The following is a 115343-nucleotide window of genomic DNA, read 5'->3' as shown; positions in this document are numbered from 1 at the left end:
TAGTCAGCGGCTGCCCGGAACAGCTCAAAGGCCTCTTCGTCGTAATAAATGTCGCCAAACTTGCCCACGTATATCCCCACAATCGTTTCAGGGGCAGCGTACTTAAGCTGCTGACGAATGCGTTGTCCGGCCACGGGGTCATACGCAAAAGCTTCCGCATTAACCGAGCAAGGCACCGTGACCACGCGGCCCGCCGGCACACCCTCTCGCAGAAGTTGTCGGCGGTAATTTTCGGCCACGGGCATCAGGCCGTGGGCCACTTGCTTCTGGCGCTTCTCCCAATACCGTTGAAATAGGTAACGCGGGTCGTATGTGTGCCACACCCCGGATTCGCGCATGTAATCAGCATGCGGCTCAAACGATTCGACGTAGAAAGGCAGCTTGGTTTTCTGCCAAACCAAGTAAGCAAGGGCCCCAGCTGGGGCGCCCCGAGCAATGATAAAATCAGGCTTAAAATCCGAAATGTGACGAATTATTTCTTTGGGAAAGCGAGAAAAATCCTCGATTTTGTTGATTATAATATTACGCCCCAAGCGAGAACGAAGCGGAGCATGCGAAATCTTTTCCGCTGGAAAATCTAAGCTAAATGGTAAATCAGCTTGCGCTTCGGCGCCACGCTCAACCGTGAGCAACCGAACAGCACCTACATCCGGCCGTTCTTGCAACAAGCGTAAATGCGGAAATACAGTGCTTGTGGTGAGCGAATCCTGCAGACCCCAATAACATAAAAACAATACCCTAAGGGGGCTACTTTCGGACAATTGCCGCATGAATTGAATGATTATACTAATAAACTGTAAAGCGTTGGCTACTTAGCAATAGAAATATACGAAGCCCTAAAACAGAAGCTTGTAGGCTGCTCGAGCCCCTTCTATTGAACGGTACCGAACGGCTAGCTCTCGCACGTTTTGTCGGTGGTCGGGATTGCCTAAAATTGTTTGAAGGTTCCTTAGAGCGGCGTTTACGCTACCAGGTTGAGATAAGTTGAACAGTGCCCCGCCACTTTCCTGCTGAATGATGTCGGAGTCATCGCCAACCCCTTCGGTGAGCAGAACGGGAAGGCCACTGGCCCAATATTCTCCTACTTTGATGGGCGACACATACGGAAGAGGACGGTGCAAACCGAACGCGAAATCGGCCGCGGATAAATAGTTAGGTACTTCGTCGAAAGGAACAAATACAACGGAAACCCGCTCGTTGTCCATGTTCGCTTCGTTCAGCTTAGTCCACAACTCGGTGGCTGGTTGCGGGCTCAGAATCAGCAAATAGAAGGTAGTGCCGAAATAATCAGCGGTTTCGCGAAAAAGCTGAAACGCTTCGGCGTCGTAATACATCCCGCCAAACTTGCCCACATACACCCCCACCATTGCTTCGGGCTGAATGCCCAATTGCTGGCGAAGCTGCTCGCGAGCTGCTGGCCGAAAAGCAAAATCTGTTAAATTGACGGAGCAAGGCACCGTGACCACTCGTTCGGGGGGCACGCCTTCCGCCAGTAAGCGACGGCGGTAGTTCTCGGCCACGGGCATCAGGCCCTGGGCGCTGCGCTTCTGCTGGTTTTCCCAATACTGCTGAAAGATATAGCGCGGGTCAAACCAACGCCACACCCCGGATTCGCGCATGTACTCCGCATGGGGCTCAAACGATTCGACGTAGTATGGCAGTTTAAGCTGCTTCCACACGAGGTACGCCAACGAGCCGGCAGGAGCGCCGCGGGCTAATATAAAGTTGGCGCGAAAAGCCTTAACGTGTTCTACCAACTTCCGGGGAAAACGGAGAAAATCGTCCGTTTTGTTAACCAACACCGACCTGCCACCTTGCGAAATCAGGGGCTCAAAAGTGATTTTGTGGGCTGGGAAAGGCAGCTTCAGCGTTGGTCTTGTTCCAGACGTGGCGTTGCGCTCAATGGTCACCAGCAGCACGGCTTCAATGTCGGCTCGCTCCTGCAATAGGCGCAGATGCGGCAGGACGGTGGCAGAAGTCAGGGGGTCCTGCAGGGGCCAGTAGCTGAGGAAGAGAATGCGCATCACGTAATCACAAGTCAGGCTTTGAGATAAAAGCAGCATTCAAAGAACGACATCAGCGCCCAAGGAGTTGTTTTACCCGTTGCACCGTGCGGTTGCTCACCAGGGTACGTAACAGCAATGCTACTGCTTGGTTCGCCGGCAGCCCCGGCACGGCGCGGCCCGCGTAACGCAAGGCCATTGCCCGGTGGCCGTCAATGTGGGCGTGGACAGCGCAAAGATAATACAAACGTGCCAATAGCTTTTTGCGCTGCTCAGCCGTCATGGCTAAATGCTGTTGCATCCAACCCGCAGCCAAATCGAGACGCCTCACCAGTCCTTCGTTGTCGGCGCGCATGGAGCGTTGGTCGTGGTCGTTCATGGTGAGTGTTACGGCGTCTACCAGTTGCACGACGTCGCCGTGCTGGGTATTTTCGAGTAAAAACATCCAGTCTTCCACGGCCGCGTACCTGCGGTCTTCCTCAAAAAGGCGCAAAGCGGGGTTGTCGCGTCGCACGCACACGTTGCAGGCGAGTGCATTGCCATTCAAGAAGGTGTCGAACCCCAGTTGGCCAGCGGGCAAGGAAGCCAAGTCGCTGGGTCGACGCTGCCCTGCGCGGTCGAAGTCGAATTTAGTGGCAATGAAATTGGGGCGCGCAAGTTGAGCAGTGATGGCGCTGTGCAGGGTAGCCAGATGGTTGGCGTGCAAGAGGTCGTCTGAGTCCAGAAACAGAACGTATTCGCCCAAAGCTCGGGCCAACCCGTAGTTTCGGGCCGCGCCCCTTTCCTCGTTTTGCTTGGGCAGGTAGCGCAACCGGGCATCGGAGATGGCAAGAACCACGTCAGCCGTGTTGTCCTTGCTCCCATCATCGACCACCAAGACTTCAAAATCCGGAAAGTCTTGTTGCAGCACGGAGCGAAGCGTAAGGCCAATCAGGTCGGCACGATTATACGTCGGGATGACAACGCTAAAGAATGGCACGGGCATGGGGACGGGCATAAACTACTCTACTTCACAGCCGAAGCTCAAGTATTTAGCTTTGAATAAATGAATCCACTTCTGCCATTCGACCACGCGAACGCGAGGGTCCCTGGTAGCCGTGAGGATGTCACCGAGATAAGACTCACTAAAATCCTTGGGGAAATTTTCCATCGCATCCAAACGGCCATGCAGCCACGCTTGGTTCAGATGGTGATTGAAAGCAAAAATATCGAACTCAACGCCTTTGTACATATTGCTGACCGACGTTATGAAAGAGGTTTTGGTCAACTCGACACGGCTTTTGGCGTAGCGGCCCCGCTGCTGCTTATACCACTGCCCTGCCTTTTGCAATTGTTGAACTTCGTCCACAAAAGCTTGTTCCCCGGCCCACAGGTGCATCCAATAAGCTTTGGTGAAAAAAGCTGAGGCGACGCCATACAACGTGTACAGCGGCAGTTGCCGCTGAAAATCGCCTCGCATAAACCGCAGCACCCCCAGCGACTGCAGCAACGAACGAACCTTAAAGCGGTCTAGGACCAACAGTTCGGACGCGAGGGGAATGGCGGGCTCGATTTCTTCCAGTTGGCTTCCCACCGGCTTCTTTTCGCCCATAATCACGCTGGGGTTGCCCAACCAACTGATTTTTACCAAATCCAGGCCATGCGTGTTCATGTCCTGCTCAATTTCGGCCAACGGCAAAGGGCCAGTTAGCCAAATATCGTCTTCTAACAACAGAAACACCGGCGAGCAACTGGTCACGTGCTGCAACCAGAAGCTTGTGGGAATGATGCGTTGGTCAAAGGTACGCTCGCCAGCAACGTGGCTGGCCAAGGCGGCAACTTTGGCCTCGTATAAGGGCGAGGTGTGGATGCGCACCTCGGGAAATAGCGTGCGGAGATGAAGCAAATACTCCGGCGGCGTGCCGTCGTCGAGCACTCTGATGGTAAACTCCCCTTCAACAAACCGATAAATGCTGCGCAGGCAGCGCTCCAAGTAGTAAGGGCGGTTAAATGATTTGATGACAATGTCCATCGGAGAGCAGAGACGAAATAAAAGAGTGTATGAGAAAGCACTTCATGGAGCAAAGATGAAGGCGGCAATGCAAGATGTGCCTTTACTGGTCAGTGCCAACCAAACAGTTGAATCAATGCCAACCGTATGCTATACAGCATGGCCAGGGTAAGCACCATAAACCCCATACTGCGCAAGACTGCCGCCACCACTGGCAGCTTCAATCAGTGTAGGACATTCATATCCACCGCAAACGTAGCAAACAAGCTACCCACCCCAAATAACATCATTCCGAGGCTGATGCTGTGGGCATACACGCCAAACCCGAGGCCTGCCGCCCGCACTGCCGCAGGTAAAACCACGCCCCACAAGGCTAGCCGTTGCCGTCATAACACCGCATATACCGGCCCGGGTGCGTATGAAGCCAAACGAAAGACGTAGTAACAACCCAAGTGGGCCGTGAACACGCGGCCACCTCCCCACCGCGCCCCGAGTACCACCCGGAAAATCCACTCGCCGTACACCGTCGTGACCCCGAAAGGCACATGGCCCAGGTACAGCAGTTTGTAGTGCAAATTGAGGCAAAGTCCGAGGAGCCGCACTGGCTCCTGCTCGTAAGTCTCGGTAGCTTTTTGCAGAAAGACCAGCGATATCGCCGTGCCGACCAACGCGATGGGAAGTTTCAACAGACTGGTCGAAAAAGCATACAGTCCTGTTGATGCAGGCCCAAAAACACTGGTCAGCACCAGTGTGCGTCTTGAAGTAGCCACCCGGAGCCACGCACAGCGGGGTTTCGCGATACTCGTATGCAACAGCCCGCACCCGCGCCCAAGAAAAAGAGCGACTCAGTGCCCCCATTTGCCGGTGGATACCGCTGAAAAACACGGTCCCCATGCCCATGAGTTTGGTGAATACCACCCCCGCCAGCAGCCCAGCGGCACTGCTGTGTAGCAATACCCCAGCCCCTTGGGTAAGTGCACGCCCAGACAAAGAAGTGACGACATTCATGCCTGCCTACTTACGAAAATCCTTCGTGCGCAAGTACCACGCATTCATGATGAGCATCAAATTGTAAACCAAGCAGTAGCTGGCACAACATACACCCAGTTGCCTAGCGCTTCTACCTGAAGCCAGTGCAGCAGAGAACCCTGCGCCAGCACCAAGACAACCATCACGGTTACGAAACTGCCAACAGTACACTTAAATGCACCAGCGCATAAAAGCGTTTGGTGAGCCTAGGCAGCAGGAAAGCCGATGGATAAGCCTCCGTTAAAACCATGCTTACGTCGTTACCAACGCGTTGAATACCGCAAACACCTCATACGCCGCCGGCGCGCACAACCGCAACATGACGGGTGACACCAAAACTCCCACACCGGCGATAGCGGCGGCTGAAAACATGACGGCGAAGCTTTGCGCAAACGAACCCCGCTGCCGCAGCGTCACGGGCTGCGGCAGCGGGGCCTTCAGAATCCGTTTTATCACCTATTCGTGGTAGTTGTACACCTTATGGCCCCCTTTGAGCAAGTAGGCGTCGCGGCGGAACAACTCCACGTCAGCTTTCATCATGTCCTTCACCAAGGAGGCGAGGTCGTGCTTGGGAACCCAGCCGAGCTTGGTTTTGGCCTTGGTCGGGTCGCCGATGAGCAGTTCTACCTCGGTGGGGCGGAAATAGCGGGGGTCAATTTCCATCACTACATCCCCAATCTGTACTTTACAGTCGGGATTGGTGCAGCCCACGATGTGGGCCTTTTCCTCCACGCCTTCGCCCGTAAATTCAACTTGAATGCCAACTTCCGCAAAAGACATCTTCACAAAGTCGCGCACGGTCGTGGTCACGCCCGTGGCAATCACGAAATCTTCGGGTTGGTCCTGCTGCAAGATGCGCCACATGGCTTCTACGTAGTCTTGGGCATGTCCCCAGTCACGCTTAGCGTCCACGTTGCCGAGAAAAATCTTATTTTGCAAGCCCAACGAAATGCGTGCTACCCCACGGGTAATCTTGCGCGTCACAAAGGTTTCGCCACGCAAGGGGCTTTCGTGATTAAACAAAATACCGTTGCAAGCAAACATGCCGTAGGCTTCGCGGTAGTTTACCGTAATCCAGTAAGCATACATTTTGGCCACAGCGTAAGGCGAGCGCGGGTAAAAAGGCGTAGTCTCGCTCTGGGGCACTTGCTGCACCAAGCCATACAATTCGGAAGTGCTGGCCTGATAGATGCGGGTTTTCTTTTCGAGGCCCAGAATGCGAATGGCTTCCAGCAGACGCAAGGTGCCGATGCCGTCGGCGTTGGCCGTGTACTCGGGTGTGTCGAAGCTCACCTTCACGTGCGACATGGCCCCCAGGTTATAAATCTCATCGGGTTGAATCTCCTGAACGATGCGAATCAGGTTGGTCGAATCGTTCAAGTCGCCGTAGTGCAGCTTCATGTGCACGTTGGTTTCGTGCGGGTCTTGGTAGAGATGGTCAATCCGGTCGGTGTTGAACAACGACGACCGGCGCTTGAGGCCGTGTACTTCATACCCCTTTTCTAGTAGCAATTCGGCCAGATACGCGCCATCTTGGCCCGTGATTCCCGTGATGAGGGCAACTTTCATACAATGTGCTTAAAAGTAAACGACGAGAGCCCGCTGCTTCGTCAATGGCATATGGAGCAAAACTAAGTTCGCAAAAATACAAACAAATGCAGGTATCTACGCTGCGACGGGGGGAAGAGATAGGATTTTCACCGGCCCTTGCGCCGCAACCCGGTTATTGTTGCTGGAGCAACGCACGCAGTTGCTGAGCCCGACGCGAAGTATAGTGCTTCTCCAGAACCTGACGGTGAGCGGCAAACGACGTGTCCGTATCGCTCAGGTACCCAAGCAGGGTAGCTTCGAACTCTTCGTACGAGCTCACATTGGGACACACCATTGGCAACTCGTAAAACTCGGTTTCCTCGTTTTTTGGGTAGCGCCCTAACAGCCGGCATTGGGCACTGAGCAGTTCCAAGAATCGGGGTGTCACGGGGTTGAACCCGCCGGTACGTTTCTCGCCGCCGTCCAAGCCCGGCGTACTGTAGAAAGAGACCTTGCTCGAGCGCAGCAAACCAACATAGTCTTCCCGGCTTTGAAACTTGCCGATGGTGCGGCCTTTGTTGGTGGCGTAATAGTACTCGCCGTTGATTTCCTGCTGGTAGAGGTATTCCACGTCGGGATATTTCAGCACAAAAGCCTCGAGATAATCGCGCAATACCTGGTTGGTGCGCACGTTGAGGCGGCCAGCTAGCAGAATGTCGTACTTCTTGGGGTACACCACCCCGGGCGCCATACGGTAGCGGTCAGACAAGCTCAGCGGGAAGTGCGCGATGTTGAGCGGACAGCCTCGCGCTTTCAAGAACTCGAAAGCTTCAAGGCTCGAGATGAGCACCAATTTGCATGCCCCGTATAGGCGGTAGAAACGGTCCAAATCAGTGTGCTTCCAAAAATCTACCATCACGGGGATGGCCCGGGACGAGGTAGTGAAGTTGGGCTCTTCAGCCACATACAGTTCAAATACCAAATTGTTGCCTCCGTGGCCCAGGGCGCCAAACGCCTCCACAGCATCATTTAATTTGACGAACGCAGCCTCTCCAAAATACTTAATTAGAGTCTTACTGTACCGGTTTATCAAAACCTTGCGGTAAAAGGGCTTGGCATCTACAACAGACACCGACAAATGGGCACCTAGGTCATCCTCCCACTCATATATGAGGTGATAATTGGGATTATTTTCAAATGAACGCGATGTAAGAATGCGTTGTATATTCATGTATCGCAGATAGTCTTAAAACCGTGTCTCGCTCGTTAACACAGTTAAAAAAGGTTTACTCGTTGAGATTCCTATTTCAGCCATATATTCATCATCTACAAATAGGGTTTATGATCAATAGCGGCCAATAGTACAATCAATTATATAAAAACAAATTAGCATAATTTTGAGCAAGCATTTAAGTTAAACCTTAAAAATCATTATTGATGTTAATTAATGAATTCTACAAATTCGTAAGTTAACGCATAGCCCCTGAAACATGCTAGCTACTTATCCTTAACAAAGTCATCGATAACAACTTTACTCACTCGCCAAGCATTTTCTTCTACCCCAAACTTGTAACTGTCAATGCAGCTCAAGAATTTCTTTGCCGCAGCAATGTATTGCGAATAAACAGAATAAGGCATTTGCATCAAAAATATTGATAATTCTTTCTCTGTCTTAAAGCTTCTCCTGTCAATATAACATTCTGCTGGCACGAATTTTTCAATGTCAGGCTCACCTAGATATATTGGCACGCAACCAGCAAATAAGCAATCAAAAATTTTCTCCGAGATGTAACCTGGAACACTGGTATTTTCATAACAAACTACAAACTTATATGAACTAATAACAGACAACTTTTCTAACGGTGGAACTGGACCACGGCTTAGGGCCTCCACCACACGTCGCCGTCGTGCAGCCACCGTCTTGACAAGATAGTTTGTGATACCTGGTGGTAGTATGCGCTGCAAGATTCCCAAGCCTTTGAAGCTACCAAAATTAGCCATGATAGTACGGCTATAGAAATCAAATTGCTGGGGCATGTGTTTACCAAACCACAGGAGAGTTTGGTAACGTTTATATAGCAGAGAACCCGACCCTTGTTTTGGCTTCGTTAGTTGAAACATGCCGGCCATCAAAACCAACAACTTACGCTCATTGAATTGGGATTCGCTCACCTCACTATGCGCGGGATAATCGTTTAAATCAATAGCAAAGTAGTGGTGAATGTATTTTATGCCATCCACTAAAGTATAATCGTACGTAAATACTCGGTCAAAGACAACATGATTTTCTTTTTTCCACACATTGGGAAAATAGGTAGCTGGCTCATTAAGTATCAAGTAAAGTACCTGGCCTTCATTACGCTTGTAATTCTGAAAAAAAGCAACTTGGTCTACCGCAATAATGATTTTCGAATCTTCAGGTGGATGTATATCCTGCGTGGCCAAATCAATATCATGTATGGCCAACTGCCTACGAATAGCCGCAAACATGTAACCATAGTTTTTGATACCGCTGACAGGTAAATCGGAGAATATCCGATTTCCTATAAAATCTAAAAAATCTGGTTCGTGAAGAACGTACAAAGTTGCTTTAATCATTTCAAATATAATGCGTTAATAGAGGATGCTATCTATTTTTTTACGATACTATTTTTTACGATATTACCCGATAGCAACCGTACTCTCAGCCAATAAGGGATACTAGTTAAATAATACCTGTAGCTACCGGTTGTACGAGCCAGGTAGCAATACCTCTTTATTCCATTCCAAACACTCCCTTTGACCAACTCATGTGTCGCTAGATTTGCGGTACTTTTAATTATGCTAGTTTGGTTGATTTCAATTGCCTGCATCGCGCCTATCTTGTCCAACCATGTTCCGATTTGTTTACGAACCAACACTTCGTGGTCATGCATGCGCTGCATGTTGTGACTGGTGCTCGTGGGATGCACGCGGACAAGTGCCCAAGCATTAGAATCAGGAACATAGCGAAAGCAGGCGCCGGCAATAGCACATCGCACCCAATACTGCCAGTCCTCTACCCATCGCAATGACTCATCGAACGGTCCTACTGATTGCATTAAAGCAGCCCGCATGAGCGGGGCGTTAGACACCATAATATTGCCCTCTATCAGCGCATTCAAAATGGTTTCGCCGCTTCCTTGCACTCCTCGGACCCAGGTTGTATCCTTCATATCGGCCGACCGACTTAATAGGGAGGGTTCACCATGTTGAAAATAACGCATATCGCCATACGCCAAGTCTGCTGAAGGATGGTTTTCTAACGTGGCGACATGCACTTCCAGTTTTTGAGGTGTTAACAAATCGTCGGCGTCCAAAAGCTGCACGTAGACCCCAGTGGCCTCTCGCAAGCCCCTATTGCGTGCCGCTGACATACCCATGTTTTCTTGTTGCATATAACGGAAACGCCCATCTCGTTTGACGTAATCCTCTGCTATCGCCTTCGTATTATCAGTTGACCCGTCGTTAATTATCAAGCACTCCCAATGCTCATGAGTTTGCGCTAGCACAGAGTCTAAAGTTTCGGGAAGTAGCCAACCGTAATTATAGCAAGGAATAATAATACTGACTTTTTTCATAATCCATCAAGTGATGCCATCAATTTAGTAAATACACCTAAAGAATTATTCTTATTAGAAAAGAAAATGGTCACGCAACGGACTTATACAGCCCGCTGAATCAACGATGCATACTTATGCTCTGCAATCAAACGGCCATTTTTCAATTCGTAAATTCTATCACACTCTCGAAGCGTTGTAACGCGGTGAGCAATGATGAATATGGTCATGTCAGTCGAAGAAAGCCGGTTTATCGCCTCATTCACTTCTCGCTCGGTTTGATTATCTAAAGCGCTAGTCGCTTCGTCCAACACCAGCACTTGCGTGCGTTTATACAGAGCACGGGCTATTCCAATACGTTGGCGCTGCCCGCCGGATAGTTTGGAGCCTCGTTCGCCCACAAGGGTATCAGTGCCTTGGGGAAGCCCCTCTACAAACGAACGAAGTGAAGCTTGCTCTAAGGCATACGCAAACCGCTCTTCATCGACATTAGCATCATTCAACGTAATATTGTCTCTGATGGAGGCCTCCATTACGAAGGTATCTTGCTTGACATACCCAACAATTTCGTGCCAAGCCCGCAAGTATTGCGGCATGAGAACTTGCCCATCAACGCTAATGTGCCCTTCTTGTTCGGTATAGAAACGAAGCAATAGATTCATTAAAGTTGTTTTACCAGAACCTGAGCTACCAATAAGGCCTATTTTTTCTCCTTTGCGAACACAGAAACTAATTCCTTCCAAAGCGCGCTCCGATGCACCCGGAAACGCAAACCCAACATTATCAAACACAATTTCACGTTGGAACGTTAGCGGCAGTTGTTGCGGGTGTGGTGCTTCGTCGTACTGAGGCTCTAGATGGTCATTCAGATTCTCAATCGCATACTGGGTTTGTTTCATCTGGACCATCGCCGTCAGCATTCGATTGACAGACGGCATTAGTCGATATGCAGCAGCTGCAAATAATCCCACCAAGGTGATTATTTGGGCAGACCCACCTTGAGAATGCAAAGCATAAAGGAAAATCGTAACAACTCCCAAAATTGCCACTAATTCTATTACCTTAAGTGGCAACAGGCTGTATAAGTAAGCCTCGGCTGACAATTGTTGAATTTCGGCTTGACTGTCCGATATCTCGTCTCGAAACTGCTGTGTTTTGTTGGCAAGTTTCAATTCAGGATATCCAATAAATATGTCGAGCATCTTGCTTGAAGCGAATGGATGCAATGCGTTTAATCTGCTTCCAATCACTACTGAGCGGCTCCTTAAGCCCCTATATATTGCCCAGGTAGCAGGCACAAGAATAACAGTAAGTAGTACTATTAGTATGGGTTTATATAAAATTATACCACAAACTATGACTGCAATGATAGCCGTCTCAGACAGAATCACAAGAAGGGGTCTCAATATTCCATTGACATAGCTAAGAGGAATAGTCATGGCACCATACGCCAACTCAGCATGACCCAAGTCGTTGAAATGCCAAAATGGAAAATTTAAGTACTTGCTCATCTGACGGTTAGTGAGCGTAAGTCCTACATCAGCCGTGAAGCGAGTCTGCAGGTATGTAGACCACGTTGAAAAAAGGTTCTTAAATAGAAAGTAAAAGAATACTCCTATTATCAATGCAATTAAAAAATTGCGCTCGGAGTCAAACCCAAAAATATCATACAGGTACTTAAAATATTTATTTTCAGACACCCCCCCAGGCTCTGCAGCTACCATAATCACGGGCACCAAAGCTGCAAGGCCGAAGACGTCCAACAGCGAGTTCACCAGCAGAAGGCCCAAGTTCACAACGCCAAAACGCTTCTGCTTCGGTGTAAGGAATAACCGTAAGCTGGAGATGGATGATACAAATATTCCTGATTTCAAAATAAGACGCTGGTATTGAAGCAAAATGCATATTGGTTATGCTTCGCTTAATCATGTATGTCAAAAATTACTGACCGAGTGTAGTGAAAGGGTAATACCTTGTTCTTCAAAAGCAGGTATTTACCAAGTCTGCACGGGATAAATTTAAACGAAAAATCCACTCTAAATCTTGGGCGCAACGACTTCTATCAAATGAATGTTGTATGGCTGATTCTAGTGCTTCGATTGCAATCAAACTGTTAAGCCCGGATAGGTTGAAAGCCTTGTCATCCCAAAACCACAGCTCGTACGACTGTTGGTCCATGGTTGGACGGCCTTACTGCTTCGTATCGGATGCCGTCGGAAATGCTTCAGCATACACACTTGCTATCCCCTGTTCGAGTTTAATAGTCGCTTTCCATCCAAAGCCAGCCAACTTGCTCACATCCATCAGCTTTCGAGGCGTCCCATCGGGGTATTCGGTATTAAAGCGAATACCACCAGAGTAGCCCACGGTGCGGCTCACTAGCTCGGCCAACTCGCGAATGCTCAGGTCGGTGCCCGTGCCCACGTTCACTAGGCCTGGCTCATTGTAGTTTTCCAGCAGCCAGTAGCAGGCATCGGCCAAGTCGTCGACGTGCAAAAACTCGCGGCGCGGCGTGCCCGTGCCCCACACCTCCACTTCCGGGGCGCCCTGGACTTTGGCCTCGTGAAACTTGCGAATCAACGCTGGCAGCACGTGCGAGTTTTTCAGGTCGTAGTTGTCGTGCGGACCATACAGGTTAGTAGGCATCGCCGAGATGTAATTGCAACCGTATTGGCTGCGGTAGGCATCGCAAAGCTTGATGCCGGCGATTTTGGCAATGGCGTAGGGCTCGTTGGTTTCTTCGAGCAAGCCGCTCAACAGAGACTCTTCTTTGAGCGGCTGCGGCGCCAATTTTGGGTAAATGCACGAGGAGCCCAGGAACAATAGCTTCCGCACCCCATTCAAATAAGCGTGGTGAATGACGTTGTTCTGAATCATGAGGTTATCGTAGAGAAATTCTCCACGATACACGTTATTGGCGTTGATGCCTCCCACTTTGGCGGCGGCCAGTACTACGTAGTCCGGCTTTTCTTGCGCAAAGAAATCAGCCACTGCCTGCTGATTGCGCAGGTCGAGTTCGCTGGAAACACGGGTAACAAAGTTGGAAAAGCCGGCTTGCTGCAACCGGCGCATCATGGCCGAGCCTACCATTCCGCGGTGCCCGGCAATATAGATTTTAGCGTCTTTTTCCATTGGTTAAGCCCTTCGGGCAACGATGACAATGTGCTTGATGGGGTTAGTGTTGCCACCAATTTAAATCGGGCCCGGCAGCTATCCCGGCTGGGCGTACCGGCCGAAAAAGATTAATTGGCAACAGTTTCTTGAGCAAGGGGTTGATGCTAGCGCCCAGTATCATGCGCCGGGTGCGCGGGCTGTAACCAAGAAGGCCGGGCAACTTGGAGAAGGCGATGGGACGAGCGGCGGCCATGTCGCGCTTGCCCGTCCAGTTGATTTCCCAATACGTGTAAAGGTTGCGGCGCTCCTCCGCGGTTAAGCGAAACTTTTCTCCATATCGGGGCTCTTGCTCGCAGAGCTCCACCATTTTTACCAAGTTCGGGAACCATTTGTCTGACGTGACGGTGCGCTGGTCGGGGTGCAGTTGGTACACGGCCAACATTTCGGGGATGTAATGCCCGGGTGCCAAATGCGCCACGCGGTACCATTGGTCGATGTCCGCGCACATGTCCACTTCGCGGCGCATGCCCCCGGTTTCCTCAAAAAACCGCCGCTTGACGAAGGTGGCGTGTTGGGGCGGAATGGTTTGGAACAAAATGGTGCGGGGCGTGATTTCACCAGCCGGGCTGCTGCTACTCAACACGTTTCCCTGCAGGTCGATGGCGTACTCGCCACCCGATACAAAGCTGGCCTGTGGGTAGCGCTGAAAAGCAGCAGCCATGGCGCGGAAGGCGCCAGGCAAGTAATAATCGTCGGAGCTTTGAATGGCCAGAATTTCGCCGGTGGCGCGGGCCACGCCCTTGGTGACGGCGTCGACGAAACCCTTGTCGCGGGCAGACCACCAGATGAGGCGCTCACCGTACTTCTTCAGCACGTCGACGGTTTCGTCGGTCGAGCCCCCATCGGACACAATGATTTCAATGGTGCCGGGATAATCCTGCTTGAGGATGCTCAACAAGGTCCGGTCGATGAAACGGCCCTGGTTCCAGGACGGGATGACCACCGAAACCGAAGGAAAGTCTTGCGTGGCCATCCCTTATTTGGTAAGCACGGCCACATCGGCCAGCCACAGGTCGAGCAGTTCGATTTCCTCGGCCGAAACAATGTTTTCCTTGGCGAGCTCGGCGTACGCTAAGCGCAGGTTCTCGCTCACGGTGTTGGCCTTGTCAATGGCACGGGTCACGGCCGCAATCACGCGGTTGGGGTGCAGGTAGCAAGGTATCTCCGATTCAAAGTCTTTGACGTAATCGTGCGGATTGCGCTCCTGGAGCACCGTGGCTTCGGTGAAGCCCAACGTATACCCGTGCGCCCACATGATGGGCTGGGCCACAAGGCCACGCAGGATGTCGGTGAATCGGAAAGTGACGTAGGCGGGCAGGTACAGCAACGGAAACAGCTCGCGGCGTATGGCGGTGTTTTGGGAATTGAATGGGCACAAGGTGCCTTCGGCCAACACAATAGGCGCGCGTTTCTCAAAAAAGATTTCGGTATTATCGACCAAGCGGTAGATGGCGTCTACGTCGGGGTCGCTGTCGGCCAAGCCCTGCCAAATGCCTACTTTGGCCGTTTGCTGGGTCAGCTCTTCTTCTTTAAGGTTGTGCTCGGTATTCAGAATGAGGTCAAGCGGGTAGCCACGGGGCCAGATATGATGGCTGGTAAAGTTCTTGTAAATATTCACAAAGCCTTTGCCGGCTGGGGATGTGGCGTAGGTGCCCTCCGTGGCCGGAAACGTCCAGCCGTCGTAGGGAATGTTGTCGTCGTCGGTGTCCACAATTACTTCGGCGCCTTCCCGAATGGCGTGGAGGTAGCCAATCATTTTGCGGCCGTAGTGGTTAAATGGCAGCTTTTCGCTCATCCGAAAGCCTGCAGCTTCTTGGTCGGCCACCGAGAGATAGGTAACGTTGGGCTCTGTCCAATCGGCTGGCGATTTTTTATCACCAGCTACAACCAATTGGTAATCAGAAAGGGAAGCTATTTTTTTTACTGCCTTGGTAGGCGCAAAAATCGAGGTAATGACGACTGTGGACTTGGACATGCAAAAACAACTTAGAAAAAAATGGCTTTGCTACCTCGTTGCAATCCGGGCAGAAAGTGTGCAAAGGTAACGTACATTCGGTGTTTGTGTTCCTGTGCCTTGCCTGAAACCGTATGCGTGACTGTCTACTCGCTCCGGTTAAGAGCAGAGATTCCTGAAAAGGAATTGGGCCAAAGTATTTAGCTCAAGGCAGCAACAATGGCCTCTTCTAGCTCAGCAATGTCGCACACCATGGCGGATTGATTGCCCAATGCGGGCTCTGATGCCGTGCAGGCAACAAAAAAATACGTTAAGCCCAAGCACGAGGCCAGCCGGGCATAGCAGAGCTCGCCACAATCTCGGTTAAGCAGTTCCATCACTGGGGCTTGCTGAGGGAGAAAGAGCATATTGGTCATGGCAGCGCCGTGCACGCCCATAAATACAGCCGTTTCGCCCATTAACTGAATCTGTTCCAGAAAAGAAAGCTTATCGAAATAGACTTTCTCGAAACCGTAGGCTTGCAAGAGCAAGTCAATTTCGTGCTCGTTTTCCATGTGCCGGACGCCGCTGGAGTCGCGCGCGGCGTATACGCGACGGGTAGCCACCACCGGCTTGGGATGCAGGGCAGCCAGCAACTCAGCCCGGACCTGCCTGATTAACTCTGGGTTTTGGGTAAGAGACGGGGCCGTGAGCTCGGGCAGCACCACGCACCCGGCCCGCAGTATCTGGCGGGCATGCAGCAGGCGATGGTTTGTGAAACCCAGGGCAGCCGCACTGCGGCCAATATAGTCGCGCGGCTGCGTGGCGGGCCAGTGCTGCGGCAGCAGTAACAGTATATCCGGGTGGGTCTGGCGAAGCACTAACAGACGTGGAAGCGTGTCAATGAGCCAGTGGTAATAGTTATTCACCGACCATTGGTTGTGGCACACGGCCACGCAGGGCGTGGGCAGCACTACCTTCTCCCCCACCCACTGCCGCAACAGCAACGTATCCTGGAAGCGGCCGGCAAACCGTGGGTGTACGATGCTGGGAAGGAATAGCCGTAGGTTATGAAACACGCCGCCGTCCCAAGTCACGTGTACGTTGGGCAGCCGATAAACGTAGTGTTCCGGGAAATGCAGGGTTTCGACGAACCGCTGTCCGTCTTTGGCAGAAAGCTGGGCCCAATTGGCCGGAAGCGCTGGCTGGTAGGCGGGCCGGGCAGGCAGCGTTGCCTCCACGGTATAGTTTTGCCACTTGGGCAGAGACCTGGAAAGCTGTCTCAGGAGGGCGTCTACGGCCGCTTTTGCTACGTTGTACACAACTCAAATGGTGGCTATACGGGTTGCCGGAACGCACGTAACTTCCGTTTCACTTCCAAGACTTCTTCGTAGTACTTTCTCACTCTGCCAAAGTGCAAAACCTTCTCCTGGAGTTGAGTCAAAGTATTTCGCTGGCTCATGAATTCTATCGTCTTGGTGTTGAAGCCGGTTTTAAGAAACGCCGGTGAAAACACGTATTTTAAAATCCCAACTGCTCCGTAGCCAATGTCCTTGAGCAGATTGGCGCCTACTGCGGCATCTTCTTTGCCCCATAAGGCATTGCGGTAGGCATTCAAGCGGTTGGCAGAACGTGCTGAAGCATATACTAGTTTATCTCGGTAAGTTTCAGTGAGCCGGCCTGCGCTCATGTGGTGGTGTAGCTGCAATTTTGATGAGTACCACACCTCGTAACCCAGCAATTGAGCCGCAAAGCACAATTCGTCGTCTTCGCCACCAGTTAAATCTCCATGCGTGAGGAGACGGCCTACTAAGAGGCTTTTGAATCCAGCTTCTCGCAATTTGGACCACACTTCCGTCCTCACAAACATACCTGCGCCCCACAGAGTATTGCGGCCAACGTTGCCGTCAGCCATGGGTTGAAAAGCTCCGCCTACCCGGTCCAATTGGGGACCAACCGCATAACAATGTTGAAAGGCGTTGAACCAATCAGGTTCCGTTCCTTCAAAAGTAGCTGTGCTCTGCCCACCCAAAACACCAATTTGGCCATGGGCATTTAAAATTGCTACCCCCGTGCGCATGTAGTCGGGTGCTAAGCGGTTGTCGTCGTCCACGATACAGGTGTACGAGTGTTGCACATAGTCAATGGCAGTTTCCAATGCATACTGCTTGCCCGGACGGGACTCCCTCAACAACTGCAATGGCGCAGGTGCGCCCAACGCTCGCCAAATGCTTCGGGCGGATTCGGCGGTGCCGTCGGTACTGGCATTATCCACCAAAATCACCTCCCATGATAGCCCCTTAGGGATGTCCTGCTCAGCTATACAGGCTAGCGTTTTTGCGATGCGGGTGGCGCCATTGTATGTGCAAAGCAGAAAAGAAACACCAGTGGAGTGAGGAGCCTTCATTGTTATCAACTTTTCTCAGGCAAAGCCTAATTGTCTTGAGTAGCCCCAAACACTTAGTTAGAGCTTGGGTGGCGGCTTTGGTTATTTTTCAGACATCCCGCTCTCTATTAGCCGAAACACGGTTTCTTCCGGCCTGAAGTCCGTAATCGCAGAAGCATGATGGAAGGCAGCCTCACCCATTCGCTTTAGATTGTCTCGATTCGTCCACAGTCGCTCCAAGCTCTCATCTATGCTGCTCACCGAACAAGTAAGGGCTAAATATCCTGTAACACCATCAATTACATAGCGGCCATTATCGCCAACGTCAGTCGTTACGGCGGCTCTGCCAGACAGCATGCACTCTACCAACGCTAGCGGCGTTCCTTCGCTTATTGAAGGAAGAATCAACACCTGATTTTCCACCCAAATAGCATCTACATCACGCACGTGCCCCTCGATAAAAACCTTGTTTTGCAATTCATAGAGTGCGATTAAATATTGTAAATGACTAAGATGAGGGCCAGCGCCGTAAAGCTTTAAAGTAAAATTTCTTTCGTCCCATTTGGTGCTGCTCAGCGCTTGCAATAAAACATCCTGACCTTTGAAGTCACATTCCAATCTGGCCACACAAGCCATCAATAACGTGGCTGAAGCAGGATACTGCTTAACATCGACTTGAGTTATGTTGATAGGGTTATTGACGACACTGAACTTGTCGATGCGCGCACCCATCTGCCGTTCAGCAGCCTGACGGTTTCGTTCTGAAACAAACATCAACTTGGTCGCCTTTGTCATTACCTGAAGCGCGTACCGACGTTGCTCCTCCTTCAGAATGTGCCCGTTTTCAAAATTGTGTTGGCTAAGGATGACATACGGCTTCCCATGACCAATTACTTGTTTAGTGATTTGAGCATAATACAGAAAGTCCCAAGTGGAGCCGTTTGAGAAGAAGTACACATCAGCGGCTACGTCGGGAACGACGTCGGCAACGTTCCGCTTGATGGCCAACTTGATGGCCACTTTTTCAGCGATGGTATACCGAGCAGCGTCGTAAAAATTTAATTCGGCGCCTAAAAGGCGAAGAGTTTCTAATTTCTCGGGCGTCTTCTCCCACCTCTGCGTCAGGGTGCATACCGTATGCCCGCTGGCTATTGCATATTGGGCGGTCCGGAACCACAACTCTTCGCTGCCGGCCCAAGGAAAGGCCCTCATCAATGACACAAAAGCAATTCTCATAGAAGCAATTTGAGCAGAAATGTACTTGACTTTGGCATAAGGCGGACGGGAAAACATCTAAACCAGGTCACCTATGCATTTTAGGCCTTGTAGTTTTTCAAAAACCATTCCCACGTTTGCCAGAGGCCCTCCTCAAAAGTTAGAGCGGGCACCCATCCTGTGTGCGAACGAAGCTTGCTACTATCCAGCACGTTCACTTTTACATCGAATGTCCGCTCGGGCAGCACATCGACGTGCACAGGCATTCCCTGGGTTTGGGCCAATGGCGCCAGCATTTCCAGTACTTGACGGTTGCTGTGGCCGGTTCCGCTGCCGAGATTATATACTTCGCCTGCTTGCCCGTCAACCAAGGCGGCTACTATCCCGGAGGCCACGTCGTGCACGTGCAGATAATCGCGAATAGTGCCTTCGTGTCCGAATAAATTGAGAACGCGGCCGTCAAGCATGGACGCGATTGCCGTTCCGATGAAACCTTGACCGGCGTAGACCCGCTGCCCCTCTCCGAATGCATTAGAAGGTCTAACGCATACTATTGGAAGTTGCGCCGTTTGATGATATAGATGGGCGTATTTTTCAATAGCTAGTTTTGTGATACCATAGGGCGATACTGGGTTGGTGGGATGCTCTTCCGTTAATGGAACTTGCTGTGCATGCCCATATACCGTTCCCCCCGACGATACCCAGATGAACTTACGCAATGACCACCGGGTAGCGTGTTCAAACAAGCGAACTGCCTCGGGCAAATTGACCAAAATGTCATTGACAGGATTTTGAAAGCTGGTCTGAGGAACCGTGGCATAAGCCAGGTCAATTACCTCATCAACTTGAGACAACACATTTTCGAGCAGCTCATCCGTGGCACCGGACGCGTTTTGAATGTAGCGCACCGACGGCGGCAAATGAGGTGCAAAGGGCTCACGCCCAATCACCACTATCTGCCGGTCGTTGCGAGCCAACAAGGCATCTACTACCGCGCGGCCGATGAAACCGCTACCGCCTATTATACAAGTTATGATTCCCACAACAACGACTTTAGTATTTTCCTGTAAAGTTTATGCTGCAGATTCCAACCGGTTGTAGTTCGTCAAAAGTAAGCGGCCTCACTACTCAATGAAGAATTCTTTACAGAACCTCCTCGATTAACTTGAGAACAGAAGGACCAATTTTGCTTATGACATGATTGTTCAAGACTCTGTTGCGAGCGGTTGAGCCCATGCTTTTGCGTAATGGTTCGTCATTCAGCAACAACAATGTTTTTTCTGCCATTTGGCTTATGTCAACGTAGGGTATCACATAGCCGGCGTCGTCACGCACAAACTCAGGCATCCCACCCGAGCCCTCAAAACAGATAACAGGCGTTGTAGCCAGTGCCGACTCCAAACAGACTAGCGGAAACGGGTCTTCACGGGAGGTAAGCAAGAAGATATTAAATGCTTCGTAATAACTGCGAATGTCCGTCTGCTCTCCCGTTAAGATGATTCTGTCCTCTAAGCCTAATAGCTTCACTTCACGCTCCATCTGCTTATAGTCAACTGAACTTTTCTTGCCCCCTACCCAAATAAAGTATGCATCTGAAGAGTGTTTAACAACCTCGCGGGCGACGTACAAGAAAATCTCTTTCCCCTTGCGCCAATCCAAAGTCCCAATTCCGCCTACAAGTTTTGCGCTCCTAGGAATATTATACAATGCCTTGATATCAGCAACGGGTTCGGAATTTACCGTTTCGTCGGCAATGAAGTCGTAAATAACAGAAACGTTAGCCGAGTCGATATCGAAGTTATTCAAATAGAAGTTTTTGACTGCCTTAGAACCCATCATCAGCCAATCCGCTTTTTTTAGTGCAGGCAGATACCCTCCAACTGGTGCATAGAATAAGGCATACGTATCCAACTCATGAATATTACATATTAGTTTGCTATTGGTCTTCTCCTTAATCATCACTCCATAGTTTATCGCAATCAGGGTGTTGACAAATATTAATTCTGGTGCGTGCTTAACAATACTATTGATGGTGTTACTATGCTGCTTACCAGCCATACGGTTTAGTTTTGACCATATCCGAGCAGAAAGCGGAAAGGTCGGACTATCCACAATGTATACGTCGGCCAGCTCTTCAAATTCTTTCAGTAAAGCCCTTTCTCCGCCTGCTAGCAATGCCAGCACCATTTTATGATTGGTGTTGGCTTTCAACCAACGCATTAAGTGCAGCTGCGTGAAAGGAGCGCCGGTACGAGAAGCTTCGTGTCCGATGAATAATATTGTGGCCATGCAGCGAACGGTGAATTGGAAGTGGGAAAATTAAATTTTCCGTTATCGTACAGAGTGGTATAGCTGACGGTAAGCCTCGACCATTGTTTCTACGGTAAAAAGCTCATTCGCGCGCGCTTTGTTGAATGCACCAATTCTTTCGCGTTTCGCAGGGTCGTTGAGCAATCCAACAATGATGTCGGACAGGGCCTCCGCATCCTCGCCTGGAGCCAGTACTTCGGTATTAGCCAGTATTTCCTCCAAGGCACCCACGTTATAGGCTGCCACCGGAATACCCATATTCATGGCGAAAGGAGTTACCTGCCCAAAGCTCTCACTGTAGACTGGCGCAACAAAAATGGCCAGGCGCCGATAGAGGTCCGCTAGCTTTTCGTAAGCTACGTATCCCGTGAAAGTGAACTGCGCGTTCAGGCCAGCCAATTCCACTTGCTGCTGAAACAATTCCAGCTGCTCGCCGCCACCTACGATAAGCACTTTCGTTTGCGGCCGCTTTTGCATTACTTTGATGAATGGCTCCATGGCCCGGTTGTTTATCTTGTCGCCATCCATGCGGTACACCATCCCGATGGTGTCGGGGTCAGGCGATGTATTGGCCCGATGAAAAATGGTGAAATTCGACCCGGGATAGATGACTTGATTTGGCATGTGCCGCACGCCATACGTGTCACGTGCGTATTCGCTCACGTAAACATATCGCGCTATGCCAGCTTGATAATAAGGCATGTAAGGGATGTTGCAATTTTCCACAACTGGGCGGCCGTAAGCGGCTGCCCCTTGGAATATGACGTGGTACCAGTGCCAGAAAAAGTGGGGCCATTGACCGTAGTAATGCACATGCACAATGTCCGGCTTGATTTGCTGCAATCGGGCCGCAAATACTGCTGGGTCTCGGATGCCGGAGCAATCATGGATGGGCACACCCACATAGCCCTGCTGCGGCACAACAGCCATCAGCGCTACCTCATGCACGTACTCTCCGCTAAGCCCTTCAATAATGTCAACAATTAATTGTTGAGAGCCACCGGTAACAAAATAAGGAATAACGTGAAGAATTTTGGGTAACTCTACACCAATGGGTGCCTTCAGACGAATTTGATACGGTTTGAAGTCAGGATTTTTGCTTTTGAATTCGATTGCAGTATTGCTGTTACTTCCGCTAACTGGACTCTTTTTTATCAATCTATTTTTCAAGCCGTTTACAATCGATTGAAAAAAAGCAACTCCCAATTTTTTTGCTCCCGAATAATCTTCCAGCCTTTTCTGCAAGAGGTTGAGTTGCTGACGCGTAAGCTCAATGTCATCAATACTCCATTTGGTATGTTTCATGTTTAAACGAGCAGAAACCTTTGTCTACAAAAAATTAACCTATGGCCTTTAGCATCGTTCTAACTTTCGTTAGAAATGATTTGAAAACGAACTTTGTGACTCTGTACGCCAGCACTGAACGATTGTCGACTATACCACTAATATTCTTTAATATTTTTAAATTTTGCTCCATGGTCACATACCCATCTCTATAGCTTAGTATCCAGTAATCTACAAAAAGTTTAATTGACTTGTAATTATATGGTTCGTTTGGAAACAACAGTTTTATCATGGCCATCACTCTGCTTATTTCCACAATAAACACACCGTTTTTTACGGTATTCGACCTCACGTTATTAACATGAGTTCTAAAGTAATTCAACGGCTCGCGCACATACCCTATGTCAGAAACATACAATGCCTTATTCCAATGCACCCAATCCCCTGCTAAACGCATCGTATCATCAGCCTTTCCAATGGAATTCAGAATGGACTTTCTTATCAAGACCGCGCTGGCATTGGGAATGCCATTTACAAATGACATGTATTCTTTTAAAAAGATACGCCCATTCATAATAAAGTCCTCGTTCCACAACGATGTTTTTACTGAATCATTCAAAGCATCTTTTACATCATTCAAAACATTACCGCGTTCATCAACTGCCAGGGAATTAGCATAAGCTAACCCGACCTCCGGGTTTGCGTCTAAGACAGAAACTAAAATTTGTAAAAAATTGATTTCTGCATAATCATCGCTCTCAGCTATCCAAACGTATTTTCCTTTAGCTAAAGCAATACCCTTATTCCACTGACTGAAAGTGCTGCCGCTATTTTTATCATTCATTACCACGCGTATCCGGGCATCTCTAGTGGCATAGTCTGAAATTATGGAGCGGCTATCATCAGCGGAACAATCGTCCATCAAAATTATTTCGATATCATCAAATGTCTGGTTTATAACGCTATCGATGCGTTGCGGCAAGAACGCTGCATGATTATAATTAGGTATCAAAACAGATACCGTCACATTATCCTGCGCAGTTGGAAACAACGGACTCATGATACGTTAGAAAGGTATTCCTAGGGCACTGGCTGTTGCTTCTAAATACCCGCGGCCCCACGTTGAATCAGGTTCCAGATGGTTACCTTCTGCCCATTCATTCCAAGCGTTGATTATTACAAAATTTTCATCTTGGGAATAAGGAACAAATTTCTCAATAGTGCCACGCAACCAATTTTCGTACAATTCAGGTGTGGACCCTGCTAGAATATGCGCGTTCTTTTTACGGCGCGCACTATTGTCCCAGCCTGGCGAAACACCCGGAAACCGCTTGTAAGGGACTTCTTGCCGCTCAAGCATGTATCGCGCAAGTTCCTCGTACTGATAAACCACATTCTGGTAGTACGAAGAGTCCTTCAACTTCAACTTATTCAATGCTCTAGATGACAACGAACCCAACTGCCTCACTAAAGGGGCATTGAAAGCGGGTTGAAAATCGAAAGCTGCGTCAAATCCCATTTCGTGTGGATTCGTGTCACGCATAAAACTTTCCATTCTAACCAAATACAACTCTCCAATGCCCATCTTCAATGCTTCCTCCCGCCACGTTTCCAGCGTCTGACGAATGTTGGGGAAAGCTTCGGAGCGATAAACGGCAAACAGCGGTTTGTTATTCACCCTGATGTATCTCGGGTCAGCGAAAGCAGGAGCAAGCGAACGTATGTGGGCTAAATCGTCTTCTAAACTATACTCTTGTTTCAACAGCACCTCTTGGTCCTGACCATCCCAGCGCCTGGTCCAGTTTTCATTGGCCCAGCACAGACAAAAGGGGAAGTCGGGCTCTCCCGAAGCCAGCACTTCGTTGAAAGGACGTTCAAGGATTCGGCGACCGTTGAACCAGTAGTGATAATAGCAGAAACCGTGAATACCGTATTTACGCGCCATATCGGCCTGCTGTTTCCGGGTTTCAGCCACTCGCAAGTCGTAAAAACCTAAATCGGCTGGCAGGTGTGGTTGCCTATGGCCAAGAAACCGAGGAGTTGCCTTCGCCACATTGGCCCACTCGGTGAAACCCATACCCCACCACTCATCATTCTCCGGTACTGGATGATATTGAGGCAAGTAGATGGCCAATGGCCTCAACTTCGTGGATTGAGTTGCACTGGGCTGAAGAGTATCTGAAATGAGCTGGTCCATTTGATAGCTGTGGGTTTGCTTCGCGGATTGTATTCCGCAATCTGTCATCAAGCAATTTTCCTCTTTAAGTATCTTTTTACTCTGACGAAGTACTCTGTGAAATACGTTAGTTTAAGATGCATGTAGCGAATTCTTTTAGGAAAGAAACGCCTTTCCAACATCTCCCGGTCTTCTACAAAGTTGTGGTCTGGGAAGGAAAAGCTAGAGCCCGCATTATTATAGAAGGCAACGACTACTTCTATGTGCTTTTTCTTAATAGTCGGGGTGCTGAAACACTCCATGTTAAATACCCAATCGGCTAGGTATTTATAGCGAATGTTGAACTTACCGATGTTCGCAAATACTTTTCGGTGAACGAAGATGGATTGATGACAAATGTTTTTCGACAGCAACTTAAGCCTAGTGAATTTGCCATCATACACCGAGTTATCTAGTGTGAAAATGACGTTTCCATAGAGGTAGTCGTACTTCAAATTATATTGGTCAGAGAATACTTTGGCAAGCACGTCAGGTCCGGCAAGCCGGTCGTCGCACCCGATAAAGTATAGGTATTCTCCCACGCTTCGGTCTATGCCCTTATTCATAGCATCGTAAATACCATTGTCAGGCTCTGACACGAATTGAATAGGCAGCTGAGTAAAATCATTCACCACCCATTTCACCGATTCATCTGAACATCCATCCACAATCAATACTTCGAAGTCACGGAAAGATTGTGTATCTATAGTCTCCAACAGCCCCCTCAGTTCTTGCGCTTGATTAAAAGAAGGGATAATGATGCTCAAGGCAATAGGCTGTTGTGACCCATTTTTCATGTTACTTAATAAAATTTAATTCAGACATTAATGTACAGCCTAAACAAATTAAATCATTAAAATCTAAGATTCAATTTATATTAGTTTATTAGATTCCGAAGCATTTTCATAATTCTAGTAAAGAGTATTTTTTGATTCGAATCGCGAGGCAGGTCAATACCTATCCGTGGCACTTTTTCATCTTGTATATACGCTTTATTTTTTGTACGATGATGGTCTACTAATTGTCCATAGACAGAATTATAATATGGCAAAAAATGATAGTGAGTAAGCTGATTTTGGTACGATTGATTTAGACAATTAAACTCACCTTCGATTCTATATTGCCTCAATTTATAGTGATTTCCAAATTGACTGGGTGCTCTATATAGAGGCAAATTAAACTTTTCCGCTAACAGGGATAATATCGACTGGTCATACCTGTGGTCAATGAATTCAGGCTTGTTGGGCAAGTCACTAACGTTGGGCAAGTTTGAGATAATTTGCAGATTAGAACCGTATTTCACCCATTCATTGACGAAATCAATACTCTTTTCCGTTTTTTTGAACACAACGAACGAAGCATCGCAATGTGCAGAATACCAGAATCTTTCACTATCGCAATCCATCAAGACGAAACAATCTCTTTTTGTCCATGATGCATTGATGTCGTTTCCGTTACCGCAAACAACAATATCAGATTCATTTGAACATATTTCCACAAGAGGCTTCAAACTGCTCAACACCTTGACACCAGCATCAATGTAAAATAATATATCACCGTAATTAATATCCTCTAGAGCTTTAGAAATTATATAGGGCTTCCAAAGCCAATATCCCATAAATCTTTCATTACTCAGTACATCATGGTGACTTTCATAGAAATCACTTTTTTTGACATCTTCAAAATCGAAGTCATAAACCTTATCTACTCCGTTCAATAATGCTGATTCACATAAAATTGCCCTGCTTTCAGAATACAATTGATTTGAAAGAGTAGTAAGTGCAACTTTCATAGTTATTCAAATGCAAAATTTGAAATAATTCCTACGGCATGCTTTCCTTCAAATTGGCCTACCCAGCCATTAACTTCGAGCAAGTATCTGCTCTTTATGCCATATTTGTCGTTATACTTATTAATTATCTGAAAAAACGAATTTTTCATCTCGCCCACCAAATCATCCCAAACAATCACAAACTTTCTATCTAGCAAATCATATTTTACCAGCATTTCAAATTCAAATAAAATTGCTTCCGGGGTATGCAGCGCGTCGGAAAAAACCATATTAAACTTGCGTCCCTGAAGCTTAGACCAACTATTTTCATCCCATACATCTCCGGACAAATAAGAAACCTTATTATCTTTAAACGTATATTCAGAAAGGCTTGAAACGGTTTTCTTGATAGATTCTTTTGGACCATCCCACTCCGTTCTAGACAGCAAATTAAGCTTGTTTTCAATTACAGGGTAAATATCCTCTATATCGAACCCAACAATGTTAGCATTACTGATTCCGTTAAGAATTTGAAAAAAGTTTTTTCCCACCGAAACACCTATTTCCAAATAGCTAATTCTTTCCAAATAATTACGAGCAATAAATAGCATATAGTCGCTATAGGTTGCTTCGTTATTAAGAGGCTTATCTAGTTCAATTTTAATAAAATCTGGAACCCCATAATCAAAACATGAAGTCTTCATAGCATCTTCGTCAACCCAAGTTGCTATCTCAGCCAACGACTTTCTATTATCAACTAACACATTGTTCAGCTGCTGAGCCGAAAAATTTAATTTCGAGCTGACTTTGTTCTCTTTGCGAAAAAGATTTTTGAAAAACATTGCTTTCATGGTTTTAGTACTCCCATTTATTAAGGGATATTATGAGTCCTGGCCTAACCCCTGTATTAAGAAAATTATTATTCTCTATGTTAAATGATAATTCGACGGAGTCAAATACTTCTGTGTTTATTATTCCCATAAGCAATTTCACTTTATAATAGCCTGTATTCAAATTGTGCAAAGGCAAAGGCACCTTAACGCTATAATATCCCGCAAGGCGCTTTGCAACCAATTGCTCGTTAAGGTCAGTGTCAGCACTGGAGTATATGTTGTTCTCATATATGTCGCTGACAATCATGCCAATGTTGAAATTTCTGGAATCTCTTTCCAAGTTGTATTGCACGATTAGGTAAGGATTTGAAAAACCTACAAAGCTGTTCGTGTTGATACCACTCTCATTGAAAAATTTCACACTTAAAATTTGCCCTTTTCCATTCGCTTCATTTAAGTTTTCGTACGAGGCACTTTTATCCCCCTCTTCCAGATAAGTATTTATAACTGTTGATATGTCCGACTGTAAAGAGACCTTTCCTTCCACCATCATCAGAGCACTGTGACAAAGCTCTTTAATTGCCGACATGTTATGGCTAACGAACAGAACCGTGCGCCCATCGTTCACACTAACGTCTTTCATCCGGCCAATGCACTTCTTTTGAAACTCCGCGTCACCAACCGCCAATACCTCGTCAACAATCAAAATTTCGGGTTCCAGAAAAGCAGCCACGGCAAAAGCAAGTCGCACGTACATGCCACTACTGTAGCGCTTAACTGGGGTGTCGATGTAGCGAGCCACTCCAGAAAAATCGACGATTTCATCGAATTTGCTTCTGATTTCAGCCTTGCTCATTCCCAGGATTGCTCCATTGAGAAAAATGTTCTCACGCCCAGTCAACTCGGGATGGAAACCGGTGCCTACTTCTAAAAGAGAGGCGATGCGACCTTTTATCTTGATTTTGCCTGTAGTTGGAGCCGTGACCTTCGAAAGGATTTTCAGCAACGTTGACTTACCAGCGCCATTACGGCCGATTATACCTAGTACCTCTCCCTCTTTTACGTCAAAACTTACGTCCTTTAACGACCACACAAAGTCGCTGCTGCCTTTCGCGGTCCGGTCGTTGGTTTCACCGATGATGGCGAAAGGGTCTTCCTTACCCCGAAGCTTAGCCCAAGTTCGGCTCAAATCCTGGCTCAAACTACCGGTACCTATCTCACCAAGGCGGTACAGTTTACCTAAGTTCTGAACTTGAATGGCGACGTTATTACTCATGGAAATCGAAACCTTTACTATACAACACGCAGCAGCGGAAATTAACTAGCTTACTTCGCGGCCTCTTTCCCGTGGCTTACACCGTATCGGTGAAGCTTTTCTGCACCCGGTTGAAAATCACAATGCCAACCAACACAATGGCTACGGTAATAACCGCACTATAAGCAAGATTGGCCCAACTGACGGTGCCTGACCCAAGGAAACCGTAGCGGAACGTTTCAACGATGGGCGTCATGGGGTTGGCCTGCAGTATCCAGCGGTATTTATCGGGCAAGCTGGAAGCCGGGTAAATAATGGGGGTAGCGTACATGGCCAGCTGTACGCCAAACGTGAGCAGAATGGCCAAGTCGCGGTACTTAGTGGTCAAGGCACTGAAAATCATGCCCAGGCCCAATGACAACAGGGCCATGAGCAGCACCAGCACCGGCGTGAGCAGCATGAACGCATTGGGATGCACCGCATTGGTGGTGACCAGATAAAATGCCCACACGCCCAGAAACAACGCTAATTGCACCCCAAACCGGACCAGGTTGGAGATGATGATGGAAAGCGGCATGGTGAGACGCGGGAAGTACACCTTACCGAAAATGCTGGCATTGTCTCGGAATACGCCCGACGTGGCCGTAAGCGTTTGGGCGAAGTAGTTCCAGATGGTTACTCCTGACAAATAAAATAGGAGTGCTGGCAGGCCGTCGGTGGGCAGGCGCGCTACGTTACCAAAGATGATGACGTACGTGAGCGTGGTGAGCAACGGCTGGATAAAAAACCAGATGGGGCCCAGCACGGTCTGCTTGTAAGTAGCCACAAAATCGCGCCGTACAAACAGCACCACCAGGTCGCGGTAGCGCCAGACTTCGCCTAGCCGAAGGTCGAGCAAACTGGTACGGGGCTCAATGATTTCGGTCCACTTCTGGTTGCTAACCTCCGGGGTATCAGCAAGAGCATGGGTGGATTTTACGGCTTCGGTTGTTTGCATAAACACTTGACTTACAAGGATAATGCCCCTAGCCTAAAGGTCAACAGGCAATCGTGTTATTTCCACGTAACGGAACCCAACCGTCACAGGCACTCGCTGCAAAGGTAGGGCAAAGGCAATAGATGAGAGCACAGACTGCGCATTGATTAGTGATATGCAGGACGGTAGCGAACCACTAAATCACCACTTTGTCCTCAATCAAACGGCTCACGTACAACGTATACCGGACGCTGCCGGGCTGCGTCCAACCCGCGCCACACGTATTCGCCGATGAAGCATGGCGCTTCCATCTGGAAGGCAGATACGAACAGCCTCACCACCGTCAGCGTGGTCTAGCCGGCGAGCTCGTCAGGGCTGACGATTTTGAGGCCGATGGCGTACCAACGGCCTGACACAACACGCTGGAGTTGCCTTTGTGCAGTTGCAACGCCTCGGTGGTCGCTTGCCGGCCGAAGAACGCGACATCGTCCCGTTGGGAATAGTGCGCCCGGCCAGCCTAGGGCCAGTATATTACTCAGTCGCCGCTCTCAAGACGTAGAATTTTTCCCCGGAAACGGTGTCGACCACCGCTTTGGTGACGAGGGGGCGCAGCGTTTCCGGTAGGTTGGCAGCGGCAGACACGCACACGAAACGGATGCCGTACTGGGCCACAAAACGGTACCGAAGGCTGTCGAGGGAGGCTGCGGGCTGTGGATGCAGGCGCAGGTAACGGTACATACTGGAGTTTTGCAAACACAAGCGCGATTGTATTGAATCGCGCGCGTACCGAGCGTCGGTGCTCACGCTGTCTACGTCGAGAAGCGAAAGGGCTGGAAAAGCGTAGCCATTGGCAAAGTTTGCAATGTAGTTGCCCGCTGTGTACATGTCTTCTGACAGCATGTAGGTATTTTCATACTCGGCGTCGCCTAACAGATAGGCTCCCTTGTTGCCAAGCGTGGGCAGGACGGCCTTCACCTGGCGCAGGAAATCGGCGGAATACCGCTTGGTTCTATTCATGTTGCCCCCACCGAACAGCGGATAATAATTATACACGCAGCAGCCCAATAGCAACCCCGTGGCCACGAGTCTGCGGGCAGTGCTGGCCGCGGGGAAAGCGGCTCCCAGTAGTACCGCCAGAAGGATTGGAAACAGTGGAGTGACCACGTTCTGCGAAAACTGGTACCCGTCGGGGTAATGCAGAGCGAAGGAGCACATAGCAGCTGCCGACAGGCCCATTCCCGCCACCAACACAAGCACGGCCCGTGGTCCGGGCCCGGCCGCGCGCCAGCCGCGGCGCCCCGCTGCCGCCGCATACACTGCCCCATACACGCCATAGTACAAAGCGTAGATGACGAACATGCCAAGGAAAAGATTGACCACCGTTCTGGCTTCACTGGGTTTTACCAATAATTCGGTGGCTACGTTGGGGGTGCCTGGCAACTGGTAAGCCTTCCGCTGCAACCAGTAAAAACCGCTAAAGAATAGCGTGGTCCCCACCAGGGGGAGCACCATCCACAGAACCTCAATCCGGCTGACTCGACGCGTCAGCAAGAGGTAGATGGTGAACACGACTGTGCCCCCAATCACGGCCGGCCCGGTCGAGACGTACACCAGCGGCAGCGCCGCCAACACCATGCCCGCCGGGGCAAAACGCCGCCGCAGTAGCAGCAGCACGCTACCTATAAGGAATAGGTAAACAGTGGCCAGCTTCGCTTCCAGAAAAAGCAGGCTCACGGCATTCAGCCCCCCGCCCGTGGCGGTGAGTGGAATGCGCCCAAAAATGGGCCAAGACACCCCACCGGTTAGCAGCAGCAAGGCGGTAAGGACCCAGGCCCAGCGTGAGGCCACTTGAAAGTGCGCCAGCACCGCCCGAATTCCAATTCCCACTATTGTGATGAGGACGGAATACGTTGCCAGGTACAAACACCACAGGGCAGGCCGGCCCGTGAGTTTCACCAGCAGCGCATTGAGCCACAATTCGAAATAGTGATAGGGCTCGACAGCCACAAACTGCGGAAAGAATGCTTCTAACGACTTCGTTTCCAAGCCAGCGTTGAGCGGCGTGCTCAGGCGGGAATAATAAATGTAGTCCTGGAAGGGAGTCCGAAGAAAAGAGGAGTCTGGGTCGTAAAGCAAAAAAATTCTGGCGGTGTACACCGCCGCTCCCACCACAGCCACCCGGCCCAGCGCCCCGAGGTGGCCGAATTTGCGAGGCGGGCCCACGGCGGGCTTTTTTTCAGCCCAGCGCAACTGCCACCGCAAGGCGGCCAACAACAACAGCACGGGCAGCAGCATGGTATTGCCCAGGGTTTGCAGCGCGGCGTAGCCCACCACCACGGCGCTCACGCCGCCCAACAAGGCCGCGAAGGTGGAGAAGTACGGCTCGTCGGTGCTTAACTGGCTTTTCCGCACCAGCAGGAAGTACCCCAGCGCATAGCTAGCCCCCAGCATGACCAGGGTTAGCAGCAGGTACGGCAAGTACAGGCTCATGCGTGGTCAGCGTACGATGGGCCCTTGCGGGGTATTTCGTCTGGGTTCAGCACTTCCCGGACCACGTAAAGCGGCCGTTGGCGGGACGCGTCGAGGCCCCGCCACACGTACTCGCCGATGACCCCTAGCGCTGTCATTTGAAAAGCCGATACGAAGAGCATTACCACCATGAGCGTGGTCCAGCCAGCGGGCTCGTTGGGACTGATTATTTTGAGGGCGATGACGTAAACGCCGTATATCAGCGCAATGATGCCCAATCCGAGCCCCAGCACCGAAATGGCTCGGATGGGTACGAAGGAGAAAGCCATCAACGAGTCGATGAGCAGCTTGATTTTTTTGGAAAGGGTCCAGCGCGACTTGCCAATCTTGCGCTTGCGGCGCGTGTACGGTATGTTGACGTAGGCAAAGCCCAGCCAGACCATCAGGTAGAACACGTTGGAGTTGCGCTCCTGCAGCTTGAGCACTTCAGTGGCCACTTGCCGGTCGAAGAACACAAAGTCAAACCCGCCGTCCGGAATGTTGCGCAGGGCCAGGTTCTTCATGAGCCAGTGAAAGACCTTGGCCAAGGTTTGCGAAAGGCCGGTTTCTTCGCGGTCTTGTCGGTTGCCAATCACTAGTTTGAAACCGCGCTGCCAATGGCTGTACATCTGCGCCATCAGTTCGGGCGGGTCTTGCAGGTCGGCGGTGATGACGGAGAGGCAGTCGCCGGTGGCGTGGGCCATGCCGGCCACGATGGCGTTGTACGAACCCACGTTGCCAGCCAAGTCCACGATGCGGATGCGGCCAGGGTACTGGGCTTGGGCCTGGCGCAAGGCTCCGAGCGTGTTGTCGCCGGACCCGTCGTTGACGAACACGTACTCGAACGTGACCTCGGGCGGAAAGTTGGCCTCGTTCGCCACCAACTCACGGGTTGTCACCGGAATATTCTCCTCGTTGTAGTAACAAGGAACAATGACGGAAAGCTTGGGCATATAAAAACGGAATGAGGAAGCCAAGCTTGGTTGGCGTCGTAAAGCCAATTACCAAGGCGCAAACTAAAGCGTAAAGTGCCGAGCGGCAGTTCCTACGGCCCGCACGTGGTCTTCCGTCATGCCCGGCCACATGGGCAAGCTCAGGCAAGTGGCCGCCAATTCTTCGGCGATGGGAAAACTGCCAGCCGGCAGGTTCATGGGCTGGTAGGCCTGTTGCCGGTGCGGCGGCACCGGGTAATGGATGAGGGTGCCGATGCCCGCGGCCGTCAGGTGCGCCTGCAAGGCGGCCCGGTGGGGCGTGTGTACCACGTAGAGATGGTACACGTGGGTGGCGCCCGGAGCGACCACGGGCAATCGCAGTTCGGAAATGCCGGCGAGGTGCTGGTCGTACCAAGCCGCAATTTGCTGGCGCTGTTGCGTCCATTCGGGTAGGCTGTGCAGCTTTACGCGCAGCAAGGCGGCCTGCAGCTCGTCGAGGCGGGAGTTGTAGCCCACCACTTCATTGTAATATTTCTGCTGCGAGCCGTAGTTGCGCAACACCCGGAGCTGTTGCGCCAGGCTTTCGTCGTTGGTGGTGATGGCGCCGGCGTCGCCGAGCGCGCCCAGGTTTTTCCCGGGGTAAAAGCTGGTGCCGTTTACGTGGCCAAAACTGCCAGTAAGCGCACCGTCAAAGCTGGCGCCTTGCGACTGGGCATTGTCTTCTACCACGTACAGGTTATGCTCCGTGGCCAGGGCCATGATTTCGGTCATGCGGCAGGCTTGGCCATACAAGTGCACCGGCATGATGGCGCGGGTGCGCGCGGTGAGCGCCGCGGCAATGCGGGCGGGGTCGAGGTTGCTCGTGGCGGGGTCGGGTTCTACAGGCACGGGCGTGGCGCCCACTTGCGTCACGGCCAGCCACGTGGCGATGTAGGTATTGGAAGGAACAATTACTTCGTCGCCGGGCCCAACTCCCAATGCCCGCAAGGCCAACACTAAGGCATCGAGCCCGTTGGCCACGCCTATCGCGTGCTTGACCTGGTTGAATGCGGCATACTCCTGCTCAAATTGCTTTACCTCCTCCCCTAGCACATACCAATAGGAATCGTAAACCCGCTCAAAGGCCGCGGTCAGCGCTTCGCGCAACGGGACATGCTGAGGCTCAAATGACAGAAATGGTACGTTCATGCTTCAAAGTTAGCGCCAATGTTAGCGGTGGTGATACGTCAGCACATGGCTGGTCGCACCGAGCTTGAATCCTAACTTCTCGCAGGTCCGAAATACCGCATGGTTGGTACTCTGCGTGGTCATCAGTACGGCTTCGTGGCCCAACCTCTGCGCCCTGTGCAGCGTTTCGGCCACTAGCTTCACGTGCCAGCCCCGGTTGGCCGGGCCCACTGCCGTGAGCAGCACACGGGACATGGGCAGCCCCAGCGCCGCATCGCCGGCTAAGTCGCCGATGGCCAGAAAAGAATCGACCGACAGTCCGGGCGCGTCCGGCACCAGCACTTCGGCCGCCAAATCGGTAGTCACCGTGTTTTCGGCGTAGCGGGCCAGGTAAGCATCGGCTCGCGCCTCGCCGTACCACGGGTCGGCATGAAACCGGTCGAAGGGGTTGCGGGCCCGCGCCGCAATCCGCCCGATGTGGGCAGCTTCGTCATTCCTGGCGGCACGCACCGGGTACCGAGCGTGGTCAAAGTGCGCCACTTGGTCGTGGTAGTACGTCAGCCGGGTTTCGACCAACTGCCAGCCCGCAGCCGTTAATCCTTGCAAAAGCCGCAGGTCTTCCGCCGGCACAATGCTGAATGCCGAGTATGGGCCACCGGCCCGACTGGCCAGTTGCCGACAAAAGCCCCCAATGGTTTCGGCCAGTTCTGCTGTGGTCAGCGGGGCAGCAAAAAGCCCGGTGAACAGGCGGAACGTTGGGATACCAAAATAAGCGGTATCCCATTTCAGCAAGTGATACAGCCAACAGACGTTGCGCTGAGGGGGCGTGCAGTAGATTTCGCGCTCATCCTCCGTGTCCCAACGCCGGGCCAAGCCGGTGCCAAACAGTTCCTGCTGTTGCTCCGCGGGCAGCTTTCGCAGGAAATAATACGGCGAGTAATACGCTAACTCGGCTCGTCGGGCAGCGAGCAACTGGTCTAAGCTCGCTGCTTCCATCGTTCGCGGAAAGCGTCGTAGTCCCGAATATAATCGTCGGCGCTGTAGGGCTGCGAAGCCAGCACCAATTGCACTGCCGTGTGGGAGTATTGCATGGTGTGCCACGCACACGGCGGCACGTACAGCCCTTGGTTGGGGTCTTCGAGGCGAAAAATCTGAATGGTGCCGTCGGCCAATTCGGTCGTGACAGTGATGCGACCGGCGGCGGCAATCAGCACTTGCTCGGTTCGTAGGTGGGCATGACGGCCCCGCACGATGCTTTCGGGAGTGTAGTAAGTCCAGAAAACCCGCTGCACGGCAAACGGCAGCGGGTCTTGGGCACTTTCGCCCACCGAAATGTAGCCAATGTCCGGAGCCCCTAGCTTGGGAAATTGAATCAGGTAGGGCGCAGGGTACGTGGCCATGCGCGGCTTACTTGACGTGCTCCTTGAAATATTCCAGGGTGCGGCGCAAGCCTTCGGCGCGGTCAATCTTGGGCTCCCAGCCCAGAATTTCCTTGGCCTTGCTGATATCGGGCCGGCGCTTCATGGGGTCGTTTTCGGGCAGGGCCTGATACGTGGGCTTGAACTCGACGCCAGTGAGGCGCGCTATTTCTTCGCCAAACTCCTTGATGGTGATTTCCGACGGGTTGCCAATGTTGACCGGCAAGTGGTAGTCGCTGAGGAGCAGGCGGTAAATGCCTTCTACCAGGTCGTCGACGTAGCAGAAAGAACGAGTTTGGGAGCCATCACCGAACACGGTCAGGTTTTCGCCGCGCAGCGCCTGCGACAGGAAAGCCGGCAGCACGCGGCCGTCGTCGAGGCGCATGCGGGGGCCGTAGGTGTTGAAGATGCGGATGATGCGCGTTTCCAGGCCGTGGTGGTTGTGGTAAGCCATGGTGATGGCTTCCTGAAAGCGCTTGGCCTCGTCGTAGCAGCCGCGCGGCCCCACGGGGTTCACGTTGCCGAAGTACTCTTCCACCTGCGGATGAATTTCGGGGTCGCCGTACACTTCCGACGTGCTGGCAATCAGCATGCGCGCGCCCTTCACGCGCGCCAGGCCCAGGAGGTTGTGCGTACCCAGCGAACCCACTTTCAACGTTTGAATGGGGATTTTGAGGTAGTCGATGGGCGACGCGGGCGAGGCAAAGTGCAGGATGTAGTCGAGCTTGCCGGGCACGAACACAAACTTGCTCACGTCGGCGTGGTGAAACTCGAAATCTGGCTTGCCAAACAGGTGCTCAATGTTCTGGAGCGACCCCGTGATGAGGTTGTCCATGGCGATGACGTGGTAGCCCTCGGCCAGGAACCGGTCGCAGAGGTGAGAGCCCAGAAAACCAGCCCCGCCGGTGATGAGGACGCGTTTTTTTTCTTCTGACATAATTTTTTGTCATCCTGAGCGCAGCGAAGGACCTTACCACGTCCGCGCCGCTCGATAAGTGGTAATCCTGAAGGTGCAGCCGCGATAAGGTCCTTCGCTGCGCTCAGGATGACAGAGGTATGATGCTACGCTTTTGCTGGCTCGCGGTGGTCGGTGCGTACCCCGATGCAGTGATAGGCAAAGCCAAGCTCTTTTAATTCGGCGGCTTCGTAGATGTTACGACCGTCGAAAATGACTTTTTGCTTCATCAAGCGGGCCACTACGTCGAAGTTGGGCGACCGGAAATCCGGCCATTCAGTAACCACCAGCAGCGCGTCGGCGTCGATGAGAGCCGCGAATTCGTCTTTGGCATAGGTAATGGAGTCGCCCAGGGTGTGGCGCGCTTCGTCCATGGCCACGGGGTCGTAGGCCGTGACGGTGCAGCCAGCGGCCAGCAGCTTCTCGATGATGACCAGGGACGGTGCCTCGCGCATGTCGTCGGTCTTGGGCTTGAACGACAGGCCCCACACCGCTATTTTCAGGCCGCGCAGCTCGCCGCCGAAGTGGCGCTGCACTTTGTCGAAAAGCACCGACTTCTGCTGCTCGTTCACGTTTTCCACGGCTTGCAGCACCTGCATTTGGTAGCCGTTTTCCTGCGCCGTTTTGATGAGGGCCTTTACGTCTTTGGGGAAGCACGACCCGCCGTAGCCAATGCCGGGGTAAATAAACTTGGTGCCAATGCGGGCGTCGGAGCCGATGCCCTGGCGTACTTTGTTGACGTCGGCGCCCATGATTTCGCACAGGTTGGCCACGTCGTTCATGAAGCTGATTTTGGTGGCCAGCATGGAGTTGGCCGCGTACTTCGTCATTTCCGCCGACGGGATGTCCATGAAAATAATGGGGTGCCCATTGAGGAGAAAAGGCTTGTAGAGGCGGCGCATTACCTCCTCGGCGCGCTCCGACGAAACGCCCACCACAATGCGGTCGGGTTTGAGGAAGTCGTCGATAGCCGCCCCTTCCTTGAGGAATTCGGGGTTCGACGCCACGTCAAACTCGACGTCGACGCCGCGCTTTTCCAAGGCTTTTTCGATTTCGGCGCGCACTTTGGCAGCGGTGCCCACCGGCACGGTGCTCTTCGTGACGATAACGCCGTAGCTGTTCATGTTTTCGCCGATGCCACGGGCCACGGCCAGCACGTATTTCAAGTCAGCCGAGCCGTCTTCGCCGGGCGGGGTGCCCACGGCGATGAAAGCAACGTCGCAATCCACGATGGCTTCTGCCAGGTTGGTCGAGAAGTTCAGACGCCCTTTCTCGACGTTGCGGGTTACCATTTCTTCCAGGCCCGGCTCGTAAATTGGCAGGATGCCTTTGTGCAGGTTATCAATCTTTTTTTGGTCGATATCGATGCAGGTTACGTCAATGCCCACTTCGGCGAAGCACGTACCCGTCACCAAACCCACGTATCCGGTGCCTACAATTGCTATTTTCATTAAGCTGCTTGGTCTGTAGAAATTACTGCATTAATCGAGCAAATTTAGTCTCGACTGGGTGATGTGCACCATAGGCAATCAGCTATTTTCCAGCGTAGGGCTGTTAACTAATTAGTTATAAGCCAACAACCTTTATTAATATGCCTCAATAATCTGAAAGGCAAAGGGGTTGGTTTGCAACAGTGCTCGCTCCCTTGGATTATGTCCCTCGAACTGATAAGGCGCGTACTTCATGAAATAGGGCACCGAAATCAGGACCCGTCTGGCATCGAGGGTAGGGGCCTGGTAACCGTTTATGGGATAGAGGTAAGCGAAATTGACTAGTTCGTACCGTGGCGTAGCCGCTGTGGGCTGGTTGCGAATGCGGGGGCCAAACAACCGATAGAACATAACCCGGGGCTCACAGGCTGTGATGGTGTAACCAGTAGCTTGCCGTTTGTCCCAAATGCCATGAGCATAGGCCACATCAGCCGGGTAGTCAACGGCCTGGTAGTTCAACACGAAGGCAGTGAAATGCATGGAAGCAACGGCCGCGCAGCCCACCCAGACGTACCGAGGCGAAGGCGTCATATCCCCAAGCCATTGCAGCGCGACTAAGCTGCCCAACACAACAAACGGGACAAAAAAATGCAGGATGCGGCCATAGAAAACGAGAGCATGGCCGAAATACACCGCCACGGCATAGCCCAGCCACACCAGAAAACTGGCACTGAGTAAACCAAACACAGACAAGTGCCCAAAACCAACAGGGGGCCGCAGACGCAGGCTTAGTCCCCACCCTGCTCCGAAGAGGAGCAGCAAGGCGATGCCCAGAACCCCTTCTACCTCCCAGAAATAGGTACCGATGAAGCTAAAACCTTCCCTAAAATCACCTTGGGTAACGGTGGTGGCAATGTAGCGACTGCTGGCTAAGTAAGAAGTATCGGCCACCTGGGCCAGCGCTTCAAAGAGTCCGAGCGTGCCCACCAGCGCCGCCAACTGCGCGGTAACGGTCCCAAATCCGTTCACGAACCCGCTCGGCTTTGCGCCGCCTGAAGTGCCCGGGCTCCTCAGAAAGCTGGCTACCAGCAACAGCGCCGCACCCATGAAGTACCCCGGGTAGACCGCAACGCTCAGTCCGGAAAGCACCCCCACGATGCCCGCGCGGCGAAGGCGCGCACGAGGAGCCGAAGTCAGGAGCAGCCACAGCGCCAGCAGGAAAAAGAACAGGGAATGGTCGTAGGGAAGAAGATGCCGCAGGTACAGGTTGGTGTTGACCAAGCTGGCATATAAGGCCACGCCCACCGCTGCCAAACCTGCGCTAAACCACTGCCTGTATATTTTATACAACAGCCCGGCGTTCAACGCCATCACAAGCACGTTGAAGGCTTGCGGTACCTGCAAAGACGGCGGCGCGTTGGGGTTCAGGCCACAGGCAAATAGCAACGCCGCCTGCCCCAGGCCGGAGAAGACTCGCCACAGCCCGTCGCCCGGGCGGGCCCCCATGGAATTGATGGCCTGCAGAAATTCCAGCCCGTGCCCCTGGCCCAAGGCCCGCAAGCCCAGCATGGCCGTGACGTAGCGCTGCTCGTCGATGAAGGCCATGGTGCCTTTGCCGATTAGCGCCAGGCGCACGGCCGTCACCAGGAGGCCGGCCGCCAGGGCCAGCCGTTTTAATGAAGAATGAGAAATGAGGAAGGAAGAATTCTCACTCAGCAATTCATCCTTCCTCATTCCCAATTCTTCCTTCATTTAGGCCATGTACTGCTTCCACCACGTCTGGAACACGATGAGGCCCCAGATGCGGGCGTGCACGTCGCCGGGGCTGCGCGAAAACAGCTGTGTTTTCAGGTCGCGAATGGCCTGCACATCGAAAATGCCCTGGCTTTCGATGAAGTCGTCGCGCAGCAGGTCTTCTTCAATCAGGGAGCGGAGCTCGCCGCGCATCCACTTCAGGAGCGGCACCTCGAAGCCGTGCTTGGGGCGGTCATACAGCTCGGCGGGCAGCTCGGAGCGGAAGGCGTCCTGCACGATGCGCTTTTTCATGCTGGCGTCGACTTTGCTGCTCACCGGGAGCGAAAAGGCAAAGTCGACCACCTTGTAGTCGAGGAAGGGCGTGCGCACTTCCAGCGAATTGGCCATGCTCATCATGTCCACTTTGGTGAGCATGTCGTAGGGCAGCACCAGCTTCATATCGGTGAGCAGTACCTCGTTGAGGTCGCCGTCGGAATGCAGGTGCTCCAGAATGTCCTTGCGGCGCTTGGTGGCGAGCTTCTTGCCCACTTTGCGGCGGCTTGCGGCGCTGAGCAAGGTGCGGGCTTCGGTGGCCGAAGCGAAGGAAGCCCAGTCCCAGTACCGGTCTTTCACGCCGGCCAGCATGCCGCGCGAGAAGCGCTGCAGCTGCCGCACGCGGTTGCCGAAGAAGCTGTTGCGCGACTTGGGCAGGGCGTCCCACACGAAGCCCAGGGCCGTTACGGCTTCGGCTTTCACCCCGCCCTGGCGGACTTTGAACTCGCCCATGTGCTTGTTGTAGCCCCCAAACATCTCGTCGGCGCCGTCGCCGCTCAGGGCCACGGTCACTTTCTGGCGGGTGCGCTGGCTGAGAATGTACACGGCCAGGGCTGAGGAGTCAGCAAACGGCTCGTCGAGGTAGTCCAGCATGTCGTGGATGTGCTCGTAGAGGTCGTTGTTGGTGAGCGAAAACACCGTGTGGTTGGTGTTGTGCCGGGCCGCCACCAGGTTGGCGTACTTGGTTTCGTCGAAGAAGGGCTCGTCTTTGAACCCGATGCTGAACGTGTTGAGGTGCGGGGTGTGGCGAGCAGCCAGGGCGGTAATCACGCTGGAGTCAATGCCGCCGCTCAGGAAGGCGCCCAGCGGCACGTCGGCCACGAGACGACGCTGCACGGCACCGTCCATCAGCTCGACCAGCTTTTTCTGCTGCTGCTCGTAGCTAAGCTTGTTTTTGGCAACCTTCTTGGGGTCGTAGGGGATTTTGTACCACGCCTTGCCCACCACCTTGCCGTCTTTGATGTAGAGGTAGTGGCCGGGCAGCAGTTTTTTCACACCCTTGAAAATGCTGGCCGGACCGGGAATGTAGTTCAGCTGCAAGTACTGACTCAGGGATACAAAATCGAGCTTGCGGGGCACGCCCAGCGCCATCATCGACTTCATTTCCGAGGCGAAGCAAAGCTTGTCCTCGTCGCGGTAAATCAGGAGCGGCTTCACGCCGAACCGGTCGCGGGCGATGAAGAGTGAGTTTTCCTCTTTGTCGTAGATGGCGAGGCCGAAAAAGCCGTTCAACTTCTTGATGAAGCTGCGGCCTTCGGTGATGTAGAGCTGGAGGATGACCTCGGTATCGGTCTGAGAATGGAAGGTGCAGCCGCGCTTTATCAACTTTTCGCGCAGCTCGCGGAAATTGAAGATTTCGCCATTAAAGACGATGGTGTAGCGGCCCGCGGCGTCGCTCATCGGCTGGTTGCCATCGGCCGAGAGGTCGAGGATGGCCAGCCGGCGGAAGCCCAGCCCGCACTGGTCGTACACGAAATGGCCCTCCGAATCGGGGCCGCGGCGAATGATGGCGTCGGTAGACGCTTGCAGGTTGGTCAGGGACTGACGACCCGTTTCGGTAAAGGCAAATACTCCAGTTATTCCGCACATAGATGCTCGCAAAAGTACGACCCCGCAACCTAAAGCCTAGCCACGGGGTATTGACAGCAACACGAATGGTTGCCGATTCGACTAGAACAGGCGCCATTACGGATTTTGCCGCGCTTCGGACGACGCCCTTGCCAAACGGCACCGTCTGGGGTGCACCACGCTCTACTTCACTTCCTTTCCCACTCTCATGAACATCGACGAACAATTTCAGGCCGCCGCTCAACAAGTAAATAACCTGCCGGGCGACCAAGCCGCCGCGCACATGACCGAGCTCTACGGCTTGTTTAAGCAAGCCACCGAAGGCGACGTGAACATGAAGCCCGACGAGGTGGACCCCAACGCGGCCGACCAAGCCAACGGCCCAGCCGGCCTTTCGCAGGCCCAGTGGGAGTCGTGGAACCAGTTTAAGGGCTTGCCCGAAGAAGAAGCCAAACAGCGCTACGTCGCCAAAGCCGCTGAAATAACGGGCGGCGCGGGTGGCTCCGACACGCCTAGCAATGCCGTGGCGACCGACGCCATGACCAACGCCCCCACCGGCCAAAGCGGCCCTGGCATGGACAACACCACCATGGCTCGTCAGCCCGACGCGAGCCCCGGCCAAAACACGGAAGGTGGCCTGCGCGGCGACATCACGGGAGGCGCGCCCTATGGCGGCGAAGACAAGCTCAAGGGCGAGCAATAGGCTTAGGCCGGCTCCGTCCTGCTTTTAGTAAAAAGCTGCTCCCTCAAAGGAGCAGCTTTTTTGTTTTGGGATGATTCTGTGTATCGTATTGCTTGCAGTCGCGGACCTGTACACCCCACCCCTGCTGGGCACGGCCCCTCACCTCCGGGAGAGGGGTGCGTTCTGGCGGTAACAGGCGTCTGGCTCACCTCTCCCGGCAGGGGTGGGGTGAACGGCATATGCAGCCGCCTATTCTACTGTATAATTGCCGTTCGGAGCGAATGCTCCGCTCTTGCCCCATACTGTTTTTTCGCTTTCATGGACCGTCGTCTTTTTCTGAATCAGGGGGCCAAAGTGGCTCTCACCGCCGCACTGCTACCGGCCGTGGCTTGCCAGTCAACTCCTGAGAAGTCTGCGGCAGAAGCGGGCACGTCCGGAGCGGCAAACGCCGCGGGGAATGACAGTGCCGAGACGTTTGCCCTGCACGAAGCCACCGTGGCCGACTTGCAGGAACGCATGGCCAAAGGCACCGAAACCGCCCGCAGCCTGAGCGAGAAGTACCTGGACCGCATTAAAGCCCTCAACGAGGAAGGACCGAAGCTGCGAGCCGTGATTGAGACCAACCCCGACGCCCTAAAAATTGCCGACGGGCTGGACCAGGAGCGTAAAGCCGGCAAGCTGCGCGGCGCCTTACATGGCATTCCGGTTCTCATTAAGGACAACATCGATACCGGCGACCAGATGATGACCACAGCCGGTGCACTGGCCCTGCAAGGACACAAGGCCAAGCAGGATGCCTTCATTGTGCAGAAGCTGCGGGCTGCCGGCGCCGTGCTGCTGGGCAAAACCAACCTGAGCGAATGGGCCAACTTCCGCTCCACGCACTCGGTGAGCGGCTGGAGCAGCCGCGGGCACCAAAGCCGCAACCCCTACGTGCTCGACCGCAACACCAGCGGCTCCAGCTCGGGTTCGGGCGTGGCGTTGGCGGCCAACCTGTGCGCCATCGCCATTGGCACCGAAACCGATGGGTCGGTGGTCTCGCCGTCGTCGTGCAACGGCCTGGTGGGCCTCAAGCCCACGGTGGGCCTGCTTAGCCGCAGCGGCATCATTCCCATTTCCAGCACCCAGGACACCGCCGGCCCCATGGCCCGCACCGTGCGCGACGCGGCGCTCCTGCTGGCCGCGCTACAAGGCGCCGACCCTGCCGACTCGGCCAAGCTGCCCATTCCGGCCAGTATGCCCACTGACTATACATCTTTCCTCAAACCCGACGCGCTGAAAGGCCAGCGGCTGGGCGTGGAAAAAGCCCACCTTAACGGCCCAACCGCCGTCGCCAACTTGCTGAAGGCTGCCGTGGAAGCCTTAAAAGCGCAAGGGGCTACCGTGGTAGAAGTCGAATTGGTCAAAAAAATCAATCCGCTCGGCGAGGCCGAGTTTGACGTGCTGCTGTACGAGTTCAAGGAGGGCGTGAACAAGTACCTGGCCAATGCCGGCGCCAGCGTGCGCACCCTGGCCGATGTCATCGCCTACAACACGGCTCATGCTGCCGAGGCCATGCCCATCTTCGGGCAGGAAATCTTGATGCAGGCTGAAAAAACCGACGGCCTGGGCAGTTCCAAATACCAAGCGGCCGTCCAGAAAACGGTGTCGGAGTCTCGCAAAATTATTGAGGCTACGATGCGCGACAACCAGCTCACGGCCATTGTCGGCGTGACTACGGGGCCGGCCTGGTGCATCGATTGGGTAAACGGCGACTATTCGACGGGCGTCGACTTCTCGTCGCCTGCTGCCATGGCCGGCTATCCGCACCTGACGGTGCCCATGGGCCAGGTGCGCGGGCTGCCGGTGGGCTTGTCGTTTGTGGGCGCCGCTTACCAAGAAGGGAAATTGTTGGGGCTAGGGTATGCGTACGAACAGGCCACGCGCCATCGCGCCGCGCCCAAGATGCTGCCGACGGTGGTGTAGCGCCCCCGTCATGGCGAGCGCAGCGACGCAATCCGTCCCCTCTTAGCGACCTGCGCTGGGTTGTGATAAAGTCAAACACAAAGCCCCAGCACTGCGCAGTGCTGGGGCTTTGTCACAGTACTAAGCGCGTTGCTGAGACCAGGACGGATTGCGTCGCTGCGCTCGCAGTGACAGCCACTGGCTAGAAAATCTTGCCGGGGTTGAGAATGCCATGGGGGTCAAAGACGGTTTTGATGCCGCGCATCAGGGCCAGGTTGGCTTCGGGCAAGGCAATGCCGATGTAGCCCTTTTGCACGAGGCCGATGCCGTGTTCGCCGGAAATCGTGCCGCCGAGCTTCACGCAGAGCTCGAAGATTTCGGTGATGGGCTGGCGCAGACCTACGTTCCACATGTCGTCGTCGAGGTCGCCACGGATGATGTTGACGTGCAGGTTGCCGTCGCCGGCGTGGCCGTAGCACACGCTCTTGAAGCCGTAGCGGGACCCGATTTCCTTCACCCCCTTCAGCAGCGTGGGCAGTTCGGCCCGGGGCACCACGGTGTCTTCTTCCTTGTACACGGAGTTGTAGCGCACCGAATTGCCGATGTTGCGGCGGATTTTCCAGAGCTCGTCTTTCTGCGTGGCATTGTCAGCCAGTAGAATTTCGTCCACGTCGTAGTGCTCCAAGACACCATAAACTTGCTCAGCTTCCTTGTACAGCTGGTCTAAATCTTGGCCGTCGAGCTCAATCAGCAGGTGTGCTTTAATGTCCTCGGGCAGCGTGAGGGGGATGTTTAGGTAATCCGAAGACCAGGCAATGGCCTCGCGTTCCATGAATTCCATGCCCGAGGGAATGATGCCGGCCCGAAACACGGCCGACACCGCTTCCGCCGCTTGCGCTTCCTGGCGGAAGGGCACCAGCATGAGGATGTTGTGCTGCGGATAGGGCAGCAAGCGAAACACCACCTTGGTGATGATGCCCAGCGTGCCCTCCGAGCCCACCAGGAGCTGGGTGAGGTTGTAGCCCGTGGAATTTTTGAGCGTGTTGGCCGCGGTCCAAATGACGTCGCCAGTGGGCAGCACCACCTGCAGATTCAGCACGTAGTCGCGCGTGGTGCCATATTTCACGGCTTTGGGCCCGCCGCTGCTGTGGGCCAGGTTGCCGCCCAAGGAGCAGCTGCCCTTGCTGGCCGGGTCGGGCGGATAAAACAAGCCCACTTCCTTCACCGCGTTCTGAAACGCCTCGTTCACCACGCCGGGCTCGACAGTGGCCTGCAGGTTGCGCTCGTCGATGTGCAGGATGCGGTTCAGCCGCTCGGTGCTCAGCAGCACGCCGTGGTGCACGGGCAAGGCGCCCCCGCTCAGGCCCGTGCCCGCCCCGCGCGGCGTGACCGGAATGCGGTGCTCGTGGCACAGGCGCATGATTTGACTGATTTCCTCGGCATCGGCCGGCCGGAGCACCACGTCGGGCGCGTAATGCAGGTCTTCGGTGTGGTCGCGGCCGTAGTCGGCGTACACATCCGCTTCGACCCGCTGGGCCGTGAGCACGTGCGCCGGGCCCACGATGGCTTCAAACGCAACAATTAATTCCGGGGTGAGGGCGTTAAAATTCATCGGTTGGCTAATCTGGTCCGGCCGCACAAACTATCTTTGAGGCCAATGGGGAGGGTGACAACGAAGATACTACCGGTACTGCTGCTGACTTTGGTCTGGCTCGCCGGCTGTCAGCAGAAACTCAATTATCGCGACGGCAAGTACCGCTCGGCCCGCGAAATGGTGCGCCTAAAAAAGTCCGGCCGATACAGCAGCGCCCGCCCGGTGCGCAAAACTAAAATTGTAGGCGCTGCGCCCCGTGGCGCCAAAACCAAAATTGTAACCAAGCGCACCGCGCGAATGGGCAATGCCACGGGTACGCTGGCCTCGGTAATAGAAGCGGCCCGCTCCTACCAAGGCACGCCCTACCAATATGGCGGCACCACGCGCCTGGGCCTCGACTGTTCCGGCTTGCTGCAGCTCTCGTTTGGCGAAGCCGGCGTAAGCATTCCGCGCTCGTCCAACGAGCAAGCCGTGTGGGGCACGCCCGTACGTACGACGGAGTTACAGCCCGGCGACCTTGTATTTTTTGGGGCTTCGCCCGGCAGCCGCACCATTACCCACGTAGGCCTGGTTACCGTGGCCGACGATGAAGGAGTGGACTTCATTCATGCCTCCACTTCGTTGGGGGTAGTAGAGAACAGCTTAGAATCTGACTATTATTTAAGTCGATTTATTCGGGCGGTACGGCCCCAGTTGTGACCATTGCCTGTTACCTTTGCGGCGTAAATGGTCCGGTGTGCACAATCTAGAGAATAGTGAAATTATCGCAATACTGGCTTCTCTATGTCGGTACGGCCGTTGTCCAGCCTCCCATCAAGCTCATAATTTTTCTCAACTTTTTTTCAATATGAACAAATCATATTTACGCCACGTGCTATTGTTGGCGTTGATGCTCTTCACCGCCCGCTTGGGGTGGAGCCAAGGCGCCACCACAGCGGCCATGAACGGAGTCATCACCGACAGTAAAGGAGAGGGCTTGCCTGGTGCAACAGTAATTGCCGTGCACACCCCCACCAATACTCAATACGTATCGCCAACCAATGCCGATGGCCGCTTTAACATACAGGGCATGCGCGTGGGTGGCCCGTACACTCTGAAGGTAACTTTCGTAGGCTATCAGGACGTTAACCGCGACGGCATTACGCTAACGTTGGGCCAGAATCAGCGAATAGATGTACAACTTAATGATGCCTCCACCCAACTGACTGAGGTAGTTGTGAGCGGGCGTCCGGACCCGAACATCAACGCTGGCCGTACTGGTGCTGCTACCAACGTGAGCCGTGAGCAGATTAATCAGTTGCCAACCCTCAACCGTAACCTGACTGACTTCACTCGCCTTACTCCACAGGCTTCGGGTGGTGGCAGTTCATCATTCGGTGGCGCCAACAACCGCTACAATAACATTACAATCGACGGCGCGGTGAACAACGACGTGTTTGGTCTTGCCGGTTCGGGCACGCCCGGTGGCCAGGCAGGCACCAATCCTATTGCCTTGGATGCTATTGACCAGATTCAGGTCGTATTGGCTCCTTATGACGTGACGCTGGGCAACTTCACCGGTGCAGGTGTAAACGCCATCACTCGTTCGGGCACCAACGATTTATCGGCTTCTATTTACGGCTTTGGCCGCAACCAGAACAGCATTGGCAAAAGCGTTACTGAGCCCCGGGTTAAAGCGGCTGACTTTCATAATTACCAGACTGGCTTCCGCGTCGGTGGCCCCGTTATCAAAGACAAGCTCTTTTTCTTCCTGAACGCGGAAATTGCGCGTAACAGCACGCCTCTGGGCTTCTCTCCTGGTGCCAGCGACTCGCGCGTGAGCGTTGCCACCCTGCAGAATATTGCACGCATTGCCAGCAAGCCTACCAACGAAGGTGGCCTCTACGGTGGTTATGACCCAGGCACCTTTGGCGACATCACAGCTCGCACGGAGAGCGAGAAGGTTTTCGGCCGTCTGGACTTGAACATTTCAGAGAACAATACTCTGACCCTGCGTCACAACTTTGTTAAAGCCTTCGACGACAACATCTCTCGTGGTGCTGCGGCTATCCGCTTCGGCAACAATGCTTATCGCATCAACAACACTACCAACAGCACGGTAGCTGAATTGAACTCTCGCTTTGGCGGCGGTCTTTCGAATAAGCTGATTCTGACTTATACTTCTATCCGCGACTTCCGTGATATTTACGGTGCTGCTGGTCCAGCTTATCGGATTACTGATAATAACATTACCTACGACCTTGGCCAAGAGCGCAGCTCTTTTGGCAATGAGCTCGACCAGGACATCGTTGAGATTACCGACAACGTAACGAAGTCATTCGGCAAGCACACTATCACCATTGGCACGCACAACGAAGGGTTTAAATTCCGTAACCTGTTCCTGAACAACGGACAGGGTTACTACACCTTCGGTGCCACTGGCACGGCTAATACACCGTCTTTCCGCACTGCCCTTGAGAATTTCGAGGCGGGCCGTGCTCTCCGCGTACAGGCCAGCTACCCTACGGCTGACAATGGCGAGGCTAGATTCAAAGCAGCGCAGCTTGGTTTCTATGCTCAGGATGAATACACACCTATCACTAGCCTGCGCCTGACCTACGGCCTGCGGGTTGATGTTCCTCTGTTCCTGGATAAGCCTGGTTACAACGCCGGTGTAACCGAGCGTTTTGGCAGTGAATACAAGACCAGCAACACCCCTAATGGCCAGCTGCTGTTTTCGCCCCGCTTGGGCTTTAACTGGGATGTGAACAACGACGCCAAAGTACAGCTTCGCGGCGGTACGGGCATTTTCACCGGCCGGGTACCATTCGTATGGATTTCGAACAGCTACACCAACAGCGGCCTAATTCAGGGCTCGGTGGACCAGACCGGCACAGCCGCCAGTGGTACTACGCCAGCTTCAACCACGTTGCCTGTGCAGATTAACCCGGCTCTGATTCCTACTTCGTACACTGCTGTTAGCACGAGCCAAATTAACCTCGTGCGTGACGACTTCCGTCTGCCCCAGGTATGGCGTACGAACTTGGCAGTTGACTTCCGTTTGCCCGGCGATATCATAGCTACAATTGAGGGCATTTATTCCAAGACCCTGAACGATATCTACTATAAAGACATCAATCTGACCGCTCCCGTAGGCCGTTTGGCTGGTCCTGACCAGCGCCCGGTTTACGCTGCCACCACCGCATTGCGCCGTATCGACCCCCGCTATACCAACGTGTATTTATTAGATAACACTAACAAAGGCTACCGCTATAACGCAACCATCCAATTGCAGAAAAACTTCAATAATGGCTTGAACACCACGGCTGCCTATACTTATGGGGAATCTAAGGAAGTAAACAGCGGCTCCAGCAGCACGGCTTCGTCAAACTACGGTTTTAACCAAATCGCCTTTGACCCAAACAGCCCTGAACTGGGTTACTCGCGCAACGACCAGCGTCACCGTGTAATTGCAAGCACCGGCTATACCCTACGCTACGCAAACGACGCATTGGCCACTACTTTCAGCTTGTTCTACGAAGGACGCTCAGGCCAGCCCATCACCTACATCGTAGGTCAGGGAAGTGATTTGAACCGCGATGGCAACACCGGCAATGACTTGCTGTATGTGCCAACCAATGTAAGAGACCCTACCCAAATCAACTTAGTAAAAAGCGGCTCTTCGGACACACGGACTATTGAAGAAATCCAGAACCAGTTCGAAGCCTTTATTCAGAACGACCCCTACCTACGTTCGCATCGTGGCCAAGTAGTAGAGCGTTTCGCCGGCCGTATGCCTTGGACCCACCAGATTGACCTGCGTGTTGCTCAAGATGTTAATTTTATGGCTGGTGGAAAGAAGAACACCATTCAAGTAACGTTTGACATACAGAACCTCGGCAACTTGTTGAATAAGGATTGGGGCCATCAGTACACGCTTCAAAACAATGCCATTGAATTGCTGCGTGCAGAAACAACCGGTCCTGGTGCACAGCCTACTCTTTCGTTCCCTGCTTCGTTTGCGACTACAAACCGTGCATACGACATCGCTCCATTCTTCTCGCGGTGGCAGGGTCAGTTGGGCCTTCGATACAGCTTTAACTAAGCAGCTTGACTTAGTATAGTTCGAAGAGGACTGGGAGCAATTCCAGTCCTCTTTTTTTGTATCTCCTACATGACCTTAGCATGGCTAAACACAACACTGTATGCTTAGCCCGTGAACGATGACTATACCACCACTGCACTTGCCGTGGTGCCTAATAAATCCTCAGCTTAGCAGAAAAGTGTTTTTGAGGGTATAAGTGCGACCAAGCTTAATGGTAAAACTCTCCTAACACAGGCCAGCTTGAATGGCGTTACCTTTGCATAAATTTCCCATAATATTGAAACTCACCAACCCTTTTTGTATGAACAATTTACGTTTACGCCACTTGTTTTTGTTGGCGTTGATGCTCTTTACTGCCCATTTGGGGTGGAGCCAGGGCGCCACAACGGCAGCCATGAGCGGAGTCATCACCGACAGCAAGGGCGAAGGACTGCCAGGAGCTACGGTCATCGCCGTGCACACGCCCACCAATACCCAGTACGTTACCCCTACCAACTCGGAAGGGCGCTTCAACATCCAGGGCATGCGCGTAGGCCCGTACTCGGTACGAGTGACTTTTGTTGGTTACAAAGACCTGACGCGTAACGACATCAACCTGACGCTGGGCCAAAACCTGCGTTTCGACCAGAAGCTGAGTGACTCTAGCACGGAACTGACTGAAGTAACCGTGAGCGGCCGCCGCGACCCCGTGATGAACGCCGACCACACCGGCGCCAGCACCACGGTACAGCGCGAAACCATCGAGCGCCTACCCACGCTGAACCGTTCGTTGAACGACTTCACCCGCCTCACACCGCAGGCCAACGGCCAAAACTTCGGTGGCCGGAGCGGAGCGTTTAACAACATCACCGTTGACGGCGCCATTTTCAACAACTCCTTCGGCTTGTCGCCGACCGTTGGTGGCCAAGCTGGTGCCCAGCCCATCTCTCTGGACGCCATCGACCAAATTCAGGTAAGCATTGCTCCGTTCGACGTTCGTCAGGGCTCGTTCACGGGTGCTGGCATTAACGTGATAACCCGCTCGGGCACCAACAAGGTGTCGGCTTCCATCTATGATTTTTACCGTAACCAGGACCTGGTGGGCAATAAAGTAGCCGGCGTTCGGTCGGACTACCCCACGTTTAACCTGAACAACGTCGGCTTTCGGGTAGGCGGTCCTATCATCAAAGACAAACTGTTCTTTTTCGTCAACGCCGAGCAGGAACGCCGCAACGACCCCCCTACGGGTAACTTCACAGCCAACCGCGAAACAACCGCGCCCGCTCCTGGCGGAACGGTATCAAACGCCTCCTCGCGTGACCTAGATGTCCTGAGCAACTTCTTGCAGCAGCAGTACGGATATAACCCCGGCCCCTACGAGAACTATGTCTTGCGCTCGAACAGTGACAAAGCAACGGTGAAAATTGACTGGAACATTAGCAACAACCACCGCTTCAACATCAAGTACAACTACCTGAAGTCGTACGCTGACATTCCGCCTAGTACTTCGGGTGCTATCAATAACCAACGCTCGCAGTCGCAGTTTGGCTTGCCCTTTTTCTCGTCGTACTATACTATCAACAACAACCTGAACTCCATCATTGCCGAATTGAACAGCACGCTCGGCGGTGGTAAGTTTTCGAATAACCTGACGGCAGGCTACTCTGCTTTCCGCGACTTCCGCGAGAGCAGCGGCGGCATTTTCCCGCTGGTAGACATCGGCACCTCCATAGGCCGTAGCACCACCACCGCAGCACAAAACGGCGTAACCGCCTCGAACTCGTTGACTTCCTTTGGTTACGAGCCTTTCTCGGCCTTCAACGTGTTGAATTCGGACGTATATCAAATAGGTGACAATTTCACGGCCTACCTCGGCAAGCACAACGTGACGGTGGGTACCTACAACGAATTTTACAAGTTCCGTAACGGCTTTGCGCCGACCTATTACGGCAACTATGCTTACAACTCGTTGGAAGATTTCTACGCTTCGGCGGGCTTCAACTACGACCGTAGCACGGCTACCTACACTCCCCTACCAACCGGCACTACGCGCCCCGGGCCCCAGCGCTACGACCTGCGTTATTCGACCCTCCCGGGCGGGGCTTTCCCCTTCGCCGACATCACGGCGGTGCAGTTGGGCCTGTATGCCCAGGACGAATGGTCGCCGCGCAATAACCTGCGCGTTATCCTCGGCTTGCGCGCTGACTTGCCCTACCTGACCTCAGACCTGCAGCAAAACACGGACGCGGCCAAACTCACTTTCCGCGACGGCGTGCAGTTGAACACGGGCTCAGTTCCCAAAACCTCGGTGCTGTTTTCGCCCCGGATTGGTTTTAACTGGGACGTGAATGACGACCGCAAAACGCAATTGCGCGGTGGCACGGGCGTGTTTACCGGTCGTATTCCCTTCGTGTGGCTTTCCAACCAAGCCAGCAACAACGGCGTACAGTTCGGCTCGTTTAGCACTTCCGGTTCGGTACCTACCACCACCAATGTTGGCGGCGTGCCAGTTACGAGTGCCAATGCATCCATCTACCCCTTTAATCAGAACGTGGACGCCTACCGTCCAGAAAATGCTGCTGCGAATACGTCCTATAATTTGGCTGTGACTGCAAGAGACTTCAAGTTCCCACAGGTTTGGCGTACCAACATTGCTGTTGACCAAGAGTTGATTGGAGGCGTAATCGCCACCCTGGAGGCTTTTTACACGAAAGACATTAACGCGGTTTACCACCAAAACGTGAACCTACCTGGTAGCGAGGAGGCTCCCTTTGCCCGCGCCGCTGGCGCCGACACGCGTCCGATTTTTTACACCATCAACCCGGCGGTTGTCACCAATGGCTTGGCTCAAGCTACAGCCGTCAACCGCATTTACGGTTTCCTCCCGGCGCCTAACCCAAACCCTAATCGCCTACCTAATGGCAACACCGCTGCGCAACCCAACATCACGGACGCCATCTTGATGCGCAATACGAACAAGGGCTACTCTTACGCTGTCACTGGTCAACTGCAGAAGTCGTTCTCGAGCGGCTTGTACGCTAGCGTGGCGTACACCTATTCTGACGCTCGCTCGGTGAATGACGGCGGTTCCATTGCCCAGTCCATTTGGCGCGACCGTTCGGTGTCGGGCGACCCGAACTCGGACGCATTGAGCTACTCGAACTTCCTGCAGCAGCACCGCGTGATTGTGTCGGCCTCATATCGCCGCGAATACCTGAACCACTTGGGCACCACCATCTCGCTGTTCTACGAAGCAGCACCTGCTGGTCGCTTCTCATACATTTACTCGGGTGACGTGAACGGTGACAGCCAGACGGCTAACGACCTGATGTACGTGCCCCGCAACCAGAGCGAAATCAACCTGCGCGACATCACCTTGCTGCCGGCCATTACGACTGGTACCCCACAGCCGGCCGTGGTGTACACCGCCGCTCAACAGTGGACCGACCTGAATAGCTACATCGAGCAGGATGCTTACCTCAAGACGCGTCGCGGTGAGTATGCCGAGCGCAACGGTGGCGCCCGCCCCTGGCAGAACCGGTTGGACGTGCGCTTGCTGCAGGACATCTTTACCAACATCGGCGAAAGCCGCAACACCCTGCAGTTGAGTGTTGACCTATTCAACGTGGGCAACCTGCTCAACGACAACTGGGGTACTTTCCAGACGCCAAACCGCACGAACCCCCTGGCCTATGTAGGCTACAACGCCCAAAGCCAGCCGGTGTTTGAGTATCGCTACTTGGTAAACCCCACCCGCAGCGGCACGGACAACGCGCCTTCTACCGGCACGAAACTGACCGAGACCTTCCGTAAAGACACGGGCGGCATCGGTTCGCGCTGGCAGGGCCAGATTGGCATTCGCTACATCTTCAACTAAGCTTTTCGGCTTAGCGTAGCTCCGAAGCGGGCCGGAAGCAATTCCAGCCCGCTTTTTTGTGGCTGATTGTTTGGCGCTTGCGCTGCCAACCCAAAAAAAGTAAGCCTCGGCCTTGCCAAACCGCAAACGAGCCGTACTTTTGTCGAACCAACGCGCAAATGGCACGGCGGTAACACCCAAATTTGGGGGATTAGCTCAGCTGGCTAGAGCGCTTGCATGGCATGCAAGAGGTCATCGGTTCGACTCCGATATTCTCCACTTATTCAAATAAAAAGCCCGACCAAGTAATTGGTCGGGCTTTTTGTTTATTCTAAGACCGAGCTGTTTATACAAACAGCCCTTCTACTGAGAGGTAGCGCTCGCCGGTGTCGTAGCAGAAAGTGAGTACGCGGCCACCCTGCGGTACTTCGGCCAGCTTCTTGGCCACGGCGGCCAGCGAGGCGCCGGACGAAACACCGATGAACAGTCCTTCTTCGCGGGCCGCGCGACGGGCGTAATCAAAAGCTTCTTGCTGGGATATCTGGATGGTGCCGTCCAAAATATTGGTGTGCAGGTTGTCGGGGATGAAGCCGGCGCCGATGCCTTGGATGGGGTGCGGGCCGGGCGCTCCACCGCTGATGACGGGCGACGCCTCGGGCTCGACGGCGAAGGTTTTCATGTTCGGGAACAGCGGCTTGAGCACCTCGGTCACGGCCGTGATGTGGCCGCCGGTGCCCACGCCGGTGATGTGGTAGTCGAAGCCTTCGGGGGCATCGCGTAGGATTTCCTGGGCCGTGGTTTCGGCGTGCACTTTGATGTTGGCGGGGTTGGAAAACTGCATGGGCATCCAGGCGCCAGGCGTGTTGGCCACGATTTCCTGGGCTTTCTCGATGGCGCCCTTCATGCCCTTTTCGCGGGGCGTGAGCTCCAGGTTGGCACCGTAGGCGGCCATGAGGCGGCGGCGCTCGATGCTCATGCTTTCGGGCATGACGAGGGTAAGCTTGTAGCCTTTCACGGCGGCCACCAGGGCAAGGCCCACGCCGGTGTTGCCGGAGGTGGGCTCCACAATGAGGCTGTCTTTGGTAAGCAGGCCGTCTTTTTCGGCTTGCTCAATCATGCTCAGGGCAATGCGGTCCTTGATGGAGCCACCGGGGTTGGCGCGCTCCAGCTTCACCCACACTTCGACGTCGGGACGGACGGCGGCGAACAGGCGGTTGAGGCGCAGCAGCGGCGTATTGCCGATGGTGTCGAGGATGGTATTAGCTTTCATTTACAATGGGTGAATGAGTGAATGGATGAATGGGCGAATAAGTTTTTGAACAGTCGATGTAAACGAGAAAGGGAGGCGCTTGCCTTATTCACCCATTCAGTCATTCGCTCATTCACCCATTGAATCAAATGGAAAACACCAGCTCGGCGGCGGGGTCGACGCTGCGCGAGATTTGAATATGGGCGCGGTGGTAGACGCGCGAATGCGAGGGTACGCTCTCGGTGAGCCACACGTTGCCGCCGATGATGCTGTGCGCCCCGACTACCGTGCTGCCTCCCAAGATAGTAGCGCCGGCGTAAATGACCACATGGTCTTCGATGGTGGGGTGGCGCTTGGTGCCCTGCAGGCCCTTGGTCACGCTGAGAGCGCCCAGGGTGACGCCTTGGTATATCTGCACATTGGCCCCGATGACGGCGGTTTCGCCGATGACCAGGCCGGTGCCGTGGTCGATGCAAAAAGCCGGGCCGATGGTGGCGCCGGGGTGAATGTCGACGCCGGTGCGCTGGTGAGCGTATTCGCTGAGCAGGCGCGGCAGACGCGGCAGGCCGCGCTTGTGCAAAGCGTGGGCCAGCCGGTGCAGGGCCGTGGCGTAGAAGCCGGGGTAGGAACTGATGATTTCGCCCAGGCCCCGGGCGGCGGGGTCGCTGGCCAGGATGGAGCTGGCGTCGCGGAGCAGCAGCGCCCGCAAGGCCGGCAGCTGGGCCGTGAACTCGTCGGCCAGCTCGGCCGCGGGAGCAGGCAGCGCGGGCACCGCCGTGAGCAGCGCCGCCAGCTCGGCCCGGAAGTGGTGAAGCTCGGCGGCTACGGCGTCGGGGTTGGGCAGCGGCCGTTCGGCGCGGTGCGGAAACAGCAGGGCCAGCAGCCCGTCGGCCAACGCGCAGAAAGCGGCGCCGGGCAAGGCATCGGGCACCGTGGAATGGGCTTGGGCTAGTTCGGCAACAAAAGAGGGAGGAAGCACGGCAGCAGAGGAAAGGCAGTGAAAACAGCCGGGGGTTTCAACCGGCTGGTCGGGCAAAGGTTTTGCGGGGCAAAGGGCAACGGTTGGTTCCGTTCGGCCGTTTAGCCCAAGCCCTGGTTGCCGATGAAAACCAGCCGCAACCAGGGCATCAAGGTACTCCTTTCCATCTTTCCAACCCAATACCATGTCCGACACCACCATCACCAAAGTAGACTCCCGCTATTCTCCCAAAGGCCACGACGGCGAAAAATACCTGGCCTCGGGCAAGCACGTGTCGATGCGCATGTGGGAAAACGAAGAGCCCGGCGAACCCAAGGAGCCGGCCGCGCGTCCCTACGAAACGGTGGGCTACGTGCTGAGCGGCCGGGCCGAGTTGCACCTGGCCGGCCAAACGGTCATTCTGGAGCCGGGCAACTCTTGGGTGGTGCCCGAAGGCGCCGAACACACCTACAAGATTCTGGAAAGCTTCTCGGCGGTAGAGGCCACGTCACCCCCGGCGCAGGTGCACGGCCGCGAGGGCAGATAGGTCATTCATTAACGCAGCTTCCGGGTCGGTGTGCAGTAGCGCGGACTTTTAGTCCGCGTCTCCGCGCCAGTTGAACGGTTGTAACTGCGCGGGGGCGCGGACTACAGAGTCCGCGCTACTGCCCGGCTGGTACATTGACCATTAAACCGCTCTAACGCTGCTTCTCGGTCTTCTTCATCTGGTAGGTGCCGTGAGCCGAAAGGCGCCGTTAGGCAAGCCTTTGGTTAGGCGGGGTTCTTCCCTGCACCGGTCCGACCGTGCTACGACCGCCCTGTCTGGCCTATTATCTCATCATTCATTAACTGCCTCCTCTCCTATCCATGCAAACCCGTGAGTTGGGCCGGACCGGCCAATACGTTTCCGCCCTGGGTTTGGGCTGCATGTCCATGGCTTCGGACTACGCGTACGGACCCAGCGACGCGGGCGAGGCCGTGGCCACGCTCCACCGGGCCCTGGACCTGGGCGTGACGCTGTGGGACACCGCCGACGTGTACGGTTTTGGGGCCAACGAGGAGCTGCTGCGCCAGGTGCTGGTGCCAAACCGGAAAAGCATCTTTCTGGCCACCAAATTTGGCTTTGTGGCCGACGGTGCGGGCGGCACGCGGCTCGATGTGCGGCCCGAACGCATTGCGGCGGCCTGCGACGCCAGCCTGCAGCGCCTCGGCATCGACACCATCGACTTGTACTATGCTCACCGCATCGACCCGGCCGTGCCCGTGGAGGAGATGGTGGGAGCCATGGCGGCCCTGGTGCAGGCGGGCAAAGTGCGGTACCTGGGGCTTTCCGAAGCCTCGGCTGCGTCGCTGCGGCGGGCCGAGGCCACCCACCCCATTGCCGCCTTGCAATCGGAATACTCCCTGTTTACGCGCGACGTGGAAGCCGACGTGTTGCCGGCGTGCCACGAGCTGGGCGTGAGCCTGGTGGCTTTCTCGCCGCTGGGCCGGGGCCTGCTCACCACTGCCGGGCCCCAACTGGCTGCGCAAGACCTGCGGCGAAGCATGCCACGTTTCAGCGAGGAGCTGGCCGACGCCAACGCGCCGCTGGTGGCAAGCCTGCGCGCTGTAGCGACTGAGAAGGGCATCAGCGTGGCGCAGTTGGCGCTGGCGTGGCTGCTGGCCAAAGACGAGCACCTGATTCCCATTCCGGGCACCAAGCGCCTGCGCTACCTGGAGGAAAACGCTGCCGCGGCCAACGTCCGGTTGACCGCCGTCGACCAGCACCGCATAGCGACGCTGCTGGCGGCGCACCCCGTGGTGGGCGCCCGCTACAACGAAGGCGGGCTGAAGCTGGTGAATCGGTAGCGCTACGGCGTTAGGCTTCGCTCACCAGCTTCAGGGGCCCCAGCGTCCAGTCGTACACCATTTTCACGAGCAAGTCTTCCTTGAAAGGCTTGGTGAGGTAGTCGTTCATGCCCGCGGCCAGGCACTTGCTGCGTTCGCCGCTGATGGCGTTAGCGGTGAGGGCAATGATGGGGACGACCAGGCCCAGCTCCTGGCGCAGCACCGCGGTGGCCTCGTAGCCGTTCATCACCGGCATTTGCACGTCCATCAGTATCAGGTCGAAGGGCTGCTCTTGGGCCAACGACACGGCCACTTGCCCGTTTTCGGCTTCCACCACTTCCAGCCCGGCGTTGGCCAGGAAGATGGACGCGAGCATGCGGTTGAATACGTTGTCTTCGACCAACAACACCCGCTTGCCCTGCAGCGCCAGTTGGAACGCACTGATTTCGATGCCGTCTTTGGCCGGCACGTGCTGCTCCGCGCCCACCGGCAAGCGCAGGGTGAAGCGGCTGGTGGTGCCCACGTTTTTTTCGCTTTCGATGCGCAGCTGGCCGCCCAACAGCTCCACCAGCTTCTTGCTGATGCCCAGGCCCAGGCCGGTGCCCCCCACTTTGCGCGTCACCGAGGAGTCTTCCTGGCTGAAGTCTTCGAACGCCTGGGCCAAGTATTCGGCCTCGATGCCCACCCCGGTGTCTTGCACCGCAAATTCAATTTCGGCCAGGTCCTCCTCCGGCATCCCGACCAAGGCACAGGACACCTGCACCGTGCCTTTTTCGGTGAATTTTACCGAGTTGCTGGCCAGGTTGAGCAGGATTTGGGTAATGCGGTAGGGGTCGCCGAGCAGCACGTCGGGCACGCCCGGCCCCACGTGCGTGGTGTAGCACAGGCCCTTTTCTTCGGCTTTGTAGAGCAGGGTTTTTTCGACTTGCGTGCACACGGCGTGGGCGCTGAAACCAATTTTTTCGAGCGCCACGCGGCCGGCCTCAATCTTGGACAGGTCCAGAATGTCGTTGATGATGACGAGCAGGTTTTCGGCCGACGACGTGATGGCGTGCAGGTAGCTGGCCTGCGGGCCGGTCAGCTCGGTTTTGGCTAGCAGCTGGCTCATGCCCAGAATGGCGTTCATGGGCGTGCGAATTTCGTGGCTCATGTTGGCCAGAAAGGCCTGCTTGGCCCGCGTGCTGATTTCGGCCAGGCCTTTGGCTTCGCGCAGGCTGGCTTCGAGCTGCTTCTGCGGCGTCACGTCCAGGTAAATACCAATGGAGCCCACCAGCCGCTGGTCGTCGTCGTAGAGCGGGGCGCCGCTCACCAGCATCCACTTCACCTCGCCGGTTTTGGTGGTCACGGCCAGTTCGTAGGAGTCGGCAATGCCTTTCTGGCGGACGGCTTTTTTGCTTTCGGCAATGGCCAGGTCTTCGCCCGTGAGCAGCAGCGGCGAGAGCTCGCGGCCGGTCAGCTCTTCGTTGCAGAAGCCGGTCATGTCGCAAAAGCTCTGGTTGGCGTAGAGCAGGTGGTCGTCCAAATCGGCTTCTACCAAGCCCAGCGACATGTTTTCGATGATGCCGCGGTATTTTTCTTCGCGCCGCTTCAGGTCCTCGTTGGCCTTGGTGCGGGCCGTCACGTCGGCGTACTTCCACAAGTGCCCGATGTAGCGGTTGTGGTCGTAAATCGGGGCAAAGTCGCGCTGCAGAATGCGCCCGTCGCGCAGCGTCAGCAGGTCGCCAATGACGGGCTTCCTGCGCCGCAGCAGCGCCGTGATGCGCGCCACGTACTGGCTGGGGTGGTCGAGGTAGTTGCGCGAGCCTTCGGCCAGCCATTCCCCTTCTTTGCCCGCCAGCTGCTCCGGCGTGATGGGCACCCGCAGCAAGTTGCAAAAAGCGTCGTTGGTAAGCACAATGCGGCGGTTCTCGTCCTCCAGCACCAAGCCTTCCTGAAAATTGGCAATCACCGTCGACAGGCGTTTGTTGGACGCCCCGAGGGCTTCCTGGGCGTTTTTCAGCTCGGAAATATCGGTGTGGGTGCCGGTAAAAACCCGGGCCTGGCCGTTGGGGCCGCGCTCGGTCACGAGGCCCCGGCTGAGCAGCCATTTGTAGGAGCCGTCCTGGCAGCGCATCCGAAACTCGGCGGCCATCATGGCCGAGTCGCCGCGCAGGCAAGTGGAAATCGCCCGCAGGGTTTCTTCCAGGTCGGCGGGGTGCACACGCGAGTGCCACGCCTGGTAGCTGTTGGGAAACTCTTCCTCGCCGTACCCCAGCATGGCCCGGTAGTCGGCCGAATACACCACCTGTTTGGTGAGCACGTTGTGCTCCCAGGTGCCGTCGCCGAAGCCTTCGATGGCCAGCCGAAAGCGCAGGTCGCTTTCGCGCAAGGCGCTCTGGGCTTGTTTCAGCGGCGTAATGTCTTGCAGAATGCCGCTGTACTTGATGCCCGTAGTGTCGTACTCCGTCACGGCGGCACTGCCCCGAAACCAGCGCAACGGCTGGCCGGGCACCACCACGCGGCCCTCAAAAGACCACGGAGATTGGGTGCGGACGGCGTGTTCGATGGAGCGCACCACGGCCGGCGTGTCGTCCGGGTGAACGAGTTCGAGCACTTGTTCAAACCCCACTTGGGGAATGCCGAACAATTCTTCCAGCTTGGGGCTAACGTACGTGAAATCCGATGCGCCGTCGGGGCCTCGGTGCCATTCGAAGAGGACGCCCGGCACGTTTTCGGCCAGGGCGCGGAAGCGCTGCTCGCTCTCGGCCAAGTGTGCCTGCGCATTTTTTCGCTCGGTGATGTCTTCCAGCAAGCCGGCCCGGAGTATCACCTCGCGGCGCTCGTTGTAGATGGGCTGCGCCCGCACGCGCAGCCACCCGGCGCCGGGCCGGGGGTTGCGCGTTTCGTACTCAAACGGCAGGTTCTGGGCCAGGGAAGCGGTGTCGCCGGCTTCGGGGGCCAAGAACTCTTTGGGCTGCCGGCCCAGCACCTCGCCCAACTCAAACCCGCACAGGGCCGTGAACCCCTTGCTGACCCACACAATGCGGTCCTGCTCGTCGCTGAGCAGGACGGCGGCGTAGAGTTCTTGTAGCAGGGCCACTTGCTGCCCGGTGCTGGGCAGCGCACCGCCCGGGGCGGCCAGCGGGTTGGGCGGGGCAGCCCGCGCCTCGGCCAAGGCGGCGCGCAAGGCCGCGGTTTCGGCCCGCTCGTGCTCCAAGGCTTGCTCTAATTCTGCGCGGGTCATGGCCACTTCTCCTTCTGAATGAAAGCCCTTGAAATACTGAATTACCGCTGGTAAAGTTGAGCTAACGGACGCACTGTTTCAACCAAATTACCCGTCCGGAAGAGCTGCTCCCGGCGGGCATCGCCGGCAGTGCACCCGCGAGCCGCTACCAAGTTAGCAACGCCCTCTTTATGGTTGAGGTCGCGGGCCTAGCCCGGCAGGGTGCGCACGTAGCTGTGCGACACCGGCACGGGGCTGTTGACGCCCTGCTGGGCCAGCGCCCGCTGCAACTGCTCGATGAGGCGGGCCTGGGCCGGGCCGTTTTGGCCGGCTGGGGTGTAAGCCCGGAAAGCCACGGTCATGCCGCCGGGCTTGAGGGCGGTGATGGCCACTTGCGGGGCGGGCTCGCGCAGTACTTGCTCGTCGGCCTGCAGCAGGGGCAGCGCCCAGCTGCGCAGCTCGTCGAGGTTGGTGGCGTTGTCTACTTCGGCCAGAATTTCCACCAGGCCTTTGTTCTGGGCGGTTTTGTTCACGATGACGTTGTTCGACGTGGCCCCGTTGGGCAGAATGATGGTGTCGCCCTGGACGGTGACCAGAATGGTGTTGAAAATCTGGATTTCCCGCACCTCCCCCGACTTGCCTTGCGACTCAATGGTGTCGCCCACCACGTAAGGCTTGAACATGAGGATGAGGACCCCGCCGGCAAAGTTGGCCAGCGTGCCTTGCAGCGCCAGGCCCACCGCCAGGCCCGCCGCGCCCAGAATGGCCACAAACGACGTGGTTTCGAAGCCCACCATGCCAGCCACCGAAATGAGCAGCAGCACCTTGAGCACGATGTTGACCAGGCTGGTCAGGAACGAGGCCAGCGACACGTCGAGGCGCCGGGCAGCGGTGGCAACCAGCCGGCTGGCCCACCCAATCAGCCACCAGCCTATGACGAGGGCCACCCCGGCCATGAGCACCCGGGGCAGGTAAAGAAGCACCAGCGTTTGGAGCTGCTGCGCGTACGAGGTGACTTTGTCCATAATAATATTCAGAAGTAAGTAAGCAAGTAAGTAACTAAGAACTAGGGCGTGTGGACAGTAAACCAACAGCCCGTCATGCAGAGCGCAGCGAAGCATCTCGCGTGTGGCAGTAATTAATTAGTGGCGGCACGCGAGATGCTTCGCTGCGCTCTGCATGACGGGCTGTTTTAGTAGGAATCCTTAGTGTCCACACACCCTAGAAGAAGGTGCAAAAGAACGGTTATGCCGAGCGAAATCGAAGCATCTCTCTTGCTAGGGTAAATGATTACTACTGCGGGCGAGATGCTTCAGCTACGCGGACGCCAGATGAGCATGGCCGGTGAAATTTGCCAATCAATAGCTTATTACGGCAGCTTCACCATCTCCACGCCCAGAATCTGGTCGCCTATTTCGAGCTTGTGCACCACGTCCATGCCGCCCACTACCTGGGCAAAAATGGGGTAGCGGCCGTCGAGGTGCGGGGTGGGCGTGTGGGTAATGAAGAACTGGCAGCTTTCGGTGTCTTTGCCCGCCGACGCCAGGCCCACGCTGCCTTCCTCGTAGCGCAAGTCGCCGAACTCGGAACGGAGGTTGTAGGGCGCGCTGCCGTTGCCGTCGCCGCGGGGGTCGCCGCCCTGGGCCACAAAATTGGGCACCACCCGGTGGAAGTACAGGTTGTCGTAGAACTTCTGCCCCAGCAGCGTCACGAAGCTGGCCACCGCACCGGGCGCTTCGTTGGGCTTCAGCTCAAGCAGAATCACGCCTTTGGACGTGCGCAGGCGCACTTGCTGCCCCAGCGGCACGCGCTGCACCACGGCCCAGTCGATGGGGTGTTGCTGGGCCGTGGCCACCGGCGTGGGCACGGGGTTGGGGTTTTTGGTCAGCTTGTCCAACGCCTGCTGCAGGCCCTGCCACGCTTCGATTTCGCGCGGCAACTGGAGCTTGGCTTGGGCCTGGCGCATGGCCGCCAGGTCGGCGGGCTGGATTTCGGGGTAAAGCTTGGGGTCGGTGAGGGCTTCGGCCGCCAAGCTGAGCTGGCCCACGTCGCCACCAGCCAGGGCTTGGCGAATGGCAGCGGCAAAGTCGGCGTGGCGCGCGGCCGGGAAGTCAGCATTACGGCGCATGGCCAGCAAGGCCGTGAGGGCATAGCTGGCTACTACGGGCGCCTGGCCGGGGGCAAAAGCCTGGGTTTGCACAAAGTCGAAGGAAGCGGGGTCTTCGCCCAACGCCTGCAGCAGGAAGCCTTTTTCGTACACGGTGGCCGCGGCCGGGTAGCGCTTCTGAATGGTTTCGACCAGGCTGGGCCGGGCCGCCGGGCTGGCGTGCCGCACGGCCGCCTGCAACAGCGCCGCCCGCACCCGCGGCGAGGCCTGCTTGTTGCCATCAGCCAGGGCCGCCAGGGCCGGGCCGGACTCGCCTTTGGCGTGCGCCAGCAGCCACTCGGCCGCCGTGAGGGCTACCGGGGCGCGGTCGTGAGCCAGGGCATAGAACACGGCCGTGCGGCTGGCCCGGTACGTTTCGAGGCCGAAAGGCAGGGCGCGCACCGCAATGAGGCGTACCCGGTAGTCGCGGTCCTTGGTAGCCAGTCGAGTCAACACGGCAGCGGGAGAGGTTGGGGAGGATTTAACTGGCACGGCAGGAGCAGCCGTTGGCGCGGCTGGCACCAGGGCAGCCAACTTGCCCAGCGTAGCCGCGGCGGCCGACCGCACCGCGTACGACCGGTCTTTGGCTGCTATTTGCACCAAAGTGCTTTCCGCCAGTCGCGCCAAATCGGCGTCGAGCCCGCGGGTGCGCGACAGGCCCACCACGGCCGCCAAACGCCCTCGGGTGGGCAGTTTGGGCGAATTCAATACTGCCACCGTGCGGCGAATGCTCTCGGCCGAACCCAGGCCGCGCAAGGCGGCGCGGCTCAGGCCCCAGGCCAGGGCGGCTTGGCGGGCGGTGTCGTTTAGGGTTTCCACGCGCCAGAGTTCCGGCAGGCTGGTGCGGGTGACGGTGCGGCCCAGCGCCTCGTGCACGTAGCGGCGCACCTGGCCGTCGGTTTCCTTGAGCACGCGCACGCGCAGGCTGTCCACGGCGGTGCTGTCGCCGGTTTGGCCCAGGGCGTAGGCGGCGGCGCGGCGCACACTGGCGTCGGTGTCGCGCAGCAAGGGCAGCAGGGCCGGCACGGCCGTGGGGGCCTGCACCGAAGCCAGCGCCAAGGCGCCTTCTTTGCGGTAGATGGGGTTGGCGTGGCTGAGAAAGGGCAGCAGCGCCGCCGTGTTGCGCTCGTCCTGGGCCGTGCCAATTTGCCGAATCACGGCATCGTGGTACTTGTTGTCAACGTCGACGCTGGGGCGCGGGGTGCGAACACACGCCGCCAGCAACAATAGCACCGGCCAGAAACGAAGGGAGCGAAAAGGCATAAGAACTAATGAAAGGATAAACGGGCTGCGCGTTGGCAGTTGTTAGTTGTCGGTTGCTAGTTGCTAGTTGCTAGTTGTTGGTTGTCAGTTGCTAGAGCCAATCCGAAAATCCGTACGGTCCTGCTCATCTGGCGTCCGCGCAGCCGAAGCATCTCTACCATACCGTTTGTCATCCTGAGCAGAGCGAAGGACCTTATCACCATCGCGACAGCAACAATTCGGACAACGTGATAAGATGCTTCCTTCGTCAGCATGACACGGCGCGGGAGAGATGCTTCGGCTGCGCGGACGCCAGATGAGCAGGACGGGCTTTTTAACAGATTAATCTTGTTGGATAAGTCCTGACAACTGACAACCAACAACTAGCAACTAGCAACTAACAACCCAAAAGGCTACTCTCCGCCCCAGGAAGCTTCTTGCGGCTGCATTTCGCCGGTGAGGTGTTCTGCACCAATTTCCTTCAAGGCTTCGTCGAGGTGGGCAAACAGCACTTGGTTGCCGTTCTGCTGGTAGCCCGCCAGCGCCGTTTCGAAGCCCGCCAGCCCGTAGAGGAAGGCCCTTAGGTTGTCGGCCGTGATGGCGGCGAAATGCCGGCCGTAGCCCTTCTGCTCCACTTCGGCCGCGTTGAGCCACTGCTCAAACTGCGCGGGGATGGGAATGGCGCAAATGGGCTTGCGCAGATACACGGCCTCCGAAATCAGCGAGAAGCCGCCATTGGTGACTACGGCCCGGGCACTGGCCAGGTCGGCAATGAAACCGGCCTCGGAGAAGGCGCGCAGCTGCACGTTGCCATGGTCTTCCTCCTTATTGAAACCATAGACGCGGAATTCCTGGTCGGGCAACTGCTGCAGCAGCGCCACCAGGTTCTGTTGGGTGGTGGCCGACTGGTACACCAGCACGTGCTGGCCGGTGCTGGGCTTGGCCGCCAGGATTTCGGGCCGAATGATGGGCGGCACCAGCGTGGTGTCGTCCTTCTCAAGCGGCAAGTCGAAGAAGGTGGTGACGAAGTAGTGCCGGCTGTGCGGCAGCTTGGCCCGCACGATGCTTTTGGCCAGGTTGTAATTGCCCCGCTCCGACTTGGGCACGGTCACATCAAGTTTTGCGCGGCTGATTATCTGCATGTTGTCGATGCTGACAATGGGCAGGCGGCGCATTTTGGCGAATAAATAACTGAAGGATTCGAAGTCGGAAATAATTAATTCCGGCTCGAAATCGCATAGCAATTCACGGTATTTGGCGAAGTTGGTGCGCAGGTCCTCGGGGGCGGTACGCAGGGTGAGCACCGCCGTGCGGGCCTTGCTCACCGCCAAGCCTTTATAGGCCAAATGAAAGCCCCGGATTTCGTGCACCCGGCCCGGAAAAGCGGCCGCCAGCATGTGATACGCGCGGCTGCTGCTCACCACGCACACTTGGTGCCCTTGTTTGAGCAAATGCCCAATCACCACCTTGCTGCGGGTGGCGTGGCCCAGGCCCTCGCCGGGCACTCCGTATAGAATGTTCATACCCGCAAAGATGGGTAAGGCCGGGCATTGTAAGCGCAACCGAGGACATCTCGCCCCAATGATGGAAAAACGTTCTGCATAAGGTAAAACGAGTACCCCGAAATTTCATTTCGGCCCGATAGAACCTCAATCGTTCTCACGGGCCGAAATGAAATTTCGGGGTACTCGTTCTGGTTCTTGCTACTTCACCACCAGCTTTTCGCTGCGGCTGAAGCCTTCGGTTTCGAGGCGGACGAGGTAGAGGCCGGCGCTCAAGCTGCTAAGGGGCAGCGGCACCTGCTGCGGGCCCAGCGGAAAGGCTTTCTCGCGCACCACGGCGCGCACCAGGCGGCCGGCCTGGTCGAGGATGGACACGGTGACGGGGCCCGGGCGCTCCAGCTGAAACCTGACGGTGGAGCTGCCCGCGGCGGGGTTCGGAAACACGGCCATTTGCACGGTGCCGGGGGCGGTGGCGCGGCCGGGCGCGGTGCTCAGCACAATGCTCTCGTCGCCGGTTTGGTAGGGCAAGGCTTCGAAATAAGCCAGCAGCATTTCGGAGAGCGTGCTTTCGCCCCAGCGCATTTCCTGCGGCGGGCTGAAGGGGTTACGCGGGTTGTTGGCCGTGTTGTCGTAGGTAATGTCGGCCTGGAGGAGCGAGCCGGCCGGGATGCGCTGCGGGCTGGTGAAGCGGTAAGTGCCCTGCCAGCGGAAGTCCCAATTGTTAATTTTCACCAGCCGAATGGTGTCGCCGTTGGGCTTCACGGCCCAGATTTTCCAGCTTTTGTTCACGAAGTGCGCGTGCGGCAAAATGCTGAGTAGCGTCACGTCAATGGGCACCACGTACTGCGACCGAAACGTTTTGACCTGCCGGGCCGGAATGACGAACGGGCCGTTGGTGAGGGTGGCCGGGCCGATGGCGGGCACGGTTTGCACGTAGCGGCGCACCGGCTGGCGGGCAAAGAAAATGTTGATGGCCGACGAGTCGGTTTGGGTGGTGTAGCTGGGGCCGTAGTGAATCTGGACCAGGAGCGACGCGCGGCGGTACAGCTTTTTGCCCATGCCCGCGGGGTAAAAGCGGGCCTGCGTGCCCGAAACCCAGCCCGCCCAGTTGGGCTCAATGGGGTCGAAGCCGTAGCCGCCGAACTGGGTGTAGCCGTCGCCGGGGTCGGCCGCGTCGAGGGCCTGGCCGCGCTGCGTAGTGTCGAGCCCGATAATGGCGTGGTGCACAATGCGCTTGTTGCCGGCCCGAAACTCCACAGCGGCCACGTCCCGGTCGGCCGGAATGTTCACCGGCAGCACAAACACGCGGTACAAATCCTGGCCGTTGCCCAAGTGGGTGAAGGCCCGGGGCATGGGCACCACCAAGTCGGGCGTGCCCAGCTGCGAGCCGCTGGGGTAGGTGGGCACAGCCGGCGCCACCGCGGGGTTGCCCTGCGGCATGCCGCCATCCACCCAGTCCTTAATCTGCTGGATTAGGGTGGTGCTGAGCGTGTTTTCGTCGAGGTAGTGGCGGTAGCTGGGGTCGGGCTTCCACGGCGGCATGTAGCGCGAGCCAGTGACGAACTTGATGGTCTGGGCCTTGCTGGCTACCTCCTGGTACGTGGTGAGCGGAAACGGGCCCACCTCCCCGGCCCGGTGGCAGGGCGTGCAGTGCTGGTACACCAGCGGCGCAATGTGCTCGCTGAAGGTGAGGGCCGGGCCAGGAGTTTGCGCTTGGGCACGGTGAACCGCAAAAAATGGTAGAAGGAAGAGTAGAAAAAGGGAGAATAAATGCTTCATAAATAAAGAATGGGCCTTGATAAGAGCAAGCGTTACGTCATGCCGAGCGTAGCCGAGGAATCTCGCTTGCATCGTTGAACGATTAAGTTACTGCCACAAGCGAGATGCCTCGGCTGCGCTCGGCATGACTGTTTATTAGGGTTTTTAGAACGTGAATTTTAAGGCACTAACTTCAAATCTACTCAATAAAACAGCCCACGGGCTCGGTGCGCGGCACGGCCACGGGGCGGCCGGCCACCACCGCGGCCAGGGCGTCGGCTAGCTCGTGGCGGCGCGTCACGGGGCGGTGCTGGCCCAGGCCCGCGTAAGCGTCGTTGAGGCGGCCTTGGTAGAGGGCGGTGCGGCCATCGGCGGCCACGACCACCACTTCGGGCGTCACGCGGGCGTGCCATTGGCGCGTGAGCCGGTGGCCGGGGTCGGCCTGCAGGGCGAAGGGCACCCGGTAGGTTTTGGCGAACTCGGCGAGGGCGGCCGGCGTCGTTTCGGCTGCCGGAAACACTCCCACAAACCGCACGCCCTGGGCCGCGTACTGCGCGTGCAATTCGCGGAGCGGCAGCGTGGCCGCCTGGCTGATGGGGCAGGTATCGGCCAAAAAAACAATCACTGTGGCACGTGGCGCCGGGCCAGTCCGCAGGCCGCTCAAGAAGGTAAGTAGCAGTAGAAAAAGGGGCATGCGCGAAAATACGGTGCAGCCCAAGCGTTGAGCTACTTGCTGAGACAAGCCTTGGGGGCGGCAGGTTCCGACGATTTCGGCCCGATTTTCGTTTTCAGGCGCATTCCCCAACTTTTATCCTCATGAACGGTATTTTCTCGCTGCGTTTTTCACGGCGCCCGGCCGGCTTCCTGGCCGCGGCCACGCTCCTGCTCGCTACTTCCTGCTCGGCGCCGCGCGCCATCGTCGCCACGGGCAAAGTCACGCCCCAGGGCGAATTTCGGGTGGGCTACAACCAAGGGTTCAACGTGGCCTCGGCCCCGCTGAGCAAGGTGGGCGGCGCCCTGAAAGAAGCCGCCGACCAAGCCGCGAGCCAGGAAAAAGTGGATTACACCGAAACCACTACCCAGCTGCAAGCCGCCGCGCTGGCCTACGTGCTCGACCCCGTGCAGCCCACCGCCGACCTCAGCATCCGCTACGGCATCATCCCGCGCCTCGACGCGGGCTACAAGTACGCCTTCGGCTCCCACGTCTTCGACACGCAGTTTCAGCTGCTGGGCCCCACCGGCACGCCCGAAAACCCCGGCGCCGGCGCCACCACTGGCACTACTTACGCCAGCATCGGCCTGCAGTTTGCCACCCAGCGGGCCAAGCTGCCCAGCATTCCGTTCCTGGCCGACATCAACTCCGTGCTCAACTTCCGGGCCACGCGCAACGACCTGCTCGTGCCGCTCACGTTCAGCAATTCCTTTGGCCCCGAAGAAGAAATCGGGGCCATCAGCTACGGCCTGGTGTACGCCCACAGCTTTGTGAGCTACGGCTTTGCGCCCGACAAAATCTTCAACGGCTCGGTGAAAGTGCCGGAGCTGACGCTGCAGAAACGCAATTTTTCCTCGTTCGGCGGCTTCGTCAACCTCAAGCTCGGCTACCGCTATTTCTACGTCATCCCAGCCGTGTCGGTGTTCTACCAGAACTACGGCAACTACGCCCTGCTCAACGGCCAAAGCACCTCGCTGAGCGGCGTCACGGTGGTGCCGTCGCTGGGCTTCCAGCTGCGCATCCCCAACTTCACGAAGTAGTGGATTGGTGGGGTGGTGGATTGGTGGGCCGTGAATTGAAAACCGCCCTGTTGATGTGATGGTCAGTGGCGTTATTTGTTGCCCGCTTGCGCAAATAATTTCCCAAATCCACCACTCCACTACCCCTCCAACTCACCTCATGGAAGCTCCCAACCCCGAATTCATGCGCGAAGCCATTCGCCTGTCCATAGAGAAAATGCAGGCCGGGCACGGCGGCCCCTTCGGCGCGGTGGTGGTGAAGGACGGCAAAATCATTGCCCGCGGCTTCAACCAGGTCACCAGCACCCACGACCCCACCTGCCACGCCGAGGTCGACGCCATCCGCAAGGCCTGCAAGGAGCTGGGCACGTTCCAGCTCGACGGCTGCGACCTCTACACCAGCTGCGAGCCCTGCCCCATGTGCCTGGGCGCCATTTACTGGGCCCGCCCCGCTCGCGTGTTCTACGGCAACACCAAGGCCGATGCCGCCGCCATTGGCTTCGACGACCAGTTCATCTACGAAGAGTTGGACCGCCCCATGGACGGCCGCCGCCTGCCCATGACGCAACTGCTGCGCGAAGAAGCACTGGCCGGTTTTCAGGCCTGGGAACAAATGGAAGGCAAGACGGAGTATTAAATAGTTAGCCATAAATTCAGAACGTCATGTCGAGCGTAGCCGAGACATCTCGCGTGCTACCACTAACCATTGATTACTGCCCCGAGCGAGATGTCTCGGCTGCGCTCGACATGACTGTTTATTATTAACTGTTTATTATTAGTAGCGCCTGAATTCATGACAAACTTCTACCTCAACGACCAGCCGATTTGCACCGACGAGCCGCAGGCGAGCACCCTGCTCGATTTCGTGCGCTACCACGAGCACCTGAAGGGCACTAAAATCGGCTGCCGGGAGGGCGACTGCGGCGCCTGCACCGTGCTGGTGGGCGAGCTGGCGCCGGATGGGCAAACCGTGCATTACCAGAGCATGACCAGTTGCCTCACCCCGCTGGGCAACGCCCACGGCAAGCACGTTGTGACGGTAGAAGGCATCAACGCGGCAGCCGGGCAACTCACGCCCGTGCAACAGGCCATTGTGGAAGAGGGCGGCTCGCAGTGCGGCTTTTGCACCGTAGGCTTCGTGATGTCGCTGACGGGCCACAGCCTGAGCAACAAGCCCGCTACCGAGAAAAACACCCTTGCAGCCATCGACGGCAATATCTGCCGCTGCACGGGCTACAAGTCGCTGGAGCGCGCCGCAGCCACCCTCACCACTCGGTTGGCCGACCGCCCCACGCAAAACGCAGTGGCCTGGCTTAGCGAGCAGCAATACGTACCGGCCTACTTCCGGGAAATACCGGCCAAGCTGGCCCAGCTGCGCACCAAAACGGCCGCCGCAACGGAGGCAACGGACACCGCGGGTATTGGCGCTGGCACCGGCCAGCGCAACGGCACAATGCCCGTTTCCACCTCGCCCAGCGGACACGCCCAAAGCCAGAACGGTCATTCGCCCATTCACCCATTCACCCATCCACTGCTGGGCGGCGGCACCGACTTGCTGGTGCAACGCCTCGAAGAGCTGCGCGAGCAACCCGTGCGCCTGGTGTTCGACCAAACTGAGCGCCGGGGCATTCGCCAGGAAGCGGTTGGCCGCGTGGTGCTAGGCGCCGCCACCACGGCCAGCCACTTGCTCGAATCGGAACTGATGTGCGGCCTGCTGCCCCAGTTGCCGCTGTACCTGAAGCTGGTGTCGAGCACGCCCATTCGCAACATGGGCACCGTGGCCGGCAACTTCATCAACGGCTCGCCCATTGGTGATTTGACCATCATGTTCCTGGCGCTGGGCGCCTACATCACGCTGGCCGACCCAAGCGGAAACTTCCGGGAACTGGCCCTGCCGGACCTGTATTTAGAATACAAAAAGCTGGCAAAAACACCTGAGGAGCAAGTAACTGAAATCAGCTTCCCAACTCCACTGGCCGGCGACTTTTTCAACTTTGAAAAGGTATCGAAGCGCACGCACCTCGACATTGCCAGCGTGAACTCGGCGGCTTGGCTGCGGGTCGAGAATGGCCTTATTCAAGCGGCGCGGGTGTCGGCCGGCGGCGTAGGGCCAGTGCCGCTATACCTGGCGCGCACCAGCGAGTTTCTGGTGGGCCGCGAGCTGACGGCGGAAACCGTAGCCGCCGCCAATGAAGTGATGCAAATGGAAATCAGCCCAATTTCGGACGTACGTGGCACGGCCGACTACAAGCGGCTGCTGCTACGCCAGTTGCTGCTGGCGCATTTCCTGCGGTTTGCGCCGGAACGCCTGGTTATAAACGATTTAATTTAAAATAGAGCATCCCGTTCGCGTTCACCTCACCCCCGGCCCCTCTCCAAAAGAGAGGGGAGCCTGACGACTTCGTTGTGGGCATAACCGGTGCCCCCTCTCTTTTGGAGAGGGGGTCAGGGGGTGAGGTGAACGCGGAGGGCGATACTCAAACAATGACTTCTCCTTTCCCCGAAATAGTTTGCACGGAAGACACGCTATGGGGTTCGCCCAGAGTCGATGGCCGACGGCTGGCAGTGGGGGATGTGGTCAGCATTGTTCATGATTCACTGCACCATGCACTTGACAGTCACGAACTAACGCTGTCGCAGATTAAACAGGCGCTGAGCTACTGTTCAATGCTGCAATGTCAGGCTGATAACCCGCTTGTGTTCTGCCATAATTGTTCGTTGCGAAGCAAGCAGGAAGGCCCGCTTGACACCTCAGATTTAGAAGAAGTTATTAGCGGAGATTCCGTTTTTGTAAAGGGCGAGAACTTCATGTTTTTCGGGTCGATGGAGGATTTGCTAGAAGATTATTGTGGTTATGACTGGTGGATAATCGCCACGGATTTATTGATTGATTTGAGAAACGAATTACCCGACGAGCCAACCCTGCAGCCAACCCCATGAACCACCTCGACCCTCAGCGCCACGTGCGCGGCGAATCGCAGTATCTCGACGATGTGCCCGTGCAGCAAGGCACGCTGTACGCGGCCGTGTTTGAGAGCCCGTTGGCTCATGGCAAGCTGCTGAGTATTGATTTCAGCGCGGCGCGAGCGGCGCCGGGCGTGGTGCGCATCCTCACGGCCGAGGACATTCCGGGCGAAAACCAAATTGGCGGAATTGTGCCCGATGAGCCGCTGCTGGCCCAGGGCCACGTGCATTTTCGGGGGCAGCCGGTGGCGCTGGTGCTGGCGCGGCACGAGCACCAGGCCCACGCTGCGCTTAAGCTAATTAAAGCTCATATCGAGCCATTATCCATCATTACCGACCCGCGCGTGGCCGCCGCGCAGGGCGAGCTCATCGTGCCGCCGCGCACCTTCAAACTTGGCGATTCGGAAGCGGCCTGGGCGACTTGCGCGCACGTGTTTGAGGGCGTGGCCGAGAGCGGCGGGCAGGAGCATTTGTACATCGAAACGCAGGGCGCTTATGCCTTCCCCACGGAGATGGGCGGCGTGCGCATCATTTCCTCCACGCAGGGGCCTACAGCCGTGCAGCGCCACACGGCACACGTGCTCGGCCTGGGCATGCACCAAGTAGAAGTGGACGTAACACGCTTGGGAGGTGGTTTTGGGGGCAAAGAAGACCAGGCCACGCCCTGGGGCGCACTGGCCGCGTTGGGCGCCTTCTGCACCAAAAAACCGGTGAAGCTGGTGCTCGACCGCATGGCCGATATGCGCATGACCGGCAAGCGACACCCCTACTCGTCGGACTTCAAAATCGGCTTCGATGAGAACCTGAAAATCGTGGCCTACGAGGTGGTGTTTTATCAAAATGCCGGCGCCGCGGCCGACCTCTCGCCGGCCGTGATGGAGCGCACGCTGTTCCACGCCACCAACTCGTATTTTGTGCCCAACGTGACGGCCACCGCCTACAGCTGTCGCACCAACCTGCCGCCCAACACGGCCTTCCGGGGCTTTGGCGGGCCACAGGGCATGTTCGTGATTGAGTCGGCCATTGCCAAAACGGCCGAGGAACTGGGCATGCCCGCTTGCGAGATTCAGCGGCGGAATTTGCTGCGCGAAGGCGACGTATTTTCCTACCGCCAGCCCGCCGAAATGTGCCACGCCGAGCAGGCCTGGGACACGGCCGCGCAGCACTACGACCTGGCCGGCCTGCGCGCCGAGGTAGAGCAGTTCAACCGGCAGCACAAGTTGCTGAAAAAAGGCTTTGCGGTGATGCCCATCTGCTTCGGCATCTCGTTCACCAAAACGCCCATGAACCAGGCGCGCGCGCTGGTGCACATCTACTCCGATGGCTCGGTGGGCGTGAGCACCGGCGCCGTGGAAATGGGCCAGGGCGTGAACACCAAAATTGCCCATGTGGCGGCCCGCACCCTGGGCATTTCCGTGAATCGCGTGAAGGTGGAAAGCACCAACACCACCCGCGTGGCCAACACCTCCCCCAGCGCCGCCAGCGCCACCGCCGACCTCAACGGCAAAGCCACCGAAATGGCCTGCGCCGCCCTGCGCGAGCGCCTGCTGCGCCACGCCGAAGTAGAGTACACGCTGAATTACGAGGGCATCGAAATCAAAAACGAAGAGGTGCTGGCCGCCGGCATTCCCACCGAAACCACCTGGGAGAAACTGGTGTCGTCAGCCTTTTGGAAGCGGGTGTGCCTGACCGAAAACGCGCATTACGCCACGCCCGACCTGCATTTCGACGCCACCACCAACCAGGGCCACCCCTTCGCCTACCACGTGTATGGCACGGCCCTGACCACCGTCACCGTCGACTGCCTGCGCGGCACCTACACCGTAGACGCCCTGCGCATTGCCCACGACTTCGGCCAGAGCTTCAACGAAGTCATCGACCGCGGCCAGATTGAGGGCGGTGCCGTGCAGGGCATCGGCTGGATGACGATGGAGGAAGTGGCCTACAACGACGAAGGCCGCTTGCTCAGCAACTCCCTGAACAGCTACAAAATTCCGGACATCTACGCCGCGCCCAAGGTGCTCGACGTGCATTTTCTCGACACCCCCGGCCACCCCAAAGCCATCTTGCGGTCCAAGGCCGTGGGCGAGCCGCCGCTGATGTACGGCATCGGCACCTATTTCGCCCTGCGCGACGCGGTGCGGGCCTTCCGGCCCCACTCGCCCCTGCCCTTCTCGGCCCCAATGACGCCGGAAAAGGTGCTGGTGAGCCTGTACCCGGAGTTTTCGGCAGCTTCCGCTTCTTTCAATTTATCCAAAGTATTACTTTCATAATACCAAAAAAATTAATGCGTTTACAGACAGCAGTTTACTAAAAATATTGGCTTATAAAGAAAATCGTATTAGTAATATTCGATAAAAGCTAACGTACTTACCGCCGGAATTAGGTCCGCTATTTCTCCAGCTATCTACCCGGCAGCCATGCGCTTACAACTATACCTGGAAGCCCCCGAACGGGTTCCCTTTGACTATCTGCCCACGTTGGTGGGCGCCTTCAACCGCTGGGCCGGGCACGACGCCCACCGGCACGACGGCCTTTCGCTCTATTCCCTGGCGTGGCTGAGCGGCGGACGAGCCGGACGCAACGGCATTGATTTCCGCGAGGGCGCCAATTGGTTTATTTCGGCCCCCGATACCGAGCTCATTCACCAGCTTGTAAGCGGCGTGATACGAGAGCCGGAAATTGGCCTTGGATTGCGCGTACGGGACGCCCGCATGCAGCGCGCGCCCGAATTTGCTCCCGGTGAGCAAGCCTTCCGCGTGGCCAGTCCGGTCTTCATCAAGCACCTCTCACCCGAGGCCAAGCTCGGTACGCCCGCCGACCACCTCCTCCCCGGCCACGCACTGGCCGACGAGCTGCTCACGGCCACCCTGCGCCACAAGCTTCGGCAGGCCGGCCTCGATGACGCGGGAGCCGCCGTGCGCTTCGACCCCGCCTTCATCGCCACCGCGAAGTCCAAGCTCTTCCGCTACAAGCAGGTGCAGTGCCGCGGCAGCATCTGCCCGGTGCTGGTGTCTGGGTCGGGCGAGCAGATTCAGTTTGCCTGGGAGGTTGGCGTGGGGCACTCGACCGGGATTGGGTGCGGGGCGCTGGTGTAGCGCGGACATGAAAAAAGCAGCCGGGTGAGGCTGCTTTTTAGGTCGTTTTCTGGTAGTATGTAATTACTCTTTTTTGGCCGCGGCATCCTTCATGCGTTGCAACACCGTTTCCTTGCTCACTGGCTGCCGGGTAGCTATCAGCTTATCCCAGGCTTCTTTGCGGGTAAGGCCCGGTAGTAGCGGCGACTCAGCTTGCAGCCCGGCCGCAGTAAAGTTCTTGGACTTGGAGTTCATCGGCAACAGCAACGTCGTGAATGGTGAACACGTCGTCGCTATACGACAAAGCTACCAACAAGAACCGAAGTTTCTCGGTGTAGCCGATAAGAAAGTAATGGTTGTCGCTGAGTGGAAAAGTGGCGCTATTGTACCAATGCTGACTTTTCAGTACCGCACTTTGAATTTCACCATCAGCAATTTGAGGAATACCCGGCCCCGTTTGCCTTTGAGCAAGTGTGAGGAGGCTGAAGTTAAAGCGCCAGTTTGGGGAAGGCTCGTCCATACAAAAAGCTTAAGCAGTGTAATCGTAACAAGCCCAAGACCTACTATCAGGGCATAGCCAATAGGACAAAAAGCTTAAGCAGTGTAATCGTAACCCAGATGGGCGGGCAGCCAAAGCTACCCGCCCGTGCCAACTAGTCCGATTGAGTTCTCTAGTTCAACAATTTAAATTCCAGGCAGCGGCTCAAAGATAACAGGCAACAGCCACAAGAACTCCAAAAAACTATTCTCTAGTTCAACAGGGAATAAAATCATACCTTTCACACTTCACTACCTTAAATCCATTGGCTATGGACGTCTTACCACTTGAGCTTTTGCTACCGCCGCCGGATTTTGGCACGTCTGGTTTGTTAGAAGTAACCGCCCTGGCACCCTTGTCGATGGTTGCCAAGATGCCAGGCAAGTACTACACCGGTCAGTCGAAACCCACCGAGGTCATGCTACTTGGTGCATTGGAAAATGCTTTGGGCTGGCATTTGGGTGAAATAGAGCGGAACCAGCTTATTAAAACGCTGGAGAAGAAACACAAACGTAAGGCGCAGGCATCCGGCGTAGGCTTTCGCAGCCTATTGCAATGGCATGTGCGCTTTGGGGTGATGGTAGTACCGCCTCTGCTGCATTACGATGACCTGTGGACGCAGCATCTAAAGGGAAAAACATTTGTGGACGGCAGCCGCAACTACGATGCGCAAGCTATTCCTTTCATGAATGCCAAGCGAGGGGGAAAGGTGACAACCTCGGACGCAGCAAAGGCCCGCAAGGGAGCCGATGCGCTGACCGATTTTCAGGAAGGTGATGAAATAAGCATCACGGTGCTTCGGCCCTACTTTCCACAGTATTATTCCAGCCCCACGTTGCGCGGTTATGTTGAGCCCCAAGAAGCTTACCGGGTACGAATTGAAACGTCAGCGGCGCTAGCCGCTGCCTTGCGGGCGGCTATTGCTGACCCCGCCGCACCGCTTTATCTGGGCTCAAACGACGGTTGGATTGAACTTGACTGGCATGAGTAAGAAATCAACGGATGTCCAATCGGACCAAATGGGCCTATTTGACGAGATTGTTCTACCCGCATCACAGCCACTTGCCCCTGGGCTGGGTGGCCTGGGCTTGTCAGATTTGAGCGCAGAAATGCTACACTCCTATCCGCGCTACGGGCTGGCAGTAGCCGCTTACCTGTCCCGATTAGCCGATACAGTGACCGAAGCCGAATTGCGCGGGGCACTGGTGCGGGCCATTGAAGCCGGCCTAGGAAAATTTCGGATGCGGACGTGGAATAGCTCACTACATGACAAGATATTGAAGTTTGAGCCGGTTCGATTGAGTGACCTTATCGATAAACCACAGTTGGTGCAATCAGCGGGCTTGGCTGCGCAAGGAATCTACCTGTTTCCTACACTAGTCACTACGGACGGGGGAGCAAAAGACACATTCCGCAATGCCCAGGAGATAATCAAACTACTGCGTGATGCAACGTCCCTATCGGCCACATTTACCCTCAGTCGCTCGTTTGCGCCAACTACGGCTAAAGTAAATAATGGGACGGCCTCACAAAGCCCGCCAACCGGCACGTTGTTGGAAGCTAGCTGTGCCCTTATTACAACTATCACACCCCTTAAGCCCGCTTCGTGGCCAGGAAGTAGCAATACGGTCATTATTCCCGACCTGCCTTTGCCGCAACTTCGGGAGTTTGTGGCGGTATTTGAGGGAATGCTAAGTCAGGAAACGGACGACCTGATGCACACGCGGGAGCGTGCGATAACAGTAGCGGTGGAACCGAAGGTAACAGGCAAAACCACTAAGCCCACTGCCCCGGAATTTCGCCGGCCCCGCCTGCATTCGGGCAATTATCCTGATGCGCCACGTGATGCGGGGGCTTTCGGCCCGGTGGGGCTGCTTGCAGCCATTGGGCGCTGGGCGCGGCGCACCAAGCAGCAAGGCCGGGGCCGGGTGGTACTGGATATGCTGGCTGGACAGCCGCTACACGTCATTTCTTATGACCAAATAGGCCAGGTGCGGTTCGACCATCACACCACACGCCTGGCAATGGACTACGACCTGACCAGCATTGTGGATTCGCTGTATCTGGGCACCGGTTTTTACTCGGAGGCCGGTAATCCCGGTACCCCGTTCGGCAAGCCGGAATTCAAAACGTTCTGCCTGATGGCGAGCCGCTTCCTGCAAAGCTTCACTACCGCTGCTTTCGTTGATTTTTTGGCTTTTCGAGCTGAATACGCCGCTGAAACCGAACCACTTTTTACCGAATACTTCCGCACCATGAAACCTGAAATTGTAGAATCAGCCGGCGAACTTGGGCGCTGGCTCAACCGCACGGCGTATTTCGCAGCCAAAGCTGAAGCCGAAGAATTTACATCCAAGAAGAAGGGAAAAGACCAGCAAATCAAGGAGGCCAAAGCAAAAATCCTAGTGGTACTGGAGAGCGCCGCGCTGAGTGCTAAATCGCCCGAAGCCATGATGTCGCAGGTACTTACTCAGGCCGGGCGTATGTCGCTGGATGAAGCCCCATTGGAAGCAAAGCGGTTTGTGGACGCTGCGAATACGGGAGAAATCACCCATGACCAAGCCAAACATCTCCTGATTGCTTACATGCGACTGCGAAGCGCAGGCAAAAGCAAAGCAGCAGCGGATGAAACCGAAGAGGCTGCCGGGGCCGACGAAACGCCAGCATCCGAAAATCACGCCCACTCAAGCATCGAATAGACTCACTTCAACCCTTCTGCACCATGATTATTAAAGGTATTCTCATTACGATGCTGGCCCCGATGAGTGACCACATCGCTAACGCGGGCGAAAAGCTCTTGGGCAACGCTTCATCCATCAAACGGCGGCCTGACGGACGCGTGTACATTTCGGGCCAGATGCAGCGCCACGCGTTGTTCTCGGCCCTTGACCGCCTTAATGCCGACGACGAAGGACGGGGCCAAACTTACGTGTCGAACGGTGACGGTGTAACGAACGTCGTGGAAACCGATTTGCGGGCCGACCTCGGTGGCTTTTTGCAAACCTCGAAGGAAACCTATTCGGGGCGGCGCACGGCGCCGGTTTCGGCCACGCCGGCCGTAGCGCTGGAATCGAGCAGCATCGGGCGCGATTTGCTGATTCGGTTGAAGATGGAAGCCGAAGGCGACTCAAGGGGCCAGGCAGTAGCAACCCGTGAGTTTTCGCAGGATGATACGATGCTGATGAGTTTCTTCGTGGACGTGAGCGCCGTGGGTATCCGCAAGCGGTTTAGCTATGAAAAAGAACTGCACGTGCGCACGGAATATGTCCGTCATACCAGCGAAGAGGAGCGCAAGCGTCGTATTCGGCTAGCCTTGGAAGCTACCGCCGCCTTGACTGATTACGCCAACCAAGCCCGTAATGCCACCAGCGGCGAGCCGCAGCAGGTGCTGCTGGTATTCGATACGCGCCTCTCGCGCAAGGCCAGCCGCTATTTTAAGGCTTTAGCGGTCGAGCAGCGCAACATTCTGGCAGAATTGACGGCGCGGGGAGCGGTCTATTTCCTCGGCGACGACACTGCCGAAAACGGGGACAGCACCGCTACGGCTTACCAAAAAGCGCAGGATTTTCTGGCCAGCAATAGCCTCTACGACCCGGCCCCCGGCACAACTGTTCAAAGCACCGCGGATTTCGAAAAGAGCATCAAGCCAGAAAAAGTTGCCAAATAAAGCTGCCACGCCTCACCACTTACTCAATGGAACTGCTGGCGAAGCCCGACGGAACGACCTTGGCCGACCACACCCAGCACGTGCGCGACGAAGTGGCGCACGTGCTGGCGGCACGGCCTTATCTGATTTACAAATACGCAGTTCGCACGGGGCAAAGCCTGCTGGCGCTGGTCGATGCCTGTGCCCGCTGGCACGATGAAGGCAAAGCACATTCGGCCTGGCAGCAAGCGTGCCGCAAAGATTTTGAAGATTCACAGCGAACAGGCAAAGTTCAAGGCTTGCACTTGCTAAAAAGTGGCGTTCGCCACGAGTTTGCCTCGTTGGTAAAGATGCGTAAAAACGCGGGTAACAATTGGTTGCCGGCCTCTGCTTATGCGGCCGTGGCCGCGCACCACGGCAAGCTGGGATTTCGACACCAAAAGCGCTGGGCCGACGACCCAACATTTGCGCCCTTCTGGCATCAGAAATTCTTGCCCCTCAGTGCCGAATTGCAGCCCGATAAGGCGGCAGATTTTGACCAAGCCATTGCCCGACGCTATGAGTATGGGGGCCTGCGGGCTTTGCTGCGGCTGGCCGACCACCGCGCTAGCGCGCAAGAAGCCCACCGGAACACAAAAACGCCAGCGGTGCCAAAACTGGGTGCCTTTCGGTATAAGTTTCCCTGGGCAAAGCCAACCGGCGTTCAGGAATTGATTCCTCAATTCTGGGACGAACCGTTTGCGTTGCTGCGGGCACCTACCGGCGCCGGCAAAACCGATGCGGCGCTGCTCTGGGCGCAGCGGCAAGTAATGACAGGCCGGGCTGACCGTCTTGTGTGGGCAATGCCCACCCGTTTCACGGCAAATGCGCTTTATATCAGCACGACGGAAACACTAAGCAGCACCGGGATTTATCATTCCAGCGCATGGTTTCTGGCCCAGCAGCGCGAAAAAGAACAACATGGTCGGGGCGAGTATTCCGCAGCCTGGAAACAGGAACTGGATTATGCCCGCCTGTTCGAAACGCCAACTACCGTGACGACTATAGACCAGCTTTGTCTGGCCCTGACTGCCACCCGCGAAGACCACCATGCAACATTTTGGAACATGGCGCATTCATGCGTCGTGGTTGACGAAGCCGACTTTTATGACGATTTCACGCAACGTAATCTGGTGGTGCTGCTACGGGCATTACGACTGTTGAACGTACCGGTGCTATTGATGAGCGCCACCCTGCCAGCCTCTGCGTTGGAGTTGTATGCGCTATCGGGACTGCGAGCGGCCAAAATATGGGAAGACCTGACGAATTACGACCGCATACGCTTTCAGTTGCACCGGGCCGGGCCGGCCGAACTACCCGACGACCTGGCACCGCTGCTCGAACGTGGTTTGAACGGTGAGCCACTTATTATTTACGCCAATACGGTGGGGCGAGCACAAGCTTACTGGGACTGGTTTCAACACGCTAAAATGAAGCATCCTGTGGTGCTTTATCACTCGCGTTTTACGGAGCCAGACAAAAAGGACGTCGAGCAAAAGCTACTGGCAATGCTCGGCCCCAAAGCGTGGGAAAATGATGTACCAACCGGTGTAGCCATTCTAACGCAAATCGGCGAATTGAGCGTCAATATCAGCGCCGACCTGATGCTGGCCGATTTGTGCCCAACCGACCGATTAGCACAACGCGCAGGCCGATTGTCGAGGTTTACAAAGCGGTTTGATAAACGGGGCGAAGTAGTAGGTGAGTTACACCTAATAACGCCCCATAAAACTGACAAGAAAGGGGACAAAAGCTTCTATCCTGCTCCGTATGGTCATTATCGGCAAGGTCAGGGCTGGATAACCAGCGCGGTTCTGGAGCAAGCTGAGGCACAGCTTATTCCCGGTGACTACTCCGCCCGGCGCCTCGTAGATTTAGTGAATGAACTGTACCCCAAAGTGGTCGAAGAAAACACCGACGTATGGGAAAACCGCAGGGCACTGGAAGATGCCATTGTCACGAATTGGCTATTACTTCCTAAAGCTGAAACCGACCAAGAGGACGAAGAGACGCACCGCTGGAAAAGTCGCGACATTGGTCCGCAAAAAATAGTGTATGCCTGCACTAATTTTTCCTTCATTAATATAGATGGCGACCCTAGGGTTTTCACAAACTCCTTCGCTTTTCGGGAATGGGCTTTACCCCATGCCATTTCAATTTCAGTATATGATTTCCGCCGCGCACAACAGGCCGGAAAGCTGGAAGAAATCACCATTCACGTAAGTCAGGAAACAGAAGTAATCTGGACCGTGAAGACACACTATTACAACTCTTTGCAAGGCCTCCGCTTTGATAAAGAGCCGAGTGAAGCAGATGAGTAACGCAAAAGGCCGTTACAGCGGACGGCCTTAGTAGCAGATACCCAATTTCATAGCCGTCGCCAGAGGAGTTATTGGGCCTTACCACGCAGAGATACCCGTCATTGTCTGATTCTGCTCATGCGCATCACCGGCAAGCACATCAACTACTACCACATCTGCCACCGCAAGCTGTGGCTGTTTCACCACGGCATCAGCTTCCAGCAAACGCACGATAACGTGGCCGATGGCACGCTGCTGCACGAAACCGCCTACCCGCAACGCGCCAAGCGCTACCGCGAAATCCAGATTGAAGGCATCAAGATTGATTTTTACGACCCGCACGACCGGGTGGTGCACGAAATCAAGCGCAGCAACAAGATGGAGCAGGCCAGCATCGCCCAGTTGCAATACTACCTGCTGGTGCTGGAGCGCCACGGCGTGGAAAATCCCACCGGCCTGCTGGAATACCCCAAAATCCGCCGCACCGAAACCGTTGTGCTCACCGAGGCTGACCGCGCCGCTATCGCGCAATGGGAGGCAGCCATCGAGCAGTTGGTGGAGCAGCCCACCTGCCCGCCCACCATCAACAAGCCTTTCTGTAAGAACTGCAGCTACTACGATTTCTGCTACGTGAGCGAAGCCGGCGTGGAGTTGGACCTGCCGCCGCCCTCGCACGACACGCTATGAAGTCCCGGTTAATCAACGTCAATCAACGATGAAGAAAACCTACTATCTATTTAATCCCGGCCGCATGAGCCGCGACAACAATACGCTCAAATACACGGCCTACGACGAAAAAGGCGCCGAGGGCCAGACGCGCTTTCTGCCCGTGGAAGACGTAGCCGACTTCTACGTTTTCGGTTCTCTTGATGCCAACAGCGCCTTGTATAATTTTCTGGGCAAAAAGGGCATTTCGGTGCATTTCTTTGATTACTACGAGCACTACACCGGCTCGTTTCTAGCCAAGGAATACCTGCTGGCCGGCAAGCTGCAAGTGGCCCAGACCAGCCACTACACCAACGGCAAAAAACGCCAAGCGCTGGCCCGTAAATTCGTGGAGGGTTCTGCGTTCAACCTCTTAAAAAACCTGCGCTACTACCAGAGCCGGGGCCGCGAAGTAGCCGCAGAACTTGCCCAAATTGAGTTGTATGTGGCAGCCCTGCCCCACGCCACCAGCATACAGGAACTGATGGGCTACGAGGGCAACATCCGCCAAACCTACTACCGCTGCTTCGAGCAGTTGGTGAGCGTGCCCGGCTTCACGTTCGGCCAGCGCAGCACCCAACCGCCCCAAAACGAGTTGAATGCTTTACTGAGCTTCGGCAACATGCTGTGCTACGCGGCCTGCCTGTCGCAAATTTACCACACCCAGCTCAACCCCACCATCAGCTTCCTGCACGAACCCGGCCACCGCCGCTTCTCTTTAGCCCTCGACCTGGCCGAAATCTTCAAGCCGCTGCTGGTAGACCGCACCATCTTTCGCGTGCTCAACAAAAAAGAACTCCAGCCCCACCATTTTGTGCGCGAACTCGACGGCTGCCTGCTCAAGGAATCGGGTCGTAAAATCTTCGTCGAAGTCTTCGCTCAGCGTCTCAAAGAAACCTTCCGCCACCGCCGCCTCGACCGCATCATCACCTATCAGCACCTCATCAAACTGGAATGCTACAAGCTGACCAAGCACCTGATGGGCATCGAAGAATACCAACCATTCAAATCCTGGTGGTAAGTTTATGTATGTACTACTCGTTTATGATATTCGCGAAAAGCGGGTCGGCAAGATGTTGAAGCTCTGCCGGCGCTACCTAAATTGGATTCAAAACTCTGTGTTCGAGGGCGAAATTTCGGAAGTAAAATTGAAGGAACTGCTGCTGAAAGCTGAAGCGTTTCTGGACCTAAAGGAAGACAGCGTGTTAATTTTCAAAAGCCGCAGCCAGCAGTGGCTGGAAAAACAGGTTCTGGGTCAGGAACGCAGCAAGCTGAGCGATTTTTTGTAACGCGCCAACGTCGTCGCCTTTCTTACATCAGGTAGCAAAGCATGGCGCTGGGCTACTTACCAGCTCTAACTACCTGATAATTTGAGTCGTCGCTCTCCAGTGGTTCTCCATTTACCAGCCACCGACGACTCTTACCTTTCTTTTTTATTGCGAATAAGTTTAATCCTGCCTGCTTAGGGGTATTTTTGTCGCGAAAAGCGACGGGCTTCAATCGGACTGAGTGGAATTGAAATAAATATTTGCACCTGTTGCACTTCGCAATATACATCGCTTCAATCGGACTGAGTGGAATTGAAATTGCAAACCGATGTAAATTCCGCGAATTTGCTCGCCAGGCTTCAATCGGACTGAGTGGAATTGAAATCGCTGGCGCCTTCGTTGATGGCTTCCGGACCAAGGAGCTTCAATCGGACTGAGTGGAATTGAAATAATGCTTCGCTAATCAACGAATAAAACGATTTTCCCGCTTCAATCGGACTGAGTGGAATTGAAATGTTGCTTCGTAGCAAATGAGCAAGCCAATTCAACTTGCTTCAATCGGACTGAGTGGAATTGAAATTAGTGCGTTGCGCGTCGTATGATTGCGATTTGTACGGCTTCAATCGGACTGAGTGGAATTGAAATCAGCCAGGGCCAAGTGCATTGCTAACCAAACGATTAGCTTCAATCGGACTGAGTGGAATTGAAATGTAATTACGGGCAAAGTAAAAATCATTTGCGACGACGCTTCAATCGGACTGAGTGGAATTGAAATGGGGCCAATAATCGCAGACGGCGTAAACTCCAAAATAGCTTCAATCGGACTGAGTGGAATTGAAATGTCTATTTGCAAAAGAAATGTAGATTCAGCGCCTTTGCTTCAATCGGACTGAGTGGAATTGAAATGGGGCCAATAATCGCAGACGGCGTAAACTCCAAAATGCTTCAATCGGACTGAGTGGAATTGAAATTTGCAGGTAACCGAAATAGGCGTTGCGGGCTTCATGGCTTCAATCGGACTGAGTGGAATTGAAATGCGCTTTCTATTACGTGCGCTTGCTTAACAATTGCGCTTCAATCGGACTGAGTGGAATTGAAATTGACGCTCCCTACACTCGCTCACGCCTGCGGGGATGCTTCAATCGGACTGAGTGGAATTGAAATCGGCTACCGCTGCGAGTAGCAACGCAACCAACAAGAGCTTCAATCGGACTGAGTGGAATTGAAATGACTGGCAAAAAGAGAAGTTTGCAAAGTATTGGAATGCTTCAATCGGACTGAGTGGAATTGAAATATTTATTTGCGAGAAATTTTAATGCCGACAACCATAGCTTCAATCGGACTGAGTGGAATTGAAATAGCCAGGGCCAAGTGCATTGCTAACCAAACGATTAAGCTTCAATCGGACTGAGTGGAATTGAAATAACGCGACAACCTTGGCAGCCGGAACCGCCGCAAGTGGCTTCAATCGGACTGAGTGGAATTGAAATCACTGGGCGGCGTTCGAGGCCAAAGGTGTCCATGTAGCTTCAATCGGACTGAGTGGAATTGAAATCGGGAACGCCGGCAAAGGGCAGCACCGCCTGCCAGGGCTTCAATCGGACTGAGTGGAATTGAAATGGCTAAGTAATCCTCGTCTTTGCCCGCAGCAGCGGCGCTTCAATCGGACTGAGTGGAATTGAAATACGCCGGGGTAAAGGTCGTTGCGGAACGGCCGCAAGCTTCAATCGGACTGAGTGGAATTGAAATGGAAATCATTCAGGAGCGCAAAACGGGCAAGCTGCGGCTTCAATCGGACTGAGTGGAATTGAAATATCATGGGCATGCGGTGGGAGTTGAAAGTGAAGAAAGCTTCAATCGGACTGAGTGGAATTGAAATTCGATGTGTTTGTCCAGGTCACGCAGGGCCACGCGCGCTTCAATCGGACTGAGTGGAATTGAAATTGGCGACGCGGCAAGAAGTCGTGGACTTGGTGCAGCGCTTCAATCGGACTGAGTGGAATTGAAATTGCATTTTCCAGTTCGTGTACTGCGACAATGCCGAGCTTCAATCGGACTGAGTGGAATTGAAATAGCGCACACGTGCAGCAGGGAACCTTCGCACGTGTAGCTTCAATCGGACTGAGTGGAATTGAAATCGAGGATGCCGCGGGCCATTAGCGGCGGCGGCGGGTGGCTTCAATCGGACTGAGTGGAATTGAAATAGCGCGTGCCGTCCGGGCTGGTGAGCACCGGAACCAGCTTCAATCGGACTGAGTGGAATTGAAATGGCTACTTTGGTGGCGTGGTACTTGCGCTCGAGCAAGCTTCAATCGGACTGAGTGGAATTGAAATCGTCGTGCCAAGACACGACGGGGCGGGAAGCCGATGGCTTCAATCGGACTGAGTGGAATTGAAATATCCAAACCTGGAACAGCCACCCCGCAGGAAGCCGAGCTTCAATCGGACTGAGTGGAATTGAAATATCTCAGCGGTGTAGGTGCTGGCGGGCTCCAAGCCGGCTTCAATCGGACTGAGTGGAATTGAAATGGTAAGCACGTCGAGCTGATTCCGGTAGGGCCGGCCGGCTTCAATCGGACTGAGTGGAATTGAAATGGTGGAACGCTACCGCTTCGAAGCCCCCGCGGCGACGCTTCAATCGGACTGAGTGGAATTGAAATTTGCTGTCGAGCCACACGCGGCGCACGTTGGCGGGGCTTCAATCGGACTGAGTGGAATTGAAATTGCCCACGCTGGCTGACATTGCCGCCGCCACCGGCCAGCTTCAATCGGACTGAGTGGAATTGAAATAAATCGGCCACGGCATCAAGCAAGGCTTCCAAGGATTGCTTCAATCGGACTGAGTGGAATTGAAATTGAACACCGGGCTGAGCAACAAGCTCAACAAGAAAGGCTTCAATCGGACTGAGTGGAATTGAAATATTGGCCCGGCTTCGGCGACCACTTCAGTTGGAAGCGCTTCAATCGGACTGAGTGGAATTGAAATAATGCCGTGGCGTCGCGCACGATGTCTTGGGAAAGCGCTTCAATCGGACTGAGTGGAATTGAAATATGAGGGAGTTGTTGTTGTAGGACTGCAGCGGGAAGGCTTCAATCGGACTGAGTGGAATTGAAATTGCACAAAGCAGGAGCCGCACCTGAGCAAGTCGGAGGCTTCAATCGGACTGAGTGGAATTGAAATGCCTTTGACGTGTACGCCCGCCCCGACGCGCTCACGGCTTCAATCGGACTGAGTGGAATTGAAATCGCGCAAGCGCGACGCAGAAGTGCGTAAAATGTTGTGCTTCAATCGGACTGAGTGGAATTGAAATGCTTGGCCTGGATGTTTTCCGCGCTGAGCAGCTCCGGCTTCAATCGGACTGAGTGGAATTGAAATGGCCCGAATAGCATTGAGGAGTTTCAGCTAGCAGAAGGCTTCAATCGGACTGAGTGGAATTGAAATCTGCGGCAGCGAGATAGATTTGCCGGGCTTGCGCTAGCTTCAATCGGACTGAGTGGAATTGAAATCGCCCGCCATCGCGGTGTTTAGGCTTGAGGAAAAACGCTTCAATCGGACTGAGTGGAATTGAAATAGAACAAAATACTGGAAGTGATGCAAGGGGACGAGAGCTTCAATCGGACTGAGTGGAATTGAAATGTCAACAGCCATTTGCTGTCCACTGAAGGAAACCGGGCTTCAATCGGACTGAGTGGAATTGAAATCAATCAAGATGCAGGCGACGAACATCCACAGAGTGCTTCAATCGGACTGAGTGGAATTGAAATTGTGCTCGAACAGCTGCACAAGTTCGGTATCGCCACGCTTCAATCGGACTGAGTGGAATTGAAATCACACATCGAGCGTTTAACCTTACCAAGCACTCCGGCTTCAATCGGACTGAGTGGAATTGAAATTTCGGCTTCGGCGCGGCCCGCAGCCTGTTGGGCGGCGCTTCAATCGGACTGAGTGGAATTGAAATGCTAGGGCGCTGACGTAAGCCAAGGCCGTGCGCAGGCTTCAATCGGACTGAGTGGAATTGAAATTTCGATGATACCGGGCAACTTCGTGTCGAGCCCAAGCTTCAATCGGACTGAGTGGAATTGAAATGGTGGTCGAGGCGGTGAGCGTTGAGCCTGCCGGGGTGCTTCAATCGGACTGAGTGGAATTGAAATGGCATAGGGCCCGGCCGTGTCCGGCAGGCCTACCGTGCTTCAATCGGACTGAGTGGAATTGAAATGCCGCTTCCCCTCTAACTCTTTTTCCGCTTGCCGTTGCTTCAATCGGACTGAGTAGAATTGAAATTTGTTGGAATAGTTGTCGCTGCCCAGATAGAGCGGTGCTTTAGTTGGACTAAGCGGAATTGCATTTACTCCTCAGATGTAGCCGGACTTTCCATGCGGCGGCGGTCGCTACTTCAGCTTCGGCTTAGCCGGGGGTGCCATTGGCTTCCTTGCCGGGCGCGGCGCTGTCCCGCTGAGGGGCACGCCGCGTTTTGCTTCGTACACCACCTTGCCGCCTATCATCGTGAGTTCGCTCACGGTGCCGGGAAGCGCGGGCAGCGGCACCGTGAAAATGTCTTGCGAGAGCACGGCCAAATCGGCCAGCTTGCCGGGCGTGAGGGTGCCTTTTTCTTTCTCCTGAAACTCGGCGTAGGCCGCGCCCGCGGTGTAGGCGCGCACGGCTTGCTCGCGGGTGAGGGCCTCTTTGGGGTCGGCCAGCGTGGCAGCAAACAGCAGGTTGAGAAAGGGATTTGACGGGCCGTCGGAGCCCAGGGCGAAGGGGATGCCTCCGTCCAGCAGCGAGCGGAAGCTGGCGGGAATGTCTGCGGCCGCGCCGTGCTCACGGTTCATGTCGGCCACGAAGTGCGAAGGGTTTTGCACCACCACCACGCCCATCGCCTTGGCGCGGGGCTGCAAATCGGGCGCCAGGCCGTCGCCGTGCTCGAAGCGCACCCGCTTGCGTTGCCAAGTGGCGTCATCGGCCAGCTGGCCCATGAGGCGGAGCACCAAGCTCGCCGTGCTGTCGCCCACGATGTGCAGCATCAGTTGGTCGGAGCTGCCGAGGGACTGGCGCAAGAGGGAGCGCACGGTGTCGACGGGAAAGTTGAGCTGGCCGTACCAACCGGGGCGGCCGGGGTAGGGGCGGCGCATCAGGGCCCCGCCTTCCAGCGGGGTGGCATCGAGCACGTACTTGCGGCCTTCTACCCGCGCCAGCGGCGTGGGCCGGCGGTTGATGCCTTCCCACTCCTGGTGATTGATGCCCTGCGGGGAAGTCATGAAATACGGCATGATGCGGTGCCGCAAAGGCAGTTGGGCGGCCTGCACCACGCGCACGGTCTGGGCGGGGGGCAGGGTACCGGCCATTTCTTGCACGCTGGTAATGCCGAAACGCAAGGATTCGGCGCCGTAGGCTTTCAGCTGCTGCACCCAAACGGCGTCGGAAATCTGGCCGTGTAGCTCGCGGCGCGGGACCCAGCTGCCGTATTCCAGCAGCGAGCCGTTGAGCTGACGGGTGCCGGCGTAGCGTTCGTAGGCTCCGCCGAGGGGGGCCGCGTCGCCGTCGGCGATGTGCATCTGCTGCAACGCCACCGAATTGACCACGCAGCCGTGGCCCCACGGCGTGTGCAGCAGGATTGGATGATTGGCCGTTATCTGGTCGAGCTCCGTGCGGCGCATTTGCGGGTCGAGCAACGCGGCTAAGCCTATTTCACCTTCCAGCCACGTGCCGGGCGGCACCCGGCGCGCCAGCTGCGCCAGCGTGTCGAGCACTTGCGCCGAAGTGGGGCCGGCCAGCATGGGCGCTTTAGGAAACCGGAAGAACCGGCCCAGTGGGCTGCCGGCCGGCAAGTGCGTATGGGCATCGTTGAACCCGGGCACCACCGTGCGGCCCCGCAGGTTGATGCGGCGGGTGCGCGGGCCGGCCAGCCGGGCAATTTGGGCGGTAGTGCCCACGGCCAGCACCCGGTCGCCGCGCACGGCCAGGGCTTGCACGTAGGGCCGGCTGGGGTCGGAGGTGAAGATTTTACCACCGGTCAGCACGAGGTCGGGCGCAACGGTTTGGGCCCGGGCAGACCCGATGAGCAGCAATGCGGCTGCCAGCAGTAGATTTTTCATGACAGAGCAGCAATCCAGTAAACCATTCAGTCCCCGGCAGTCCGCAGTTTTAAACTGCCGAGACCGGTGAAAGTAAATAGTTCATGGCAGCTATTCCTACTACTACTCGAATATTCCAACCGCCACTCAAAATCAGGCCATTGCAGGAGCACCGCAAGCCCAGCTCAGGCCCGCCTCCCGTCAAAGTATTGCCAATGCCTTGGCGGAGCTAGCGGGGCTCCACTCCTACCACGATGCTCCCGCAGGCCGAACCCTCACGAAGTGCGCGGCACCGCAACGCGTCGGAATACCTAGTCGCCGCTGGTTTCTGCGGTGTTGGTGGGCGCCGAGGTTGCTTCGTCGGTGGGGTTTTGGCTGTGCATGCCCAGGTGTTCGGTCTGGGAGGGGTCGGGCTGGCGGTAGTTGCCGCCCCCGTAGCCGCCCGCGAAGGGGTTGCCGTCGGCATCGAAGCGGCGGTCCGACAAGTCTTCGCGCCCGCCGCTGGTGCCCAGGCCGCCGCGGTGGCCGCTTTGGTCGTAGCCGCGGTCTTCATCGCCGTTGTAACCGGCGCGGCCCTGGCCGTGGCTGCGTCCCACGGTGCCGTAGGTTTCGTCGGGCTGCCCAGCTACCTGCCGGCGTATTTCGTCGAACTCAGAGCCAATCCGAGAAGTCCTGCCGCTTTCATCCCCCGCAGTCCGGTCGTCGGCAGCCCGGCTACCATCGGTCCGCGCCAGCACCGAGGACATGTCGCCGGGGTTGTCTTCGGGTGCCGAACCGGGGCCCTGGCCCACGTCATTGCCTAGCTGAGCGGGGTCGGTAGGTCCGTTGAGTTCGTCGTCGGGTTGCTGTGCGGTCGTCATGCTTGGGCATTAGCTGGTTGTTAAGGAGGAAATCTCCTCCTTTTGCATACTTCGCCAGCCCGGGAAGGTTATGTGGAGCTTACCCCGAACCCAACCGCCTGCAGATAGGCCGCGCTAGGCCACGGTCTGCTTGCGCCGCCCTTCCAGTATGCGGAAGAACGAGCGAGTGTTAATTTCCTCGCGCGTCAGCCCAGTGGCTTCGATTTCTTCTTCCGAAATGGCGCCGCAATTCAGCGCTTTCAGGAAGAAGTTGAGTAAGCCCTGGCCGGTCGCGGCGTCGTCGAAAATGTCGCCGGTGAGGGTGGAAATGGCGGCCCGCTCCACGAAGGTTTTCAGCCGGTGCACGGCGTCGTCGTAGCTGCTGAGGAAGAAGTTGTAGGTGGCGGCGTAGCGCATGGGCAGCTGCGCGGGGTTCAGGTCCCAGCCCTGATACATGCCGTTGATGAGCGAGTGCGTGGTGTGGTGGTAGGCCTGGCGCCAGGCGTTGTGCACCGATTCTTGGTTTTCGCGCAGCTGGGCGTAGCTCAAGTTGTCGCCGCGGTGCGGGCCGATGGGCATCACGTTGGTGGCGCCGTCGGAGAGGAAAATGCCGGTGCCACCCAGCGCCACCTTGGTCATGTGGTGGGCAAAGTCGCACACGGGGTGGGCCATGGTCTGGTACTTGGCCGTGATGCCGCAGCTCGCGGTGTAGTCGTAGGTGCCGAAGTGGGCGGCAATGCAGCGCCCCTCGCTGGCCCGGATGATGCGCATGAGCGGGTTGCGGCCTTCCTCGTCCATGATGATTTGGGTGGCTTCCACCATGGTTTCCATCATGAGGGTGCCCGCTTGCAGGCTATTCGCCCGCTCCAGCAGCTCAAACAGGCGCACCATTGTCGTCATCTGCTCCGGGATGGTCACTTTGGGCAGCATCACCACGAAGTTGTCGGGCAATTTCCCGCCGGTTTCGCCCAGCAGCGTGGTCAGGAAAATGTCCAGGGTGCGCACGCCACGGGCCTTCATGTCCTCGGTGAAGGGCTTGATGCGGATGCCAATGAACGGCGAGAGCGTGCCCTGCGCCATGCCCTTGGCCACTTCCTGGGCGGCACGCACGGCGGTTTCGTCCTCCTCGGCGTCGGGGCGGTTTCCGAATCCGTCCTCAAAATCCACGCGAAAGTCTTCCACGGGCTCGCGCTGCAGCTTCTGCACAATCTTGTTGTACACGGAGTAGGCTAGCCAGGCCGGCTCCTGCTTGCGCTCGGCGGGCGTCATGGCGTCGAGGCGGGCAGTGAGGTCGGCGATGTCTGTTGAGAGCGTGGGCAGGTGCTCGTGGTTTTTCAGCTGTAGCACCCGGGCCAGCTCCACAAAATTGGGCGCGTAGGTCTGCAGGTTGTTGAGGGCAATGTCGCCCATGCGTTTGCAGGTATCGGCCTTGAACAGGTTGGCGCCGCCGTACACGGTGTGCACGGGCTGGCGGTCGGGCTTGTCGCCGGGGTAGGTTTGCTGAAAGTGCCGGTTGGCCACGCCCAATTGGTCGAGCAGGGCGGTTTTATCGGAGTCTGGTAGGCTGAGTTTCATGTTGGAATTAAGTGGATGTAGCGTGAAGCTCCAGCTTCGCGCATCGTCGAACAGTAATCGTTTTTATGGCCGGCCGAAACGCGAAGCTGGAGCTTCACGCTACATTGTTCAGGAGCCGCGGTACGTGGCGTACCCGAATGGGTTCAGCAGCAGCGGCACGTGGTAATGCTCGGTGGTTGCTACGTCAAAAATGATTTCTACAACCGGGTAAAAGTTAGCCGTATTGTCCTGCGCAAAATATTCCTGCGTAAAGAATTTCATTTTATAAATTCCCGATTTCAACCGCGTTTCCTTGGCTAATAAATTGGCAATTCGCCCGTCGTTATTGGTCACGCCGCGTGCTATTTCCTGCCAAGTATCGCCGGCTTGCTGCAGCAGCGCAATGGTCACTCCGGCAGCGGGCTTGCCTTTGGTTGTGTCGAGAATATGCGTCGTTATCTGGCTCATGCGGTTAATACTTTCTCCAGGCGAATGCGGGTAATTTTATCCTGTTCGCCCGCGGCAATTAGTATTTCATTCTCGGGCTTATTGGACATCCGGGCTTGCAGCAGCGCGTGCATTTCATCGGCCGTTTTCCCCGTAGCACAAACAATGAATAGGTAGCCAAACTTCTGCTCATATTCAGTATTGCCCGCGGCCAACGCTTCCAGGGTTTCTTGTGAGGCCTGCTTCACCGAAGCCTGCTCGCCTTCGGCCCACGCGCTGGTGCTTGCGAACTTCTCTCGCAATGCGGCCACGTCGCCTCCTATTTTAGGGTGGTGCGTGAAGGCTTCGCGCCAGTCGGCTTCCGTCAATTTGTTCCACTGCGTTGTGGCTTCGGCCATCAGCTTTTCAGCATCGGCGACGGGGAACAAGGCGACCATATTTTCTACCCATGCTGTGGAGCCGCAGCATTTCTGCAGGGCTTCGGCAAGGCCCGGTTTGGGAAGGTTATTTAATTCGAGAAGAGTCATCAACTATTTCTTTTTCGCGCAGTTCTGGATGAGCAATAGTGCGCGACATAAATTCAACGGTGCCTTTGTCGCGGCGGGCTTTTTCGGCGAAAGCAATTCCAATTATACAACCAGTTAGTCCCACCGCACTGGCCAGGACAGCGCCCCAAAACCCGCCCAACCCCAGCCAAATAAGCGTGCCTGCAATTGCAGCGATAATGGCTGGAGAAACAAAGATTTGCAGCCAAGCCAGCACCGAGAATAACCGTTCAATAAATTTCATTGCATTCGAAATTAGTTGCGCGGCAGAGATGCTTCGACTCCGCAGACGTCAGATGAGCAGGACGTTTTATTTTGCGCGGACTACAAAGTCCGCGCTACATCACCGTCGGAAACCGGTTCACGTTCTTGTAGTAGATGTACACCGACGGCTCCTGGCCCATGGCGGTGGCCCACTGCTGGCAGTAGGGCGCCATCCAGATGGAGTCGCCTTTTTTGACGGGGTACCAGCACTGGTCGAGCATGTAAATGGCCTGGCCTTCCAGGTACATGAGGCCGTGCTCCATGATGTGCGTTTCCACCATGGGCAGGTTGCCGCCGATGCCGTAGGTGAAAATGTTCACGGCCATGTCAAAGCCCAATTCGTTCGGCAGCAGTTCCTGGATGCGCAGCGCCTCGTCGTTCATGTACACGGGTGCTTTGCTGTAGTCGCGCTCGCCGAAAAACACGCCCGGCGTGGCGTGGCCCGCCAGTGGTTCGTACACTTTGTGAAACGTGAGCAGTTGCGTGCCGGCGCTCGGCTGCGTGAATTCATAGGCTTGCCCAACCGGAATGTACACGTATTGCCCCACAGCCAACGTGCGGGTTTCGCCGCCCACCGCCACCTGCACCTGGCCCTGCACCACGTAGAAGAAAATCTGCGAGGCCTGCGTCTCCCCCACCAATCGGCCCGCGTCGGTCAGCGTAATCAGCGTTTGGCACAGGCGGGCGCCCATCTGCTCGTTGATGATGACGTTGACGGTACAGCCCGTCCAGCCGGGCACGTTGCTGTTGATGTAGCCATCGGGGGCGATGATGGCGTGGTTGCGCTTTACGACCGAGCGGGTCAGGGCCGACATTTCCATGTGCTGGGTGGGATGAAAAATGAGGTGTGAAATGGAAAAGAGTAAAACAAGCCGCCCTGCTCAGCTGGCGTCCGCGGAGTCGAGGCATCTCTACCGCAGCACTAAATCAAATTAGCTACGCAGGATGGACGCTTCGACAAGCGGACGCCGGCTGAACAGGGCGGTCTTTCACTTTTCATGCTTGGCTTTCAATTGATAAATGAACCGGTCGGCCACAGCCACGGCGGCGGCCAAATCGGCTAGCTCCACGTTCTCCAGCGGGTTGTGGCTGATGCCTTTGTAGCAGCGGATAAACATCATGGTAGCCGGCGCCACCAAGGACACTGGCACGGCGTCGTGGCCAGCGCCGCTCACCAGCGGAATGGTTTCGTGGCCGCGCTCGGCGATGGCTTGGGCCAGCAAGCTGTTCAGGTCGGCATCGCAGATTACGGGCGCGGTCTGCTGCACCGGCTGCCACTCCAGCTGCACGTTGCGGTGGCCGGCCGAGGCCTCGGCGTGGCCGCGCAGGAAGTCATGGGCTTGGGCCAGTTGCTGCTCGTCGGGGCTGCGCAGGTCGAGGCTACACGTCACCTCGCCAGGAATGACGTTGCTGGCCGACCGGCTTACCGCCAGCTTGCCCACGGTAGCTACCAGCCCGCGGCCGTGCACTTGGGCAAATTGCTCGGCCGTGAGCACAAACTCAGCCGCGGCGCACAGGGCGTCTTGGCGCATGTCCATGGGCACGGTGCCCGCGTGGCCGGCCATGCCCCGAAATGTGAGTTCCACGCGCTGCTGCCCGGCAATGGCCGTGACCAGCGCCACCGGCACCTGCCGTTCCCACAGTACCGGGCCCTGCTCGATGTGCATCTCAAAATACCCCAGCCAATCAGCCGCCGGAATGGCATCGACAGCAATTTGATTTGTTTCGGCGCCCATAGTTTCGAGGGCTTGAGCCAGTGTGATGCCGTCCGCGTCGGTACGGGCCAGTAGGGCGTGGTCGAAGGAGCCGGCCACTACTTTACTGCCCAAGTAGGTGGTGTGGAAGCGCACGCCTTCCTCGTCGCTAAAGGCAATCAACTCGATGTGAAACGGCAATTCAACCTGCCGCGCCATAAGGTTTTCCAGCAAATCGAGCCCCATGAGCACGCCCAGCGGCCCGTCGAATTTGCCAGCATTAACCACCGTATCAATGTGCGAGGCCAGCACGAAGGTTTTGGCCCCGGCGAGTGGGCTTTCCAGCCGGGCACGCAAGTTGCCGATGCCATCCACGCGGGTTACCAGGCCGGCGGCTTCCAACCAGCTTTGCACCAAGGCGCGGCCTTCCAGGAAGGCGGGCGTTCCGAAAGTGCGCGTTACGCCGTTGGCGTCTTCGCTGATGGCGGCTAGTTGCTGAATGCGCTGCATGATGCGCTCTGCGCGCAATAAGTATTCTTGCTGCATCCAGCTACCGGGTTAGAAGTTTGCCTTGGTTGAGGTGGGTGAAGGCGGGGCGCTGATAAACCTGTTCGCCGCCCATGAATGTTAATTCCACCACACCCGCCAGTTCCTGGCAAATGTAAGGCGACACCTTGTGTTTGTGCTGAATCATTTCTTCGCTCACCACGAAGGTTTTTTCCGGGTCCAGCACCACCAAATCGGCGTCGAAGCCGGGTGCAATTTTGCCCTTGCGCTGGCTCAGACCGGCGAGCTTGGCGGGGTTCTCGCTCAGCCAGCGGGCCAGGTCCGGAAGCGTAGCACCGCGCCGGCGAGCGGCCGTCCACAGCACCGGCAGGGCCAGTTGCAGCGAGGCAATGCCGCCCCAGGCGGTGGCAAAGTCGCCGCTTTCGAGCTGCTTCAAGTCGGGTGGCGCGGGCGAGTGGTCGGTGGCCACGAAATCAATGATGCCGGACTGCAAGGCGGCCCAGAGCTGGTCGTTGTTGGCCTTCTCGCGGATGGGCGGCGCGCACTTGAACTGCGTCTGGCCGTCGGCAATGTCTTTGGCATTGAAGTACAGGTAGTGCTGGCCGGTTTCCACCGTTAGCGGCAGCCCTTTGGCCTTGGCGGCCGCGATGGGCGCAATGGAATTGGCCGACGACAAATGCACGATGTGCACCGGGCAGCGAAACTCCTCGCACAGACGAATCATCATGGCCACGGCGTCGTCTTCCCATTCCTTGGGCCGCGAGGCGAGATAGTTTGGATACGAGCGGTGGTCGTTCTGCTTCCAGGCATCATTATCATCCGACAACTCGCAGTGCACCAGCAGCGGCAAACCGTGCCGGGCCAACACGGGCATCACCTGGCGCAAATCCGCTTCCGTGGCATTCGGAAAATCAGCGATGCCCGAATGCGTCAGGAAAGCTTTAAAACCGAGCACGCCGGCCGTAATCAACGGCTCTATTTCGCCAGCGTTGCCAGGCACCACGCCGCCCCAGAAACCCACGTTGCAATGCAACTGGCCCTGCGTAGCCGCCCGCTTGATGGCCAGATTCGCCACCGAAGTCGTGACCGGGGCCGAATTCAGCGGCATATCAACCAAGGTGGTGAGGCCGCCGGCCAACGCCGCGCGGGTGGCAGTGTCGAAGCCCTCCCAGTCGGTGCGGCCAGGTTCGTTGATGTGCACGTGCGGGTCGATGACGCCCGGCAGCACGGCTAGGTTGCCTACGTCCACGAGCGGAACGCCGGGTGGTTCGGCGTCGTGGGGCAACACGTGGCTGATGCGGCCGCCTTGGAGGACCACTACGGCTTCGCGCACGCCATCGGGGCAAACGACGCGGCGGCTTTTCAGGGCGAGGTCGAGCATGGGGCTATGTTTTGCGCTACATTGGGGGCTTTTCAGCCCGAGATTATCAAAAACCGATGCGTATAAAACTAGGCGCCAACACGTACGGCAAAAATGCGGTCAACCTGTCGCGCATCATCCGGCACGAAGGTCATCACGAATTTCGGCAAGTGTCGGTGAGCGTGGCCCTGACGGGCGATTTCGACACGGCCCATACCGAGGGCGACAACTCCCTCATCCTGCCCACCGACACCCAAAAAAATACCGTGTACGCCCTGGCCCGCGAGCACTTCACGGGCACCGTCGAAGCGTTTGGGCTGGCGCTCACGCAGCATTTTCTGTCCCGCAACCCGCAAGTGACGCAGGTACGCATTGAGCTAGTAGAGCACCTGTGGCAGCGCATGGCCTTCGACGGGGTGGCCCATGCCCACGCCTTCACGGGCGGCGGCTCCGAAAAGCGCACCGCTGTGGTGACGCGCACGGCGGGCGGGGCCAGGGTCCAGGCCGGCCTAAAAGGCCTGATGCTGCTGAAAACGACAGATTCCGCCTTTTTTGGGTACCCCAAAGACGAGTTCACCGTGCTGCCCGAAACCACCGACCGAATACTGGCCACCGAATGCGAGGCCAGCTGGGCGTACGCTTCCACGGAGCTGGATTTTGAGGCTTTGCACCGCCGCGTTCGTCAGTCGCTGCTGCGCACTTTCTCGGAGCACAACAGCCTGTCGGTGCAGCACACGCTGTATGCCATCGGCGAAAAAATCCTGCAAGACAACGAGGAAGTAAAGGAAATCAGCCTCGTGATGCCCAACAAGCACCACATCCCCTTCAACCTGGAGCCGTTCGGCCAAGCCAACACCAACGAAATATTTGTGGCCACCGACGCACCTTTTGGGTACATCACCGGCACCGTGACGCGGGAGGAAGAAGCCAGCTAGCCTTGCCACACGGACAGAGCACAGAGAGGAATAAGGCCCACCCCACTCCCTGTTGAACAGAACCGCAGCGGGGTGGAAACCGCTTCCATAAACGCTTTTCCTGCTTTCCCTAATGCCCGCCACTCCCCGCGACTTGCCCGTTTGGGCCCTGGCAGCCGCCAGCCTGCGGGCCGGTACGCCGGTGGCGCTGCTGTGCGTGGTGCGCAGCGAGGGCAGCAGCCCAGGGCGCCAGGGCTTCAAAATGGCCATCACGCCCGACGCGGTGGCAGGCTCCGTGGGCGGGGGCATCATGGAGCACAAGTGGGTGGAGCTAGCGCGGCAGCAGCTCCGCGAAACCGACCCTGCTCCCCTGCTGCGGCCCCAGATTCACCGGCGCGAGGCCCCCGCAGACCGCTCGGGCATGATGTGCTCCGGCGAGCAAGACGTGCTGCTCTGGCCCCTGGCGCCCGCCGATTTAACCGCCGTCGACGCCATCGAAAAGGCAATGACCCGAGGAACTAGCGGCGCATTGCAACTAAGTGTGGCCCGCGGGCTGCAATTCCATCCCGAGAAGCCGGGGCTGGCCTCCCCGGCGGGTGCGGTGCCTTTCTACTTCTATCAGCCCGGCCCGCCGTGGAGCTACCGCGAGCAGATGGGATTCCGCGAGCGGCTCACCATTGTGGGCGGCGGACACGTGAGCCTGGCGCTTTCGCGCGTGCTGGCCACGCTCGATTTCCACGTAACCGTGCTCGACGACCGGGCTGATTTACCCACCTTCGACGCCAACGAGTTTGCGCACCTCCGGCGCATCATCCGCTACGAAGACGTGGCCCGCGAAGTCCCGGCTGGGCCCAACCACTACGTGGTGGTGATGACCGTGGGCTACCGCACCGATGCCGTGGTGCTGCGCCACTTGCTGCCCCGCGCCTACCGCTACCTGGGCGTGATGGGCAGCGCCGCAAAAGTGGCCGAGCTGCGCCGCGGACTAGCGGAGGAAGGCTTTTCCGAACAAGCGGTGGCCAAGCTGCGCGGGCCCATCGGGCTGCCCATCAGCAGCCAGACGCCCGAGGAAATTGCCATCAGCATCGCCGCCGAATTGATTCAGGTGCGACACGCGGCCCTTGGGGCCGGTTGAGCTTCTCTACCGGCCGCTTTCCTCTTCGGCATCAGACGCGCGGGGCGCGGTGCCGTTGGCAAACTCCTCGGTGAAGACGCGGTAGCGGTCCAGAATGGAACGCACGGAGCGTTTGAGCACGATTTCGCCCATCGGGCCTTCGGGCACGGTCACGCCCGAAGCGTAGCCGTTCCACACGGCCCGGTTGGTTTTCACGTCGATGAGGGTGACGAGCAGCGTGCCCTCGGCCAGCAGCAGGCGCACGGGCTCGTAGCCCTGGCGCTCCTCTTTGGGAGTGTCGTCGGTTTCCTCAACGTTGCGTTTAATCCACTGGGAAAGGTCTTCCTGCTGAAAGCCGTGGAAGTTCATGTCGCCCTGGTACACCCGGAAGTTCACCAGCATGTCGGGCCGCCGCCGGGCAACGCGGTAGCCCTGGGCCAGAAAACGCTGCTGAATGGCCTCGCGCAAGGACTTGCCCAGGCGGCTGCTGTCGGAAGTGAGGCCGGTACCGGTCACGAAGTCGTAGGTACGATAATGCCGAAAATTGCCGCGGTAGCTGTAATCCGATTCAACACGCGCTTCGCGGGTGGTCATGCACCCAGCCAAAGCAGTTGCAAAGCACATAACACATAAGTAGGTAAAAATGCGGGCCATTACAGTGGGAATTTAAGTTTGTGAACTGTTCGAGTTACGAAAAGAAAGGCGCTGAAGGTCTAAGAGTCAGGCAGAAAAATTTGTATTCGTCAGATTATTTGTCAGAAAAATGCCCTAGTGCTCACCCACGTCACCTTGCGGGCCCAATTGGGCGCTTTGGTTCGGCAGGTTGCCGCTGAAAAGGAAGCGCCCGGCGGAGCAAACGCATACGCCACGGCTCCCGCTGTCGCCCGCCGCAATGCGTGCCCTGGGCGGCGCCAGGCAGGCGCCCGCACCCTGAGAGTGGGCCCGAAGTAAGCATGGCGAGTAACTCATCAGTCTCAGCAAGGGTATGGGCTGCCTAAGTTACGCAAACCCGTCTGATATCCAAACGGCTAGCGGTAGCCCGCCGCTTGCAGGGCAAACAGTTCGGCGTAGCGGCCGCCCTTGGCCAGCAGGGCGTCGTGGGCGCCGATTTCCACGAAGTGCCCGTTTTCGATGACCAGGATGCGGTCGGCCATGCGCACGGTGCTGAAGCGGTGGCTGATGAGGACCGCAGTTTTCCCTTTTGTTAATTCGGCAAAACGCTGGAACACCTCGTGCTCGGCGCGGGCGTCGAGGGCGGCGGTGGGCTCGTCGAGGATGAGCAGTTGGGCGTCGCGCATGTAGGCCCGGCCGAGGGCAATTTTCTGCCACTCGCCGCCGCTCAGGTCCACGCCGCCGTTGAAGCGCCGGCCTATCATCTGGTCGTAGCCGCCGGGCAGCTTCGCAATGACGGAGTCGGCCAGGCTTTGCTGGGCGGCGGTTTCGATGCGGGACTGGTTCTGGCGCTCCTCAATGCGGCCCACGGCCAGGTTCTGGCCCGCCGGCAGCTGGAAGCGCACAAAATCCTGAAAGATGACACCGATTTCCTGGCGCAGCTCGGCGGGGTCGTACTCGCGCAAATCGTGGCCGTCGAGCAGGATGCGGCCTTCGGTGGGGTCGTACAACCGCGCCAACAGCTTGACCAGCGTGGTTTTGCCCGCTCCGTTTTCCCCCACCAAAGCTAATTTCTCGCCCGCTTCTAGTTTGAAACTCAAGTCACGAATGGCCCATTTTGTGCCATTTTTGTACTGAAACCCGACGTTTTCAAACTCAAAACCCTGCTGAATTGGTCGGGGGAATGGCCGCGCTGTTTCGCCCTTCACTTCCTGCCGCACAATGTGGGGCCGCAGCGCAAAGAAGTCGAAAAAATCCTGGAGGTACAAGGCCCCATCGGCCACGGAGCTAAAGCGACTGAGAATGCCTTCGAGCAGTGCGCGCAGCCGCGCAAACGAGCCGGCCAGGAAAGTGAGCTGGCCCAGCGAGATGCTGCCGGACACGGTGCGGGCGATGATGTAGACGTAGGCGCCGTAGTAGCCGGCCGCGCCGATGCCGGCGAAGAGCGCGCCCCAGCCGGCGCGGCGCAGCACGAGGCTTTTGTTTTGGCGGTAGAAATCGTCGGAGAGCACGCGGAAGCGGTCGATGAGGAAACTGGAGAGGCCGAAAATCTTGACTTCTTTGGCGGTTTCGTCGGAGGCGCCGGTTTGGCGGAGGTAGTCGAGCTCGCGGCGCTCGGGCGTCCAGGAGTGCGAGAGGGAGTAGCTGCGCTCGTTGAAGTGCGACTCGCCTAGAAAGGCGGGCACCACGGCCAGCAGCAGCAGCGCCAGCAGCCAGGGCTGGAAAGCCACCAGCCCGCCGGCCAGCAGCACGAGCGTGACGGCGTCCTGGCCCTGGGCCAGCACCTGGCTCATGAGCACGGTGCGGGAGAGGGTTTGGCGGCGGGCGCGCTCCAGCTTGTCGTAAAAGGTGCTGTCTTCGAACTGGTCGAGGTCGAGCTCAGCGGCGTGCTCCATGAGGCGGATGGACGACTGGTTGGCGAACAAGTCACCGAGCAGCGAGTCGAGCAGGGCCACGCCGCGGCCCAGGGCATCGGCCAGCAGCACCAGGCCGAACTCCAGGGCCACGAGGGTGAGCACGGGCGTGAGGACCCGCTCGAGGGCGGGCAGCCGGGTGAGGCCCACCACGGCGTCAATAATCAGCTTGCCGACGTAAAGCGTGGCCAGCGGCAAAAAGGCCCGCACGAGGCGCAGCACGATGTTGGCCAGGGCCAACCGGGGGCTGGTGGCCCAGATGAGTTTCAGGAAGGCAGGCAGGTGGCGCAGGGCCGATACCCGCTCGCGCACGCTCACGGCGGGCTGGTCGGGGCCGCGCCGGCCGTTGGGGTTTTTGGCGGAGATGGATTTTAGGAATTCAAACATTGCCAGGGAGATGGCAAAGTTGGGGCCGGGGGTAGGAGGCGGCCGTTTTGGCAGGGGGTGTGGTGCAAGGCGCTATATTGCGGCACCCACGATACATTTTGAATAGTGCATCATATCAAATAAATGGAATACATTGTCTTACTGCGCATTGGCAACACCGGGTCAAATTGATTAACTTTACTATTATAGTTAGCCTTTAAGAAAGCTTAGATTCACAAGGCTGCCCAAAATATTAGCAAAGTATCTTAAGAGGTTTTGGCTGGTAGCCCCCAGCCATACTTCCCCTATGTCAAATGGCACGCGCAGACCTCCTACTAAAACTCGTTAAAGCTGGGCTTTCCGGCGATACCAGCATGACGAAAAAAGTCGTTGAAGCTGTTATCGCCGAAGAGCGAGTCAAGCAACACAACGTCATTGCTAATCAACTCGAAGAGGCTCTTAAAACAACCCAAACCAGCCTTGCTCCTACATCTAGCCGCTCAGTAACCCCTATTCTATATGACAAAATAGAAAGTTTTTTATATTCAGTAACGCCCAATAAGCCCCTCAGTCACCTTGTTCTAGACAAGTTCGTGTGTAGCTCCATTCAGGAGTTTGTCACCGAATACTCACGAGCCGATGTGTTGCGGTCTTACAATCTGGAACCTCGCAACCGGGTGTTATTGGTAGGCGAACCGGGCAATGGCAAAACTTCTATTGCTGAAGTGCTTGCCACTGAACTGATGTTACCAATGTTTGTCATACGCTACGACGGCATAATTGGCAGCTATTTGGGCGAAACAGCCAGTCGCTTAGAGAAAATGTTCAACTTCATCAAGACTCAACAGTGTGTGCTGTTCTTTGATGAATTTGATGCAATTGGCAAAGAACGGGGCGACCAACACGAAACCGGCGAAATCAAGCGCGTAGTCAGTTCACTACTCTTGCAGATAGATAAGCTTCCGAGCTACGTCGTGATTGTAGCAGCTACGAATCACTCCGAACTTCTTGATAAGGCAGTATGGCGTCGTTTCCAAGTAAAGCTCAGAGTAGACAAGCCGGATAAGGAGTTGATTCGTGATTGGCTCAACAAGTTTGAGACAGACTTCGGACACAAACTCCCCACGCCAAAAGACAAGGTTGTTGGTGACCTACATGGCCTAAGCTTTGCTGAAATAGAAGAATTTGGTCTGTCCATAAGGCGGCGCTTTGCCTTAGCGATACCAGGACCCAATCTGCGTGATATTATGGCCTTTTCCTTACAAGAAGTAGAAAATAAAAAAACTTTCACTAATGTCTAAAAAACCCGTTCTCTTCTTTCCCCAGGCTACCGATGCGGATTACACCAAAGGAGGTTCACCACCCATTGATAAAACCAAAGTAAACCCCGGTAAACAAGGAAAAAAATTCAAAAATGATTGGGATAAAACACTTGCGGAGTTTACTAATTTCCATTTAGCAAATGACATAGAAGACAGTGTACCCGAAATGGTATTGGTGCTAGAGCTAAGAAGTACAGTAGATGAATTTTATAAATCAGTTAAGCAAACAGAAGAACTTCAGTTCCTTGCCTATGAGTTTGATTTTACTCCAACCATTGTAGAAAATGCTGCCAACGAGGACGAGGATGGCCTAGACCCCGAGTATCCAAGCTCAAGCCGTGTTTTTCTCACCCTCCAGAACGAGGCCAGCATGCAGAAAATCCTCTCGCTTTGGAAAGACTATACAGAGAAGCGGGATTTTGAATTTGGTACAAGCCAGTTCAAGCAGCTGTTTAAGCTCCTGACGGGTGTTCGCCTCTATAGTGTCGAGGACAGACTACGTGATACAGGTTTCCGGGAACATGTGGCTGAAATGGTAGCATTAACAAATTCGCCAGTCTTAGCTGAGGTTGAACTGCTATTTATCACAAAGAAGCATACTCCTGCTCCCAAGCTCAAGAAAGACGGTACTTATTCCCGTACGTCAACGACTGAGCAAGACGACTTAGAAAGAACTGATGCCGTTTATCAGCGTTTCAAAAGCCTGGTCGAGCGTAACGGGGGGCGAGTACTTACAGACTCCTATTGTCTCATTCCTGAAATCCATTATCACGCAGTAGCAGCTGAACTTCCTCTTGAACTTCTTTACGATTTAACAAATAACACCGAAGTAGAGCTTTTAAAAGCACCCGAAGTCATTTTCTTTCGTCCGCTAGGGCAGAGCCTTTGGCCAGGCCACCCAGATGAAGAAGATGCTGAACCGGTAGAGGGCCAAGAACCTGAAAGTGCTCCTGCTCCACGATACGAAGAACCAATCGCAGCGCTGCTAGATGGATTGCCAATCCAAAATCATTCAGCTGTTGCAGGCCGATTGACTATTGATATTGATGGAGTAAACGAAGCACTATACCCAGCTGACCAGCGATACCATGGCACCGCTATGGCATCACTTATCACACGGGGCGATTTGAGCGACGCATCAGCAGAGCCGCTTCATAACACACTATACGTAAGGCCTATTATGGTTCTGGAACCAGGCTTTACCAGTCCGATAGAACAGATGCCATCTAAGATGCTGCCCGTTGACGTTATTCATCGGGCAGTAAAGAGGTTGTTCGAAGGCGAGGGCGAAGTTTCAGCCGTTGCTCCTAGCGTAAAAATCATCAATCTTTCTATTGGTGATATTTCCCGCCCATTTCACCAGAGTTTGAGCGCCTGGGCTCGGCTATTGGATTGGTTATCCTGTAAGTACGATGTACTTTTCATCATCAGCGCGGGTAACGTCCTTGCGAACATCGAACTTCCTGTACCAGTAGTAGACTTTGACCGTGCTAGCCCAGAGGAACGAGAGTTGATGGTGCTTGACTACATCATTTCTGACAATATCAATCGGAAAGTACTCACCCCATCGGAGGCTATAAACGCTATTACCGTAGGGGCAGCCCAAACGGACGCAGGTCCTGATGCCATTGAATCTGACCGTTACATTCTCGTGCTCGACAAGCATTTAATGAGTCCCATCAGTCGCATTGGGTTTGGTTATCGTGGCTCTATAAAGCCTGATATTTTAGTATCTGGCGGAAGAAAGTGCTATAAAAAGCACATGAATCAGCCTAACCCAGCTGCAACAACACTTCTTTTGTTAGAAAATCTGAAGTTCGCCCACAGACCTCCAGGGATTAGCGTGGCAATCCCAGGTCAATCTGGTTCATTATCCAGTGTTGGTTACCAATGGGGCACAAGCAGTGCAACAGCATTAGCTACACGGCTAGCTTGCCAATTGCACGAAATGCTCGACGGTATCAATATGGATAGAGGAATCCAAGAAGAGATTCCACATGAGTATTATGCAGTACTTATCAAATCACTACTTGTGCATGGAGCCAGTTGGCAACAAAGTAGCGACCTCTTGCATAGTATCGTAAAGTATAAACCCGGCGTACCTCCAAAATTTATCAAAAAGCATATTTCTCCTTATCTAGGATACGGGGTTGTTGATGACCAGCGCGTACTGTCTTGCACAGATAATCGAGTCACCCTATTGGGTTGGGGTGAATTAGAGACGGAACACGCTCATGAGTTTGTTTTCCCATTACCAGAAGCGCTTGACAGAGCCACTGTTGAGAGACGACTTACAATCACTCTCGCATGGATTTCTCCCACTAACTGGCAGTCTCGCCAGTATAGGCAAGCACGGCTTTATATAGACAATATTACTGGTGACAACTATGTACCGAAGGGCGAACAGTTGACATTGGAGAGAAAAGGGATAGATTGGAAAACTACACGTCGAGGTACTGTCCAACATGACATTCTCGTTGGCTCTCAAGCTGACCCATATATAAATGGCGGAGAGTTGATAATCAAAATTGACTGCCGTAAAGATGCTCCTGGTCTCAACAGCAAAGACACTATTCGTTACGGGTTGGCAGTTACGCTTGAGGTGAATGAAAATACCGGAGTGAAGATTTACGAAGAAATCAAGCAAAAGCTTGCTGTCCTAAATCCCATCAGACCTAGACCTTAATTTTCCAAACCACGAATGTGTGGTACGCTATGCAAGTTTCATTTGCAGTATCCCCAAAGAAGCCCTTGCCCCACCAGCGGCTGGGGCTTCTTCCTGTCACAGCCCACCGGTGGCTCGGGCGCGGGCGATGCGCTGGTGCGGGCCGTGGCAGCCGACCTTCTGGTGGTGTGCGGCCCCGCCAAGCTAAACGCGGGTGCATGGGTGTCCTGGCCTAAATTATCGAGTTAGCTGGGCACACCCAAAGTCCGCAGGACTGATATCTGCTCGCGCATGCTTACCAGCGGTTTTTACCGAAAGAGGGACGCTTGACAGAGATGATTTTCAGGATATTACGCATTGCGCAGGCTGGGGCAAGGGTGGGGCCGGAAGTGCGGAAGCCGCCGTTTTGACAGAAGCAATAGTTCTACGGGATGGCCGCCCCGGACTCAGGCCCCGCCGTACTGCTATATTCGGCGCCCCGGGCAACCCAGTGGCTTGGCGCTGACGCACTGCCCGGCCACTGGCGCCCCCGACTTCTCACCCCTTTTTCTTCCTCTGCATGAAAGACAGAATCGCCGCCATTTTCATTGCTTTCTTCCTCGGCAGCTTCGGAGGCCAATATTTTTACCTGGGCAAAACCGGTCGGGGCGTCGCCTGCCTACTGCTCTGCTGGACGTTTATTCCGTCCCTCATCGGCTTTTACCATACCATCATTTGGCTGATGATGTCCGATGAGGCATTCAATGCGGAGTACAACGAGGGCTGGGCCCCCACTCGCAGCGCCAACGTGAGCGACGAGCTGGCCAAGCTGTTCATTTTAAAAGAAAAAGGCGCCATCACCGAGCAGGAGTACAACGCCCGAAAGGCTCAATTACTGGGATAAGCCCTTAACGAGAGCAAGGCAAAAGACTTGAATGCAGCGCCAAACGGCAGCAGTCAGGCTCAAAGACGCCCCGCTTTCTTACCTGAAAACGGGATTTACGGAGTCAACAGGGTGATTTGCTCCATGAGCACGGCAATGACCCGCGCAATTTCATCCCGGGTGGATTCCCGGTACGAGTCGGCGGCTTCGCTGTGCTCCTGCTCTTCCCAGCTGGCCAGGGCGGCCAGGGTTTCGATGCGCTGCACCGAGGATTCGATGCGCTCGTACACGCTGGCCCACAACTGCTGGTTCCAGGTGGGCTGCTGCAAGAGGTGCATTCGCAGGTCCAGCAGGCGCATGACCACGGCGCCGAGTTGCTCAAGCAGGTCGCCTTCCTGCGGCGTGAACAAGCGCGCCCGGTAGTCAATCACGCAGAGCACGCCCAGCGGAAAGCCGTCTTTGGTGCGCAAGGTGGTGCCGGCGTAAAAGCCCAACTTCATGTCGCGCACCAAGCCGGGGTTAATCAGGTCGCAGGGGCGGTTGTGCAAGTCGGAATACACGCTAACGCCTTCCTCAAGCATCGCCACCGAGCACAGGGTTTCCCAGCGGTTGACGCGGTCCAGGGCGGGGTCGAGGCCGTAGTTGAGCCCAAACCGAACCGTTTCTTCTTCCACAAACGCAATGATGCCGATGGGCACGTTAAACAGCTTTGCCGCCAGGCGAACGAGCTCCGTGAAGGTCTCGTCCTGCATGGTGTTGAGGAGCTGATAAGGCCGCAATGCTTGCAACCGCTGACTTTCGTTGAGCGGGAGAATGTTGGACAAGCCTAGCATGAATTCGGTATAAGGAGAATGAGCTAAGGTAGTGCAAGCGGCAGCGCCCATGCACCCCAGGCCCAGCGAAAGCATGGTTATTGTAGGCCAACACCACCTGTGCCACAGCGGAGTACTGAGTTAAGGTTGGGCTTTTCCACCTGCCCAAACCAGGGCAACCGGGCTCGCGGAACCCTGCTGTTTCGGAGTTGCACTCCGAAAATGGGCTGATGAGGACGTGCAGTTCCCAACGCCTGAACGATACCTTGCCCGCCACGCGGAGTTGTACTCCGCAACAGCTACAGTTCCGGAGTACAACTCCGAAACAGCACAGCAGCTACAGTTCCGGAGTACAACTACGAAACAGCACAGAGGTGCAACTCCGAAACAGCACAGGGCAACCACGCAGAGCATTCCGAAGGAAAATCCGGCTCCCGTCTTCTTGAAACGGCTGCTAATTCGAGTCCGTAGCGGCCAAACCGGCCCATTATTTCCGACCTTTGCGGCATCCATGGCCTCTTCCGCTCCCCGCACCTACTCCGTCGGCTTCTGGCTGATGTGCCTGTCGTCGTTCCTGTTTTTCCTCAGCTTCAACCTGCTGCTGCCCGAGCTGCCCGACCACCTCACCCGGCTGGGCGGCGGCGAGTACAAGGGCTACATCATTGCCCTGTTTACGCTCACGGCGGCCATTTCGCGGCCGTTTTCGGGCAAGCTGGCCGACACCGTGGGCCGCATTCCGGTGATGGTCTTTGGCTCGTTGGTGTGCTTTGTGTGCGGGTTTTTCTACCCCTGGGCGCTCACCGTCACGGGGTTTCTCACGCTGCGGCTGCTGCACGGCTTCAGCACCGGCTTCAAGCCCACGGGCACGGCCGCGTTCATCGCCGACATCGTGCCCGTGGACCGGCGCGGCGAAGCCATGGGCCTGCTCGGGGTGACGGGCGCGCTGGGCATGGCCTTCGGGCCGGCGTTTGGGTCGTGGCTGGCCCAGACGTTTTCCCTCAACACCATGTTCTACTGGTCCAGTGCCACGGCGCTGCTCTCGCTGCTGGTGCAGGGCACCCTCACCGAAACCCTGCCCAAAGCCCAGCGCCAGCGCTTCAGCCTGTCGCTGCTGAAGCTGAAGTGGAACGAGGTGCTGGAGCCCGCCGTGCTGCCGGCCGCGCTGGTTACCGGCCTGTGCCTGTTTCCCTACGGAGCGGTGCTCACCGTGGTGCCCGACCAAAGCCGCCTGCTGGGGCTGGATGGCCCCACCAAAGGATTGTTTTACGTCTTTTTCACAGTGGCCTCGCTGGCCATTCGGCTGCTGGCGGGCAAGGTGTCCGACGTGCACGGACGGGTGCCGGTGCTGCGCTGGTCCACCCTGATTCTGGCCGCGGGACTGGCGCTGCTGGTGTGGTCGCCGTCGGTGGGGTGGTTTCTGGCGGCGGCCGTGGTGTTTGGCGTGGGGGCCGGGCTGAATTCGCCCTCGCTCTACGCCTGGACCATCGACCTGAGCCACCCCGAGCACCGGGGCCGCGCCGTGGCCACCATGTACATTGCCCTCGAAGTGGGCATTGGCCTGGGCGCCCTGCTGGCGGGCTGGATATTCTCCAACCTGCCCGCCCGGCTGCCCTACGTGCACGGCCTGAGCCTGCTCTGCGTGCTGGTGGCGGTGGCGTATTTGTTTAGCCTGAAGGCCAGCGGCCCGGTGCCGGTTTCCGCCGCGCACGAGCCCGCCCCGCAGCCCTCGGCCGAAGAGGTGGTGTAGCCACAAACCGCCGCCGCAGCACAGCTGAAAATAAATATCTTAATCATGGATGGGCAATGAATTCGGTCTTCTAATTTTAGGGTTCGGAGGACCGTCTACCCCCTTCTTTTTTGCTGATGCACGCCCTTTACCTGCTGCGCCACTGGCGGCAGATGCTTCCCCTGGTTCTTGGTGCCTGCCTGGCCGCAACCAGCGCGCACGCCCAACCGAAGAACCTGCCCGACCCCATTAAATTCGGCCAGGTTGACAACAAAGACCTGACCGCCGCGGCCGCGGTGCTCTGCGACTACGGCATCACGCGCCTGGAAGGCCACGGGGAAGGATTTCAGGTGGTGTTCGAGCGCGTCACGCGCATCTTCCTGAAGGACCAGATGAAGGCCCTGGCCGCGCTGCACCCCGACCCGGCCGCCCGCGGCGCGGCGCCGTGCGCCAGCTCATCATGGCCAGCGTGCGCTATAACGGCACCAACCGCTATTCCAGCGAGGTGTCGCTGCGCAAGGCCTACGACGCGCACCGCGGCACCGCGGCCGACGTGAACCTGCTGCTCATCGCCGCCCTGCGCGACGCCGGCCTCCCCGCCCACCCCGTGCTGCTCAGCACCCGCAGCCACGGCCGCATCAACCAGGCCATGCCCCTGCTCAGCAAGTTCAACTACGTGGTGGCGCTGGTGCCGCTGGCCGACGGCAAAGAGCTGCTGGTGGACGCCACCGAGCCCCTACTGCCCTGTGGCGTGCTCCCCGAGCGCTGCCTCAACCAAACCGGCCGCTTGGTAATGAAAAACACGGCCGAGAGCCGCTGGGTCAACTTGGCCCCCACCCAGCGCAACGTGCACTACCGGCAAATCAACCTGACCTTGGACGCCCAGGGCGGCCTCTCGGGCAAGGTGCACGAAGAGCACGGCGGCTACGCGGGCGTAGAAGCGCGCAAAGAGCTGGCCCGCCTGGGCGAGAAAAAATACCTGGCCGAGCTGGCCCGCCCCCACAGCGGCTGGACCGTGCCCAAGTTTGCGGTGTCGGAGCGCGAGAACGTGGCCAAGCCCCTGGCCATGGACTACGAGTTCGCCCAAGCGGCCGACGACAACAGCACGGCCAGCACACTGTACCTGAGCCCGCTCCGGGAATTCAGCAGCGACCAAAACCCCTTCCGGCACGACGACCGGCTGTTCCCCGTTGACTTCGGGGCCGCGCAGGAAGAAACCACGATGGTGAACCTGACCCTGCCCGCCGGCTACGAGATGGCCGAAACGCCCAAGCCCGCGATAATCGACCTGCCCAATAACGGCGGCCGCTTCATCTACAACGTGAGCGGCGCCACGCCGGGCGAAGTGCAGCTCACCAGCCGCCTCAACCTGCGCAACACCATGTACCAGGCCGAAGAATACGCGCATCTGCGCGAGTTCTACCGGCTGATGCTGGAAAAGCAGGCGGAGAAGCTGGTGATAAAAAAGAAGGCGTAGGTGCTCTCCCAGCGTTTTTTCATTGACTGCATGAAAGCATTGTTCCCCCTCCTTGCCGCGCTTCCGTTGAGCGGCTTTCTGTGGCTGCCCTCGGCGGCACCCCAGCCCAAGTACGCGGTGGCCGACATCCCGGCGGCCTTGCGCGAAGGGGCGCACGCCGTGCTGCGGGCCGACGACGAAGTCGTGACCGTGAAGTCGGCCGGGCGTTTGGTGCACACCGTGCACCGGGTGGTGACCGTGCTCGACCCCGCCGGCGATGACTTCGGCCAGCACGCGGTGCACTACGACGCCCTCAACACCCTGAGCTACCTGCGCGGCGCCGTGTACGACGCCGACGGGCGCTTGCTGCACCAATTGCGGGCCGCTGAAATCCACGACCAGGGCATGGGCGACGCGGGCGGCAGCATCATGACGGACATTCGGGTGCGCTACGCCGATTTGCGCCAGCCCCAGGGCCCTTACACCGTGGAATTCGACTACGAGATTGTGTCGGACAACACGCTGTTTTATCCGGAGTGGCAGCCGCAGGAGGAAGAAGGCCTGGCCGTGCAAACCGCCACGCTCCGCGTAACCGTGCCCACTGCGCTGCCCCTGCGCTACCAGGAGCGGCAGCTTCCCGCCGGCACCGCGGTGGCCCGCACCACGGCCGGCAGCCAGGAAACCTACGCCTGGCAATTGGCCAACCTGCCCGCCGTAGAAGAGGAAGAAGCGGCCCCGCCCCTGAGCGAGCTGACGCCCTCAGTGACCATGGCCCCCGGCACGTTTGAAGTGCAGGGCCACAAGGGCGCCGCCACCACTTGGCAGAGCTTCGGCCAGTGGAACTACGACCTGAACGCCGGCCGCGACCAACTGCCTCCCGCCACGCTGGCCAAGGTAGCCGCCCTGGTAAAAGACGCCCCCGATGCCCGCGCCCGCGCCCGGCGGGTATACGAAATGCTGCAAGGCAGCACGCGCTACATCTCGGTGCAGCTGGGCCTGGGCGGCTGGCAGACGTTTCCGGCCAGCACCGTGGCCAGCAGCGGCTACGGCGACTGCAAGGCCCTAAGCAACTACACCAAAGCCCTGCTGGCCGCGGCCGGCGTGCCCGCTTACATGGCCCTGGTGGGCGCCGGGGCCGGCCACGCCGACGTGCGCGCCGACTTCCCCAGCTCCCAGTTCAACCATGCCATTTTGTGCGTGCCGCTGCCCAAAGCCGGCCGGCCCGACACGCTCTGGCTGGAGTGCACCAGCCAAACGGAGTCCTTCGGCTACATGGGCAGCTTCACGGGCAACCGGCACGCGCTGTTGCTCACGCCCGAAGGCGGCAAGCTGGTGGCCACGCTCCGCTACGGCGCGGCCGAAAACCGCCAGGAACGCCGCATCGACGTGTACCTGGACGCCACGGGCGGCGCCACGGCCACGGCTCGCACCCTGCGCACCGGCCAGGAGCAGGACCTCTACGCCCACCTGCTGCACGAGATGGGGCCCGTAGAGCAAAAGAAATACGTGACCGACCGCCTCAAGCTGCCCACCTTCACCCTCACCAAATTCAACCTGGCCGCGGCACCTGCTAGCCCAACACCCGCCGTGGTCGAAACCTTGGGCCTGACCCTGCCGGGCTTTGCGGCGCCGAGCGGCAAGCGGGTGTTCATCACGCCCAACCTGTTGAGCCGCTTGCCGGCGCTGCCAGCACAGGTGGGGGAGCGGCAGGCGGCCCTGTGGCTGCCCCGCGCCAGCACGCACGCCGACACAGTGCGCCTGCATCTGCCGGCCGGTTTCCGGCCCGAAAGCCTTCCGACTGCCGTGCAGCTCAACACGGCTTACGGCACCTACGCCAGCCAGTACACCTCCTTGCCCGACGGCACGGTGCTCTACACGCGGCGCCTGGAGTTGAAGCGCGGCCGAATGCCGCGCACAGCTTATACCGGCTACGTCGACTTCCGTCGCAAAATCAGCGCCGCCGACAAAGCCCAAGTGGTGCTCCTGAAAACGGAGAGTTAAGCCAACAAGTGGCGCGAGCAACGCCCTCACCAGTTTTTTGCGGCGAAGAATAAAAAGGGAAGGGGTACAATTCGCTAAATTGTACCCCTTCCCTTTTTATTCTTCCTTCTCATCGCAAGGCGCTCTCTTCCGGTAAGAGGTGCCGTGCCCGGCCGGCGTGAAATGCCACCGTCGGGCCGGAGTTCAACTCACCGCCTTACACCAGCTTGTCCGGTGTGATGGGCAGCTCGCGCACGCGCTTGCCGGTGGCGTTGAACACGGCGTTGACAATGGCCGGGGCCACGCCGATGATGGCAATTTCGCCGATGCCTTTCGTGCCCAAGGCATTCACATACGGGTCGGGCTGGTTCACGAAGAAAACGTCCACGGCGGGCGCGTCGGCGTGCACGGGCACGTGGTATTCGGCCAGGTCTTTGGTGACGTAGCGGCCGTAGCGGTCGTCGATGATGGCATGCTCCATCAGGGCCATGCCGATGCCGCCCACGGCACCGCCCTTCATCTGGTTGCCGGCCGTTTTCTGGTTGACAATGGTACCGGCGTCGGCACAGGAAACGAGCTTGCTCACCCGCACCTCGCCCGTGAGCGGGTTCACCCGCACCTCGGCAAAGTGCACCGAAAACGAGTACATGGAGTAGTTCTTGTTGTTGTCGCCGTTGGGTTTGGCTTCCACCGTCACGAAGCCGCCATCGGCCTGCTTGAGCAAGTCGGCGTAGGTAGCACGGGCGCTGGGGTTACCATTCAAGCTCAGGTGGTTGTCAGCAAAAACCACGTCTTCTTGCTTGGCCGCCGCGAAGGCCGCATTGCTGGCGCCGGCCATGGTGCGCAGCTTCTCTTTCAAGGCCATGCAGGCTTCCTGCACGGCCGGGCCCACCGTATTCACGATGGCCGAGCCGCCCTGGGTAGGGGCCGGCGCAAACAGCGTGCTGCCCCACTCGAACTTGATTTTCTCGGGCGGCAGGCCCAGCGTGTCGGCTGCAATTTGGGTCATGGCCGTGCCAGTGCCGGGCCCGATGTCGGTCACGGCGCTTTGCAGCACCACGGTGCCGTTGGGCAGCAGCCGCACGTTGGCTTGCGAGGCGCCGCGGTGCGCCCCGAAGGTGCCCACGCCCATGCCGTAGCCCACCAGCCACTCGCCGTCGCGCAGGCTGCCGGGCTTCAGCTGGCGCTTGTTCCAGCCAATGCGCTCGGCACCCGCCTGGTAGCATTCCTTCAGGAATTTGCTCGACCAAGGCTTGCCGTTTTCGGGGTCCTTGTCGGTGTAGTTGCGCAGGCGAAACTCCATCGGGTCGATGTTCAGCAGGTGGGCCATTTCGTCCATAGCCGACTCCAGGGCAAACGCGCCGGTGGCTTCGCCGGGGCCGCGCATCCAAATGGGCGTGCTCACGTCGAGGGCCGCCAGGCGGTAGCGGGTGTTTACGTTGGGCGCGGTGTACATCATGCGCGTCTGCTGCACCGTCGATTCGGTGAACTCTTCGTAGCTCGACGTCTGGCCGGTGGCTTCGTGGGTGATGGCCGTGATTTTGCCGTCGGGCGTGGCGCTCATCCCAATTTTCTGCCAGGTGTGCGGGCGGTAGCCCACCATGGTGGTCATCTGCTCGCGGGTGAGCACCAGCTTCACCGGCCGGTTCACCTTTTTGGCCGCAATGACGGCCGCCGACTCGTGCGGCCAGCTGTGCAGCGCGTTGCCGAAGGCTCCGCCCACGAACGTGGCAATCACCTTCACGTTTTCTTCGGGCAGGTTCCACTCCTTCGCAAAGTCGCGGCGCGTGGCCATGGTGCCCTGCGTTTTGTCGTATAGCGTCAGGCGGTCGGGTGCCTCCCAGTGTGCCACAATGGACTGCAGCTCTATGGGGTGGTGGACCTCCGTGGGGATGATGTACTCCGACTCAAATTTCACCGCGCCAGTTTTGTAGGCGTCGGCGATACCGCGCACGTAGTCGGCCACGCCCGACTTGGGGTTGCGCTTGGCCTGGGTGGGCACGAACGCCTGCTGCATGCCCACGGCCATGTCGGTCACGTGCTTTTCCTGGTCGTACTGCGTTTTCACCAGCCGGGCGGCGTAGCGGGCGCGCTCCAGGGTGTCGGCCACCACCACGGCAATGGGCTGGTCGTTGAAGCGAACCTTGTCGTCGTTAAATACTTTGAGGCGCCCGCCCACGGTTTGGGGCTGCGAGGGGTCTTTGCCCGTGGGCACGAAGCCCGGCACTTTGGGCGAGTTGAGGTGGGTGATGACGGCCAGCACGCCGGGCGATTTTTCGGCGGCGCGGGCGTCGATGCTTTTGATGCGGCCCTTGGCAATGGTGCTGCCCACCACCACGGCGTAGCTCATGTTGGGCAGCTCATATTCGGCCGAATACGTGGCGGCGCCCGTCACCTTAAGGTGGCCGTCCACCCGGTTCAACGTGCTGCCGATTTGCTTGCTTAGTGGTTTCATAATGAAGTTAAATCTATCGGCCCGTCATGCAGAGCGCAGCGAAGC

88 protein-coding genes, 1 tRNA gene and 1 CRISPR repeat array (1 of these 90 running past the window's edge) are annotated in these 115343 nt (G+C 56.5%); of the genes, 30 read left to right on the top strand and 59 right to left on the bottom strand.

Annotation, left to right across the window (positions count from 1 at the left end):
* The 36 genes from VF629_RS09765 to asnB form a co-directional block, all read right to left on the bottom strand.
* A protein-coding gene (locus VF629_RS09765) for a glycosyltransferase (protein WP_331058290.1) crosses the window boundary here: on the bottom strand, positions 1 to 770 show its 5' portion. Its footprint begins 484 nt before the window's first position; 770 of the gene's 1254 nt are visible here — the first part of the coding sequence; the start codon lies at positions 768 to 770; its stop codon lies off the left edge, out of view.
* 66 nt (positions 771 to 836) lie between these two features.
* Entirely contained in the window at positions 837 to 2063 is a 1227-nt protein-coding gene (locus VF629_RS09760; protein WP_331058289.1) for a glycosyltransferase, read from the bottom strand.
* A gap of 13 nt (positions 2064 to 2076) precedes the next feature.
* A complete protein-coding gene (locus VF629_RS09755) occupies positions 2077 to 2988 on the bottom strand; it encodes a glycosyltransferase family A protein (RefSeq protein WP_331058288.1) in 912 nt (303 codons plus the stop codon).
* A 15-nt stretch (positions 2989 to 3003) separates the two neighbouring features.
* Positions 3004 to 4014: a hypothetical protein gene (locus VF629_RS09750; protein ID WP_331058287.1), complete on the bottom strand. Its 1011-nt coding sequence runs from the start codon at positions 4012 to 4014 to the stop codon at positions 3004 to 3006.
* Between the two features lie 365 nt (positions 4015 to 4379).
* The gene (locus tag VF629_RS09745; RefSeq protein ID WP_331058286.1) at positions 4380 to 4679 is read right to left on the bottom strand and encodes a hypothetical protein; all 300 of its coding nucleotides are present in this window, start codon (positions 4677 to 4679) and stop codon (positions 4380 to 4382) included.
* Positions 4680 to 5274: 595 nt separating this feature from the next.
* Positions 5275 to 5478, bottom strand: a complete 204-nt coding sequence (locus VF629_RS09740; protein ID WP_331058285.1) for a hypothetical protein — start codon at positions 5476 to 5478, stop codon at positions 5275 to 5277.
* Positions 5479 to 6591, bottom strand: a complete 1113-nt coding sequence (gmd, locus tag VF629_RS09735; protein ID WP_331058284.1) for a GDP-mannose 4,6-dehydratase — start codon at positions 6589 to 6591, stop codon at positions 5479 to 5481.
* A gap of 154 nt (positions 6592 to 6745) precedes the next feature.
* Entirely contained in the window at positions 6746 to 7783 is a 1038-nt protein-coding gene (locus VF629_RS09730) for a hypothetical protein (RefSeq protein WP_331058283.1), read from the bottom strand.
* 266 nt (positions 7784 to 8049) lie between these two features.
* Entirely contained in the window at positions 8050 to 9150 is a 1101-nt protein-coding gene (locus VF629_RS09725) for a glycosyltransferase family 10 domain-containing protein (protein ID WP_331058282.1), read from the bottom strand.
* Between the two features lie 32 nt (positions 9151 to 9182).
* Positions 9183 to 10151: a glycosyltransferase family 2 protein gene (locus tag VF629_RS09720; RefSeq protein ID WP_331058281.1), complete on the bottom strand. Its 969-nt coding sequence runs from the start codon at positions 10149 to 10151 to the stop codon at positions 9183 to 9185.
* Positions 10152 to 10234: 83 nt separating this feature from the next.
* On the bottom strand, positions 10235 to 12028 hold the full coding sequence (locus VF629_RS09715) for an ABC transporter ATP-binding protein (protein ID WP_331058280.1): 1794 nt from the start codon (positions 12026 to 12028) through the stop codon (positions 10235 to 10237).
* Positions 12029 to 12320: 292 nt separating this feature from the next.
* On the bottom strand, positions 12321 to 13262 hold the full coding sequence (locus tag VF629_RS09710; protein ID WP_331058279.1) for a GDP-L-fucose synthase: 942 nt from the start codon (positions 13260 to 13262) through the stop codon (positions 12321 to 12323).
* Positions 13263 to 13305: 43 nt separating this feature from the next.
* Positions 13306 to 14277: a glycosyltransferase family 2 protein gene (locus VF629_RS09705; protein ID WP_331058278.1), complete on the bottom strand. Its 972-nt coding sequence runs from the start codon at positions 14275 to 14277 to the stop codon at positions 13306 to 13308.
* A gap of 3 nt (positions 14278 to 14280) precedes the next feature.
* Complete coding sequence (locus tag VF629_RS09700; RefSeq protein WP_331058277.1) at positions 14281 to 15279, bottom strand: STELLO glycosyltransferase family protein; 999 nt, start codon at positions 15277 to 15279, stop codon at positions 14281 to 14283.
* 179 nt (positions 15280 to 15458) lie between these two features.
* Positions 15459 to 16478 (bottom strand): glycosyltransferase family 61 protein, encoded by a 1020-nt coding sequence (locus VF629_RS09695; RefSeq protein WP_331058276.1) that lies wholly within the window; start codon positions 16476 to 16478, stop codon positions 15459 to 15461.
* Between the two features lie 95 nt (positions 16479 to 16573).
* Entirely contained in the window at positions 16574 to 17644 is a 1071-nt protein-coding gene (locus VF629_RS09690; protein ID WP_331058275.1) for a glycosyltransferase, read from the bottom strand.
* An 81-nt stretch (positions 17645 to 17725) separates the two neighbouring features.
* Positions 17726 to 18859: a glycosyltransferase family 4 protein gene (locus VF629_RS09685; RefSeq protein ID WP_331058274.1), complete on the bottom strand. Its 1134-nt coding sequence runs from the start codon at positions 18857 to 18859 to the stop codon at positions 17726 to 17728.
* A gap of 80 nt (positions 18860 to 18939) precedes the next feature.
* Positions 18940 to 19881, bottom strand: a complete 942-nt coding sequence (locus VF629_RS09680; RefSeq protein ID WP_331058273.1) for an NAD-dependent epimerase/dehydratase family protein — start codon at positions 19879 to 19881, stop codon at positions 18940 to 18942.
* A gap of 100 nt (positions 19882 to 19981) precedes the next feature.
* A complete protein-coding gene (locus tag VF629_RS09675; protein WP_331058272.1) occupies positions 19982 to 21127 on the bottom strand; it encodes a glycosyltransferase family 4 protein in 1146 nt (381 codons plus the stop codon).
* A gap of 42 nt (positions 21128 to 21169) precedes the next feature.
* Positions 21170 to 22453, bottom strand: coding sequence for a glycosyltransferase family 4 protein (locus VF629_RS09670; protein WP_331058271.1), 1284 nt, complete (start codon positions 22451 to 22453; stop codon positions 21170 to 21172).
* 34 nt (positions 22454 to 22487) lie between these two features.
* Entirely contained in the window at positions 22488 to 23492 is a 1005-nt protein-coding gene (locus VF629_RS09665) for a glycosyltransferase (RefSeq protein ID WP_331058270.1), read from the bottom strand.
* 6 nt (positions 23493 to 23498) lie between these two features.
* On the bottom strand, positions 23499 to 24629 hold the full coding sequence (locus tag VF629_RS09660; RefSeq protein WP_331058269.1) for a glycoside hydrolase family 99-like domain-containing protein: 1131 nt from the start codon (positions 24627 to 24629) through the stop codon (positions 23499 to 23501).
* A 47-nt stretch (positions 24630 to 24676) separates the two neighbouring features.
* On the bottom strand, positions 24677 to 25414 hold the full coding sequence (locus VF629_RS09655) for a glycosyltransferase family 2 protein (protein WP_331058268.1): 738 nt from the start codon (positions 25412 to 25414) through the stop codon (positions 24677 to 24679).
* Between the two features lie 110 nt (positions 25415 to 25524).
* Complete coding sequence (locus VF629_RS09650; protein ID WP_331058267.1) at positions 25525 to 26439, bottom strand: hypothetical protein; 915 nt, start codon at positions 26437 to 26439, stop codon at positions 25525 to 25527.
* Positions 26440 to 26441: 2 nt separating this feature from the next.
* Positions 26442 to 27269, bottom strand: a complete 828-nt coding sequence (locus VF629_RS09645) for a class I SAM-dependent methyltransferase (protein ID WP_331058266.1) — start codon at positions 27267 to 27269, stop codon at positions 26442 to 26444.
* A gap of 4 nt (positions 27270 to 27273) precedes the next feature.
* Complete coding sequence (locus VF629_RS09640) at positions 27274 to 28527, bottom strand: ABC transporter ATP-binding protein (RefSeq protein ID WP_331058265.1); 1254 nt, start codon at positions 28525 to 28527, stop codon at positions 27274 to 27276.
* A 76-nt stretch (positions 28528 to 28603) separates the two neighbouring features.
* Positions 28604 to 29503, bottom strand: coding sequence for an ABC transporter permease (locus VF629_RS09635; protein WP_331058264.1), 900 nt, complete (start codon positions 29501 to 29503; stop codon positions 28604 to 28606).
* 510 nt (positions 29504 to 30013) lie between these two features.
* Positions 30014 to 31972: a hypothetical protein gene (locus VF629_RS09630; protein ID WP_331058263.1), complete on the bottom strand. Its 1959-nt coding sequence runs from the start codon at positions 31970 to 31972 to the stop codon at positions 30014 to 30016.
* Positions 31969 to 32943 carry a glycosyltransferase family 2 protein gene (locus VF629_RS09625; protein WP_331058262.1) on the bottom strand — a complete coding sequence of 325 codons (975 nt, stop codon included), beginning with the start codon at positions 32941 to 32943 and terminating at the stop codon, positions 31969 to 31971. Before VF629_RS09625 ends, VF629_RS09630 begins: the two co-directional genes overlap by 4 nt.
* 63 nt (positions 32944 to 33006) lie before the next feature.
* A complete protein-coding gene (locus VF629_RS09620) occupies positions 33007 to 34110 on the bottom strand; it encodes a DegT/DnrJ/EryC1/StrS family aminotransferase (RefSeq protein WP_331058261.1) in 1104 nt (367 codons plus the stop codon).
* Positions 34111 to 34131: 21 nt separating this feature from the next.
* Positions 34132 to 35085 carry a hypothetical protein gene (locus VF629_RS09615; protein WP_331058260.1) on the bottom strand — a complete coding sequence of 318 codons (954 nt, stop codon included), beginning with the start codon at positions 35083 to 35085 and terminating at the stop codon, positions 34132 to 34134.
* Entirely contained in the window at positions 35067 to 35489 is a 423-nt protein-coding gene (locus VF629_RS09610; RefSeq protein WP_331058259.1) for an FdtA/QdtA family cupin domain-containing protein, read from the bottom strand. Before VF629_RS09610 ends, VF629_RS09615 begins: the two co-directional genes overlap by 19 nt.
* 7 nt (positions 35490 to 35496) lie before the next feature.
* Positions 35497 to 36444, bottom strand: a complete 948-nt coding sequence (locus VF629_RS09605; protein ID WP_331058258.1) for a UDP-glucuronic acid decarboxylase family protein — start codon at positions 36442 to 36444, stop codon at positions 35497 to 35499.
* A 125-nt stretch (positions 36445 to 36569) separates the two neighbouring features.
* Positions 36570 to 37913: a UDP-glucose/GDP-mannose dehydrogenase family protein gene (locus VF629_RS09600; RefSeq protein ID WP_331058257.1), complete on the bottom strand. Its 1344-nt coding sequence runs from the start codon at positions 37911 to 37913 to the stop codon at positions 36570 to 36572.
* A gap of 135 nt (positions 37914 to 38048) precedes the next feature.
* Positions 38049 to 39497, bottom strand: a complete 1449-nt coding sequence (locus VF629_RS09595) for a glycosyltransferase family 39 protein (RefSeq protein WP_331058256.1) — start codon at positions 39495 to 39497, stop codon at positions 38049 to 38051.
* 147 nt (positions 39498 to 39644) lie between these two features.
* Complete coding sequence (asnB, locus tag VF629_RS09590) at positions 39645 to 41549, bottom strand: asparagine synthase (glutamine-hydrolyzing) (protein WP_331058255.1); 1905 nt, start codon at positions 41547 to 41549, stop codon at positions 39645 to 39647.
* Between the two features lie 187 nt (positions 41550 to 41736).
* Here asnB and VF629_RS09585 point away from each other — a divergent pair, with 187 nt between their 5' ends.
* On the top strand, positions 41737 to 42231 hold the full coding sequence (locus VF629_RS09585; RefSeq protein ID WP_331058254.1) for an acyl-CoA-binding protein: 495 nt from the start codon (positions 41737 to 41739) through the stop codon (positions 42229 to 42231).
* Between the two features lie 297 nt (positions 42232 to 42528).
* Positions 42529 to 44175, top strand: a complete 1647-nt coding sequence (locus VF629_RS09580) for an amidase (RefSeq protein WP_331058253.1) — start codon at positions 42529 to 42531, stop codon at positions 44173 to 44175.
* 181 nt (positions 44176 to 44356) lie between these two features.
* Here VF629_RS09580 and VF629_RS09575 read toward each other — a convergent pair whose 3' ends face one another.
* On the bottom strand, positions 44357 to 45766 hold the full coding sequence (locus VF629_RS09575; RefSeq protein WP_331058252.1) for an FAD-binding oxidoreductase: 1410 nt from the start codon (positions 45764 to 45766) through the stop codon (positions 44357 to 44359).
* Between the two features lie 90 nt (positions 45767 to 45856).
* Between VF629_RS09575 and VF629_RS09570 the strand changes: the two genes are divergently transcribed.
* The 4 genes from VF629_RS09570 to VF629_RS09555 all read left to right on the top strand — a co-directional run bounded on the left by VF629_RS09570 (position 45857) and on the right by VF629_RS09555 (position 53946).
* Positions 45857 to 46447 (top strand): C40 family peptidase, encoded by a 591-nt coding sequence (locus VF629_RS09570; protein ID WP_331058251.1) that lies wholly within the window; start codon positions 45857 to 45859, stop codon positions 46445 to 46447.
* A 148-nt stretch (positions 46448 to 46595) separates the two neighbouring features.
* Entirely contained in the window at positions 46596 to 49832 is a 3237-nt protein-coding gene (locus VF629_RS09565) for a TonB-dependent receptor (protein WP_331058250.1), read from the top strand.
* 301 nt (positions 49833 to 50133) lie between these two features.
* Positions 50134 to 53688, top strand: coding sequence for a TonB-dependent receptor (locus tag VF629_RS09560; protein ID WP_331058249.1), 3555 nt, complete (start codon positions 50134 to 50136; stop codon positions 53686 to 53688).
* A 184-nt stretch (positions 53689 to 53872) separates the two neighbouring features.
* Positions 53873 to 53946: transfer RNA gene (locus tag VF629_RS09555), tRNA-Ala, on the top strand.
* 67 nt (positions 53947 to 54013) lie between these two features.
* Here VF629_RS09555 and cysK read toward each other — a convergent pair.
* Together cysK and VF629_RS09545 are read right to left on the bottom strand one after the other, a co-directional pair.
* Positions 54014 to 54937 carry a cysteine synthase A gene (gene cysK / locus VF629_RS09550; protein WP_331058248.1) on the bottom strand — a complete coding sequence of 308 codons (924 nt, stop codon included), beginning with the start codon at positions 54935 to 54937 and terminating at the stop codon, positions 54014 to 54016.
* Between the two features lie 124 nt (positions 54938 to 55061).
* Positions 55062 to 55895 (bottom strand): serine O-acetyltransferase, encoded by an 834-nt coding sequence (locus VF629_RS09545; protein ID WP_331058247.1) that lies wholly within the window; start codon positions 55893 to 55895, stop codon positions 55062 to 55064.
* Between the two features lie 184 nt (positions 55896 to 56079).
* On the opposite strand from VF629_RS09545, the gene VF629_RS09540 reads away from it, so the two are divergent.
* Positions 56080 to 56421, top strand: a complete 342-nt coding sequence (locus VF629_RS09540; protein ID WP_331058246.1) for a cupin domain-containing protein — start codon at positions 56080 to 56082, stop codon at positions 56419 to 56421.
* 320 nt (positions 56422 to 56741) lie between these two features.
* Complete coding sequence (locus VF629_RS09535; protein ID WP_331058245.1) at positions 56742 to 57722, top strand: aldo/keto reductase; 981 nt, start codon at positions 56742 to 56744, stop codon at positions 57720 to 57722.
* A gap of 10 nt (positions 57723 to 57732) precedes the next feature.
* Here VF629_RS09535 and VF629_RS09530 read toward each other — a convergent pair whose 3' ends face one another.
* The 6 genes from VF629_RS09530 to VF629_RS09505 all read right to left on the bottom strand — a co-directional run bounded on the left by VF629_RS09530 (position 57733) and on the right by VF629_RS09505 (position 68245).
* Positions 57733 to 60924 (bottom strand): PAS domain S-box protein, encoded by a 3192-nt coding sequence (locus VF629_RS09530; protein WP_331058244.1) that lies wholly within the window; start codon positions 60922 to 60924, stop codon positions 57733 to 57735.
* A gap of 188 nt (positions 60925 to 61112) precedes the next feature.
* Positions 61113 to 61928, bottom strand: coding sequence for a mechanosensitive ion channel family protein (locus VF629_RS09525; RefSeq protein WP_331058243.1), 816 nt, complete (start codon positions 61926 to 61928; stop codon positions 61113 to 61115).
* A 344-nt stretch (positions 61929 to 62272) separates the two neighbouring features.
* Positions 62273 to 64312, bottom strand: coding sequence for a peptidylprolyl isomerase (locus VF629_RS09520; protein WP_331058242.1), 2040 nt, complete (start codon positions 64310 to 64312; stop codon positions 62273 to 62275).
* 392 nt (positions 64313 to 64704) lie between these two features.
* On the bottom strand, positions 64705 to 65814 hold the full coding sequence (locus VF629_RS09515; protein ID WP_331058241.1) for an MJ1255/VC2487 family glycosyltransferase: 1110 nt from the start codon (positions 65812 to 65814) through the stop codon (positions 64705 to 64707).
* A gap of 180 nt (positions 65815 to 65994) precedes the next feature.
* On the bottom strand, positions 65995 to 67572 hold the full coding sequence (locus VF629_RS09510) for a T9SS type A sorting domain-containing protein (protein ID WP_331058240.1): 1578 nt from the start codon (positions 67570 to 67572) through the stop codon (positions 65995 to 65997).
* 178 nt (positions 67573 to 67750) lie between these two features.
* Entirely contained in the window at positions 67751 to 68245 is a 495-nt protein-coding gene (locus tag VF629_RS09505) for a redoxin domain-containing protein (RefSeq protein WP_331058239.1), read from the bottom strand.
* 122 nt (positions 68246 to 68367) lie between these two features.
* On the opposite strand from VF629_RS09505, the gene VF629_RS09500 reads away from it, so the two are divergent.
* The 6 genes from VF629_RS09500 to VF629_RS09475 all read left to right on the top strand — a co-directional run bounded on the left by VF629_RS09500 (position 68368) and on the right by VF629_RS09475 (position 75344).
* Positions 68368 to 69303: a hypothetical protein gene (locus VF629_RS09500; RefSeq protein ID WP_331058238.1), complete on the top strand. Its 936-nt coding sequence runs from the start codon at positions 68368 to 68370 to the stop codon at positions 69301 to 69303.
* 139 nt (positions 69304 to 69442) lie between these two features.
* On the top strand, positions 69443 to 69919 hold the full coding sequence (locus VF629_RS09495; RefSeq protein ID WP_331058237.1) for a nucleoside deaminase: 477 nt from the start codon (positions 69443 to 69445) through the stop codon (positions 69917 to 69919).
* Between the two features lie 156 nt (positions 69920 to 70075).
* The gene (locus VF629_RS09490; RefSeq protein WP_331058236.1) at positions 70076 to 71614 is read left to right on the top strand and encodes a 2Fe-2S iron-sulfur cluster-binding protein; all 1539 of its coding nucleotides are present in this window, start codon (positions 70076 to 70078) and stop codon (positions 71612 to 71614) included.
* A gap of 152 nt (positions 71615 to 71766) precedes the next feature.
* Positions 71767 to 72222 carry a DUF433 domain-containing protein gene (locus tag VF629_RS09485; RefSeq protein ID WP_331058235.1) on the top strand — a complete coding sequence of 152 codons (456 nt, stop codon included), beginning with the start codon at positions 71767 to 71769 and terminating at the stop codon, positions 72220 to 72222.
* The gene (locus VF629_RS09480; RefSeq protein ID WP_331058234.1) at positions 72219 to 74519 is read left to right on the top strand and encodes a xanthine dehydrogenase molybdopterin binding subunit; all 2301 of its coding nucleotides are present in this window, start codon (positions 72219 to 72221) and stop codon (positions 74517 to 74519) included. The genes VF629_RS09485 and VF629_RS09480 overlap by 4 nt, the downstream gene beginning before the upstream one ends.
* A 147-nt stretch (positions 74520 to 74666) precedes the next feature.
* Positions 74667 to 75344: a CRISPR-associated endoribonuclease Cas6 gene (locus tag VF629_RS09475; RefSeq protein WP_331058233.1), complete on the top strand. Its 678-nt coding sequence runs from the start codon at positions 74667 to 74669 to the stop codon at positions 75342 to 75344.
* A 187-nt stretch (positions 75345 to 75531) separates the two neighbouring features.
* On the opposite strand, the gene VF629_RS09470 is transcribed toward VF629_RS09475, so the two are convergent.
* Positions 75532 to 75843, bottom strand: coding sequence for a hypothetical protein (locus VF629_RS09470; protein WP_331058232.1), 312 nt, complete (start codon positions 75841 to 75843; stop codon positions 75532 to 75534).
* Positions 75844 to 76132: 289 nt separating this feature from the next.
* On the opposite strand from VF629_RS09470, the gene VF629_RS09465 reads away from it, so the two are divergent.
* The 7 genes from VF629_RS09465 to cas2 all read left to right on the top strand — a co-directional run bounded on the left by VF629_RS09465 (position 76133) and on the right by cas2 (position 83840).
* A complete protein-coding gene (locus tag VF629_RS09465) occupies positions 76133 to 76852 on the top strand; it encodes a hypothetical protein (RefSeq protein ID WP_331058231.1) in 720 nt (239 codons plus the stop codon).
* A complete protein-coding gene (locus tag VF629_RS09460) occupies positions 76845 to 78560 on the top strand; it encodes a hypothetical protein (RefSeq protein WP_331058230.1) in 1716 nt (571 codons plus the stop codon). The genes VF629_RS09465 and VF629_RS09460 overlap by 8 nt, the downstream gene beginning before the upstream one ends.
* A 23-nt stretch (positions 78561 to 78583) precedes the next feature.
* Positions 78584 to 79528: a type I-PGING CRISPR-associated protein Cas7/Csp1 gene (gene cas7p / locus VF629_RS09455; RefSeq protein WP_331058229.1), complete on the top strand. Its 945-nt coding sequence runs from the start codon at positions 78584 to 78586 to the stop codon at positions 79526 to 79528.
* Between the two features lie 26 nt (positions 79529 to 79554).
* Positions 79555 to 81867, top strand: a complete 2313-nt coding sequence (gene cas3, locus VF629_RS09450; protein WP_331058228.1) for a CRISPR-associated helicase Cas3' — start codon at positions 79555 to 79557, stop codon at positions 81865 to 81867.
* Between the two features lie 117 nt (positions 81868 to 81984).
* Positions 81985 to 82533, top strand: coding sequence for a CRISPR-associated protein Cas4 (cas4, locus tag VF629_RS09445; protein ID WP_331058227.1), 549 nt, complete (start codon positions 81985 to 81987; stop codon positions 82531 to 82533).
* Positions 82534 to 82561: 28 nt separating this feature from the next.
* Positions 82562 to 83572 (top strand): type I-B CRISPR-associated endonuclease Cas1b, encoded by a 1011-nt coding sequence (gene cas1b / locus VF629_RS09440; RefSeq protein WP_331058226.1) that lies wholly within the window; start codon positions 82562 to 82564, stop codon positions 83570 to 83572.
* A gap of 4 nt (positions 83573 to 83576) precedes the next feature.
* Positions 83577 to 83840: a CRISPR-associated endonuclease Cas2 gene (gene cas2, locus VF629_RS09435; RefSeq protein WP_331058225.1), complete on the top strand. Its 264-nt coding sequence runs from the start codon at positions 83577 to 83579 to the stop codon at positions 83838 to 83840.
* Between the two features lie 204 nt (positions 83841 to 84044).
* Positions 84045 to 88101: a CRISPR direct-repeat array (repeat unit 29 nt; unit sequence GCTTCAATCGGACTGAGTGGAATTGAAAT).
* Between the two features lie 107 nt (positions 88102 to 88208).
* Here cas2 and VF629_RS09430 read toward each other — a convergent pair.
* The 9 genes from VF629_RS09430 to allB form a co-directional block, all read right to left on the bottom strand.
* Positions 88209 to 89912, bottom strand: a complete 1704-nt coding sequence (locus tag VF629_RS09430) for an amidohydrolase (protein WP_331058224.1) — start codon at positions 89910 to 89912, stop codon at positions 88209 to 88211.
* 290 nt (positions 89913 to 90202) lie between these two features.
* Positions 90203 to 90751 (bottom strand): hypothetical protein, encoded by a 549-nt coding sequence (locus VF629_RS09425; RefSeq protein ID WP_331058223.1) that lies wholly within the window; start codon positions 90749 to 90751, stop codon positions 90203 to 90205.
* A gap of 114 nt (positions 90752 to 90865) precedes the next feature.
* Positions 90866 to 92305 (bottom strand): DUF6986 family protein, encoded by a 1440-nt coding sequence (locus VF629_RS09420; RefSeq protein ID WP_331058222.1) that lies wholly within the window; start codon positions 92303 to 92305, stop codon positions 90866 to 90868.
* 108 nt (positions 92306 to 92413) lie between these two features.
* The gene (uraH, locus tag VF629_RS09415; protein WP_331058221.1) at positions 92414 to 92752 is read right to left on the bottom strand and encodes a hydroxyisourate hydrolase; all 339 of its coding nucleotides are present in this window, start codon (positions 92750 to 92752) and stop codon (positions 92414 to 92416) included.
* On the bottom strand, positions 92749 to 93258 hold the full coding sequence (uraD, locus tag VF629_RS09410; protein WP_331058220.1) for a 2-oxo-4-hydroxy-4-carboxy-5-ureidoimidazoline decarboxylase: 510 nt from the start codon (positions 93256 to 93258) through the stop codon (positions 92749 to 92751). The genes uraH and uraD overlap by 4 nt, the downstream gene beginning before the upstream one ends.
* Entirely contained in the window at positions 93236 to 93520 is a 285-nt protein-coding gene (locus VF629_RS09405) for a hypothetical protein (RefSeq protein WP_331058219.1), read from the bottom strand. The genes uraD and VF629_RS09405 overlap by 23 nt, the downstream gene beginning before the upstream one ends.
* Positions 93521 to 93614: 94 nt before the next feature.
* Positions 93615 to 94355, bottom strand: a complete 741-nt coding sequence (gene allE, locus VF629_RS09400) for a (S)-ureidoglycine aminohydrolase (protein WP_331058218.1) — start codon at positions 94353 to 94355, stop codon at positions 93615 to 93617.
* A 174-nt stretch (positions 94356 to 94529) separates the two neighbouring features.
* Positions 94530 to 95780 (bottom strand): allantoate amidohydrolase, encoded by a 1251-nt coding sequence (locus VF629_RS09395; RefSeq protein ID WP_331058217.1) that lies wholly within the window; start codon positions 95778 to 95780, stop codon positions 94530 to 94532.
* Positions 95781 to 95784: 4 nt separating this feature from the next.
* Complete coding sequence (gene allB, locus VF629_RS09390) at positions 95785 to 97122, bottom strand: allantoinase AllB (protein ID WP_331058216.1); 1338 nt, start codon at positions 97120 to 97122, stop codon at positions 95785 to 95787.
* 56 nt (positions 97123 to 97178) lie between these two features.
* Here allB and pucL point away from each other — a divergent pair, with 56 nt between their 5' ends.
* Together pucL and VF629_RS09380 are read left to right on the top strand one after the other, a co-directional pair.
* A complete protein-coding gene (gene pucL / locus VF629_RS09385; protein ID WP_331058215.1) occupies positions 97179 to 98036 on the top strand; it encodes a factor-independent urate hydroxylase in 858 nt (285 codons plus the stop codon).
* Positions 98037 to 98148: 112 nt separating this feature from the next.
* On the top strand, positions 98149 to 99150 hold the full coding sequence (locus VF629_RS09380) for an XdhC family protein (RefSeq protein ID WP_331058214.1): 1002 nt from the start codon (positions 98149 to 98151) through the stop codon (positions 99148 to 99150).
* Between the two features lie 6 nt (positions 99151 to 99156).
* On the opposite strand, the gene VF629_RS09375 is transcribed toward VF629_RS09380, so the two are convergent.
* Together VF629_RS09375 and VF629_RS09370 are read right to left on the bottom strand one after the other, a co-directional pair.
* Entirely contained in the window at positions 99157 to 99723 is a 567-nt protein-coding gene (locus tag VF629_RS09375) for a DUF4136 domain-containing protein (protein ID WP_331058213.1), read from the bottom strand.
* Between the two features lie 434 nt (positions 99724 to 100157).
* Positions 100158 to 102041 carry an ABC transporter ATP-binding protein gene (locus VF629_RS09370; RefSeq protein ID WP_331058212.1) on the bottom strand — a complete coding sequence of 628 codons (1884 nt, stop codon included), beginning with the start codon at positions 102039 to 102041 and terminating at the stop codon, positions 100158 to 100160.
* A gap of 293 nt (positions 102042 to 102334) precedes the next feature.
* On the opposite strand from VF629_RS09370, the gene VF629_RS09365 reads away from it, so the two are divergent.
* From VF629_RS09365 to VF629_RS09355, 3 genes are all read left to right on the top strand, one after another.
* A complete protein-coding gene (locus VF629_RS09365) occupies positions 102335 to 103321 on the top strand; it encodes an ATP-binding protein (protein WP_331058211.1) in 987 nt (328 codons plus the stop codon).
* Positions 103314 to 106028, top strand: coding sequence for a S8 family peptidase (locus VF629_RS09360; protein WP_331058210.1), 2715 nt, complete (start codon positions 103314 to 103316; stop codon positions 106026 to 106028). Before VF629_RS09365 ends, VF629_RS09360 begins: the two co-directional genes overlap by 8 nt.
* Before the next feature lie 538 nt (positions 106029 to 106566).
* Entirely contained in the window at positions 106567 to 106890 is a 324-nt protein-coding gene (locus tag VF629_RS09355) for an NINE protein (protein ID WP_331058209.1), read from the top strand.
* Positions 106891 to 106985: 95 nt separating this feature from the next.
* On the opposite strand, the gene VF629_RS09350 is transcribed toward VF629_RS09355, so the two are convergent.
* Positions 106986 to 107702: a GAF domain-containing protein gene (locus VF629_RS09350; RefSeq protein ID WP_331058208.1), complete on the bottom strand. Its 717-nt coding sequence runs from the start codon at positions 107700 to 107702 to the stop codon at positions 106986 to 106988.
* A gap of 490 nt (positions 107703 to 108192) precedes the next feature.
* Between VF629_RS09350 and VF629_RS09345 the strand changes: the two genes are divergently transcribed.
* The 4 genes from VF629_RS09345 to VF629_RS09330 all read left to right on the top strand — a co-directional run bounded on the left by VF629_RS09345 (position 108193) and on the right by VF629_RS09330 (position 112864).
* Positions 108193 to 109428: an MFS transporter gene (locus tag VF629_RS09345; RefSeq protein WP_331058207.1), complete on the top strand. Its 1236-nt coding sequence runs from the start codon at positions 108193 to 108195 to the stop codon at positions 109426 to 109428.
* Between the two features lie 116 nt (positions 109429 to 109544).
* Positions 109545 to 109964, top strand: coding sequence for a hypothetical protein (locus VF629_RS09340; RefSeq protein WP_331058206.1), 420 nt, complete (start codon positions 109545 to 109547; stop codon positions 109962 to 109964).
* Positions 109853 to 110884, top strand: a complete 1032-nt coding sequence (locus VF629_RS09335) for a hypothetical protein (protein WP_331058205.1) — start codon at positions 109853 to 109855, stop codon at positions 110882 to 110884. The genes VF629_RS09340 and VF629_RS09335 overlap by 112 nt, the downstream gene beginning before the upstream one ends.
* Positions 110885 to 110914: 30 nt before the next feature.
* Complete coding sequence (locus VF629_RS09330; protein WP_331058204.1) at positions 110915 to 112864, top strand: DUF3857 domain-containing protein; 1950 nt, start codon at positions 110915 to 110917, stop codon at positions 112862 to 112864.
* Positions 112865 to 113060: 196 nt separating this feature from the next.
* Here VF629_RS09330 and VF629_RS09325 read toward each other — a convergent pair whose 3' ends face one another.
* Positions 113061 to 115298: a xanthine dehydrogenase family protein molybdopterin-binding subunit gene (locus VF629_RS09325; protein WP_331058203.1), complete on the bottom strand. Its 2238-nt coding sequence runs from the start codon at positions 115296 to 115298 to the stop codon at positions 113061 to 113063.
* Positions 115299 to 115343: the final 45 nt, after the last annotated feature.

Origin of the sequence: Hymenobacter sp., assembly GCF_036388155.1 — a bacterium.
GTDB lineage: Bacteria > Bacteroidota > Bacteroidia > Cytophagales > Hymenobacteraceae > Hymenobacter.
Note: the sequence above shows the minus strand (reverse complement) of the source record. Positions and strands in the feature narration are given on the sequence as shown.

Coding starts and splice junctions, on each gene's coding strand:
- VF629_RS09760 (WP_331058289.1), bottom strand. CDS start 2,063: ATGCTGCTTTTATCTCAAAGCCTGACTTGTGATTACGTGATGCGCATT.
- VF629_RS09755 (WP_331058288.1), bottom strand. CDS start 2,988: ATGCCCGTGCCATTCTTTAGCGTTGTCATCCCGACGTATAATCGTGCC.
- VF629_RS09750 (WP_331058287.1), bottom strand. CDS start 4,014: ATGGACATTGTCATCAAATCATTTAACCGCCCTTACTACTTGGAGCGC.
- gmd (WP_331058284.1), bottom strand. CDS start 6,591: ATGAAAGTTGCCCTCATCACGGGAATCACGGGCCAAGATGGCGCGTAT.
- VF629_RS09730 (WP_331058283.1), bottom strand. CDS start 7,783: ATGAATATACAACGCATTCTTACATCGCGTTCATTTGAAAATAATCCC.
- VF629_RS09725 (WP_331058282.1), bottom strand. CDS start 9,150: ATGATTAAAGCAACTTTGTACGTTCTTCACGAACCAGATTTTTTAGAT.
- VF629_RS09720 (WP_331058281.1), bottom strand. CDS start 10,151: ATGAAAAAAGTCAGTATTATTATTCCTTGCTATAATTACGGTTGGCTA.
- VF629_RS09710 (WP_331058279.1), bottom strand. CDS start 13,262: ATGGAAAAAGACGCTAAAATCTATATTGCCGGGCACCGCGGAATGGTA.
- VF629_RS09705 (WP_331058278.1), bottom strand. CDS start 14,277: ATGGCCACGCAAGACTTTCCTTCGGTTTCGGTGGTCATCCCGTCCTGG.
- VF629_RS09700 (WP_331058277.1), bottom strand. CDS start 15,279: ATGTCCAAGTCCACAGTCGTCATTACCTCGATTTTTGCGCCTACCAAG.
- VF629_RS09690 (WP_331058275.1), bottom strand. CDS start 17,644: ATGAAGGCTCCTCACTCCACTGGTGTTTCTTTTCTGCTTTGCACATAC.
- VF629_RS09685 (WP_331058274.1), bottom strand. CDS start 18,859: ATGAGAATTGCTTTTGTGTCATTGATGAGGGCCTTTCCTTGGGCCGGC.
- VF629_RS09675 (WP_331058272.1), bottom strand. CDS start 21,127: ATGGCCACAATATTATTCATCGGACACGAAGCTTCTCGTACCGGCGCT.
- VF629_RS09670 (WP_331058271.1), bottom strand. CDS start 22,453: ATGAAACATACCAAATGGAGTATTGATGACATTGAGCTTACGCGTCAG.
- VF629_RS09665 (WP_331058270.1), bottom strand. CDS start 23,492: ATGAGTCCGTTGTTTCCAACTGCGCAGGATAATGTGACGGTATCTGTT.
- VF629_RS09660 (WP_331058269.1), bottom strand. CDS start 24,629: ATGGACCAGCTCATTTCAGATACTCTTCAGCCCAGTGCAACTCAATCC.
- VF629_RS09650 (WP_331058267.1), bottom strand. CDS start 26,439: ATGAAAGTTGCACTTACTACTCTTTCAAATCAATTGTATTCTGAAAGC.
- VF629_RS09645 (WP_331058266.1), bottom strand. CDS start 27,269: ATGAAAGCAATGTTTTTCAAAAATCTTTTTCGCAAAGAGAACAAAGTC.
- VF629_RS09640 (WP_331058265.1), bottom strand. CDS start 28,527: ATGAGTAATAACGTCGCCATTCAAGTTCAGAACTTAGGTAAACTGTAC.
- VF629_RS09635 (WP_331058264.1), bottom strand. CDS start 29,503: ATGCAAACAACCGAAGCCGTAAAATCCACCCATGCTCTTGCTGATACC.
- VF629_RS09630 (WP_331058263.1), bottom strand. CDS start 31,972: ATGAGCCTGTACTTGCCGTACCTGCTGCTAACCCTGGTCATGCTGGGG.
- VF629_RS09625 (WP_331058262.1), bottom strand. CDS start 32,943: ATGCCCAAGCTTTCCGTCATTGTTCCTTGTTACTACAACGAGGAGAAT.
- VF629_RS09620 (WP_331058261.1), bottom strand. CDS start 34,110: ATGAACGTACCATTTCTGTCATTTGAGCCTCAGCATGTCCCGTTGCGC.
- VF629_RS09615 (WP_331058260.1), bottom strand. CDS start 35,085: ATGGAAGCAGCGAGCTTAGACCAGTTGCTCGCTGCCCGACGAGCCGAG.
- VF629_RS09610 (WP_331058259.1), bottom strand. CDS start 35,489: ATGGCCACGTACCCTGCGCCCTACCTGATTCAATTTCCCAAGCTAGGG.
- VF629_RS09605 (WP_331058258.1), bottom strand. CDS start 36,444: ATGTCAGAAGAAAAAAAACGCGTCCTCATCACCGGCGGGGCTGGTTTT.
- VF629_RS09600 (WP_331058257.1), bottom strand. CDS start 37,913: ATGAAAATAGCAATTGTAGGCACCGGATACGTGGGTTTGGTGACGGGT.
- VF629_RS09595 (WP_331058256.1), bottom strand. CDS start 39,497: ATGGCCTTCATCGACGAGCAGCGCTACGTCACGGCCATGCTGGGCTTG.
- asnB (WP_331058255.1), bottom strand. CDS start 41,549: ATGTGCGGAATAACTGGAGTATTTGCCTTTACCGAAACGGGTCGTCAG.
- VF629_RS09585 (WP_331058254.1), top strand. CDS start 41,737: ATGAACATCGACGAACAATTTCAGGCCGCCGCTCAACAAGTAAATAAC.
- VF629_RS09580 (WP_331058253.1), top strand. CDS start 42,529: ATGGACCGTCGTCTTTTTCTGAATCAGGGGGCCAAAGTGGCTCTCACC.
- VF629_RS09575 (WP_331058252.1), bottom strand. CDS start 45,766: ATGAATTTTAACGCCCTCACCCCGGAATTAATTGTTGCGTTTGAAGCC.
- VF629_RS09565 (WP_331058250.1), top strand. CDS start 46,596: ATGAACAAATCATATTTACGCCACGTGCTATTGTTGGCGTTGATGCTC.
- VF629_RS09560 (WP_331058249.1), top strand. CDS start 50,134: ATGAACAATTTACGTTTACGCCACTTGTTTTTGTTGGCGTTGATGCTC.
- cysK (WP_331058248.1), bottom strand. CDS start 54,937: ATGAAAGCTAATACCATCCTCGACACCATCGGCAATACGCCGCTGCTG.
- VF629_RS09540 (WP_331058246.1), top strand. CDS start 56,080: ATGTCCGACACCACCATCACCAAAGTAGACTCCCGCTATTCTCCCAAA.
- VF629_RS09535 (WP_331058245.1), top strand. CDS start 56,742: ATGCAAACCCGTGAGTTGGGCCGGACCGGCCAATACGTTTCCGCCCTG.
- VF629_RS09530 (WP_331058244.1), bottom strand. CDS start 60,924: ATGACCCGCGCAGAATTAGAGCAAGCCTTGGAGCACGAGCGGGCCGAA.
- VF629_RS09525 (WP_331058243.1), bottom strand. CDS start 61,928: ATGGACAAAGTCACCTCGTACGCGCAGCAGCTCCAAACGCTGGTGCTT.
- VF629_RS09520 (WP_331058242.1), bottom strand. CDS start 64,312: ATGCCTTTTCGCTCCCTTCGTTTCTGGCCGGTGCTATTGTTGCTGGCG.
- VF629_RS09515 (WP_331058241.1), bottom strand. CDS start 65,814: ATGAACATTCTATACGGAGTGCCCGGCGAGGGCCTGGGCCACGCCACC.
- VF629_RS09510 (WP_331058240.1), bottom strand. CDS start 67,572: ATGAAGCATTTATTCTCCCTTTTTCTACTCTTCCTTCTACCATTTTTT.
- VF629_RS09505 (WP_331058239.1), bottom strand. CDS start 68,245: ATGCCCCTTTTTCTACTGCTACTTACCTTCTTGAGCGGCCTGCGGACT.
- VF629_RS09500 (WP_331058238.1), top strand. CDS start 68,368: ATGAACGGTATTTTCTCGCTGCGTTTTTCACGGCGCCCGGCCGGCTTC.
- VF629_RS09495 (WP_331058237.1), top strand. CDS start 69,443: ATGGAAGCTCCCAACCCCGAATTCATGCGCGAAGCCATTCGCCTGTCC.
- VF629_RS09490 (WP_331058236.1), top strand. CDS start 70,076: ATGACAAACTTCTACCTCAACGACCAGCCGATTTGCACCGACGAGCCG.
- VF629_RS09485 (WP_331058235.1), top strand. CDS start 71,767: ATGACTTCTCCTTTCCCCGAAATAGTTTGCACGGAAGACACGCTATGG.
- VF629_RS09480 (WP_331058234.1), top strand. CDS start 72,219: ATGAACCACCTCGACCCTCAGCGCCACGTGCGCGGCGAATCGCAGTAT.
- VF629_RS09475 (WP_331058233.1), top strand. CDS start 74,667: ATGCGCTTACAACTATACCTGGAAGCCCCCGAACGGGTTCCCTTTGAC.
- VF629_RS09470 (WP_331058232.1), bottom strand. CDS start 75,843: ATGGACGAGCCTTCCCCAAACTGGCGCTTTAACTTCAGCCTCCTCACA.
- VF629_RS09465 (WP_331058231.1), top strand. CDS start 76,133: ATGGACGTCTTACCACTTGAGCTTTTGCTACCGCCGCCGGATTTTGGC.
- VF629_RS09460 (WP_331058230.1), top strand. CDS start 76,845: ATGAGTAAGAAATCAACGGATGTCCAATCGGACCAAATGGGCCTATTT.
- cas7p (WP_331058229.1), top strand. CDS start 78,584: ATGATTATTAAAGGTATTCTCATTACGATGCTGGCCCCGATGAGTGAC.
- cas3 (WP_331058228.1), top strand. CDS start 79,555: ATGGAACTGCTGGCGAAGCCCGACGGAACGACCTTGGCCGACCACACC.
- cas4 (WP_331058227.1), top strand. CDS start 81,985: ATGCGCATCACCGGCAAGCACATCAACTACTACCACATCTGCCACCGC.
- cas1b (WP_331058226.1), top strand. CDS start 82,562: ATGAAGAAAACCTACTATCTATTTAATCCCGGCCGCATGAGCCGCGAC.
- cas2 (WP_331058225.1), top strand. CDS start 83,577: ATGTATGTACTACTCGTTTATGATATTCGCGAAAAGCGGGTCGGCAAG.
- VF629_RS09430 (WP_331058224.1), bottom strand. CDS start 89,912: ATGAAAAATCTACTGCTGGCAGCCGCATTGCTGCTCATCGGGTCTGCC.
- VF629_RS09425 (WP_331058223.1), bottom strand. CDS start 90,751: ATGACGACCGCACAGCAACCCGACGACGAACTCAACGGACCTACCGAC.
- VF629_RS09420 (WP_331058222.1), bottom strand. CDS start 92,305: ATGAAACTCAGCCTACCAGACTCCGATAAAACCGCCCTGCTCGACCAA.
- uraH (WP_331058221.1), bottom strand. CDS start 92,752: ATGAGCCAGATAACGACGCATATTCTCGACACAACCAAAGGCAAGCCC.
- uraD (WP_331058220.1), bottom strand. CDS start 93,258: ATGACTCTTCTCGAATTAAATAACCTTCCCAAACCGGGCCTTGCCGAA.
- VF629_RS09405 (WP_331058219.1), bottom strand. CDS start 93,520: ATGAAATTTATTGAACGGTTATTCTCGGTGCTGGCTTGGCTGCAAATC.
- allE (WP_331058218.1), bottom strand. CDS start 94,355: ATGTCGGCCCTGACCCGCTCGGTCGTAAAGCGCAACCACGCCATCATC.
- VF629_RS09395 (WP_331058217.1), bottom strand. CDS start 95,780: ATGCAGCAAGAATACTTATTGCGCGCAGAGCGCATCATGCAGCGCATT.
- allB (WP_331058216.1), bottom strand. CDS start 97,122: ATGCTCGACCTCGCCCTGAAAAGCCGCCGCGTCGTTTGCCCCGATGGC.
- pucL (WP_331058215.1), top strand. CDS start 97,179: ATGCGTATAAAACTAGGCGCCAACACGTACGGCAAAAATGCGGTCAAC.
- VF629_RS09380 (WP_331058214.1), top strand. CDS start 98,149: ATGCCCGCCACTCCCCGCGACTTGCCCGTTTGGGCCCTGGCAGCCGCC.
- VF629_RS09375 (WP_331058213.1), bottom strand. CDS start 99,723: ATGACCACCCGCGAAGCGCGTGTTGAATCGGATTACAGCTACCGCGGC.
- VF629_RS09370 (WP_331058212.1), bottom strand. CDS start 102,041: ATGTTTGAATTCCTAAAATCCATCTCCGCCAAAAACCCCAACGGCCGG.
- VF629_RS09365 (WP_331058211.1), top strand. CDS start 102,335: ATGGCACGCGCAGACCTCCTACTAAAACTCGTTAAAGCTGGGCTTTCC.
- VF629_RS09360 (WP_331058210.1), top strand. CDS start 103,314: ATGTCTAAAAAACCCGTTCTCTTCTTTCCCCAGGCTACCGATGCGGAT.
- VF629_RS09355 (WP_331058209.1), top strand. CDS start 106,567: ATGAAAGACAGAATCGCCGCCATTTTCATTGCTTTCTTCCTCGGCAGC.
- VF629_RS09350 (WP_331058208.1), bottom strand. CDS start 107,702: ATGCTAGGCTTGTCCAACATTCTCCCGCTCAACGAAAGTCAGCGGTTG.
- VF629_RS09345 (WP_331058207.1), top strand. CDS start 108,193: ATGGCCTCTTCCGCTCCCCGCACCTACTCCGTCGGCTTCTGGCTGATG.
- VF629_RS09340 (WP_331058206.1), top strand. CDS start 109,545: ATGCACGCCCTTTACCTGCTGCGCCACTGGCGGCAGATGCTTCCCCTG.
- VF629_RS09330 (WP_331058204.1), top strand. CDS start 110,915: ATGAAAGCATTGTTCCCCCTCCTTGCCGCGCTTCCGTTGAGCGGCTTT.
- VF629_RS09325 (WP_331058203.1), bottom strand. CDS start 115,298: ATGAAACCACTAAGCAAGCAAATCGGCAGCACGTTGAACCGGGTGGAC.